The following is a 91,807-nucleotide window of genomic DNA, read 5'->3' on the forward strand; positions in this document are numbered from 1 at the left end:
CGCCCGCCAAAGACTTCCCGCACAATGTCGTTGGTTGCTGCATACATTGAAACTAGGATTCGTCCGCTTTTAGTGAGGACAATGCCCCGTGTGGCCTGAACTGCCGCTTGCGTGGTATTCCACTCTGTTTCAATCCCACGATACACTTGCCAGCGCTCATCGTTCCCCAGATCAAAAAAGCGGCTAGCGGGTTGAACCATTTGGGCAAGGGCATAGGAACGGGCGGCGATCGCTTGGGCTTTCAGGGTTTCCATGGGCCAGTCGGGATAGACCTCTGCACCGACAACACTTACTAAGTATTGTTCTAGATCTACTTGGTTGACGGCTGTAACTGTGTTTCCCTGAGCAATGAAGCGGACGACGCCCCGATACCATCTATCGCCGACAAACGTGAGTTGATTCCTAGGGCGAATCCAGAGGGAGGGGGCAAGGGGTTGACCATTCCAGAGCAAAAAGCCATCGCGGGCTGTCACCACAGCGCCTTGGGAAGGGGCAAGCTGTGTCATCACTTGCTGTTGATCATTGGTAACGGCGGTGGTGACGGTGGTGCCAATGGTGAGTTGGGGCTGATTACGGGCGATCGCCACCCGCACTTGAGGGGCAGGGCCTTGACTTGGGGGCACCGGCTTGAGGGCAGGAGGAGGGACGGTGGGCAGGATGGTCTTAGCAGAGGTGGAGATGGGGGTTGCCGAAGGGGGGGCTTGACTGCCTAGCGGCGCCAGTAGAGGATCACGGCCATCCAAAATTGGCCGCGGCAGAGGCCGTTGGGGTTGAATCGGATCAGGTAAAGACACCGGTTCTGAAGGAGCAACAGAGGTTGGGGATAAGCTCCGTAAAAGCCAGATTCCTAGGCCAGCACTGGCAATTGTTGCCATGGCAAAGGAAGTGAGCAAGGTTGAGTATCCTCGCTTTGCTCCGGGAAACAGAACCTCGCCCATTCAGGTTTTCCCTCCACTCACACCTTGGCCTATTGTATAGGGTGGCAGAGGGGAGTGCAGCACTGGCCATGCCAGTTTACTAAGCTAGGCTTGAGACAACACTGCCACCTGCTGTAGCCACTGTTCCACCCTATCCCCATACACCGCTAAGCTATACTCCTGTTCTGCCTGTTGGCGGCAGGCGGCGCGATCAATTTGATCAATTTTGCCAATGGCGGCAATTAAGGCTTCAACAGAATCAGGAGTAACGAGAAACCCCGTCTGACCATCGCGGATAATTTCCCTAGGTCCACCGCGATCGTAGGCAATCACGGGAACGCCGCAGGCAAGGCTCTCAATAACCACATTGCCAAAGGCTTCCACCCAGCGGGAGGTCAGCAGGAGAGCGCGACACCGCCGCAAGCGTGCCTGCATTTCCCGTGTGGGGAAAAATCCCAGGTATTCAATGGGGGCATCGGGGTAGTCAGTTTGAATCCGCTGCCAATAGTCATGATCTTGCAGTTGTCCCATGATCTTCAAAGGGGTACGGGTGACATTGACGGCAGCGACGGCATCTTCTAGTCCCTTTTCGGGGGCAATGCGCCCCAGCCAGCACAGGGCATCCTCCGGCTCTGCACAAAAGTCATAGAGCGAAAGATCAAGACCGCTGCCCAAACAGACACAGCGATCGCCAAAGGGAAAGGTGGCGGCTTGGGTACGGGTATAGACAGCAATGGTGCCCGGATACCGATCAAGGACATCCGCGATCGCCCGATCCATGACATCCGCGACCGAGGCCATACTGACCAGATGCCCCACCGGCCGACTTAAAAAAGGCGTCAGATAAAAGGGCAACCAGTCGTAGGCAAAATTGACAATGACATCAAATTGGTCTTGGAGCTGCCGCACCCGTATCCACATATTGGCTAACACACTATGGGGCGGCAGCATAATTGGTTGGTCGCGGGTTTGATGCTGGGCGGGCACCTGAAGGGCACCTGGTACTTCCTCAATTGTTGCCGCCACAGGCAGGTGGGAACCCTCAGGAGCAAGGATGTAAACGGTGTGCTGGCGATCGCCCAAAGCCTGAGCCATGTTGAGAATCGTCAACTCCACACCGCCCCCTTTTCCGCTGCCCAGAGGGCCAACCGAAGTGGCAACAAAGAGGAGTTTCAAAGGACAACTCCCCCCTAACGGAGAGCTTCTGCGCCAGCGACCACTTCCAGAATCTCTTGGGTAATGGCGGCTTGGCGAGCTTTGTTGTAGGAGAGGGTGAGAGTACCAATTAGGGCTTGGGCATTGTCACTGGCGTTATTCATTGCCGTCATGCGTGCTGCCAATTCCGAGGCAGCAGCCTCTTGCAGTGCCCGTAGCAATTGGTTGTTCAAGTATAGAGGCAGGAGAGCATCGAGAATTTGCACAGGATCCTGCTCAAAAATCATGTCAGAGGGTAGAGCAGGCAATGTGGAAGCCACCTTCTCACGATTGACCTGTAGTTGGGAGCCACGGGTGGTCAGGCGGAAAATTTCATCATCAGCAGTCTCTAGCCCCTGAGGATCTAAGGGCAGCAGGGTCTGAACCACGGGTTTTGAACTAATGAGGGAGACAAACTTAGTGTAGATAAGCTCCACCCGATCCACTGTTTCCGAGAGAAAGAGTGAGAGCAATTCACTGGCAATTTGACCTGCTTCACTGGCAGAGGGGATTTGCTCGAGGCCAGAATAGACGGCATCAATGGGATAATTGCGGCGCTGGAAGTATTGAGCAGCTTTGCGACCAACAATCACCAGCGTATATTTGACGCCTTCAGCTTCAAGTTCTTGGATCCGTTCCCTAGCGCGACGGATAACGTTGGCGTTGTAACCACCGCACAGACCGCGATCGCCCGTCACCACTAACAGCGCCACTGTCTGCACAGGACGCTTGGCTAACAAAGGTAAATCCACATCCTGAAAGCGTAGCCGAGTTTGCAAGCTATACAGCACCTGCGCCAAGCGATCGGCAAAGGGACGACTCGCCATCACCTGCTCTTGGGCACGGCGAACTTTGGCTGCCGCCACGAGGCGCATCGCTTCGGTAATCTTGCGGGTATCTTTAATTGTTTTAATGCGATCGCGAATAGCTTTGAGATTGGGCACGGTAATCTAAACTCCTAAGCAAAGCGTCCCTGCCCTAAGATTTTAGCCCAGAGGGGGATCGCCTAAGCAGTCTTTTCACTGGCGGTTGATCTCCCCTTAGCGACAACCGTTGTGATCACCGGAACCGCCAAGGCAGCCACAGGCGGCACGATGCGGCCAATAGGCTGAGGGAAATTTAAGCTCACACTCAAGGCAGAAACTACAGTTGCTGCAATGCCACTCATCCAGAGCACTGTGTCGCGCCGCCGTTGTTGGCGCTTCAGTTGGTGATTTTCTTGGGCTGCAAGGGTCAGTTCCGTAGGGACAACGGTTGAGGATGGGCTGCGCAGAGCTTCTAAATCTTGCCGAAGGATGTGTAGTTCATTTTGGGCTTGGGCAAATTCTTCTTGCAGGCGATCGCGCTCCCTTTCCACTTGGGCAAGCTGCCGCGTTATCTGCGCTAGTTGTTGGGCGAGGCCGGCCTCTGGAGGGTTACCGAGAAGGGCTGGATCCTCTAAAGGAGCTGCTGGTGAAGCAGCCAACACCGTCTCTAGCTGTTGTTCGAGAGCGGCTTTTTCAACTTGTAGTGAAGCAAGTTGATTTTGGAGCGCTTCAATTTGCGAGACTTGGGATTGCAGTGTGGCAACTTGACTTTGCAGTTCGTGAATCTGGGAGACTTGAAGTTGCAGTGTTGCCAGTTGCTGCTGAAGCTCGTCCTGCTGAATGAGAGCCTGTGCCAGTTCCTGTTCAAGATTTTGCCGCAGGCCGCTCAAGTAAGCGTTTTCTTCACGGAGGCGGGCAAGATCTTGGCTGAGTTGATCCCGTTGCTGTTGAACGTTGTTCAGTTCTGCAGTGAGCCGGCTCATTTGCTCCTGTAAGGCTTCGTTTTGGGCGATCGCCCGCTGTTCTGCGGTACCGGTGAGCAACTCCAATTCTGCCGTCAAAGAATTGAGATCGATATTCTGTGCGGGAGGCTCGTCCAACTCACCCAAATCCCTGATGATGCTTTCGAGTAGGTCATCGGGTTGGTTGCTAGGGGGTTCTGGACTGGCCATGCTCCTGATACCTGTGCAAGTGCTAAGAATTGCTCCAATTATAGCGATCGCTGTCCCTATCCTCTAGACTAGATAGTATTTATCTAGGTTTAGTCAAATAATTTTGGCAGTAGATGAGCAGGGTTGCAATTCCAACCTTCTCAGACTGGCTTGGCACTATTGGGTGCGCAGGGCAAAGGCTGTTTGAAAGTCTTGACGGGTCATGGGTTGTGTCACCTCTAGTCCCTCGCCTCCCAGTACACGCAGCGGCTCACCGCCAACGGAAATCCACACAGGGGCATTGGGATCACTGGCCGTTGCTGTGTAGAGTATTTGTCCTAGACGCGCTTGCATTGAAGCACTTCCACCCCCTTTTGTAAACTCTGGGGAGAGATCGATATGAATGCCATCGGCTTTAACTTCTACACGGTTGACACGGGTATTGTCTGGAATACCGGTGGTGACATCGCGATTGGCAGGCCCGGCCAAAAGCCGCTCCAGACGAGATTGGATAAAGAGTTCGGGTCGCGCTGCCGGCGCATTGAGACGTACTGTGGAGGGCACTAAAACTAGTCTGTCTCCTTCATTTTTAACCCAAAAGAGTTGGGTTTCCTGTTGCTGGGCAACTTCCGCTGAATTGGGAACTGTATTTCTCTGTTGGGGCGGACTCAAGGTTAACCATGCCGCTGTCCCAGCCGACGCAAGGCCAATCACAGCCAGCACAATCAAGGCAGGGCGGGAGCGGGTGACTTTTGCGACCATCGCGATCTCTCCTTGGCGGGGTGCACCTGCTTCTACTTTAGACGCCATCATTCCAAGGTAAGGTTCCAGTCTCCATCGGGTTAGAGGTAGCCAGAAACTGCTTAAGCTATAAGGGATAGCGTTTTGTATTTTTCGTAACTTCAAATTATGCTGCAAACAACGCCTTGTGCTGAAGAACTGGCCACTGCTCTCCTTGATGCAGTTAGGATTGCGCCTCAAGATTGGCATCGCCTGAAGGGAAATCGCCGTGCCCGTGCTCTTGAACAAGCGGCTGCCGCCCTTGTTTATCTCCTGAAGGAAAATGAGGCGGAAGCACTGGCGCATTTGCAACAGGCCGTGGGTTGGCTTGATCACTCCATTAGTGCGCCCCCTTGCCCTACCCACCACCATTAGCGCTGCCAGCGTCGCCACCGGGAAACCACAAAATCGCTGGTGAGATGGAGCAGTGCCGATAGCTCTAAGCCAAGGGCGATCGCGACTCCCCATCGCCAATCTATTCCCTGCCAGCGACGTAACCATTCCTGTAGGAGGGGAAGCTGTCCGGTGAATGAGGCGACTCCGGCCACAAAACCCAGTCCTAACCCCAGCCAAAGGCTTAGATAGAGCAAGCGGATCACGGTGCCCACCACTGGGCCATGGGTCCAAAATGAGCGATGCGAAAACGCTTTTTGGTAAGGGAGCCAGATTCCCCGTAGCCAGCCCCAACGGTAGTAGGGCAATGAAAGCGTATCGAGGTCGGGACTGAGGAGAAAGCCGCCAATACCAAAGCTACTGCTAACCACCACGCCCCAAGCCCAATCGCGGCTGAGCGCACCGGCTGTGAAGCCCACAAGGGGCATGCCGATCCAAGTCAGGCGATCGTGGGTACGGCCACTGGGCATTGATGACTCCGCAGACATTTCCTAGGGCAAACCTACGAAAAAGTGGTCTAGATCATGCAATCGGAGAACTCATTGACTTGAGCGTGCGTCTAAGTGGACTTGAACCAAGCTGAAATTTGAATCTGAACAAGGGCGATCGCGCAAACCTAAATCGTAGGCTATGCCAGTTCCCATACCTGTCCCCGATCAAGTATGCTGAGCACGCTTGCTTAAGCGGCTTGGCCAGCCAACTGGGTAGTGCGTTGTGCATCGCTGGTGGAGGAAGCGTGAGATGGATCAACCGTGGCGTTCGTGGCAATCGCGAGCTGTGATGAGTGTTCTATGGGCACCCACCGCTGCATTGATCATGGCTCAGCCTGCTTCGGCCGGCCGCCTGCAATTGTGGCGACTCAATCCGGCCACCAATCAACTGGAAATTCGCACAGAACGAGGAGTTCAACCCCGTGCTGAGTTGGTTTACAATCCAACCCGCCTTGTGATTGATTTGCCCGGTGTGGTTCTCGGTAGCCCCCAGATCACTCAAAACTATAGTGGTGCCATTCGCCAAGTACGAGTTGCCCAGTTTGACCCCCAAACCACCCGGATTGTGGTGGAGTATGCGGCTGGTTTGACCATTGACCCCCAGCAAGTGCGCTTCCGAGGGGTAACAGCTAATAACTGGTTGGTGCAACTGCCCACACCACAGCAACAAACAGTTTCGTTACCGCCTCCTCCATCCCCTTCTCCTCCCAGCTCTCCGCCGGTGACACCTACAGGGCCACTGCAAATACGCAGTTGGCGGGCAGATGATACGGGTTTTCTCGTGCTGGCCGATCGCCCCCTGCCCGAAGGCAGTTACACCATTCGCCGCCCGCGGCGCGATCGCCTTGAAATTCTCCTCAGCAATAGTGAACTCATTCGCAACTTTAGTCCTCGGCGTCTGGAGTTACGCCGCTTTGGGCGGGATCGCGTTCGCGCTGAGGTGCGACCCCAAGGCAATCGCCAAGTGCAAATTCTCCTCGACATTGACCCCCAAGAGGCCGATTGGCAAGTTTCTCCTCACAATGACGGCTTTGTGATTGTGCCCTCAACCACGGCAATTGCACCGCCCCCCCCGACGGCTCCACCATCGCCCCAACGACCCAGGGGGATTCCCCCCGCTAGTGCTCAACCCCCCGTTACAACGATTCAGCGTGTTGATCTAGGGGGACGGGAGTTGCTGATTCAGGGCGATCGCACCATTTTTTATAGCGTGGGTTGGGAGGGCGATCGCTATCGCATTCGTTTACGCCAAGCCCGGTTGGGTAGCCAAGTCCGAGAACCCTATCTTGCCACCGGCAGCCCCCTCAGCAATATTGAATTTCGCCAAGAGGAGAACCAGATTGTTTCTATTTTGTTGACCCCTGCCCCCAACTTCCGGATTCTCGGTCCCCGCCCCCTCTCCGCGGAATCCTTTGTGGTGCAAATCCAAGGGGTGAATGACTCGCCAACCAGTGCTCCTACCCCCATTGATGTGCCCGCTACAGCGACAACTCAGCCCGTACCCCGTGGCCGTTTTGTGGTGGTCATTGATCCGGGTCATGGGGGCAGTGATCCGGGAGCAATCGGCATTGGCGGCATTCGTGAAAAGGACATTGTTTTGGATGTGGGTCTGCAAGTTGCCCAATTTTTGCAGCAGCAGGGAGTACAGGTGATAATGACCCGCACGACAGATATAGATTTAGACCTAGCGCCACGGGTGGCGATTGCGGAACGGGCACGCGCCAATGCCTTTGTGAGCATTCACGCCAATGCCATTAGTTTGGCTCGCCCCGATGTCAATGGCCTAGAGACCTACTTTGCCCCCGAACGTTCAAGTCGCTTGGCCTCTGCGATTCACAACAGGATTCTCAATTCTCTAAATATCCGCGATCGCGGAGTCAGAGCTGCCCGCTTCTATGTCATCCGCAATACGTCAATGGATTCTGCCCTTGTCGAGATCGGCTTTGTTACAGGTGCAGAGGACGCCGCCAATTTCCAAAATCCTGCTTGGCGGACGCAAATGGCACAGGCGATCGCCCAAGGTATCCTCAGCTTTTTGCAGGGGCGTTAATGGAGCTGACGGGAGTCGAACCCGTGTCCGCCCTAGCTATTCGCCGACTGCTCCTTCACAGGCTTAGCCTTTCTCACCCTCAGGCGGGAACTGTTCCTTATCCCGAACAGTAGGATGCTCTGGTAGAGTCTTTGCTAAACAGCCCACCAGAGAGAGCTGCCTAGCGCATCCGTTGGGGTTTACCCGCTGCCCTTAACGGAGTCGGACAACGAGTGCTCGAACCTGTTTAGAGGTCTTAGGCTACCGCAGCAGCTTTACGAGCGAAAGGAACGATGTTGTTCGCAGTTACTTTTGGTTTGGACTTTGGATTAACGAGAGATAGTCCACTCTCGGCCTGCGTCACAGCCCAACTTTCACTAGGACGTCGAAGCCGTTTCAGCCCCATGCATAGAGCTACTTTTAAGCTAGCGTATTTTCTTGAACTTGACAACAGGTGATCATTCGAGCGATCGCCGGCCAAGGGTGTGCGGTTTTGCGCGTGGTGCCGGTCCTGCCATTGCCCCCATGCGCTCCAACTGTTTGTGTTTGGCAAAATACTCCTTCCACAGGGCAGGGGCATCCAGTGTGTCACCCCCGTGGCTAGTCAAGCGTTGCCGTACCCGACAGAGAACCGGTGTATTCACACAGGCGCCGGCAATAATCACTTGGCCTTTACTGAGGGCAGGCAGTTCTTTGAGCAAATCCCGCCCCGCTGCTTCTACTCCATGTTTAAGACTCTCTTGATCCACGGGATTGACAATCCGCAGAATAAACTGGCTCATACACTGGGAAAGCACATCGCTGTCCAGTTTGCCCGGCCGCTGGGTAATCAGTCCCACCCCCAGTCCAAATTTACGCCCCTCGCTGAGGATTGTGCGCAATACCTGCTTACACTGGGAGGGTTCATGGGCAGGGGCAAACCGATGCGCTTCCTCAATCAAAATAAAGACTGGGTAGGGGAGGTACTGCTCATCTCCTTCTAACACGTGGTTTTTGTGGGTATTCATGCGAGCGTGGTTTGTTTGGCGCAAAATGGCCGTGGCAATGACCTGCTGCTCCTCCAAGGGAATCTCGTTCATTTCTAGAATGGTCACTTGGCCTGGGGCGAATAACTTTTGCGGGGGCAAGTGTTCACAGGTATGGAAATAGCTAGAACGTTGCATTTTTTCCAACTTCCAAGCTAGGGCACCAGCAGAAGACCCCTGCTTGAGATTCCCCTCCTCATCCTCCACCCGATCCACGCGATAGACAGCGTTAATCAAGTCCTGGGTACTCCAATGATGGTTTCTATAGGTACGGCGCACTTCATCGTAGGCTTTTTTGAGAATGGCCTGCTGGCGATCGCTCATCGGGGGAAGCAGCGTGAGAATATCGTAGAATTCAAGGGAAGAAACCCGTATTTTAATCTTCTCTGGCCCAATAAGGTTGACCTGAGGCTGATAGCCATCCTTATCCCTAAAGGCTTGATGTCCCCTCAGCTGTGTCAGGGTATGGTATTCCCCGTGGGGGTCGAGAATGAGCACTGCAGCTCGATTTTTGGGCGACAGCAACTCCTCCACCAAGACACCTGCTGTATAGGACTTGCCCGACCCTGTTCCGGCAAGGATGGCCACATGGGTACTCACCAGTTCTTTGACATCGAGGGCAATGGGCACCGCCCCCTCCTCTCGCAACAACAGCGAACCAATGTGGGCAGCCCCCTCCTCCTCTGGCTTTTTCTTGTTGAGAACGTGCCGCAGCAGTTCGTTGTCCGCTAGATAGACCTTCGCACCGGGCAAGGGGAGCCGCCGCAGATTGTTGAAGCCAAACACGGGGTGAAATTCCCCAATCACTTCTACGGTCATTTCATAGAGTTCTGCCGGTTCACAGGTAAAACCAATCAGCGCCGCCACTGTGCCGGGATTCAGTTCATAATCGGCAAACATTCGATCCGGCAGATGCTCAATGAGACGGCAGCCAGTAATTTTGCCCAAGACTTGGTGAACAGTACCCGTGGCAGAATTCGCACTTTCATTTGGGCGATCGCTCAATTCATAGTAAACAAATTCACCAATACGTGCCGGTTGAGGGTCAGCAGTAATAAACATGTACTCACTGCCGGTCTCCCCAGGACCTTTAACAATGCCAACAATGGTGCGGCAGGAATTGTGATTGGCAATCATTGCCCAAGATGGCTAGCGGTGTGTTTAACTTCAATCCTAAGCAATTTTCTAATCAGGTGTAGGAAAGGTTCTATTCCTCCAGCACGGGCGGCGGCAGACTAGGGCTAGGAATTAAAAAGGCAACAATTGCACCAAGAGCAAAACCGGCAACATTGCGCAGAATCGGGAGCCACTCTTGGGTGCGCGCCAGCACAGGCCCCAAACCAAAGACAAAGAAAAGCATCCCCCACAGTGGCGAAAAGAGGAGAATCCACTTCCAAGCCACTTTTTGATCGGCACGGCGGGGACGGGCAACAAAGCCCAAAATAATACCCCCAAAGATGGACGTGGCAAGGGTGAGCACCCACTGTTCTTGGGGCAGTCCCGGTACAGCGCGACATCCCCCCTGGGCGAGGCAGGTTTCAATAGCATGGAGGGATTGCAGGATCGCCTGATCTTCGCCGTTGTCACGCACAAAGTATTGATTGCCAAAACGGGTTTGCAACTCGACCCAAAAGGTGCGCTGGAGAACGCGGTAGGCGGTGTCACCGACATTAAAGTTCAAAAGATTGCCACCACGGGTATCGGCCACCAGCAGAATACTGCGATCGTCCAGATCCCAAAAATCCCGTACTGCTAAGCCGGGGGTGCGATCGTATTGGGTAAGGACGCGCAGCTTCCACCCCGTCTGTGCTTCAAAGTCTGCTAGTTCGCTGTCGAGGCGTTCTCTTTGAACCGGTGTGAGAATTTGGGCGAGGTCAATGACATTCGTAGGCGACGGAGGCAACAACTCTGGATTGTTGAAGCTGTGAGCAGGGGCGATCGCCCCCAGCCAGCAGAGGCTCACCAGCACCATCCCTAAACCAATTTGGCGAAGCCAGCGCCACACCTGTTGAAGCATCGTAATAAAAATTTATAAATAGGGCATCTTTTTTAATTATCTTAAGGGGATGCTGCGAAACATTGCAATCAACCCCAGCGTCTTCCCAGACAATGTGCAGCTTTTGTTAAACTCACCCTATCCTGAAAATCTCGTTGTTATACTGCAAGTCTAAAGGTTGTCCTGTCCCTGTACTGGTCACTCCTCACCGACAATGCCCTACTCTCCTCAGCTACTGCGATACCTTGAACAGGAACTGGCACTGCCGCCAGAGAGTATTGCCATGGCTTTGCGTCAGTGGCAACAGCAGCGGGGATCGCTGCCGATTATTCTTTGGCAGTATGGATTGATTACGCTGGAGCAGTTGGATCGGATTTTTGAGTGGCTAGATCGAACGCGAGGCGATCGCCTGCCCACCTCCTCGTAGGGATTGCAGAACGGCTCAACGGCATAACCCCCGTTGCCGTAGTAGGGGTTCGGTGATAGGTTCGCGGCCTCGGAAGGCCTTGAAAATCTCCATGGGGGGCCGGCTGCCGCCAAGGGCAAGCACCGTGTCGCGATAGCGTCGTCCCATTTCAGCAACGGCCTGCTCGTTGTCCAGACCCACTTCCTCAAAGGCAGCAAAGGCATCGGCGCTCAGAACCTCTGCCCAAAGATAGCTGTAGTATCCCGCTGCATAGCCGCCGGCAAAAATGTGGCTAAAACTACACAGAAAGGCATCTTCTGGCAGAGGGGGTAGAATCATTGTGGTCTGCGCTAAGCGATCGCGCACCTGCTGGGGCGTTTCCCCCTGACCTGGTTGATAGCGATGGTGCAGTTCTAGATCCAACAAACTAAAGTGCAATTGCCGTAAGAGGGCGCTCCCTGCGCGATAGGTACGGGCAGCAACCAGCTTTTCGTAGTAGTGCTCTGGCAGCGGCTCCCCCGTTTCATAGTGCCGTGCCATGCCAAAAAGGGTGGGACGATGGTAGCACCAATTTTCCATAAATTGGCTGGGGAGTTCAACGGCATCCCACTCCACGTTATTAATGCCCGCTGCTCCCGCTTCATCCACCCGTGTCAGCATGTGGTGCAAGCCATGACCAAACTCATGGAAGAGGGTTTCCACCTCGCCAAAGGTCATCAGGCTGGGTTTGCCATCCACAGGTGGGGTCTGATTGCAGACTAGGTAGGCCACAGGTAAACGGGTTCGCCATTCTCCCTGAATGCGATATTTGGCCCGACCAAGACAATCGTCCATCCAAGCCCCGCCTCGCTTTTCGGCAGGACGGCTGTAGGGGTCAAGGTAAAAGTGGGCAATTGTTTGGTTGTTTTCATCGAGGATGGCAAAAAAGCGGACATCGGGATGCCAAACGGGCGCTTGCCCGTCCGCTGGTACCACCGTGACACCAAAGAGCCGCTTCACTAAGCCAAATAACCCCTCAAGCACTTGGGGCAGTGGGAAATAAGGACGGAGTTCTTCATCGCTAAAGGCAAAGAGGGCTTCCCGCTGCCGTTCTGCCCAGTAGGGAATATCCCAGTGCTGGAGGTCGTGGGCTTCCGGTGCCCCTTGGGCCGCAGCAAAGGCTTTGAGTTCCTCTAGTTCCCGTCTCGCTGCCGGATAGCTCACTTGGCGCAACTCCTCTAGGAGCTTTTCCACACTGGCAACACTGTCGGCCATTTTGCTGGCAAGGCTAAGTTCAGCATAGGTGTTGAATCCCAATAACTGGGCTTCTTCTGCCCGCAGGGCAAGGATGCGCTCAAGAATTGGACGGTTATCCCACTCACCCCTACTGGCACGGGAAATATAGGCGCGATAGAGCTGCTCCCGCAAATCCCGCCGCTGGCTGTGTTGCATGAAGGGGCCATAGCTGGGAAAGTCTAAAGTGATGTGCCATGGCCCTGTTTCTGGGCTGGCGGTCTCAACGCCATCTTGGCGAGCAGTTTGCGCCGCAAGGGCAAGGAGACTAGGCGGCAGGCCGGCGACTTCATCGGGTTGAGTGAGCTTGAGGCGGAAGGCCTTGGTGGCATCTAAAAGATTGTTGGCAAACTGAGTTGATAGTTCGGCTAATTCCAGCTGAATGGCGTTGAAGCGTTCTTTGGCTGCCCCCGTCAAACTAACCCCACTGTGCTCGGCATTGCGAATAGCAGCTTCCACAATGCGTTTGCGAGCAGGGGGATAGCTCTGAAATTCCGAACTGGCAGCCAGTGTCTTGAACCCTTCATAGAGGGGGCGGGATTGTCCTAGACGGGTGTAGAACTCCACCACTTGGGGTTGGACGGCTTCGTAGGCTTGGCGCAGTTCAGGGCTGCTTTTGACAGCTGTTAGATGGTTCACAATGCCCCATGTCCAATCAAGGCGATCGCTCAGGCGTTCGAGGGGTTCCACTAGCCCTTCCCAGGTGGGCGTGAAGGATTGCTCTAGGGCCGCTAATTCTTGGCTGAGTTCCTGCAATAGTTGGCGCACCGCTGGCTCAACATGGCCCACCTGAATCTGATCAAAGGGGGGAAACCCATCGCCCCGCAAGAGGGGATTATCGGTGTAAGGGGAAGTGGCAATAACCATCGGTCTCCTAGGAACGGCGATGCGACTGCTGGCGCGCTTGGGCGATCGCCTGCTTTAACTGCGCTAATGCCAATTCTAACCGCGCTTCGGGAGCCACAGGAATCAATCCCTGCGCCGTCATTTCATGAATCTCAAAATGTAGGTGCGGGCCGGTGGAGTTGCCGGTACTGCCCACCAACCCAATGACCTCACCCTGTTTGACCCACTGACCGGGATTGACAAAAAGCTGCAAGAGGTGGGCATAAAGGGTTTGGTGCTGTTCTGGGGGGTGTTGCAAAATCACGGTGAGGCCATAGCCCCCCAGCCAGTTGGACTCAACGACACGGCCATCAAAGACCGCAAGCACGGGTGTTCCCGCCGGTGCGCCTAAATCGGTTCCCGAATGGAAGCGGCGATCGCCAAAAATGGGGTGGATGCGCCAGCCAAAGGTGGAGGTAATCGGCACCGGAAAAGGCAAAGGAAAGAGCATTTGGCCATTGTTAAGCTTCAGCCAACGCAGGGGATTAGCTCCCGGAAAGGGCTGACGCACGTAGGCCGGTGCAGTCCCGTGGCCAGAAAATCCTGCATTTCTGGGGGTTGCAGCGCTTTGCAGTGCCGTTGCTAAGGGGCGAGGGCGAGCGGTCGCCAGTCGGGGAGCTGTTGGTAAAGCAGGGGAACGTGGAGCAGTTGGAGCGGAGCAAATGCTGTTGGGAATGTCCTCAGTCACAATTGCTTGACAGCCTGTGGAGCGTTCTTGGATCACCACGGGGATGGAGCGCGCGGGCTTGAGGTTTTCTAGGGGTTCACTACCCGCCGGTGGATCTACAGGTTCTGAGGAGAAAACGAGGGGATCGCTATTGATGGATTGCACAGGATTCACAAGGATCGGCGCAGCCGCTTCGGGTTCAGCAGGAATAGTCTCGGCAACACTCCGGCGAGTCCCCAAGGCCGTTGCCAATAGACCCATTGTCAGGCCAAGGGCAATGATGCGCTGCTCAATCATGAATCCCCCTATTAGACGCATTCCTTCAAATTCTAGGCGCAACCCTGGGGAATGACAATCTTGCTGCCAGCAAGGGACTAGCGATCGCGAATCTTCATGTAGGCTTGAATGACCTGCAACACCATTGGGCCACACACTGAGGCGCCACCCCCCCCAGAGTTTTCCGCAAAGGCAACAACCACAATTTCAGGCTTGTCCGCAGGGGCATAGGCCCCAAACCAAGTGTGGTGAGGACGGGGCGGGTCTTCACCGGTTCCACTTTTGCCGGCGATCGCCACTTCACCGGTGTTCAAGGCGGCACCGGTGCCGCTGGTTACCACCTGTCGCAGACCTTGGCGGAGTACTTGCACCGTAGAGGGCTTCAAATTCAACGACTGGCGCCAGCGATCGGGATTCTCAGAGGCAACCAAATGCGGACGTACTTTGTAGCCCCCATTGGCCGGTACGGCAAACATTACCGCCGCCTGAACTGGACTGACCTGCAGTGCTCCTTGACCAATGGCTGTGATGAGGGAATCCCCGTCATACCAGCCTTCACCAAAGGTTTTCTGTTTCCACTGGGGGTCGGGGACAAAGCCCGCCGCTTCCCCCGGCAAGTCAATCCCTGTCTTCGATCCCATCCCAAAGCGCCGTGCCCACTCAATGAGCGTCTCAGGTCCAATGCGGCGCGCCACTTGGCCAAAGAATGTATTACTGCTCCAGGCTAAAGCACCGGCAAAGCCCAGAGGACCAAAGCCGGCACGGTTCCAATCATGAAAGGCAAACCCACCCGAATAGAGAGCAGGATAGGTCATCAGCACTGTGTCGGGGCTAAACTTTCCCGACTCCAGACCCGCCACCGTCGTGACGATTTTGAAGGTACTGGCGGGGGGAAACCCTTGCAGAGCACGGTTGACAAAGGGAAACTGCCGCCGTTGGAGTTCCTCCCATTGGGCTTGGGTCAGGCGGCGGGCAAACCAATTGGGGTCAAAGGCAGGGTAACTGGCAAGAGCCAGAATCGAGCCATCGCGGGGATCCATAGCCACGATCGCCCCCGGCCGATTCCCCAAGGCTGCTTCGGCGGCTTTTTGCAGGTCTAGATCCACAGAAAGGGTGATGTCGTTTCCCGGTCGCGCCACCTTTTGGCCGAGAATGCGGATGACTTTGCCCTGGCCATCCACCTCCACCTGCTGACCGCCCCAGGCTCCCCGCAGAACCTTTTCATAGGTGGCCTCCACGCCCATTTTGCCCATGACATCGCCAAGGCGGTAACCCTGATCCCGACGGGCAGCCAATTCTTCCTCATTCAGTTCACCAATGTAGCCAATAATGTGGGCAGCCGTCTCGCCGTGGGGATAAAAGCGCATGGCTTCACGGTCAATTTCGACGCCCGTGAGAAAACTGCGGTGTTCTTCAAGGGCAACAATTTGGGCGGGGGTGATTCCTTGGGCAATGCGAATCAAAGAGGGAGAATTCACCCCTGCTTGTTTGACCCGCGCTTCAATTTCAGCAGCAGGGATATTGAGTACTTGCGAGAGGATTCTTACGGTCTGTGGCCAGGTGGGCTTTTTAGCTGCAAGGGGCCAGAGAAAAACGGAGTAGGAAAACTTGTTCCCCGCGAGAATCCGCCCTTTGCGATCCAGAATTTTGCCGCGCTCCGGGGGCTTAGGAATGAGGCGAATGCGGTTTTCATCGGCCATTTGGCGATTGTGATCCCCTTCAACAATTTGCAGGTAGCCCAAGCGAGTGGCGATGCCCCCCAGGAGAAATAGCGTCATGAGGGAGAGCAGTACTAAGACTCGCTCCCCTTTGCCCACTTTGCGATCGCAGGCTTGGGAGGTGAAGGAACGAGTAGGGCGGGTTTTGAGCATTGCCATAGGCGTGAGGAGTTGATGAGATCATCAGTGGTAACTCAATTGCCACTCTATCAAATGCACCCAGACCAGAGTTCGAGAATTCCGATAACCTAGAAAGGGTCTCTGTACTGCAGCTCCATGAAGCGATCGCGGACCCGTCCCCAAGTTCAAGCCCCCAGTCAAAATCTCGACTCGTTCCTCGATGTCCTCACCAATACCGTGGGGGTCATGATCTTTGTTTGCCTTTTTGCCAGTTTGACGGCGGCGGTATCTCCTGCCTTGGTGCGCACCCCCATTGCCCGCGAAACTCGCAAGCAGGTGTATTTCTTTGAGTGTCGTGAAAACCGCGCCCTGCCCCTTGAGGAGGATCAAGCTAGGGAAGCCATTGATCGCCATCTGCGGCACATCACAGAAAATCCCTTTGCAGATCTGCGCCAAATTCAGGAACAATTGGAGGCTTTTCACCACCGTACCCGCTACTACGATGTGCGCTTGAGGCTGGTTCGCAGCCAAGGACAACCGATTTTGCAAACCCTTTTTGAGCCTCGCGATCGCACCGCCGGTGAACCCTTGAGCACTCTAGAAAAACCCACCTCCAACTTTCGTCGTACCATTGATCGCCTCTCCCCCAGCCAACATTCCCTTGTCTTTTTTGTGCGTCCCGATAGCTTTGATTGTTTTCGGGCTGCCCGCGCCATTGCTTGGCGCAGTGGCTTTGATGTTGGTTGGGAACCCATGGCAGAAGACCGTGCCATTATCTTTGTCAGTGGCGGTGGTCGGCGTGTCACTGTGCAGTAGTCCCAAGGAGGCCAAATGCTTGCCAAACGAATTTTGCCCTGTTTGGATGTGAAGGCGGGTCGCGTTGTCAAGGGCGTGAACTTTGTCAACTTGCGCGATGCCGGCGATCCTGTGGAGCTGGCTCAGGCCTACAATGCCGCAGGTGCCGATGAGCTGGTGTTTCTCGATATTACAGCTACCCATGAGGAGCGCAATATCCTCATTGATGTTGTCTATCGCACAGCAGATCAGGTGTTTATTCCCCTGACGGTGGGGGGTGGCATCCAGTCCCTCACGATGATCAAAGACCTGCTAAGAGCAGGGGCGGATAAGGTGAGTCTCAACTCGGCGGCAGTGCGGCAACCCGATCTCGTGAATCAGGCCAGCGATCGCTTTGGTGCCCAGTGTATTGTTGTTGCCATTGATGCGCGACGCGACCCCCACTGTGATCCGAGCCAACCCCGTTGGCAAGTGTATGTGCGGGGTGGACGGGAAGCCACCGGGCTGGATGCCGTGGAATGGGCAGTGGAAATGGCTAAGCGGGGCGCGGGGGAACTGCTGGTGACGAGTATGGATGCCGATGGCACCCAGGCGGGCTACGACCTCGCATTGACGCGGGCGATCGCCGAGCGGGTGGAAATTCCTGTCATTGCCTCCGGGGGGGCAGGCACCTGTGAGCATATTCGCGCTGCCCTTGTGGAAGGGAAAGCAGAGGCGGCACTCTTAGCCTCGCTTCTGCACTATGGCCAACTGACGATCGCCCAAATTAAGAGCTATCTGCAGCAGCACCACGTGCCGGTGCGCCAAGAGGAACCAGAGGGGCTAGAGGATCGGGCTAAAACGGCCAAGTCCAGTGGCTAAACTCCGGCTTGTCCACACCGTGCTCGTAGGCGTAGTTGCGGGCTTCAATTTGCATGTTGCGGAATTTTTCCTTGGCATGGGCACCCGCCACCTGAAGATGGGGGAGGCGATCAATGGCATCAATGGCCAGACTAAAGCGATCAATCTCATTGTTGATGGCCAGCTCTAGGGGAGTGTTGATGTTGCCCTTTTCCTTGTAGCCGCGCACGTGCAGATTGCGGTGATTGTGGCGACGATAGGCCAAGCGGTGGATCAGCCACGGATAGCCATGGAAGTTGAAGATAATTGGGCGATCAAGGGTGAATAGGCTATCGAAGTCGCGATCGCTGAGGCCGTGGGGGTGCTCGGTTTCGGGTTGCAGCTTAAAGAGATCCACCACATTGATATAGCGAATCTTCAGCTCTGGAAACTCCTGCCGCAGAAGGGCGATCGCCGCCAACGCCTCTTGGGTGGGAATATCCCCGGCGCTGGCCATCACCAGATCCGGCTCACAGCCTTGATCATTGCTTGCCCAGTCCCAAATCCCTAATCCCTTCGTGCAGTGAACAATAGCTTGCTCCATCGTCATGTACTGTAGGTGCAACTGCTTGTCAGAAACAATCACATTCACATAGTTTTTGCTCCGCAGGCAGTGATCCGCCACCGACAGCAGGGAGTTGACATCGGGGGGCAGGTAAATCCGCGTCACCTTAGCACTCTTATTGCAGACAATATCCAAAAATCCCGGATCTTGGTGGGTAAAGCCATTGTGGTCCTGCCGCCACACCGTTGACGTAATCAACAGATTCAAAGAAGCAATATCGGCACGCCAGGAGAGTTCATTGCAAATGCTCAACCATTTGGCGTGTTGGTTAAACATCGAGTCAATCACATGGACAAAGGATTCATAGGTGGAGAAGAACCCATGCCGACCCGTGAGCAGATAGCCCTCCAGCATGCCCTCCATGGTGTGCTCACTGAGCATTTCAATGACACGACCATTGGGGGACAATTCACCGCCATCGGCATCCTCCTCAAAGTATTCCGCAATCCAGAATTTCTTACTGACCTCGTAAATAGCATTGAGTTTATTGGAGGTATTTTCATCGGGACCAAAGACGCGGAAATTGGTCATGTTATTGCGCATCACATCCCGCAGAAAGACCCCCAAGGGACGGGTATTCTCCACCTCAATTTGCGCCGGTTTCTCAACCGTAATGCCGTACTGCCGGAAGTCGGGCATTTTCAAATCCTTGCGCAGTAGTCCACCATTGGCGTGGGGATTCATGCCCATACGGTAGTTGCCCGTGGGTGCTAAAGCCTTGAGTTCAGGGCGGAATGTCCCATTCTCATCAAAGAGTTCTTCGGGACGGTAACTGCGCAGCCAGTTTTCCAAGAGCTTGAGGTTTTCAGGGTTGGTGTGGACATCAGCTAGGGGCACTTGGTGTGCTCGCCAGAAGCCTTCTACTTTGTGGCCATTCACTTCCGCAGGGCCTGTCCAACCTTTGGGGGTACGCAGCACAATCATGGGCCAACGGGGTAAGGTGGTAACCCCCTCTTCGCGCGCCGCCCGTTGAATCTCCTTAATTCTAGTCACGCAGTAGTCAAGGGTAGCCGCCATGGCTTGGTGCATTGAGGGGCGATCGGAACCTTCCACAAAGCAGGGTTCATACCCTAAGCCTCGGAAATAGTTCTCCAAATCCTGATGGGGAATCCGTGCCAGAATCGTGGGGTTGTTAATCTTGTAGCCATTCAGGTTAAGAATCGGCAAAACCGCTCCATCCCGCGCCGGATTGAGGAACTTATTGATATGCCATGAGGTGGCCAAAGGCCCCGTTTCTGCTTCACCGTCGCCAACTACTGCTGCCACAATTAAATCGGGGTTATCAAAGGCCGCACCGCAGGCATGGGAGAGGACATAGCCCAGTTCTCCCCCTTCATGAATCGAGCCGGGCGTTTCGGGGGTGCAGTGGCTACCAATGCCGCCGGGGAAGGAGAATTGCTTGAAGAATTTTTTCAGGCCCTGAGCATCCTCACTAATGTCGTGGTAAATCTCGGTGTAACTGCCCTCAAGGTAAACGGGTGCTAAGACCCCCGGTGCCCCATGGCCAGGGCCGGCAAGAAAAATCACCTCCTGTTGGTACTTTTTAATAATGCGATTGAGGTGAAGATAGCAAAAGGCCAGACCCGGACTCGCTCCCCAGTGACCGAGGAGACGTTTTTTGATGTGTTCCGGCTTGAGGGGTTCTCTAAGCAGGGGGTTATCGAGTAAATAGATCATGCCCACGGCCAGATAGTTACAGGCGCGGAAGAAGGCATCCATGGCCTCAACTTCACTCTCACTCAAGGGTTGTCCTTGAATCGTGGCGCGAGCAGGCCCAAAAGCATGAATATCATCGGTGAGTTCAGCGGGACGGGGAGGAGAGCTAACCATACAGTATCCTCGTCAAGTGAGCATGGGTATCCAGAAAATCCGCCGCGATCAATCGATCCACGGGCCAACGTATTCAAAAGAGTCCACGGCTTACTAAAAGTACTTGCTAATGAGGGACACATCCTAGACCATCGTCTTTCGCCTACAGCCCCATCCTAGGATGTTAGAAAGGTCGAGCTGGCAAATACCCTAGATCTTTTAACAACGTGGTGAAACTTTTGAGTTGAGCTGTGGAAGGGTTGGGGATTTAGAGGGCCAGTTCAGCAGGGAGGGGTAAACGAAAGAGATTACAGGCGTTGAGGGTCGTCTGCCGTTCTAATTCTAAAAGATCGCACTGTCGTAGTCGGGCGACAGCTTCGGCCACAAAACGCACATAGCTGGGTTCATTGCGTTTTTCGCCCCGTTTGGGCACAGGAGCAAGGAAGGGGCAATCGGTTTCCACAAGCAGGCGATCGCCGGGAACCATCTGTGCCGAGGCATGGATTTGTTTAGCGTTCTTAAAGGTGACCGTGCCGCTAAAGCTAATAAACAGGCCAAGGTCGAGGAACCATTCAGTTTCTTCGGGGGTACCGCCCCAGCAGTGCATTACTCCTAGAACACGCCCGCGATCGCGAGCAAATTGCTGAAGCAAATCTCGTGCGGCGGCCGCTGCCTCCCGACAGTGAATGATAACGGGGAGGTTCAACGCGTGAGCCACCTCTAACTGTGCCCAAAAGGCAGCTTCCTGCTCCTCGCGGTTTGTGGCTTTGTAAAAATCTAGACCTGTTTCGCCAATGGCTACGACTTTGGGATCACTGGCCGCAAGGCTGGCAATTTTATCTTTAAGATCGGGCTGCCACTGTTCCGTCTCCAAGGGATGCAGCCCCACGGCCATAAAGAGTTCGGGAAATTGAGCTGCAAGGCGTTGGATAGTGGGAAATTCACCGGGTTCAACGCAGGAATGTACCAGCCGCACCACCCCCGCCGATCGCCAGCGCTCAGCCACTGCCTCCAGATCGGGCGCGTACTCCGGAAAGTTGAGATGGACGTGGGTATCCACCAACATGGGGATTAGGCAGCCGGTTGCAGCGTTTTGCTCAGGATACGGGCTAGACGGGCTTTCCGACGGGCACCGGTGTTGCGATGGAGAACGCCGCGCTTTACGGCTTTGTCAATTTTGCTGTAGGCCAAGTTCATTCTGTGGTGCACTTCTGCTAGCTTTTCTGGAGTTGGCTCAGCACTATACTCACTCACGGCCTTCAAAAAGTTTTTAATCAGTGTCCGCACCGCCGAGCGATAGGCTTTGTTACGCAGACGGTTGCGCTCGGCAATTTGGGCACGTTTAGCGGCAGATTTAATGTTAGCCACAGGTCACCTGATGATCAATCACACGTTAAGAACAAATAATCATTATAACCGTTGGCTGAGGGATCGCAAGATCTTGGCCGCCAGCATTGCCGCCCCAAAGCCATTGTCAATATTGACAACACCAATGCCGGGGGCACAGGAGTTGAGCATGGTCAGCAGCGCTGCCAAGCCCCCAAAGTTGGCGCCATAGCCCACACTGGTGGGGACAGCAATAACAGGGACGGACACCAGCCCCGCCACCACACTGGGCAGTGCCCCCTCCATGCCGGCCACCACAATGAGCACAGCCATCTCCTCAAGGCGATCGCGCACACTCAGCAGGCGATGAATGCCCGCTACGCCCACATCCCAAAACCGTTCCACTGGGAACCCGCAGAGTTGCAAGGTAATGGCTGCCTCTTCGGCCACGGGCAAATCCGCGGTACCCGCACAGACCAAGCCCACTTGCAGTGGGGACTGGGGCGGCAAAATGGGCGCCGTACTACAAATTTGGGCTTTCTCGAAATAGTGCAGCCCGCCAAGGCGCGATCGCACTGCCTCAAAGACCTCCGGGGAAATGCGCGTGGCCAGCACACAGGGATAGTGGGGACGCATTCGCTCCAAGATTTCGGCAATCTGCTGCGGTGTCTTACCGGGTCCCCAAATCACCTCTGGAAAGCCCGTGCGCTGCTGTCGCTGGTGGTCAATCCGCGCAAAATCGCCAATGGGTTCGTAGGTGAGGTGTTGCAGTTGGCGATAGGCGGCTTCTACGCTCAGTTGCCCGTGGGCGATCGCCGTCAAAATCTGCCGTAGTGAATCGGGCATTTAGCCTCCGATGCCTAACCGTCCTGCCAGCCCCGGTGCCATGGGGATTAGGGTGGCCGCCATTAAGAATAACAGCAACAGACCAAGACCGGCGCGGGTATCCTCCGGTTCTGTGATCTCATCGAGACTGGGCTGATCCACCTCCCGCTGCAACAGGAGAATCACCAGCGCCCAATACAGGGCCAAGGGGTTGACGATCGCCACTAGGCCCAAGATCACAAGGGTAATAATCGTCAGTCGCCTCGCAGTTTTGGTGCCGTAAATGGCTTGAATAATACGTCCGCCATCCAGTTGCCCCGCCGGCATTAAGTTCAGGGCGGTCATGATCAGGCCTAACCAACCCAGAATGACCAAGGGATGCACCGTCACCACTTCGCTTTGCAACTGCTGACCCAAAAAGAGCTTGGCGATCGTCCCCACCAAAATTGAGCCTTGAAAAAAGAGAGTCGGCACCTCCCAGCCCTGACTTGTGGGCGAGAGGACAAGGCCAAGGCTCAACAGCAGCAGGGAAACTCCACCGGCGGCGATCGCCCCCGCTGCGCCAATGTCAAAGAGCTGGCTGCGATTGGCAAGGAAAGATTCAATACGGGTCATGGCACCAAATGTCCCCAACTGCCACGCCGGCAAAAAGATGGGCGGACCCAAGCGAGCTTGATAGCGTTTGGCCATAAACCAGTGGCCCAGTTCCCGCACGGCCGCAATGCCCAAAAGGCCGAGGGCAAAGGGCAGCGATCGCTGGAAAAGGCCGGGGGTGGGATTCCCCAGTAGGCTAAACCCCTGCAGAATAGCACTGGTCTCCAAACAGGTGCCGAGGGTAGCCACCGCCAAGAAAACCGCTGCCAGCTTCTGGAGAGTGCCGGAGCGAGCGGGTTCGGTGGTTATCGGCAAGATCACCACCATTGGCTTGCCCTCCCTATTGGGCACCATAAAGAGGCGATAGCGGTGGGGCAAGGCCGCTTGGAGGCGCTCTGTGAGCTGTTGATGGACAGTCTTAGCCTCACCGCGCAAATTCCCCGGACAGATCACCCCCCCCTTATAGGGGATGTAGTCGGTGGCAAAATAGGTATCCACACTAAAGATACTCTGAATGGCTTGCAGATCCTCAGCGGGAAGGGTTGGCTTTTCGGCAGCTTCGGCTGGGGTCGGCTGTGCGGCGGTAGCCTGCTCGAGTTCAGCACGGCCAGAGGAAGCAGGGGGCAGGGGCAGCTCGGCGGTGGCCGCCAGCGATCGCAACCAGCGTCCAAGGGCAATATAGGCCACAATGGAGAACACAAGGCCAAAGAGCACCGCCGCAAAGTTAATCCCAATCCCAAAGCTGAGACTGCCAAAGACCACCAGCCAAGGGAGCATCAAAACAAGGGTTTGCAGCCAAGCCACAATCCCCAGCTTGCCGTAGGGCAGGTTGCGGTACAGCCCCCACCCCAGTAGGGCGATCGCTCCCGCCAATAGACCTGCTGTAATAATCATGGGTTACCTCCCGCCTCTGCAAACGTTAGCGTGTGGCCAGAGTGGTCAATTGGGTCAGGACTTGACTGGCACGCTCCGTAAATTGCTGCATACCATTCGCATCAAAGCCCCGCTGCGACATTAAGGCCAAATCGTAGATATACTGACACAGCTTCTCCACCAGTGCGCCGGTTTCTGAGGTGCCGCTGGTTTGGAGGATGGCGCCTTGATTGAGCTTGAGCAAATTTTCCACCAAGGGATGGGCGGTATTCACCACCAAGGTGTGCTCCTCCGGCAACTGGGCATTGGGTTGCTGCTGCATCATTGCCATCATTTCCCGCAGCCGCCGACTGGTTTCCGGCAAAAGGATCATTGCCGGCGGTGCATCCGCCTTCAGCGCTTCCGTGCGGATGGTTAATTTGGGCTTTTTCAGCACCGATTCAAAGAGTGCTTTAATTTGCTCACTGCGGGTTTTGTTCGTTGTCGGGTCAACGAGTTCCCTTTCTTTGGTTTTATCAATGAGGGTTTCATCCAATTCGGCATCCACCCGCAGGAACTTGACATCGCTATAGTTCTGCTCTAGCCACGGGATAAAGTGGGTATCAATGAAGCTGTCCATAAAGAGCACTTCAATCCCTTGGCTTTTGAGCAGTTGCACGTAGGTGGCCTGATTCACTTCGTCGGTGCAGTAATAGACGCGGTTGCCTTGGCGCGCCTTGTTGCGCTCGCGGTACTCCTTGAGCGTGGTATAGGTTTTGCCATCTACACAAATTCCGCCCTCTTTAGCCCATAAATCGTCGCTCTCTTTGGGGGTTAGCTCCGCAGTCGTGCGATAGATGAGAATATCCTCCACTTGTTTTTTGAATTTCTCATCGTTCATTGAGCCAAACTTGACAAAGGTGCCTAGGTCTTGCCAAGAGCGCACGTAGGCAGTAGGGTCTTCACGGTACAGTTCTTTGAGGCGATCGCCCACCTTCTTGGCAATGTAGTCGGCAATTTTGCGCACGGTGCGATCGTTTTGTAGGAAACTGCGAGAAACATTGAGGGGAATATCGGTACTGTCAATCACGCCCCGCAGCGGCAGCAAAAAGCGCGGGATGACCTCTTCACAGTTATCGCTGACAAAGACTTGATTGCAGTAGAGCTTAATTTGCCCCTTGGTGACATCAATATCGGGACGCAGCTTTGGAAAATAAAGAATCCCGTTCACCACAAAGGGATAGTCGGTATTGAGGTGAACCCAGAGCAGGGGGTCTTCTTGGAAGGGATAGAGGTAGCGATAAAACTCCAGATATTCCTCTTTAGTGAGACTGTTGGGGGCACTCTTCCAAGGGGCAATTTGTTTGTTAATCTGCTCCCCTTCAAGCTTGATGGGCACAGGCAAAAAGTCACAATACTTGCGCACCAGTTCGCGGATGCGGGCCGGCTCTAGGTACTCTAATTCACTCTCTTGGAGTGTTAGGGTCACGGTAGTGCCAACGCTGGTGCGCTCACCGTCAGAGAGAGTAAATTCCGTGGAGCCATCGCAGGTCCAGTGCACGGGAACGGCACCTTCGCGGTAGGAGAGGGTATCAATTTCCACCCGTTCTGCCACCATAAAGGCGGAGTAAAATCCCAAGCCAAAATGTCCAATAATGGCGTTTTCCCCTTCGCCTTTGTATTTTTGAACGAATTCCTCGGCGCTGGAGAAGGCCACTTGGGTAATGTACTTTTTCACCTCTTCGGCGGTCATGCCAATGCCATTGTCGGCGATCGCCAGCTTCTTGTTTTCTTTGTCAATCGTGATCGTCACTTCGGGGTGATCTACATCGCCGCTGTATTCCCCAGAGCGTGCCACCATGCGCAGTTTTTGAATGGCATCCACCGCATTGGAGACCAGTTCCCGCAGGAAAATCTCATGATCGGAGTAGAGCCACTTTTTAATGATTGGAAAGATATTCTCAGTGTGGATTGAAATGGTTCCCTGTTCCAACATGATGTTTCCCGTGAGTGCATTCTTGGTCAGACAACTTCTAGTGTATCGGTAGGGGTTCCCCTTTCTGTTGGCGGAAAACCGATCCCTCCAATGCTTCCCAAAGGGTAACAATGACGTGATTGGCTACAAGAAAGCCTGCCGGCTGCGTCAAGTGCAGGCGATCGCCCGTTACACAAAGCGTCTTGGGAGACACTTTTGCTGCTGCCATGGGCAGAGCTTCAACCCACGAGAGAGGAAATTCATCCGCCAAAGCCCTCAAACAGAGGCCGTCTCTGAGGCGCAGACCCAGCATAATCGTTTCCAACCAGCGATCCCACAGGGAATCCGGACTCACTTGCTGGAGGCTCCCTGGTAAGGTTTGCAGCCATTGATAGTATTCACGGCGGGTACGCGGACGGCTGAGGCGGCGATGCTCCAGATAACTGGTGGCTCCCATGCCAAAGCCATAGTAGGGTTGATTGCGCCAATAGACTTGATTGTGACGACAGGCAAACCCCGGTCGGGCATAGTTGGAAATTTCATAGTGGTCATAGCCCGCTGCGGTTAAGATTTCGTGGCCAAGACGATAGGCGGCGGCGGCCTGCTCTTGGGTAGGCAAGGGGGCAACTTCCGGTTGATAGCGTTTGCTGAAGACGGTTTTTGGCTCAATGATCAAGTCATAGATTGAGAGATGGGTTGGCTTGAGGGCGATCGCTCGTTCTAGGGAGAATTGCCAACGCCCTAGGGATTGTTGCGGCAGACCTGAAATAAGATCGATGCTCCAGTTTTCTACCCCCGCCCTATACATCATCTCAACGGCATGCTCGACATCAGCGACAGTGTGACTCCGGCCACAGAGCCGCAATAGCTCATCATCAAAGGCTTGGACGCCCAAGCTAATGCGATTTACCCCTGCGCTGAGGTAGCCCTGCAATTGTTCTAGGCCAAACGTCCCCGGATCCATTTCCATGGAAATTTCCGCCCCTGGCGCAATCCCTATCTGGCGATCCAGAGCTTCCAGCAGTTGGGCAATATACTGAGGTGGGACTAAAGACGGCGTTCCACCCCCAAAAAAGATAGTTTGCAGCGGTTGCGGATCAGGAGGAGTCTGGGCAATTTCTTGGCACAGCGCAGCCACATACTCTTGAATCAACGATGCTGCCAACGTCGGAGAATTCCCCATCACTGTAATTGGAAAGTCACAGTAGAAGCAGCGGCGCCGACAGAAGGGCAGATGGATGTATGCGGCTGTCGTCATAGTTTTTTAACTGGTTTGTATCGTTTAGTTGCGTAGCTAGGAAGGATTCAAAGCCTTTCCACGACTAGGGAAAGAGTTGTTTCAGAGCCTCTTCGAGGGTAGGTGCCATCACAATCCGCTGATTGTCCATGACAATGACCCGTGCTAAGGTGGGCAGTCGGTTTTGATCGGCTTCTAGGTAAATGGGTTCGACATAAAGGAGCGATCGCTCGATGGGAATAATCAGAAGATTGCCCTGCACCGATCTTGACCCTTGGCGATTCCAGAGGGAAATTTGCTGTGAAATGACTGGGTCTTGATTGATGCGCGCCTCCATCTGTTCAGGGCCAAAGACCAGTTCTTGCTTGGGAAACACGTACAGCAGAAGCTTGCCGTAGTTTTCGCCATCGGAGCGAGCCGCCAGCCAGCCAATGAGGTTCGGGCGATTCACAGGCGTAAAGGGGACAAGAAGAATAAACTCCTCGGTGTCGCCAATAGGCAGCTTGGTAATCAGATAGTAGGGGGCTACAGCTTGGGGTTTTTCGCGGTAGATCTCCTTGGGAATTTGCCAGAGGTCTTCGCGGTTGTAAAAGATCACAGGATCCGTCATGTGGTACTTTAGGAGCTGCTCGGACTGCACTTGCAGCAGGTCAATGGGATAGCGAATGTGGCGATAGAGGCGCGGGGGCATGGCACTCAAGGGGCGAAAGAGGGTCGGGAAGATGCGCTGCCACGTGCGAATAATCACATCCTCAGGTTCCACTACATAAAAGGTGACATCGCCGTTATAGGCGTCCACCACCACTTTGACGGAGTTGCGAATGTAGTTAAACGAGTGCTGCCCCGGATCGCTATAGGGATAGTAGCGACTGACGGTATAGGCATCAATAATCCAGTAGAGATAGCTGACCCCCGCCGTGCTTGGGCTGGTTGCAATCTCTCGTTCAGAGCGGGGATCGGCAACAACTAGATAGGGTTCACTGTCAAAGCGCAGAAAAGGGGCGATCGCCCGCACCCGATCCTGAATCAAGCGCCGAAAGAGTACCCTTGAGTCGGGGCGCAAATTGGGGGTTAGCAGCAATTGCCAATCCCGAAAATAGACGCCATAGACTAGGCGGCGCCACCAACTGGCAATGGGCACGCCCCCATGTCCATCGTAGTGGTTATAGACATTTTCAGCGCCGCGGGGAAAATCCAGTTCAGGAACCTTAGACGGGGCAAAGATGTAGGTATTGGTGAGTTCACCATAGTAAATCCGTGGATAGAAAAACGGGATACTCTCGCGGATCTGAGGCGGATTAACCAGTAGCTCACCTGTGTCGCCAATATCGCGCACAAAGTACTTGGGCAAACCATTGACTTCTGCCGTATTCACAGGACTCATGGTGAAGCCGTAGCCGTGGGTAAATACGAGGTGCTCGTTAATCCAAGTGCGGGCAAACTGCTGAACCGCACTGTAATCTACTTCGCGCGCGGCAATGAGGACTTGGCGAATTTCCGATTGCTCTTGCTCAGGCGATAGTTTTAGAGAGTAGCGATCCAAAAATGCGGCGGGAAACCGATAGTAAGAGCGCAGTTGTTGAAGTTGACGGTTGGTTTCAAGGAGGGGGCGGGTATCCCAAAGGCGAATGTTGCGGGTGGTGGCGGCATGAGCAGCAATGATCTCGGCGTTGAGGTTATTTTCTGGTTGGAAGGGTTCGACCTGCATTTTTTCAAGATCAAAGCCTTCACGGGTGTGGGTAATCGTGCGTTGAATGTAGGGCAGTTCCCGTTGCAGTTGGTTGGGTTGAACAATCACTGCTTCAATGGCTGTGGGCAGGAGTCGGTCGGCAATTAGGATGACCACTAGATAGCCCAATGTAAACCCAAAGAAGCCGGGGGCAATGGGGCCTAACCGCCGCTCTCCTTCTCCGCCCCGGCGAATTGCTGACCAAGCCATTAAACAGGTGACGCCAAGTGCCGAGGCCGCAAGCCAACCATAGAGGGGTAAGCGCACGGTGACATCGGTATAGCCCGCCCCAAACGCAGCTCCACTGGTTGAATAAAGAAGCTTGTAGCGCTCTAGCCAAAAACTAAAAGCCACTGTCACAAAAACAAACGCACTCAAGCCCTGTAAATGCCGCCGTTGCGATCGCCCGAAGCCGAGGAATTTGCCGTGACTAAGACTGTCATTGGCAAGGAGATAGCCCAAGGCTGTTCCCGCTAAGCCAACAACACTGAGGTTTGCCAACCACAGTCGCAGTAGTTCCCACAGGGGAATTTGAAAGAGGTAAAAGCTAATCGAGTGGTGAAATAGCGGTTCGGTATGGGAATCCCTGGCGGCAAACAGTCCCTTGAGCACAACCGGCCAACTGAGGCTGGCGATCGCCCCCATGGCGAGGCTTAGGAGGATGCCTATCCCCTGAAAGAGACGCACGGGCAACCAAAGCCCCAGAACCAGCGCCCCCAGACTAGGCACCAACAACCAAGGATTCTGTACCACTTGCAAAGAGATCTCTGCCACTCGCCAAACACTTAATTGCGGAAGTAGAGGGCTATTAAACGTAATTTCTGAGCGCTGTTGCCAAAGTTGCAGGGCGATTGCCCCGATGTGATAAGTGGCAACAATCAGCAGCCAAGTTAAACCGCTCGCACACCCCAAAAGCCGCCATAGCCCCAGTCCCCGATAGGGACTCCGTGCTGTGAGGGTGGGATCGAGGGTCACCGGGCGTTGCCGCAGTAGCCGGTGTTGCTGCCAGCCGTAGAAGAGCGCCGATAACCCCGCAACCGCAAGAAATAGCAAGGCTTGGACACTCCAGCGCTGCCAGACCACCTGCAAGTAGCCCAGTTGATCAAACCAGAGGCTTTCGGCAATTAGTCGGCACAGCCCCACTCCTAGGGCGATCGCCAGAACTAGGGTACAAAGCCAGCGCGACCAGCGGGGCATGGCCCGGACAACGGGAAGGGACAGCATGAACCTCGAAAAATTCTTGAAACTACGCTACAGTGCAGCTAGATGCTTTCCTAAGGCCAGTTTAACGATTTCGCCATGTTCTTGCGCTCACTACTTGTTGCCCTTTTGAGTTTGATTCTGTTCCTCAGCCCATCAGCGTCTAGTTTGGCTCTAGGAGGTGAACTGCCGCCCCTCAATACCCCGGCACCCGACTTTTCCCTGCCCAGCAGTGTGGATGGTCAGCCGATTTCCCTCAAGGATTATCGCGGCAAGTGGGTGGTGTTGTACTTTTACCCCAAGGACTTTACCTCGGGCTGCACCCTCGAAGCTCGGCGCTTCCAACGGGACATTGAGGAATTTCATGCCCACAACGCAGAAGTCATCGGTGTCAGTGCCGACTCGGTGGATTCCCATCAAGATTTTTGTGACAGTGAAGGCTTAACGTTTCCCCTCCTCTCTGACCCCGATGGCCAAGTCAGCAAGGCCTATGGCTCGTGGTTGGGATTTGTCTCGCTGCGCCACAGCTTCATCATTGATCCCGAAGGCATCCTGCGGGAGCGCTATGTAAAAGTAAATCCGGCAACCCACAGTCAGGAGGTGTTGGCTCGCCTTAAGGAACTGCAACAGCAAGTTTAGGTTTTATCTATTTCTGGGGTGAGGGTTCGGACGTTTTTGCAGATTCCTCTTGCACCTGCTGCGCCGCCTGCTGAATGGCATCCTTATACTTGGCGGGGGCTAATTCCACAGCTTTGGCATAGAGCGAAGCTGCCTCAGTCTTTTTCCCCTGTTCCGTCAGCGCCATCGCTTGGGCAAGAACCGGACGAAAATCGTTGGGGTTCTCTTTGCCGAGGTTCTGGAACAGGGTTAGCGCCTCAGCGTAGCGTTTTTGAGCCATATAGACATCGCCGAGGAGGAGTTGTACCGCCGTGACATCCACGCTCCCCGGCTGTACTTTATTGGCGGCCTCTGCTCCCTTGAGGGTCTCTTCAATCAAACCAATAGCCGCTTGAGGACGATTTTCCTTCAGGTACAGATCTACCAGCCCCCGCAGGGCATTGAGATTCCCCGGCGATTTGGCAAGAACCCCCTGAAAGGTCTGAGCAGCCCCCTCGCGATCGCCCGTTTGTTGTTGCGCTTGCCCTAGGAGAATCGCATAGTCTGGTTGTTCAGGTCGCTGTTCCGCCAACCGTCGCAGTGGGTCAATGACGCTGGCAATTTCCCCTTTGCCCAGTCGAATGAGTTGCAGCCGCGTCAGCACCAAGCCTTCCAGTGCCGTGGCATTGTTGGGTTCACGCTCTAGCACCAGTTGATAACCCTTTTCTTGGGCTTGGAGTTCTGCGATTTTGTCTCCCGCCAGGGGACTGGCCACAGGGCTAGGGGTGGCTTGAGGGGCTGTAAAGGCACTGGTGAGCAGGGGCATCACAGAAATGGCGATGAAGGGAATCATCCCCAACGCCAACACTAAAAGGGTGATCCATTTCTTGCGCATTCTGCCTCCTACCCAATGTTTCCCGTGCCAGTACGATTCTAACCTAGGGGATCAGGGGAATCGTTGCCAATTTTTAGGTAGGGGATTCTTCCCTTTGTTAAAATTTGAGCAATTCCTCGGAGAGCTGCTATGAGCGAATTAACGCCAGAAACCATTAATTGCGCAGAGGCCTGTGTCAACGGCTGTGTCCTGGGCGATCGCTGTCCCAATCGCGAGTACATTGCTGCCGCCACTAAGTTCATGAATGACACCCCCCTCGATAAAATTCTACAAATTGCCGCGGATAGCTATCCCAAACGGCTTCTAGCCTCGATTGAGCGCGATCGCCAGCGAGCAGCAAACTTACCCCAAGAATAACCGGGCGTGCCTAATGTCTCGTCTGCGGGCATTGCAGGGGTACCTACTGCTGCGGCTTTTACTAGCGCCGCTGATGCTGTGGACAATCGTCACCGTCGTCTTTTTGCTCCTGCGAGCTACTCCCGGCGATGCCGTGGATGCGATTTTAGGCCCCCGTGCTCCGGTAGCTGTCAAGGAAGCTCTACGAGCGCAATTGGGCTTAGCTCAACCCCTGTGGCAGCAATACTTGAACTATTTGGGACAACTCCTGCGATTTGATTTAGGCACTTCCCTCACCAGTCAAGGGGAAGCAGTGACCAAGATTATTGCCCAGCATTTTCCCGCAACGGCAGAGTTAGGCCTCGCCAGTCTGGCGATCGCCTTTGGCTTGGGTGTGCTCATTGGGAGCTTGGCTGCGGTTAAGTCTGGCACGGTTTGGGATTTGGGGGGGCGTCTTTTTGGCATCATCACCTATGCGTTGCCTCTTTTTTGGCTGGGGATGCTCCTGCAACTCCTCTTTGCCGTAAATTTGCATTGGCTGCCCCTAGGTACCCGCTACCCCATGACGGAAACGCCGCCGCCCAGCGTTACCGGCCTGTACCTAGTTGATGCACTTCTCAACGGCAATCTCCACCAATGGGGAACCGCTTTTAGCCACTTGCTTCTACCAGCCCTCACCCTAGGAATTGTTCTCAGTGGTATCTTTGAGCGCATTGTGCGGGTAAATCTCAAGGAAACCCTCGCTGCCGATTATGTGGAAGCTGCCCGTGCCCGTGGGATTCCTGAGCATCGGATTCTCATTCACCATGCCCTCAAGAACGCTTTAATTCCAGTGATTACAGTTTTGGGTCTGACCCTTGCCAGCCTTTTGGGGGGCGCTGTGCTGACGGAAGTCACCTTTTCTTGGCCAGGGCTAGGTCAGCGACTCTACGAAGCCATTGCGCTGCGGGACTATCCAACCGTCCAGGGGATTGTCGTTTTCTTTGCCGTGATTGTGGTTGCCGCGAGTATTCTCATTGATTTCCTCAATGCTTGGATTGACCCTCGCATCCACTACTAAGGGGCAGCTAGGGAATAGAATAGGGAACGAAGCTTGTAATAAAACTTAACATTAGGAGGATATGCGTCATGGCTTTAGCCGTCGGCACGCCTGCACCTGCTTTTACCGCCAAAGACACCCATGGTAATACGGTTTCCCTGAGTGACTTCAAGGGCAAAACGGTAGTGCTCTATTTCTACCCCAAGGATGACACCCCCGGCTGCACTAAAGAAGCCTGTAGCTTCCGCGACCACTACACTGCCTATCAGGAGAAGGGTATTGTCGTTCTGGGCGTGAGCGCCGACGATGAAACCTCACACCAAAAATTCACCGAGAAATTCAATCTCCCCTTCCCCTTGCTCGCAGACGTAGATCGTTCCATTATCAAAGCCTACGATGTGGATGGCGGCGGCTACGCCAAGCGCGTCACCTATGTGATTGACGGCAACGGCATCATTTCCCATGTCTATACCAGCGTGAAAACCGATACCCACGCCACCGACATCTTGGCGGATCTCGGCTTATAGGTCTTGTAGGTCAGGCTAAAAAATCCCGATTTAGTTGAGGCGGCAGGAGACGTTCCGGCTGCCTTTTTCTCAATTGAGCGGAGAGAGAGGGATTCGAACCCTCGGTGGCATCACTGCCACACTCGATTTCAAGTCGAGCGCATTCGACCACTCTGCCATCTCTCCATGGTTTATTTTACCCTTTCACGCCGTAAAGCCCCGCCATGAATGGCGGGAATATAAGACCCATCTTGCATGCATGCGCAAGATGACATGTACTGGCTTGTATGGCAATACTCACCAAGTCGTTCAAGCTGCCGTTTCTTCGGCTGAGCCGGTCGAAGGCGGAGATGTTCAAGCGGCTTCAGAACAGCGAAAGGCAAACAAATCCGACGCAGGAACAAACCGCAACTACTAGCCCTTCCACCAGCTTGAGACGTTCTTTCGGTACAAGGCGATGGCGGCGGGCGTCAACGTGGATGTCGTGCGTTTGCACTATACATCCAAAGCCTGCCAGCGCTGTACGCGCTGAACGAGAGAAAGAAACATCCCTTAGAATCTAAGTTCTAGCTTTGAGAGGAAGATTCGCTGGGACTAGTTTCATCGCTGACATTGTTAGTTTCATTATTGGCATCCCTGATTTCACCGGAAACATTAGTGTCAGCAGTTTCTTCGTCGGGATAGAACACAAGTTCTAGTCGAACGGTTCCCCTATGCCAACCTGTTTTATCAAGCATCATTACTCTTGCTACAGCGCCTTCCAAGAGTGGTGGAATCGCATCAGGATTGCGATAAATAAACCATAGAAATTCTGCTGGATAAACAGCGCTACTATTGAGCATTTCACGAATGGCTTTTGACCTTCTACATTCGTCGGGAAGAAAACGAATGACTTCTTCGCGGTCAAGAAGACGGCCTTTTGTATTCATAAGTATTGGTACAGTTTCTACTAAATTCATGCTTATTATAGCCCATGGCCTACTGCCTGTAAATTCTGCTCAAAATTAGGTCTCCGACTTTGCCCGTGGTGACAATTTGGCGATCGCGCCCAAACAAGGCACAACCTACTTGTAATGACCGTCCCAGGGGAGCGGCACAATGGGTATGGATATAGGCAATAGCTCGTTCCTCAATGCGGTTGGCAATGTGGCGGAGAATTTGGGATAAGGTCTGGGGAGCCAACGTTTCTAAAGACTTGAGGGCAGCTTCAATGGTGGGTGCTTGCCATATCTGGTGCAGAATATTTTGATGCAAACCTGCAAGAGCACAAAAGGCAGTGAGGATCTCTTGGCGAGCGTCAGCAATGTGGTGATGTGTGTGAAAAATGCCCCCCGCCAATTTAATAAGTTTGCCGTGGTAGCCCAACAGGAGTAGCTGCTGAACATGGTGTTGCGCTGCTGCCACCAGCATCGGGCCTAGCCAATTGGCAGTTTTTACACAGAGGGAAGGGGGGATTTGGAGCTGTTGTGCCACCTGAAGACCGTTCTCGCCAATACAGAAGACCAAGGTAGGGGATTGACCGGCCTTTTGCCTGAGGTCTTCTCGGTAGTGCTCCAGTTGCTCAGGGGCAGTCAGAGGTTGCGCGAGGGCAGTTGTGCCCAACAGCGAGAGTCCCTCAACAATGCCAAAAGCTGCATTTGAGGTGCGCTCTGCTAAGTCGCGTCCCTGAGGCAGAACAATGGTGACGGCGATCGCCCGCTCCTTGGGACAGTAGAGCAAGAGGTTAGTGGTCAACAGCAACCGCGCATAGCGGTAGATAGCCGCCTCGCCGGTGGTGCGATCGCGCCCCACGCCAAAACCACCGTCAATGTGAATTTGGGGGGAAGTGGCGGGGTCTTGCCAGCGCACCCAAGCCCAGATTGGAGTATGCCGCGTCAGATCAAGGGGATCGCTGGGTTCGCTGTAGGTAATTGCCAAAGCCTGTTGGGAATCTAAGGGCGCCCCTTGGGCAATGGTAAAAGTTTCACAGCGGTTGGGGCGCAGCAGGGCAAGGGTCACCTCTTGAGGGCAGGTGCCTTCGGTGAGGCATCGCAGGGCAGCCACTGCCGCCGCCGTCGCAAAAACGGGTAGGGTGTAACCCATTCTAAGTGGTCAACTGTGCCAAACTGGTGCGAGCTGCTTCAGCAACCGCTGCGGCCGAATCCGTGGCCAATTGTTCCAGAAGCGGGCAAGCTTCAGGGGTGCCAATTTGACCGAGGGCGATCGCCAGCCGATGGCGGACTTGCCAATCGGGATACTCGACAAACGGCCGCAGATGCTCAATGCTTGCGGGTTGTTTCAATTCCCCCAAAGAACCAATCGCTGCCAGTTTCACCAATTCTTGGGGACTATTGAGGGCCTCCGTGAGTAGCCCAACTGCCGCTGGGTTCCCCAGTGCACCCAAGGCCGCAATGATACTAAATTGCAATAGCCAGTCATTTGTACTGTGGTAGGCCGTTTCTAGATCTTCAAGGGCAAAGGGAACCCGTAGGGCAGCCATGGCATCTGCTGCTGCGGCGCGGACATCGGTTTCGCTGTCGTGGAGCAGGCGATCGCGCAACAGCTCATGGGCTTGGTGAAGGTCAACGTGCCCTAGGCTGGCAATTTGACTCACCGCAGCGTAGCGGACACGGGCATTCTCATCTTGGCTCAGGGGTTGGATGAGGGCAAAGGCCACTTCAGGGGGCAATGTGCGCAGTTGATTAATTCCCCGCAGGCGATTGCTCACCTCCGCCGAAGCGAGAAGTTCCTGAATTGCCGCTGCATCCACGCCGAGATCCTCCACTTGGTTCCCTTGATCCTACTGGGTTACGTCCCCTACAGAAAAGGGCAGAGCGATCGCGGCTGCAATTCCCTGCCCTCACCTTAGGAGTTGCTGCGGGGTTGTGCCCTCTAGGCTTGTTTTTCAGCCTCCGCAATTTGCAACATTGTCTTCAGAACCGAGTCGGGGTTGAGGCTAATGGAGTCAATCCCCTGCGCCACCAAGAATTGGGCAAACTCAGGATAGTCACTGGGGGCTTGACCACAGATGCCGATTTTGCGCCCCTTGGCCTTCGCCGTTTGAATGGCTTGTGCCACCATCCGCTTCACTGCCTCATTGCGTTCATCAAATAGATGCGCCACCAAGGCCGAATCGCGATCCAACCCCAGCGTGAGTTGCGTCAAGTCGTTGGAGCCGATGGAAAAGCCATCAAAGACTTCGGCAAAGGCATCTGCAAGCACCACGTTACTCGGCAGTTCACACATCACATAGACTTGGAGACCATTTTCCCCCTGCTTCAGCCCATGTTTGGCCATCTCCGCCAGCACCCGCCGCCCTTCCTCTGGGGTGCGACAGAAGGGAATCATTAGAATCACATTCGTCAGCCCCATCTCATCGCGCACCTTCTTCATGGCGCGGCATTCCAAGGCAAAGCCTTCGGCATAGTTGGGGTCGTAGTACCGAGACGCCCCCCGCCAGCCAATCATGGGGTTTTCTTCATGGGGTTCAAACTGGCGACCACCCAACAGGTTGGCGTACTCGTTGCTCTTGAAGTCGGACATGCGCACCACCACGGGCTTGGGATAGAAGGCGGCTGCAATTGTCCCAATTCCCTGGGCGAGCTTATCCACAAAGTATTCTGCCTTGTCGGTGTACTGCTGGGTCAGTTCAGCGATTTTTAGCTTTGCAGCCTCATCCGTCAGCTCATCGTAGTGCAGCAGGGCTAAAGGATGGGCTTGAATGTGATTGGCAATGATAAACTCCATACGTGCCAACCCCACCCCATCATTGGGAATGGCTGCCAAGCTAAAGGCCTCCTCGGGGTTGCCTACATTCATCAGGATTTGGGTGCGGGTACGCGGCAGATTTTCTAGAGCCACTTCCTCCACATGGAAGGGCAGCAATCCCTGATAGACATGCCCTTCTTCTCCCTCGGCACAGGAAACGGTGACCTCAACCCCATTGGGAATTGTTACCGTGGCATCGCCACAGCCGACAATGGCGGGAATCCCCAACTCACGGGCAATAATTGCCGCATGACAGGTGCGTCCCCCCTGATCGGTGACAATGGCACTGGCTTTTTTCATAATTGGCTCCCAGTCAGGATCCGTGCGGTGGGTTACCAACACCTCTCCCGCTTGGAACTGATCGATATTGCTGACATTGAGGATGACGCGGGCACGACCTTGGCCAACCATTTCGCCCACAGCGCGACCTGTGGCAAGGAGCGGTCCTTTTTCCTCCAGATGGTAGGTATGCAGGACGTTCGTTGCTTTTTGGGATTGGACGGTCTCAGGGCGTGCTTGGACAATGAAGAGTTCCCCACTGATGCCATCTTTTGCCCACTCGATGTCCATGGGGGTATAGGTGCCCCGCAGGGCAGAATAGTGCTCCTCAATGAGACAGGCCCAGCGACCAAGGGTGAGAATTTCTTCGTCCGTGAGGGCAAATTGTTTCCGCAGCGTCTCAGGCACGGGTTCATTGCGGGTGAGCTTTGTCCCGCCAAGGTCATAGACCATGCGGATTTCTTTGGTACCAAGGGCCTTTTTCAGGATGGGTTTGTAGCCCGCCTTCAACGTTGGCTTAAAGACCAGATATTCATCGGGGTTAACCGCCCCTTGAACAACGTTTTCACCCAGACCATAGGCGGCGGTAATCAGGGCAGCGTCCTTGAAGCCAGTTTCTGTGTCAATGGAGAACATGACGCCAGAGCAGGCCAAGTCGGAGCGCACCATTTTTTGTACCCCCACCGACAGGGCCACACTGAAGTGGTCAAAGCCCTTGATTTGGCGGTAGGAGATTGCGCGGTCTGTAAAGAGCGAGGCAAAACAGCGATGACAGGCATCGAGAACGCCCTTGAGGCCATGGACATTCAGGTAGGTTTCCTGCTGACCGGCAAAGCTGGCGTCAGGGAGATCCTCAGCGGTGGCACTGGAGCGAACCGCCACGTCTGTATTGGGGCCGTAGCGATCGCACATTTTTTGGTAAGCGGCCGCAATGGCATCCGTCAATTCTGGGGGAAAGGGCGTATGCAAAATCAGGGAGCGGATTGCCTGACCGACGCGGTGGAGTTCTGTGACATCCTCAACATCAAGGCCTTCAAGAAGCCGCCGCAATTGGGCTTCCAGATTGCCCGCTTGGATAAAGTAACGGTAGGCATAGGCCGTTGTTGCAAAACCGTCGGGGACATTAATACCTTTGGGAGTCAGTTGTTGGAGCATTTCCCCTAAGGAAGAGTTTTTACCCCCCACCAAGGGTAGATCTTTGCAGCTTAAGGAATGAAGTTCTAAAACAAATGCTGTTTCTCGATCGGTTATTTCACGGGTTGGTCTTGGGATTGATTGAGTCATTGTTATACTCCTAAACCTTACGTTTTTTTGATTCACTGGCTGCTTGCTGTGCCCTTAAAGAGGAAACAGCCGGGTTTGAGCCGCTAAAGCTTTGAATGTTTTTGGCTCCCTTTGCTATCTTGAATCCGTCAATCACCTAAGTGCGCGCGACTCCCAAGTCACAACTGTCCGTTGACAACCACAGATTACCCCCTTTGCAAGACACTGGGTCAAGCACGCACTCCATTGCCAACAGACACTTAAGAGGCAACCTTTACAGAGGTCATTCTCTGCACGGTGGTTCAATCAAGATTGCCCTACCTCTCCATTCTGAAACAGAAAAATTGGCTTTGTTTGTTGCTTAATAATCCCTTAAATTCATTCCTTAAATTCATTAGGATTCTAGATCGCGATGGGTAAAGGGCTTGGCATTAGCTCCGCTATAGGTTGCAACAATGTGGCCATTCCCCACCAGTTGATATTTGTAGGTCACTAATCCCTCTAACCCCACGGGCCCTCGCGGTGGCAACTTGTGGGTACTAATGCCAACTTCCGCGCCAAAGCCATAGCGGAATCCATCGGCAAAGCGGGTGGAGCAGTTGTGAAAGACGCCAGCGGCATCCACTTCTTGGAGAAAACGGGCGGCGGCGGCGGCATCCTCGGTCACAATGGCTTCCGTGTGTCCCGATCCATAGGTGGCAATGTGCTCCAATGCGGCATCGAGATCGGGAACAATCCTAATAGAAAGGATGAGATCACAGTATTCCGTGGCCCAGTCGGCGTCCGTGGCAGGGGTCATGGGCACCAATTCGCGGGCAAGAGTGTCTCCCCGCAGTTCAACACCGGCATTTTGGAGAGCTGCCGCCACTTTGGGTAGAAACTCTGTGGCAATTCCTTGGTGCACCAGCAGGGTCTCAATGGCATTGCAAGCAGCGGGGTACTGGGTTTTGGCGTCGAGGGTAATGGCGATCGCCTTCTCAATATCGGCAGCCACATCCACATAGAGGTGACACAGGCCATCGGCATGACCGAGCACAGGAATGCGGGTGTTGTTTTGGATATAGCGCACAAACTCATTGGAGCCACGCGGAATGATGAGATCCACCCATTGATCCAGACCCAACAGTTCAACCACTTCAGCGCGATCGGTGAGGAGGGCGATCGCCCCCGCGGGCACCGCCGATTTCTCCAGCCCCCTGTGAATAGCCTGCATAATTGCTTGGCAGGAGCAACGAGCCTCCTGTCCCCCCTTGAGAATGGCGCCGTTCCCCGATTTGATGGCCAAAGAAGCAATCTGCACCACTGCGTCGGGGCGCGCCTCAAAGATCACCCCCAGTACCCCTAAGGGGCAGGTGACCCGACTCAAAATTAAGCCGGTGTCCAATTCGCGATGGAGTTGGCGCTGCCCAAGGGGATCGGGGAGGGCTGCCACTTGACGCATCCCGGCGATCGCTGCTGCCAATTTACTGGGACTGAGTTCTAAGCGGGCATAGAGGGAAGGGTTGAGGTCATTGGCCTTGGCTTGCTCACAATCAGTTGCATTGGCTGCCAAAATCTCCTCCCTGGCGTCCTCAAGGGCACAGGCCACCTGTTCTAGCGCCTCATTGCGGGCAGAAGCACTCAGGGTGGCCAACACACGCGCCTGCGCATGAACTTCCTTGACCCGTTGCACAAGGGGAGACTCTGTCATAGGGGCTGTAATTCCAAAGACCGATAAAAACCTATTTAAGAGCAATCCTACGCCAAATTGTGCCGCACTTGTGGTAGGTTAACGGCAATTACGTTGCTCGCAGAATTGGCCAAAGACAGGTTCAGGAGGATCATGCGAATTCTATTTGTGGCTGCCGAGGCGGCACCGCTTGCGAAGGTGGGGGGCATGGGAGATGTGGTTGGCTCCCTGCCCAAAGTGTTACGCCGCATGGGGCATGATGTGCGCATTTTTTTGCCCTACTACGGCTTTTTGCCCGATAAGGTAGAGATTCCCAAGGAGCCCATCTGGATTGGCCATGCCATGTTTCAGACATTCCATGTCTATGAAACCGTCTTGCCGGGGTCGGATGTTCCCCTTTACCTTTTTGGCCATCCCTGCTTTAATCCCCGCCGCATCTACTATGGCGAAGATGAGGACTGGCGGTTCACTTTCTTTGCCAATGGGGCAGCAGAATTTGCTTGGAACTACTGGAAGCCCCAGATTATCCATTGCCACGATTGGCACACGGGGATGATCCCCGTCTGGATGCACCAAGACCCCGACATTACCACGGTGTTCACAATCCACAACTTGGCCTATCAGGGGCCTTGGCGGTGGCGTCTCGAGCAAATCACTTGGTGTCCGTGGTACATGCAGGGGCACAACACAATGGCGGCGGCACTGCAATATGCCGATCGCGTCAATACTGTTTCGCCCACCTACGCCGAACAAATTAAAACGCCCGAATATGGTGAGAAACTGGAGGGGCTGTTGTCGTTCATTAGTGGCAAGCTCTCGGGGATTCTCAACGGCATTGATACAGAGGTTTTTGATCCCAGTACCGATCGCGCCCTTGCCCAAAATTACACCGTGGATACCCTAGAGCGACGCAAGGCTAACAAAATTGCCCTGCAAGAGGAACTGGGACTAGAGGTGAACTCCGGTGCTTTCTTAGTGGGGATGGTTACCCGCTTGGTGGAGCAAAAGGGTCTAGACCTACTGATTCAGGTTTTGGATCGTTTTTTGGCTTACACCGATAGCCAGTTTGTGCTTTTGGGGACGGGCGATCGCTACTATGAAACCCAGATGTGGCAAATTGCCTCGCGGTTTCCGGGGCGCTGTAGTGTGCAGTTGCTCTACAGTGATGTGCTGTCACGGCGGATTTATGGGGGTGCCGATGCCTTCGCTATGCCGAGTCGGTTTGAACCCTGTGGTATTTCCCAAATGATTGCCCTGCGCTACGGCTGTGTGCCGATTGTACGCCGCACAGGGGGTCTGGTGGATACGGTCTCTCACCACGACCCAGAGAAACAGACGGGAACGGGCTACTGTTTTGATCGCTATGAACCCCTTGACTTCTATACCTGTCTGGTGCGGGCTTGGGAAGGCTATCGCTACAAACGGGAGTGGCACGCCCTTCAGCAGCGGGGTATGCGTGAGGACTTTAGCTGGACAAAATCAGCACTGGCCTATAATGCCCTCTATAACTCCATCTATGGGTTGCCGCCGGATGCAATGCCCAACCCTCATCCAACATTGGTACCGGCGATGGCCTAATAATGACCTCCTGATCATGAGGATCATGGCTGCGTAGGGTGTGGTTATTATTGCCTACGAGTACGTTGATCCCCTCTGGCGGGCGGTTGAAGATTAACCCCTAGGTACTGCCTGTCCACAGCTACGATACTGGCTGTAGCGGTTAAGTGGCCTCGGCTAAACGGTGGTGGAAGTGAGCGATCGCCCGCTTAACGAAGATCAACTGCTCCTCCTTGGAGTGAACTAGAAGGCCAAGGGCAGCCCAACTGCGCCCCTATAAACTGGCGGGAGAACGAGCGCAAGTTGAGACACAGCAGGCACAATCGCCCCCTTGGAATCTCTTGCAACTGGCAGTTACCTTGGGTCAGCCCCAATTCCAGTACCGGCTAGCGGCGGAGGAACGGTTCTATCTACGGGAGTTTTGCGTGCCATAGAGGTCACGAGCCGTTGCCCCAGGCTTAGTCTGTCCATCTGCAATTGATTGGGAAATCACCTATTGGCAATGCCCCTTAAGCACTTCCGGCATTCTCTGGGCAAAATTAGCCCTCGCAGCCGTTGCAGCACATCACTGCCGAAATGGGAACACTAGTTTATAGATTAAATCAAAATTAAATTAAAATAAATAAATAAAAACATCAATAAGAAATCACAGGTGTAAGGGGTTATGACGATTGAACTCAGCGATCGCCAAAAGAAAATTCTTGGCGCCACAATTAACCATTACATTGCCACGGCCGAACCCGTCGGCTCAAAGGCGATCGCCACGGAGTACAACCTGAACGTGAGTCCGGCCACAGTGCGCAATACCATGCTGCTCCTTGAAAAAAGCGGCCTGCTTTACCAGCCCCACACTTCCGCCGGACGGGTACCCTCCGATTCTGGCTACCGCGTTTATGTGGATGAATTGATCCAGCCTATTCCCGATGTGGCTCGCAAAGCCGAAAGTCTCTTGAGTGAGCGCCTCACTTCGGGACAGCAACGCCTTGAGGTCATTTTGCGCCAGGCGGCACAGTTGTTGTCGGACCTTAGTGGCTACATTACGCTAATTACACTCCCCAATCGCTTGGAGCGGCAGATTCGGGTAATTCAACTGGTGTCCTTAGAGCCGCAGCAGGTGATGGTCATCCTTGTTCTTGATACCTACGAAACCCAGTCGGCACTGATCCAATTGGATCAAGGGGAAGAAGACCCTGAGCTGCGGGAGCGCACCCTACAGGTATTGACAAACTTTCTCAATCACCAGTTACAGGGGCGATCGCTGGTGGAACTCAGCACCATTGACTGGCAAAAACTGGATTTAGAATTTCAGGCCTACAGTCAGCAGCTTCAGACCTTGCTACAACAATTGAGCGATCGCTATAGCCAGCAGGGGACTTCCTTTGTCATCACCGGCCTTGCTGATCTCCTCCAGCAGCCGGAATTTTCCCAAGTGGAGCAGGTGCAAATGCTGCTGCATCTTCTCGAAGACCAACAGGATCAACTGGCTCCTCTCATCAGTGCTGATAGCCAAGCCCCCTCGCAAGTGCAAATCCGCATTGGCAGTGAAAATGCCCTAGCGCCGATGCAGTCCTGTACATTGGTCTATTCCTGCTATTGCTATGGCAACTCCCCTGTGGGCAGTGTCGGTATTTTAGGGCCGACGCGGATGCCCTATGCCCGCATTATTCCGCTGGTGGCCACCGCCGCAGATTACCTGACAGAGCAAGTGAGTCGCCGCAGGTAGGGAAATCAAAACAGGAGACAAGCTCTGTGCACTTAACGGTTGGCTTTATCATGCAGAATAAACTATTGGGCTTCCCCAGTTGGAGATATTGCAATGCCTACACCCGCCCTGCTGGTTCTCGCCGATGGTTCAGTCTTTCGCGGTTTTTCCTTTGGAGCACCGGGGACAGCCATTGGCGAAGTGGTCTTTAATACGGGCATGACGGGTTATCAAGAAGTGCTCACTGACCCGAGCTATTGTGGTCAAATTGTGACATTCACTTACCCTGAGTTGGGCAATACGGGAATCACCCCTGAAGATGATGAATCCGATCGCCCCCAAGTGCGCGGTGCCGTCGCTCGTAATGTCTGTGATATTCCCAGTAACTGGCGATCCCAACAATCCTTGCCCGATTACCTCAAAGCCCATCGTATTCCCGCTATTTATGGAATTGACACCCGTGCTCTTACTCGCAAAATTCGCACCGCCGGTGCCATGAATGGCGGCATTTCCACTGAAATTCTTGATCCTGTTGAACTGCTGCAAAAAGTCCTTGCCGCTCCCAGCATGCAGGGGCAAAATCTAACCAAGGTGGTGACTACTCGCACCCCCTATGAATGGACAGAACCCACACCGCCCGCTTGGGAATTTCGTCCCCAAACCGCCACCGAAGAGCCACCCTTGACGGTGGTGGCCATTGACTTTGGCGTGAAGCGCAACATTCTTCGTCGCTTGGCCAGCTATGGCTGCCGTGTGATTGTCGTGCCGGCGGATACGCCAGCGGAAACAATTCTCAGCTATGACCCCGACGGCATTTTCCTCTCCAATGGCCCCGGTGATCCGGCGGCGGTGCAAGAGGGTATTGAAACAGTGCGCAAATTACTGGCCGCGCAGCGTCCTATGTTTGGCATTTGTCTGGGGCATCAGTTGTTGGGTCTCTCCCTAGGGGCGGAGACTTTTAAGCTCAAGTTTGGTCACCGGGGGTTGAACCAGCCCGCTGGCCTGACACAGGAAGTGGAAATTACCAGCCAAAACCACGGCTTTGCCATCACCGAAGAATCCCTTGCCCAAACTCCCGTTGAGATTACCCACTTTAACCTCAATGACCACACCGTTGCCGGTCTGAAGCACCAAACATTGCCGATTTTTTCGGTGCAGTATCACCCTGAAGCCAGTCCAGGCCCCCACGATGCTGATTATCTCTTTGGCGAGTTTGTGGCGCAAATGCGTGCCTATCGTCAACAACACCCCCGCAGCCAATGAAAGGGCGATCGCTCACCCCCTACTTTTTTCTTGCCCCTGCCCTAGGGTTGCTGACACTGACGGTCTTTTGGCCGGCGCTACAGGCCTTTTTCCTCAGTTTCAGCCGCTATGAAACCGATCTACTGACTCCGCCCGTATGGGTGGGAGGGGGCAATTTTGTGCAGTTGTGGCGCGATGGCGTCTTCTGGAAAACGTTGGCCAACACTTTCCTCTATCTGGTTGTTGTGGTGCCGATTCTGGCGATCGCCCCTCTGCTGCTGGCAATTTTGGTCAATCAACCCCTGCGGGGCATCCACTGGTTTCGGGCAGCTTATTACAGTCCGGTGATTGTCTCCATGGTCGTGGCGGGGATTGCTTGGCGCTGGCTCTATGCCCCCAATGGTCTGCTGAACCAACTGGTGCAGGGTCTGCATCTGCGGGATAGCCCAATCCCTTGGCTGACGAGTCCCCACCTCGCCCTCTTTAGTGTCATGGCCGTCACCGTCTGGAAAGGCTTGGGCTACTACATGGTGATTTATTTGGCAGGATTGCAGGGGATTAGTCGTGAACTCTACGAAGCAGCCGCACTGGATGGCAGTGAGGGATGGCAACAACATTGGGATATTACATTGCCCTTGATGCGCCCCTACATTTTCTTAGTGAGCATTCTCTCGGCCATCTCTGCCACTAAGGTCTTTGAAGAGGTCTATGTAATGACCCAAGGGGGGCCACTCAATAGCTCCAAGACTATTGTTTATTACATCTACGAGAATGCCTTTCAGCGTTTGGAAATTAACTACGCTTGCACGATGGGACTGGTTTTATTCCTGTTTATTCTGGGGTTGTCCCTTTTGAATCTCAAGTTTGGCCGCCAAGTGGAAATGCCCCTTAGTTGAGCACCTGCATGCGTTGAATTAGCCACTGATCTCCGCGCCGAATCAAGGTGTAAATGACGCGGTAGGGATCGCTGTAGGAAATGTCATTGCGCAGTGCCCCCTGTTCATAGAAACGGGCATCCTCGTGAATCTCCGCTACGACCTCTGCGCGATCGCTCCCTTGGGGACGTATTGCCTTCACTTCTAGGGTCTTCAGGGTATAGACCCAATGGCTGCCCTCGGACTTCAATCCCTGTGCCCGCGATCGCCAGCGGCTCAGCTCTGGCTCCGCCAAAATCGTTGCCAGTTTGTCCATTTCAAACCCCGTCCCAAGGGCTTGGGCTTTAATTTGCTGCCAGGTACGAAGGCGATCGCGCGCCATCTCAGGTGTTAACGTTGTCGCCAATGTCGTTGGTGGTGGTGTAGGCGTTGCCACAGATGTAGGCGTGGGTCTCAGCGGTGGCAGTGGAGAGGGGGGAGCTTCAGGAGTGGAGGTTGGCCAATAGACCTTTGCTAAGGCTCCTAATCCCACAAGCACAACTCCTACCCCTGCCCAAAACCACCTCCGGTGTTTTTTGCGCTGACTCCTTGGAATGCCGCACCGTTTATGGGGACGGCGTTGGGGTGCCACTGAGCCGGTGACGGTGGAAGAAGAGGTAGAAGGCGATGCAGAAACCCCTTGACCCAGCTCGGTGTGATACTCCAAAGGCAAGGTTTCTGCTGTAAAGGAAACGGGAGGCGGCACAGCCACTGCTGGTTTGATCACGTCAGAACGTATCCCAGTGCCGGTGTTAGGTGACTCAGCAGCAAGGGAGTCGTCACTCAGCGCTTCTAAGTAGGTTTGGATATTGGGGTCGCCAAAGTAAGCATCCAAGGCCACGGGTGTTTCCCCCAAGTCCCGAAAGGCAGGGTAAATTTCCTCCCGTAGCCATTGCTCTGTGTAGTAGTAGAGTCCCGGCAGCAGATCGCTGGAGTCACCGGAATAACTGCGGATAAGGGCTAAACTCTGCTGATCTTGGGATTTGTCCAACGCTGCCAATGCCGCAGCAGGTTGTCCCAGTAGGAGTAAACAACTGGCCAGTTCAAGGTAGATGTCTTGATTGGGCAGCAGCCGCTCTAGTAAATCCCTAGCGCGGCGAATATAGCTGGGTTGAAGTTCCTGCATCCCCCGCGCCACCAGTGCATGGACTGCAAGGTAGGTCGCCACTGCCGAGGGACGCCGTGATTCCCGTTCAAAGAGTTCCTGTTGCTCTGCTACGGTGAGATGGCTGCGCAGTTGCAGAATAAATTTCAGAAAATCCTCAACCCCTAGGCCAGAGTGATCCTCATGGCGCCCTTCAATACCCCCGCGATCGCTGAGCATCTGCCGCAGTAATAGAATACCCCGCTGCCGATTGACACTATCGGATAAAGGCAGGGCCAGTAGCTCGAGAATGCGATAGGGACGCAGCCGATTGAGTTCCGTCTGCAACTGCTCTTGGAGTTCAGGAAAGAGGGTTGCCCGCTGTAGCACTCCCAGACCGGCTTCTAGATGAGAGGCAGCTGCTTCGTAGGACTGCCGCTGCCATTCTTCGCGTCCCAATTCCAGATAGGCTAAAGCCACAGTCAGGGTAATGTCGGCAACAGTGGCTGAGGGAATGTAGGGATGGCTGAGATCTAGGGGGCCTCTTTTAAGAAACTGTTCCCCCAGTTTGACCACTTCAGAGTAGTTGCCCAGTTCATAGAGGAGTAGGAGCGCCCCTGAGAATTGCTGATCCCTAATTTCAAGCTGGGGAGCTGTGGCATCGGCCTCCAACTGGGCAATCAAATCATCGGAATCAATGACACGGCAGTGGCGATCGTAGGTGTGGCGCTGCTCCGGCTCTCGCAAAACCGCATAGGCTTGCTCGATGAGTTCACGGCGGGCGGCAACAGTGGCGGGAGAGTGCTGATGGCTGGGGAGTTGCAACAACCGCTCTTGAAATGCCTGTTCAATCTGCTCCGGTGTTGCCTGAATCGGCACACCCAGCACTTGGTAATAGTCGAGGGGAATGCGCACCTGAACCCAAACCTCTATGGATAAACCTGTTCATCAACGACAATGCTTTGTCTTTTCAACCAGAACAGGGAACCACCGCCAACCATTCCTTTGTCTTAGGCATGACCCTGCATAGTCTTCCTAAAGAAAAGGAAGCATCAAGCGTTCTAAGGTATCACAATTTTTGCCCATAGTCGGCGTTTGAGGCTGTATTCAGCTTGTTCTTAACCCCGTACTTTTGCCGTAAAGCCAGAGGCCTTAAATTGCTCTAGTTGTAAAGGTGTTGGTTGGTTGTAGGGCACACTAATGCGAATCTCAAAATCGCTAATCCCCGGTGGGATCACGTCAATTGTGCCGACCCGTGTGCGGTTTTGCAATACTGGATTGCCATTGGCATCGTAGATACGGCCAAAGACATCGGCATCCACCACCGTTTTGCCGGATTTATTCTCTGCTTTGCCGGTAATTAGGTAGCAGTTGGCCTTGAGGGTCGTTCCCCCTGAGGTCACTGAACCCTCGCCAATTTCCGGTGGACATTCATGGTAACTCAGGTCAAAAAGCCGCACCGGAATGGTGGCGATCGCCGGCAGCGTTGCGATACTTGACCAGCATAGGATACTCAAAAGCAAACCCACGACGCCGCGACGCAGATACCGCACAAACCAATTTGCACTCATGGTCATCGCTCAGCACGCAAGTACGTCCCCATTATCCCACAGTCATTAGAATCCATAGATCTACAGTGCCCAGTAACAGCGTCAAAACGGCCAAAATAGTGTACATCCAAGGCTGAGCAAGGGGCTTAATCATGTCTGTGGGTAATCCCGTATGGGCTTCAATGGCACGCATCATTTGGGCAAAGCCTGCAACCCGCATGGGGAGAAGGTATCTCTGACCCCCAGAAGTTACAAGGTAATACACCAAGCCCCCTTGGCTGGTGCTGCGGGGCTGTAGTCCTTGAATCTCTGACCAAGTCAGTTGCCACTGCCGCCGCAGAAAAGGCGGAACCCAGCGGGGATAGGTGATCCGAATTCCTTGGGCGTCGAGTTCCACCCGCTGACTCAGGGCACCCCAGAGCAAAAGACCCCCACAGGCGATCGCCCCCCATAGGAACCAGGGTGAAACAGGGGCAGCCGTCTGCACTGCCAAAAAGGGTAGAGGAAGGGTGAGTGCCCCATAGAGAGCCATCAGTGTTCCAGAAATCAGCGGCGAGGTTTTGAAGCGCAGGGGTTCACTCATGGTCGTTGCCTAGTTACTGCCTAAAGGATTGATCATCGTCCATCAATAGAATAACCAAGTGGCAAAGGCATATTTAGTACCCTGCACCACGGGCAAGGCGGCATGGGGATGGGTGTAGTAGGCAGGGCAGGAAAGACCACCACATCCCCCGTCCGTGGCGTGACCTTTACCCCTTGGCGATCGAAATAGGTTTCTCCCCCCTGAAAATCCTCATTGAGATAGCCCACCAGACTCACATCCCGCGTCGGGATACCTTGCGCCAGCTCCATTTGCCGACTGGCCAGCAGGAGGTTGTCCACATGGCGGCGATAGCCCTCGCCGACTCGATAGCGCAGGATCGAAAAGTTCTCAATTGCAGGAAAGCGAATCCCATAGTGCTGGTAGAGGACGATTTGAATCGTTTGTGTGGCTTGGAGAAGGATCTGCCGCATCGTGGCCTGTCGGGGGTCTTGGGGGTCAAAGCGCAGGACGCCGCCGCCGCGCACTGAGTGATCAACCGTCCCCATGAGAATTTGCGCCTCCTCAAACCCCACCTTCTCAGCCGTAGCAATCACCTGCTGACACTGCTGTGCCGGAATCAAACGCTGAAAAAGGAGAATCTCACCCCCCAAGTCAAGAATTTGTAATGGCGTAGCACTCATAGAGCAAAGATTGTTGCTCTCTCTACTGTAGGTCTAGGGGAGGCGCAGTTGCACGGGGACTTCACTTTGAACCCTGCCACTGACAATCACCTCTTGGCGATCCAGCCACCCTTTTGCCCGCTGTCCCTGAACTTGAATGCGGGGATTGCTCTGGCGGTAAAAGACGCCGCCCTGGGCTTCCACTTCCTGTTGGGGAATCCGCCAAACCAGTTGAGCGGTGCGCAGATGGGCATTAGGGCGCTGGATTTCCACTTGACCGCTGGCTTCCACCCGTTCTTGGGGAATCCACCAATTGAGTCGCTGGGCGCGCAGTTGCGCCTGCTGGGGTTGACTATTAATCTGGGCATTGTCAAAAATGGCGCGGTTTTCAGCAATCAGGAGAACACCGCGGTTGGCTTGGCCTTGAATGCCTTGGCTGGGGTATTGTACCCGCAGGGGGCGATCGCTCACCAACTGCTGCTGCGGAATCCGCCAGCGCACCATTTCCCCCTCAACCCGCAGGGCAGGGTTGGGAAGTTGCACCTGTACTCCCCCTTCTAGGGTGACCACTTGATCGCTAATTGACCAGATTACCCTTTGGGCTTGGAGCCGTTGCCCTTGGCGATCGCCCCCTACACCCACGACCGTAACCCCTCCTTGACCCATGCCCCCGGCCAACAGCCGATTGGGCTGCTGCTGCCACACCAGACTCTCCGTATGCAGCCGCAAATCCTTAGCGTCTTGGGCCGGCGAGGTCACCTGAACCCTCTTGAGGGCACGCAGTTCTTGACGTTGATTATCCGCTTCCAGGCGCTGGGCGGTAACGCTGACTTGGGGATAGCGGGCTTGCAGGTTTTTCTGGGCAATGAGTACCCCGCGATTCCCCTGCCAGACAAATTGATCGGCAATAATCGTCCCCTTTTGCCGCAAATCGGTGACCGTGGTGCGGCCTTCGATCCAAAGTTGACCCTCCCGCTCGCGTACATTCACCGCCTTGGCCTGCACCTTATAGGCGGGCTTACCCTCTGCTTTTAGCTCACCGCTAAGGTTTTGAATCTGTAACTGCCGGCGATCGGCATCGCGATAGCGTGCTTCCGCCGCTTGCAGTAACCAGAGGAGTTCACCCCTTGCATTGGTTTGCCGCAGTGTTAAATTTTGCAGCTTTACCTCACCTGTGACTTCTGGTTCTGGTGATGGCTCCTCACCCACCCATTGATCTACCCAGCCGCAGCCTGTCAAGGCCAGCAAAAGGCACAGGAGGAGGGCAGTTCTAGGCAGAGGCATTGTGATCTAGATTCTCTAGAGTCTTTGCTGAATCATCCGCAGCAGTGGCCTCTTTCCTTTCGGAGGTCTCTTGTTCCCAGTGAGGGGTAACAATGGGGGGTGGCGTTAAGCTACCGCTGGCGGGGCGGTAGGTGTAAGTAGAGCGGGGCGCTTTTTGGATTTCTTCACGGATGCTTTCAAGATCAATGTAGCGATCGGCAACGTTAATCAGGCTATCGCTAGTCATCGATCGCAAGCTCACCACCTCCACCCGTGCCCCTCGGTAACTGACGGCATCCACTGCATAGGCCAAATCTCCATCCCCACTGACCAAGATGGCGGTGTCATAGCAGCCCACCAGCGCCATCATATCCACGGCAATTTCCACATCCAGGTTCGCCTTTTTTGAGCCATCGGGCAGTTGGACGAGTTCCTTGGAGACCACGCGGTAGCCGTTGCGGCGCATCCACAGCAGAAACCCCTGCTGTTTTTCATTGGTGGGGTCAACACCGGTGTAAAAGAAGGAACGAAAGAGCCGAGAGCCTTGGGTCAAGTGGCAGAGGAGTTTTGAATAGTCAATTTCAATGCCCAGTTGCAGTGCTGCGTAGAAGAGGTTGGAGCCATCAATAAAGATGGCAACGCGCCCGCGATTTTGTAGCACCTGTTCTGGGGTGTAAATGACTGAAGACGAAGAGGTAACCATGTAGAAATCATCTCAAAAAAAGTGTGTTATCGAAATACAAAGTCATACCTCTAGCGTATCGCGCGTCAAGGAGAATCGGTGACGGTTGGGGGGACGGGAAGCTTTTGGAAAATTGGCTCTGGATTGGCCAAAGGCTGCAGGGCAGGGAGAACACCCCACCGAGCCTGGCGATCGCCCAAAAGGTCTGGGGCAACAACGGCTGCGTTAAGTTCAATAGTATAGCCCAACTGCCGATAGATTGCCTCACTCAGTTGGGGGATAATCGGCGCTAGCACATAGGCCACAAGGCGCACCGACTCCAGTACAGAGTAAAGAATTTCAGCAACAGCTTCGGTTTCTCCCGCCTTGTAGCGTTTCCACGGTGCCTCCTCATCGAGGAACTTATTGCCTGCCCGCGCTAAGGTCAGGGCCTGTTGGCACACCTCATGGAAGGCCAGTTGCCGATAGCTTTGAGCATAGATTTGGCTAAGGTGCTCTGCCAGTTGCCGCAGCGGCTGCTCTTGAGGAATGGCAGTTCCTTGGACATTGGGCACTTGTCCCCCTGTGTATTTCCAGGCCATTTTCAGGGTGCGATTGAGCAAATTCCCCAAATCATTGGCCAGATCCGCATTGAGAATATTGACAAAGCGGGTCTCACTAAAGTCCCCATCGCGGCCAAACTCCACCTCTTTCATAAAGTAGTAGCGCACTGCATCGGCACCATACTGCGCTACCAAAGCAAAGGGATCAAGGGTATTCCCCAGACTTTTGCCCATTTTCTGACCATCCTTGGTAAGAAAGCCATGGACAAAGATCTGCTCTGGTAGGGGCAAGCCCGCTGACATTAACATGGCCGGCCAAGAAATTGCATGGAAGCGCAGAATATCCTTACCGATAATGTGAAGGTTAATCGGCCACCACCGCCTGAGGGCATTGGCCAAGGTAGGCTCTTCATCGGGTTCTAGAAGCGCCGTGACATAGCCCAAGAGGGCATCAAACCAGACGTAGAGGGTCTGTTCTGGATCTATGGGTACGGGAAACCCCCAAGCCAAGTTTACCCGCGAAATGGAAAAGTCCTGAAGCCCCCGCTCAATAAAACTCAGTACCTCATTGCGGCGACTGGGGGGCTGGACAAAGTCGGGATGGGTTGCGTAGTAATCTAGGAGAGCCTGCTGGTACTTCGAGAGGCGGAAGAAATAGTTGCGCTCATCTCGCCATTCCACTGTCCGATTCACATGGATTGGGCAGCGCTTGCCCTCCAGCAACTCCCGCTCGTCTTTGAATTCCTCGCACTCAACACAGTACCACCCCTGCTGCTGCCCGAGGTAGATGTCGCCGCTGTCCCACACCCGCTGAAAAAACTCGCTGACAATGGCTTGATGTCGCGGACTGGTGGTGCGGCTAAAGACATCGTAGCGGATATTGAGTTGTTGCCAGAGGGATTGAAACCCAGCGGCAATCTCGTCGCAGTGGGCTTGGGGACTCACCCCCCGCTGTTGAGCGGTGCGTTCAATTTTCTGGCCATGCTCATCGGTACCAGTAATGAACCGCACTTGGTAGCCCTGCAAACGGTAAAAGCGAGCCAGTACATCGGCAGCAATGGTGGTGTAGGCACTGCCAATGTGGGGAAGGGCATTGACGTAGTACAGGGGGGTGGTCAGTGAAAAGTGCGGTGACAAGCGACAATTCTCCCTACGGGGTCAAACAAAGGGCGTTATTTATCGTTATTTATCTATAGTGCCATCGCCGACGGCCTGCAGGCGATCGCCCACCGCCAAATCCACCCAAGGACTGAAGGGGCCTTCCTGTTCCCTGCCGTTGGCCGCTAAGTCACTGTGGCACAGGTACAGGCGATCGCTCACCCGTGAGCACAGATCCACCAGTAAATGCTCCAGACGTTCTGACTCCAATTGCCATACCCGTGCACTGGGACTTGCTGCCCCCCGCCGCAAAAAGAGGGGTGCCTGCCAGAGACATTGCAAGCCACCATCCTGCCAACGCGGACTCCCCGCATCCAGCCAAAAATGCCAGCGATGGGCCAGTCGGGCACTGCGATATTGAAATGTTGTTGCTAGTAAGACCCCTTGGGGTTGCCACAGGAGTGGGGCCGGATTCGCTGTCACGGTGCCCTGCCGCAGTAGGGAGATCCATTCCCGGAGTCGCTCAGCGATTGGCGTGGCTCGGTATTCCGCCAGGTGGTCATAAACTTGCCAGTAGGTAGCTATGCTCTCTAGGAGGGATCGCAAAGGGGCTAGTTCACTGGCCGTTAGGTTCTGGGGCCGGATGTAGCGTTGGATCGCCGCCTCAAGCACATAGGCCGGAAATTGCCGGCCATCAAGACCACCTAACCAATTGCAGAACTGGTTATAGGCTTCGGTGGCGCGATAGCCAAAGCGATCCCAATGACCATAGCAGGTGGTCGGCAGCAGTTTGGGTTGTCGGGGATCGGGTTGAAAGCAGTAGTTAGCCAATAGGCCGGCGCGCACGGGATCAATGTCGCGCGGCTGAAAAATCGTCAGCATTTCCGCAACGGCAGTTGCCTCTAGGCCAACCCCAATGTCCTCATAGACAAAACTTAGGAGAGTTAAAAGGGCACGCACCAAGGGAGATTGAATCAGTGGCCGTTGTTCATTCCAGATGACAAGGGGAATGCCGCGCTTTTTTAGCTCAGTGCTGAGGACATAGCGGGCAACGCTATCTAAACCGGGGGCAAGGATGGCAATCTCTGTTGGCTGTATAATTCCCCTGTGAATAGCTCCGGCAATTGTCTCAACAACCTCCTGTAACAGCTGCATCCGCGAGGTGGTCTGGATGGCCTCAATTGTTGTCGGCAATGTGGATTGGGGGGTTTTGAGCAGTTCCTGAATTGAAGACCGGAGATCGGCCGTGTCAAAAATTGTGTTTCTGCAGGCGGGCAGATCAATTACCTTAGCCTGTTGTTTCAGGCCCAGGAAGGCATCGGGATCGGCACCGAGACCCAGACGCACCGCACCGATGGGTTGATGGGTCAGGACAATCTTGATCCCCTGCTGGTTGAAGTGTTCGATCAAATCTGCCATCACCGCTGGATAGTTATGGGTATTGTCAGCAAAAAGACACTGAAACCGTTGTTTTAAGGAGGCTTGGTATTGCGGATGGTTGAGAAGAACATGGCCAAATAGGGCAGCGGTGATGCCGTAGGTGAGCAGACTATGTTCAGTACACCAAGCTTGCCATTGGTCTAAGGCACTCGCGATCGCCTCCACCGTTTCTGAGGGAAGGTCAAGCTGATGATCTCTCATCAATTGGGGCAAGTCATCAAGGCGGAGGCGGGCAAAGGCAGCCAATTGAAAAATATCCAGCAGGTGCCGGGTGGCGCGATTGCGATTCTCACTGAGGGGGGCAAGGGTGCTCTTCTCTAGCCAGGGCTGCCACAGCCGCTGTGCCCAGAGCAATTCCGTTTCCGGCTTAAGATGCACAGGGAGACGGGAAGCAACGGCCTGAGCTTGAACCAGCAACGGCCAAAAAAGTTCCACCTCATCCTGCATGAACCCCAAGGGGGTGGCAATGTAGGGTGTATAGCCACTGCCCAACTGCCGTTCAATTTCCTTCTGAATTGCTTGGCGGCCTTCTACTGTATCCGTCAAAAAAAGAAGCGATTCCTGCCCTAGGGTCAACGCGGCGGGTGTGCCTTGGGCTTGCTCAATCCACTGGCCAAAACGTTGAACCAATGCATAGGTTTTGCCGCTGCGACTACCGCCGCTGATCCACTGCAACACTGCCGGCTAAGTCCGCAAAGTCAATTTGCTACGATGCTATCTATCCTATCGGTTTATTTGCTTCTGCGGTAGCCGTTGAGAATAACTGCAATGTCCGGCAATCCCTTTATTCGCCTCAGAGACTGGATCAAGCGAGCACAACAGTGGTATCTCACAACTCCCAACCGCGCCCTGCAGGAAGCCTACGAAGCTGCGCTGAAAATCCGAGAAATTGAAATAGAGCACTTTGACGGTCAACCCATTAGCCCCCTCAATTTGCCCGTGGGAGAAGTTTCCAGCTATTTCGAGATAGAGCTGAAGCGACTCCTGAAAACCATTCGCCTGCGGATGGCAGAGTTCCGCGCCAGTCGGCAAATTTTGCCCCTTGTGCCCCCCCAGCGTTTGCCCACTCCCCCGGCTGACAGGGTTAGCACTGCCGTGGAGACCTATTCGGTGACCACCCCAGTAACCAGCGCCACTGAGGAACCCAGCGTCTATGAAAAGCTGCGCGTCATTGATGCCACCCTCAACCGCTATAAACGGCAGCGAGAAAAGGAACTCAATGCCCTTGCCCGTCCTAGTCTCAGTCGTCAAGACCCTCAACAACGCCAGCAGGCGGCAGCCCTAGATAAAATCGAAGAAAATTCTCTATATTTATCAGAATATATTAGTGATGACCTCACCAATGATTCCAAGCTTGACAGTAGCAGCTTTATTCCTCGCTCTATTTTGCGCACCGCCGATCGCTTTCGCCGTGAGCTAAACTCTGATGAAACCACTGAAGCTGAGGTCCTTCGTGATTTTCGCACCTCTAAACTGCGCACCCGTCTTGCCGTTCGCTTCATGCTGCTGCTGGTGATTCTGCCCCTGTTGACGCAGCAAATTTCCAAAGCACTGATTGTTAGTCCTCTGGTAAACCACTTTAAGGCGGTGGGTCAGATTGAACGCATCATTAACTCTCAACTGGAGGACAATATTCTGGATGAACTGGCTCGCTTTGAAAACAAAATTCGCTTTGAAAGTCTGGTGAGCAATGTGCCGGTTTCTGCAGAGGAAATCCAAGCCCGCATCCGCGAAAAGGCGATTGAGCTATCCACAGAATACCAAAAGGAACTGATTGAACCGCTGAAAAATATCCTCTCCGATACGCTGGGATTTGCCGTCTTTTTGACGCTGGTCTTTACGGGTCAACGACAATTGGCGATTGTCAAAGCTTTCTTGGATGAGGTTGTCTATGGCCTTAGCGATAGTGCTAAAGCCTTTATCATCATTCTATTCACCGATGTGTTTGTGGGATTCCACTCCCCCCATGGTTGGGAAGTGCTGGTTAACAATGCCCTAGAGCACTTTGGATTTCCCCGCAATGAGGATTTTATCAATATGTTTATTGCCACGTTTCCGGTGATGTTGGATACGGTGTTTAAGTATTGGATTTTCCGTTATCTCAACCAGATTTCCCCATCGGCAGTGGCTACTTACAAGAATATGAACGAATAGTTAGGCATGGTGGACGGGTTGCAGAATGGGACAAATGGTGTCCGCTGAGGGGTAAGGGGGCGATCGCCAGCCCGATAGGAGACCTTGCAATTCCTGCTGCAGAAGGTGCAACTGCTGAATTTGTGCCTCAATGGCAGCCAACTTCTCCTCTAGCTTTTCCTTGATGTGGTCACAGGGAACTTCCCCGCGATCGTACACCTCAAGACAGGCTTTGATGTCGCTGAGGCTCAGGCCAAGGGACTGGGCACGTTTAATGAAACTGAGGCGGGCAAAGACATCCTTGCCAAAGAGACGATACCCACCGCTTGTGCGGCCCACTGTGCGCAACAGTCCCAATTCCGCGTAGTAGCGAATGGTCTTAACGGGGAGACCACTGCCGTGGGCAACGGTACCAATCAAATAGGCGGCTGCATGCATGGGCGTTCTTCCAAGGGTAGGACAAAACGTTGGTGAGAGAGGGGCGCCCCCTAATCTCAATTTTCTGCCCCCACGACCCCGATCGCCCCTTTCGGAAATTCAACCCTTTGCGTTATGATAAAAAACTACGCGGATGTGGCGGAATTGGTATACGCGCACGTTTGAGGGGCGTGTGGCTTTGCCTTGCGAGTTCGAGTCTCGCCATCCGCATCTTCTCTATGGGTGAATGTGAACTTGGAAATCCAAGCCGCAAGGGGAATAATGGTAGGGTCGCTGAGGAGCAAGCTCACCATTGGCGGCACTTTGACGATAAAGTTAAGTCAAGGAGGGCAAGGGGCACAACAATCAGGAAGCCCAGCAGAATTTTTGCCTGTGTTGTTATGGATCGATACCCTTGAGCGACTCATCAATTGACTGTCTCCACCTCTCGGGAATTCGCTACTACGGCTATACGGGCGCCCTACCGGAGGAACAAATTCTCGGCCAGTGGTTTGAGATTGATATTAAGCTCTGGTTTGATATGGCACAAGCGGCGGCCGGCGATCGCCTTGAGGATACCCTTGACTATCGCCCCCTGTTGCAGGCGATTGAGCAGCTCATGCAGCGGGAGCGCTTTCAGCTCCTTGAGACCCTCGCAGCAGCGATTATGAACCTTTGCCTTGCCCCCCCTCAAGTGCAACGGGCAGCGGTACGCGTCACAAAAGTTGCCCCGCCGGTGCCCAACTTTACGGGTCAAATTAGTGTTGAAATGGTACGCTCCCATGCCAAATCGCCTTAGCCAGTGCCAAAGTCTTTACCTGCGCAAGCATGCCGAAAACCCCATTGACTGGTGGCCGTGGTGTGATGAAGCCCTTGCCAAAGCCGCTGCCGAGGATCGGGTGATTTTTCTCTCGATTGGCTATTCCAGTTGCCACTGGTGCACCGTTATGGAGGGGGAAGCCTTTTCCGATCCAGAAATTGCCGCCTATCTCAACACCTATTTCCTGCCAATTAAGGTGGATCGCGAGGAGCGACCCGATATTGACAGCCTCTACATGCAGGCGTTGCAACTGATGACGGGTCAGGGGGGCTGGCCGCTGAATATCTTCCTCACCCCTCAGGATCGCCGTCCCTTTTATGGCGGCACTTACTTTCCTGTGCAACCGCGCTATGGCCGGCCGGGCTTTTTGCAAGTGTTGCAGGCGGTGCGTCGCTTCTATGACCAAGAAAAGGAGAAGCTGGCTGCCCAACAGGCTACCCTCTGGCAATATCTTGCTGCCTCCCCTGAGAGGGGAGAGACCATCCTCCTGACAGAAGACCTCCTAAGGGCGGGGATTCGCCAAGTCACGCCGATTTTGCGCGATCGCCCCCAAGGCACCTGCTTCCCCATGATGCCCTATGCCCAAATGCTTCTCCAAGGGTTGGCTCTGAGTCCCAATCCTCCCGAACTGTTGCACCTGTGTCGGCTGCGGGGACACAACCTCCTGCGGGGGGGCATCTATGACCATGTGGGGGGTGGCTGGCATCGCTACACCGTCGATCCGCAGTGGACGGTGCCCCACTTTGAGAAAATGCTCTACGACAATGGCCAAATTGTGACCTATCTGGCACGGCTGTGGCAACAGGGCGATCGCTCCCCCCAGATTCCCAGGGCAATTGCCCAAACAATTCAATGGCTAGACCGGGAAATGACCGCTCCCGAAGGCTACTTCTACGCGGCTCAAGATGCCGATAGCTTTGTTAGTGCCCATGATTCTGAACCCGAGGAGGGCGCCTTTTACTGCTGGCAGTATGGGGAGCTAGAGCAGATCTTAAGCCAGACCGAATTGGCACAATTGCAAGCCCACTTTGAAATTTCGCCCCAAGGCAACTTCGAGGGCAAAATTGTGCTCAAGCAAGTGCGCCCCCCTGAACAGCCTGAGACTCTAGAACCGATTCTGCGGAAACTTTTTGCCCGCCGCTATGGTGCCGATACACCTATGGATCAGCCCTTTCCTGTGGCCACCGATAATGCAACCGCTAAGGGGCGGGCTTGGCCGGGACGGATTCCACCGGTTACCGATACCAAAATGATTCTGGCCTGGAATAGCCTGATGATTACCGGCCTCGCCACAGCCGCCCAAGTCTGGAGAGCACAGGCCTACTGGAAACGAGCGGCTAAAGCAGCTCAATGGCTCCACGAGCATCAATATCAGCAGAACAAACTTTACCGCCTGAACTATGGCGGCACCGTCACTGAGGTGGCACAGGCCGAGGACTATGCCTACTGGATCCAAGCCCTTCTTGCCCTGCATCAGGCCAGTTTAGCGGTGGGGGAAGCGGCGCAGCCGTGGTTAGAGTTGGCCTGTCGGTATCAAGCCCTTTTTGATCAGGAGCTAGGAGCCGCGGATGGAGGCTATTACAATGCCCCAGAGCGAGCCGACTTGATTCTGCGCCAGCGGGAAGGTTTGGATAATGCCACGCCTTCTGCCAATGGGGTGGCGATCGCCAACTTGGTGCAACTCTTCTTGCTCACAGAGAATCCCACTTATCTGGAACAGGCAGAAAAGGGACTGCGTTTCTTTGGCCAGTTGATGAAGGAGTCTCCCCAGAGTTGTCCGAGCCTTCTGGCGGCGTTGCAGTGGTATTTGCAGCCGGTGTGTGTGCAAACGCGCTCTGATCAGGTGGTACCCCTCTTGGAGCGTTACTTGCCAACAGCGGTTCTCAAAGTTCGGGATAACCTTGAGCCTGTTGCCCTTGTCTGTGAAGGCTTGCGCTGCCGCGAACCGGCACTGACCCCTGCCCAACTGCAGCAACAACTGGATAGTCTCTTTCCCTTAGTGACCTATGGCTGAAGCGTTGCGTCGTACCCCCCTCTATCCCCTGCATCAAGGCGCACGGTTTACCCCCTTTGGCGAGTGGGAAATGCCTCTCCACTACAGCAGTATTTTGCAGGAACACCAAGCGGTGCGGCAGCGGGTGGGGATGTTTGATATTTCCCACATGGGGAAGTTCCTCCTGCGAGATCCTAGGGCGATCGCGGCATTGCAAGAACGGGTGCCCACGGATTTGAGTCGTTTGCAACCCGGCCAAGCCAAATATACTGTCCTTCTCAACGAAGGCGGGGGTATTGTGGATGATGTTATTTTCTATATTGGCGATGGGGAGGTACGCTGTATTGGGAATGCGGCCACCACTGCCAAGGACTGGGCATGGTTTCAGAAGTATTTACCCGCCGGTATTGATTTTATTGATGAGTCCACAACACAGGTGCTGATTGCCCTTCAAGGCCCTGCGGCGACAGCAACCCTAACACCCCTGTGCGATCGCTCTTTAGGGGAGATTAAGGCCTATCGCCATGCTCAGGTGAATCTATTGGGACAGCCCGCTTGGATTGCCCGCACCGGCTACACGGGTGAAGATGGTTGGGAAATTCTTGCAACGCCGGAATTGGGGCAACAGTTGTGGCAAACCCTGCTGGCAGCCGGTGTTACTCCCTGTGGCTTGGGGGCGCGGGATACCCTGCGCTTGGAGGCGGCCATGCTCCTCTACGGCCAAGACATGGATGAGCAAACCACGCCCCTTGAAGCGGGTCTCGATTGGTTGATTGATTGGCAAAAGCCCGATTTTGTAGGTCGTGCTGCCCTCTTAGTGCAAAAGGAGCAGGGGATTGAGCGGCAGTTGGTGGGTCTAGAACTCGTCGGCAAAGGCATTGCTCGCCATGGCTATCTAATCTACGCAGGCACACAGGCCGTCGGGGAAGTCACCAGTGGCACCCTATCTCCCACCTTGGGGAAGGCGATCGCCCTCGGCTATGTCTTTCCAGAGTTTGCCCACACGGGTCGTGAACTAGAAGTACAGGTGCGCGATCGCCGCGTGCCAGCAGTGGTGGTTCCTCGCCCCTTTTATCGTCGCCCTCGCTAACGAATGCCATTCCGCTAAAATTTGATTCATCAGTGATAAAAGCAACGAATGCTGGAAACTTGCCCTCGCTGTTCTGCCCGTCTAGGAAAGCCACTGTCCTCCGGTCGCCAAGTGTGTAGTGTGTGCGGTTGGAGTACCGTGGTCATTGAGCGATCGCCCCCACCGCCACCCACGGGATTGCCCCTGCTTTTGAATCAGATTAGGCGGTTGCTCAAGCGTTTTTTCCAGTATCTAGGGGTGCAACTGCAACTCCTGTGGCGATCGCTCACCTCTCGCCTCCAGCAGCACCAACCCCGCCGCAACCTCTGGGAAAGCCTCGTCACCAAGCTCAAACACCTTGAGGAAAAAATTCCCACCGGTGATCCCGGCAAGGAGTGGCTCACTCCGGAAGAGGCCTTTCGACTCTTGGGCGGAAATCCAGACAACCCCAACTCCAAGGTGAGTACCCTCGATGGCAAACGGCGGATTGGTTTCTCGGCCTTTCGGCGACTGGTGAATACCGCAGAATATGCGGATTTTGGCTTTCAATACTCTAGCGATCGCCACCTGAAAAATTTACCCTATTTGCGCCGTCTGCCTCGCCAACCCTAGGGCGATCGCAGGCCGAGAATGATCTGCCACTCTGATTCAGTAACCGGTTGTACCGAAAGACGGCAGCCTTTTTGCAATAGCAGCATCCCCTCTAGGCCGGGCGTTTGCCGCAGTTCTGGAAGGGTGATGGGAGGCAAAAAGTCACGGCGGTACTGAATATCCACCATAAACCAGCGGGGATTCTCAGGGGTACTTTGGGGGTCGTAGTAGCGGCTGTCGGGATTCCAAGCAAAGTGATCGGGATAGGCAGGCTTAACAATTTCGGCAATGCCCATGATTGCCGGCGGGTTGGCATTACTGTGATAAAAGAGCACGCGATCGCCCACCTGCATTTGATCGCGGATAAAGTTGCGTGCTTGGTAGTTGCGTACACCTTCCCAACAGGTGGTTTGTTGTGGAGCTGCCTTCAAATCCTGCCAAGAAAAAACACTTGGCTCCGACTTCAATAGCCAAATGCCTGTCATCCAAGACTCCGCAATGGTTGGTTTAGAGGTCTGCTGTACCCAAACTACAGCGTAGCAAATCCGCCACCGTGGCACAGTAGGGGGTTAGCCCCAGAGCTTGAGGATTGAGCACCGTCTCATAGGTGAAGTTGCGATAGTTTAAGCAAAAATAATCCCACGGCGACATTTGCACTCGAAATACTCGCACAAAGAAGTTAATCACCGGCAGTGTCAAGGGGACTTGTACATAAATTGGCAGCTTTACCGCAGCGCATAACTGTGCCAACATCTCATTGACAGTAATTGGCGGGTTACCCAGAGCCACACGGCGCGGTACTGGATACTCAGGATGCTGCAATAGGTAGAGAACCACTTGGGCAATATCGCGGGCATGGATAAAGTGAAAACTGGCCTCTGCTCGGAAAAAGCGAGCTAACCACAACCACTTGAGGACATCACGCATCCCTTCCGTGATAAACGAGGGACGCTTCCCATCAGTCCCTCCCCCAAACACCATGGTCGGAAAGAGTTCAATCACGCGATCGCCCACGGGCAGTTGTTCAATGGCATGGAGACACTGATACTTCGAGCGAATGTAGTCTGTGCCCAAGGTGCCCGCCTCCGGCAGCGGTTCCATCTGATGATTGAGGATACTTGCCGTGGAAAAATAAAAGACCCGCTGGCAGCGTTGGGGATCGAGTTGCTTGAGCAGAGAGCAAGTTTGCTCGTAATTGATGGCAAAGACGTTCTTTCCTCCCCAAGCAGTTGCCGTCAGAATTGCGACATCGAGGGTTGGCAACAGTGGTTCCAAGGGCGTCAAATCCATCAAATCCCCTTGGATCACATTCACCCCAGATCGCCGGCGAGGCTCAATTTGCAGCCGGGCGGGGTTGCGCACCAACAAAAAGAGTTCGTGATCTGTTTGCTGGATCAGCGCCTCAGAGATGTACTGACCAATGCAACCACTGGCGCCCGTAATTAGGATGCGCATGGGGCAAGAGACTTCACCAGATCAAAGAGAAAACCCACATTCTCCTCAGGGGTTCCTTGAAGAACGCCGTGACCTAGGTTAAAAATATATTTGCCCTTGCGACCTGCCTCGATAATCGCGAGTGCCCGTTCCTTGAGCACCGGTTGGGGGGCAAAGAGCATGACCGGGTCTAAATTCCCCTGCAGACCGACACTGGCAGGAAACTGTTGGCGAATCGTGCCGATGTCCACTGTCCAATCAAGGCTGACAATATCCACCCCCGTTGCCGCCATGCGATCCACCACTGCAGCACTGCCATTGATATAGAGGATGATCGGCACATCGGGATAGACGGCTTTGACCTGTTGCACCACCTGCTTTTGGTAAGGGAAGGCAAACGCATCGTAGTCCTGACGGCTCAGTTGACCCGCCCACGAATCAAACAGTTGCACCACCTGAGCACCACAGTCAATTTGGTAGCACAGATAATCGGCAACAGCAGTGGCCAAATGGCTCAAGAACTTGTGGAGCAAGTCTGGCTCGCGATAGGCCATGGTTTTAATTTCGATGTAGTCCTTGGAACTTTTGCCCTCAATGGCATAGGCCGCAAGGGTCCAAGGGGCACCGGCAAATCCTAGGACGGTGGCGCGATCGCCCACTTCTTGGCGCAGTGTCGAAAGAATCGGACGAATAAAGGGACAGGCCGCTTCCGGTTCCAGGGGATGGAGTTGCTGCACCTGCTCAAGCGTACGGATGGGTGGGTCAATAATTGGCCCTTTACTCTCCACAATGTCAAAGGGAATCCCAACCCCCGGCAAGGGCGTGAGAATATCCGAAAAGAGAATTACCCCGTCTGGGGCGAAGGCACGAAAGGGTTGGAGCGAAATTTCAATGGCGAGTTCAGGAATTTCCGATCGCTGGCGAAACGAGGGATAGCGATCGCGCAGGTCACGATAGACCTTCATATAGCGCCCGGCTTGCCGCATCAACCAAATGGGCGGACGCTCAACGTTTTCACCACGGGCAGCACGTAGGAGTAAAGGGGTGGCCATCCTAAACTTGTAATTCCAACCGTTTTCCATGGCTCTGGTGCGCAGGCTCAGCAACCCCATTGGGTCGGGTCTTACCTACGGTTCCTAGAGCTTGACCCTACAATCATACCCTAGGGGGCGATCGCTCCCACATCTCAAAAGCGAATTCCTTTGCTTTACCCAGGGCGGGGCTGAAACTGGGCATCATTAGTCACGTCTTAACCCGGTGGCGATCTTGTTGCAGGAGTTGGTGACTTCTCCCACTTGATCAACGAGAGAGATTAGGATAAATCCGCAGCCGCCGATTCGGCTCTTCGCCAAAGCTACAGGAGGTTAACTGGTAATGCTCAACCAACTCGTGTTGCATCCGCCGAATGTTGGCCGATCGCGGTAATAGCTCTACCGCTTGCCCCTTGGGAATCACAATTTCCTCAACCGCCAGGCGTGCTTCCTCAAGGGCTTCCAGTTCATCATCGCTCCCTGTGGGACTAAAGAGGGAGAGATCTGCTGACTCTGCTGGGCTAGGGTCTTCAATACCAAGCAAATGCCGTAACCCCCGCACAATTTGTGCCATGCTGTTAGTTTTAATAGCATGTACGGGTAAATGATGAATATGGGCAAGATGCCGTAGCTTGCTTTCCCCTTTGAGATGGGAGCGCAGCGTCAAAATGACATCGGCTTGATCAATATCTTTGGTGACAACAATGGGTAGGTTGAGGGTGCGAATGGCCTGTTCCAGATGGTGGCGGCTCACGGCGTAGGGGAAAACATGCAAAGGCAGTTCTTCACCATTTGGCCCCACTGTGGGTGCATCCAAAGTTGCCTCCAGTAGTTGAGCAAAATTTGCCCGCAGGGGTTCTTTATGAGCCTCAACAACGGGCAGCATCTGGCCACTGTCACGCCAAGAGGGGCGCTGAGGCAGAGATTGCACCTCCGATCGCTGGGGGGGAGATTCGGGACGACTAATCACCACCGAGCCATCGGCAGCAACACCACGAATTTCAGGAGATGGCTGACGACCCCGCAGCAGGAGATCGACACTGGCAGCCACGTCAAGATGGACAACCCAGCGATCGCGCTCCAGCATTTCCACCGCTATTTGAAAGGTGGGCGGGGCTTTACGTTCAAGAACACTTTTTTGGGTACCGCGCCGCCGCGCTTCCTCGTCACCAAGAGTAACCGATTGAATGCCCCCTACCAAGTCTGCAAGGGTCGGGTTTTTGATCAAGTTCTCAATCTGATTGCCGTGGGCTGTGCCAATGAGTTGTACGCCTCGCTCAGCAATGGTGCGAGCCGCCAGCGCCTCTAGCTCTGTGCCAATTTCATCAATGATAATGACTTGGGGCATGTGGTTTTCCACCGCCTCAATCATCACCTGATGCTGAAGTTCTGGGCGTGCCACCTGCATGCGTCGCGCCTTACCAATGGCTGGATGGGGAATATCACCATCGCCGGCAATTTCATTGGAGGTGTCAATAATCACTACCCGCTTGTGTAGCTCATCGGCAAGAACGCGGGCAATTTCCCGCAGTGCCGTTGTTTTACCGACGCCAGGACGCCCTAATAGCAAGATGGACTGGCCACTTTCGACCAAGTCGCGAATCATGCCAATTGTGCCAAAGACCGCCCGACCTACGCGGCAAGTCAAGCCAATAATCGTTCCTTGACGATTGCGCAGGGCACTAATCCGGTGCAAGGTACGCTCAATCCCGGCTCGATTATCGCCGCTAAACTCGCCCACTCGATCCACGGCATATTGCAACATCTCACGGCTGACGGGAGTCTCGGCAAGGTATTGGGTGCTGTGGATAAACCGCGCTTCTGGTAAACGCCCCAAATCTAGGACAATTTCTAGCAGTTCTTCCCGCTGCGGGTGATCGGTGAGGGACTGGCCAAGGGGCGGCGGCAGGATGGCCAACAATTGATCGAGATCGTCAATCACTTGGCGTTGTCCAGCAGTCAATTCAACCATAGGGTACAGAGGGTAACGGGACAGATTTCAAAGGAGAGACAAGGGTTGCTGCTTCAGCAACAGCCGCTGCAAGGACGGCAGGCACAGTTTGCCATGGTTGGTCGGCGATCGCGTGGAAAGGGGCAAGGCGTTTGCGGGCATAACTACCATAGGCAACACCGGCAATTCCCTGTGGATCTAACAATCCCATTGCCCTGAGTTTAGCAACCGTATGGCCATTTGTGCCCCCCGCTAACTGCACAAATCCGGGTAAATTTGCCCCTAAAATTGCTTGACCAAACTGGATTGTGGCTCGCGTTGCCCCATCGCCAATATCGCCACTCATGGGACGACCATCCGCCTGCCAAATGAGGGCACACTCCAAGGGTTGAATCTGGCTATTGATCCAGCGCAAATAGTCAATGACTCCCTCCCCTTGGGGACAACTAATCGCCAGCACCTGTAAATACCGCACCCAAGGACGCACGCGCTGCCAAAGCTCGGCAAAAGCCCTATAGCGCCGGGGTTGGGTATGAATTTCAAGGGCTTGAATCGTGCCATCGGCAATCAAGGGAGTAATGTCCTCAAATACTGCGGGTTGTTCCGCAGTGGTAATCAAGTTCAAGGGGCAGAGGGGCAAACAGCGGCCACAGCCATAACAGCGATCGCGCAGCACCCCTTGTACCGAGGCATTGAACTGAATGGCCTGGGCAGGGCAGATACGTTCACAGGGGCGATCGCACCCCGGTGGGCAGCGATGCGGATCAAATGTCGCCTTACGAAAATGGGGATCAGCCCCATCATTAATACTCACCATTAGTAGGGGGCGAGTTGCACCAAGGCGTTCGGCAACGGTCAAAGCGTCATTGGCAGTGTAGATCACCGCCGGATCGGCGGCCACATCAATACAGTCAGCCCCTGCCAGCGTATAAGCCAATGTCAGATTGTAGATTTGGGCAACATCTTGGAAACTGGCACCGTTAATCAGTTTGAACCAACGATGTGCCCTTAAAGCCGCGAGGGGAGCAGCAAAATCAGCCATAGTTATATTTTATGTGTTTTCAGTCCGCCTCGTCGCGGCTCATCATTCGTTGTAGGGCTTGCAGACCTTTTTTAATCTGTCGAGAGACCGTGACCGCACTTAGCCCCAAAAGTTCAGCGGTTTCTTTTTGACTCAAATCGTGCAAAAAGACAAATTCCAGAATTTGACAGGTGCGAGCTTCCAGTTTTTGCAGGCACTGCTGCAAACGAATGCAATCCTCTTGGGCGAGTTGAAAACTTTGGTACCGCTGATCGGGGACAATTTCCCCAAGAGAAACAGTGTCTTCTTCGTCTTCAAAGGTAGGGGCATCTAGGCTCACCGGAGTGGTGTGATAGCCGGCAAATTTGGCCGCTTGCCATTCCTCCAGGGAGACATCGAGGGCCTGGGCAATTTCACTATCGGTGGGAGGGCGATGCAGTTGTTTGCTTAACTCCTGAATCACTCGTTTCCCTTGACTTTGCAATGTTTGCCAACGGCGAGGCACACGAATTTGGGGGCTTTTATCTCGCAGGTAGTGTTGAATTTCACCGCGAATGTAGGGAATAGCAAAAGAACTAAAAGCCACCCCCTTACTCGGGTCAAAGCGTTCAATGGCGTGAATAAGGCCAAAGGTGCCCACTTGCATGAGGTCGTCAAAACTTTCTTGGCTGCACTGTACCCAGCGGTGGGCTTCCCTGCGCACCAGTCCCATGTTTAACTCGACAAGGCGATTCCGCAATTCCGGTGCAGGGTTCTCTCGGTATGCCTGCAACAACGAGAGGGTGGAATTCTTTAGCTCACTATTGGCTCTCGTGCTGGGCATAGAACACACAGTTTTAATTCCCCCGCATTACCTAAGATAAATGCATCAGGTATTTCTGCCGCTATTGAATGAATAATTAAGCGTGTATAGGCTTTTTCTATGGATTCGCCTATTTTTGGGATTTCACATCTAGTATGGCAGGGCACCGATGATTTCTCTGTGATCTCGACCACAGGTTTGGTTAAATTTTGCTAAATGTTCTTCCCTCGGTTCACAGGCCACCAAGGGCGATCGCGCCCCACAGGGCGGCTCCTAGGCCAATCCGATACCAAATAAAGACCCAAGTGGAATGGCGCTGCAAAAATTGTAGCAGCCAAGCGATCGCCAAGTAGGAAAACACCATGCTGGAGAGGGTGGCAATCACCAAGGGAATCCAGAGTGTTCCCTCATCAAACACATCCTTGGCTTGCACAAGGGTGGCAATTGTCAGTGTGGGAATGCCCAAAAGAAAGGAAAAGCGAGCGGCCGCTTGCCGCTCTAGACCCAAAAACAAGGCGGTGGTTAAGGTGGAACCCGATCGCGAAGCCCCTGGCAAAAGGGCAATCATCTGCCCACAGCCCACCAAAAAGCCATCGAGAACCGTAATGTCTTGGTACGTGCGCTTGCGCGAACCCCATTTCTCCGCCAGTCCCAAAAGAAGGGCCATGGCGATCGCCATGGTGGCAATGATCTGAGGGCGATCCAGCGCTACTTTAGCCAATTTCAGAATGAATCCAGCCGCCAATGCGGGAATTGTACCCACACTGATCCCCACCAATAGCTTCCATTCCTCTTGCTGCCAATCCCGCTGTTGCCATGCCCGCCAAGCCCCTTGGAGAATTTGGCGAATGTCTTGCCAAAAGTAGCCAAAAACGGCAATCACACTCCCAAACTGCATTGCATCTAGGGCAGTTTTATGCCAAATACTCTTCCATCCCAACAGGTCACTAAAGAGAATCAGGTGAGCCGTGCTGCTAATGGGTAAAAACTCGGTAATGCCCTGCACCAAGCCGAGAATGACGGCCTGCAGCCAAAGAACAATCTCCATGTTTTTGCTTCAGCGTTGTAGCTTTACCATCTTGCCACGAGTCGGTGAGTAGGCTGTCCTCATCAAGATTTTGTAATAGATTGTAGAAACAGTCCTCTAAATGCAGCAGTACTGTTTTTTGCCGTTTTGCAGTTCTGGGCCTGTATGTCCGGTAGCTTAGAAGCCGTTGAGCGGGAAATTTTAGGGTTACAGGGGATGCTATTGGCCGGAGGGGCCGAGATGCGCCAGCTCTATGATCTCTATTTAGAGATGCTCGCCCCCATCGCCCGCCAGCAGTTGATTACGGTTACGTATCAGGTCTGTACCCAAGTCTTTCCAGAGCAATTTTTGAATCTTGAAGGCGCAGAGCGGCAGGAACTCCAGCATCAGATTGTTGAACTGGCCACAGCTTTGGAAGCTGCTATTTTGGAGTTACAGCCCCGTCGCCAAAAAGGCCTGATGCAAGAGGCGATGAATGGGGAAGAACCGTTAGAGGCAAACTCAGGCAAGGAACAGGAAACTCCCTCCCTAGGGGAGCAATTGAGCCACGTCCTCTACCAGAGTTCACTCAAGATTAATCATTTGTTACAACGGGCAGCTATCTTACCCCCTGCTCCGATTGCTGTCATTTTAGAGATTGCCAGTAAGGCCGAAAATCGTCCCTTGGGGCGAATTCCCCATTTGTTGACCGTGATGCTGGATGAGCAAAAGACAAAAGGAGAAGGAGAAGAGGAGCAAAACACGGCTGAGTCTCAAGGGGAATGGTCTGGTCACCAGCCGATGGCAGCTATTTACCTCCAACTGGAAGAATTGGAGTTTCAGCACCCACCCCTTGCCAAACAGCGCAGTCAAATTCGCCAACTAGAAGCTCGCTTGGCCAGCCTCCAGAAGCAACTCCATAAAAAACAACGGCAATATCTAGTGCTCAAAGCAAGTCGGGCATGGTGGCAAACTTGGAAAGCCAATGAAGCCCCAGACGCAGCCACAAGTGTCCCCGAGGAGGCAACGGATGGTGAGCACTAAGTAAGGAGGCCTACTATGTCTCTTGACTGGCCACGCCTACAACGCGCCCTTGCCATTGAAACGGAGCGGGGTTTTTGCAACCTTCAGGGCAATACCTATCGCTTCAATGAATATTTACATGAAGCTTTGACTCAAACACCGCTACAACAGTTGCCCCTGTCGGTGCGCGATCGCTGGCAGGAAACGGCAGCTGCCTACGCCCACTACAACGATCTATCCCCCAGCCAACGCCGGCATCTGGTGGTACAAACGCGCCAACTGCTCTACGATGTCCACCGCCAACTCACGAGTCCACCCCCGCGCTCCCCTTCCCTCAATCAGGCGCTCAAGACGGTGAAGGGGATTGGCGATCGCAGTGCAGCAAAACTGGAAAAACTAGGACTTTACACGGTTGCCGATCTTATTTACTATTTCCCCCGCGAGCACATTGACTATGCCCGCCAAGTGCCGATTGGCCAACTTCAAGCGGGGGAGACGGTGACGGTGGTGGGTAAAGTCCGCCGTTGCAACTGTTTTACCAGTCCCCGCAATGCCAAGCTGACCATCTTAGAAATTATCCTTCAGGACTCCAGTGGGCAAATTCGCCTCAGTCGCTTTTATGCCGGTGCTCGCTATGCTCAACGGGCGTGGCAAGAGCAGCAAAAACGTCTTTATGCGCCCCAGACAATCGTCGCCGCCTCTGGCCTTGTGAAACTGACCAAGTACGGCCTCACCCTTGAGGAGCCGCAGTTGGAAGTCCTCGATCGGGCCGGGGCAGAGATCGACTCCCTGACCATTGGCCGAATTGTGCCCGTCTATCCGCTCACGGAGGGCGTTTCCCCCGATGTCATCCGCCGGGCAGTGAATTGCATTTTGCCGTTGGTGCAGGGCTATCCTGATCCTTTACCGCAGAGTCTGCGCCAACGTCACCACCTCATTCCCCTCGACAGGGCGCTGCAATATATTCACTTTCCCCCCGATCAAAGAGAGCTGAGTCTAGCGCGGCGGCGGCTAGTTTTTGATGAATTTTTCTACCTACAACTGGGGTTACTCCAACGACGGCGACAGCAGCAGCAGCAGGCCGGCGCCCCCCTTAACCCCCAGGGCAAACTGATTGAGCAGTTTTACCAACGGTTGCCCTTTCAACTGACGGGGGCACAGCAGCGGGTGGTGGCGGAAATTTTGGCGGATTTGGAGCGCCCGATTCCCATGAATCGCCTTGTCCAAGGGGATGTGGGGTCAGGGAAAACCGTGGTGGCCGTAATTGCCCTATTGGCGGCAGTGCAGTCCGGGTATCAAGGGGCACTGATGGCCCCCACAGAGGTTCTGGCGGAGCAACACTATCGCAAGCTTTTGGAATGGCTCACCCCCCTCCATGTGCCGGTGGAACTGCTCACAGGCTCGACTCGCCTCGCTAAGCGCCGCCAGATTTTAAGTCAATTGGCAACGGGGGAACTCCCCGTGCTCGTGGGTACCCATGCCTTGATCCAAGAGGGAGTGACGTTTCAACGACTGGGGCTGGTGATCATTGATGAGCAGCATCGTTTTGGGGTGACCCAACGGGCAAAGCTGCAAGCTAAAGGACTCCTGCCCCATGTCTTAACCATGACCGCAACGCCAATTCCCCGTACCCTTGCGTTGACCCTCCATGGGGATCTCGATGTCAGTCAAATTGATGAATTGCCGCCGGGGCGCCGACCGATTCAAACTACCGTGTTGGCACGGGGCGATCGCCCCTATGCCTATGATTTAATTCGCCGTGAAGTGGCTCAGGGGCACCAAGCCTATATTGTGTTGCCCCTAGTGGAGGAATCGGAGAAAGTAGATCTCAAATCTGCAATTGCTGAGCACGAGCGATTACAAAGGGAGATTTTTCCCAATTTTCGAGTGGGGCTGCTCCACGGTCGTATGGCCGCCGGCGAAAAGGATGCCACGATTCAGGCCTTTGCTAAGGGGGAACTGGATATTCTTGTAACTACAACGGTGGTTGAGGTGGGGGTAGATGTCCCCAATGCCACGGTGATGCTCATTGAACATGCCGAACGCTTTGGCCTCTCCCAACTGCATCAACTGCGCGGGCGGGTGGGGCGGGGTGCTCAACAGTCCTATTGCCTACTGCTGAATAGTTCCCGCAATGAGGCTGCCAAGCAGCGGTTGAATGTGTTGGCGCAGTCCCAAGATGGCTTCTTTATCGCCGAGATGGATCTGCGGCTGCGCGGTCCGGGGGAGGTGCTGGGGACGCGGCAATCGGGGTTGCCAGACTTGGCCCTGGCCAGCCTCGTGGAGGATCAAGACTGCCTAGAGGCAGCGCGATCGGCAGCCAGTGAGCTGATTGCCCAGGATCCTCAGTTACAGAGCTATCCCCTGCTGCAGGCAGTTCTCCAACAACGGCGCGATCGCCTTCTGGAGGGCATGATGAACTAATACCCCGTCTTTGGGAGGGATATGTTAAATTTAGTTAAGAACCTGATAAAAAGCGCCGCCAATGAAAGTCTCTTGGAAAACTGTTCTCCTTTGGTCAATACCCGTACTGTTAGTGGGCGTTCTCCTCTGGCAGGGGGCGAGCAACCTAATGCTCTATCAAAGTCAGCCTCCCCTCAATACGGCGAGTACCCGCATGAGCTATGGGCGATTCCTCAACTATCTGGATGCAGGTCGGATTAGCAAAGTGGACCTTTTCGACAACGGTCGCACTGCCATTGTTGATGTCTCTGATCCGGAGTTGATTAACGGTCGCCCCCTGCGGGTACGGGTGGATATGCCAGGCACGGCTCCAGAAGTCATTAGTAAACTGCGGGAGCAGCACGTGGAAATTGATGTGCATCCGGCTCGCAATGATGGAGCCCTCTGGGGTCTTTTGGGGAACCTGCTCTTCCCTGTTTTACTTTTGGGGGGACTCTTCTTCCTCTTCCGCCGTTCCAGCAACGTGCCGGGAGGGCCGGGGCAAGCGATGAACTTTGGTAAATCCCGTGCCCGCTTCCAAATGGAGGCCAAAACGGGCGTTACCTTTGACGATGTGGCCGGTGTGGATGAAGCCAAGGAAGAACTGCAAGAGGTGGTCACTTTCCTGAAAAAGCCGGAGAAATTTACGGCGGTGGGTGCCCGTATTCCCAAAGGGGTGTTGTTGGTCGGGCCTCCTGGGACGGGTAAAACAATGCTAGCCAAGGCGATCGCTGGCGAGGCGGGAGTGCCCTTCTTCTCCATTTCAGGGTCAGAATTTGTGGAAATGTTTGTGGGGGTGGGTGCCTCCCGTGTGCGGGATCTTTTCCGCAAAGCCAAGGAAAATGCGCCCTGTTTGATCTTTATTGATGAGATTGATGCCGTGGGTCGCCAGCGGGGTGCCGGCATCGGCGGCGGCAACGATGAGCGGGAGCAAACCCTCAACCAGCTCCTGACGGAAATGGACGGCTTTGAGGGCAATACCGGCATCATTGTGATTGCGGCAACCAACCGTCCTGACGTGCTGGATGCGGCGCTGTTGCGTCCTGGCCGCTTTGACCGGCAAGTCATTGTTGACGCCCCTGATATTAAAGGGCGTTTGGCAATCCTCAGTGTCCATGCCCGTAACAAAAAACTGGCGCCTGAAGTCTCCCTTGAAGCGATCGCCCGCCGCACCCCTGGGTTTACAGGAGCCGATTTGGCTAACCTCCTCAATGAAGCAGCGATCCTCACCGCCCGCCGCCGCAAACCGGCAATTACAATGTTGGAAATAGACGATGCCGTGGATCGGGTGGTGGCAGGCATGGAGGGTACCCCGCTCATTGACGGCAAGAGCAAGCGGCTGATTGCCTACCACGAGGTGGGTCACGCCATTGTCGGTACATTGCTGAAGGATCACGATCCGGTGCAAAAAGTCACCTTGGTGCCTCGCGGCCAAGCCCGCGGTCTCACTTGGTTTATGCCCTCAGAGGATGCGGGTCTCATCTCGCGATCGCAGTTAATGGCGCGAATGGCAGGTGCTCTAGGGGGTCGCGCTGCCGAATACGTTGTCTTTGGGGATGCCGAGGTGACCACTGGCGCAGGGAATGACCTGCAACAGGTAACGGCCATGGCTCGGCAGATGGTCACCCGCTTTGGCATGTCCGACCTAGGGCCTCTGTCGTTGGAGACCCAAAACGGTGAAGTGTTCCTAGGGCGTGATCTGGTGTCTCGAACTGAATACTCCGAGGAAATTGCCGCTCGCATTGACGCCCAAGTGCGGGAATTAGTCCAGCACAGCTACGAATTAGCTATCAAAATCATCCGCGAAAATCGGGTGGTCATTGACCGCTTGGTGGACCTGTTGGTGGAAAAAGAAACCATTGATGGCGAGGAGTTTCGCCAAATTGTTGCCGAGTACACTGTTGTTCCTGATAAAGAGCAGTTTGTGCCGCAACTTTAAGAGCAGCTATAGCTCTTTTTCAATTAATTTCATATGTTTAGGTGTGGGGTTTGCCCTACACCTTTTCTTTACATTTGGAAGCTACTGAAATAGAATGATAATCGTTATCAAATTGTTAGAAACTTCAAGCCATGACCCAGTTTTCCCTTCCTGAACTAGCCACGGCAGATGCTGCTATTGCTGCACTCCCAATGACTCCCTCTCCCCGCGTTTCCGAGGCCGAGATGGAGCAGGCTGTGCGCGTATTACTGATGGGGTTGGGTGAAAATCCAGATCGCGAGGGACTGCGGGACACCCCCAAGCGAGTGGTCAAGGCCTTGAAATTTTTAACCTCCGGCTATTATCAATCCCTTGATGAGATTCTCAATGGGGCGGTTTTTCACGAAGACACCAACGAAATGGTCTTAGTGCGCGACATTGATCTATTTAGTTCCTGTGAGCACCATATTTTGCCGATTATTGGTCGCGCCCATGTGGCCTATATTCCCAATGGCAAAGTGATTGGATTGTCGAAAATTGCCCGCATTTGTGAAATGTATGCGCGGCGTCTTCAAGTCCAAGAGCGATTGACCCAGCAAATTGCCGATGCCCTGCAGGGGTTGCTCCAGCCCCAAGGTGTGGCAGTGGTGATTGAAGCCACCCACATGTGTATGGTCATGCGCGGGGTTCAAAAGCCGGGGTCATGGACGGTCACCAGTTCAATGCAGGGGGTTTTTGCAGAGGATGCCCGCACCCGTCAAGAATTTCTTGACCTGATTCGCCATCAACCCTCCTTCCACTAAACAACGCCATGGATACCTGCCAAGTCATTGTTGTCGCCGGTCGTTGGGGTGCCGGCAAGACCCACTGGATTCGGCAGCAATTAGCGGCCCAGAGTTGGCAGGAAGCCCTTTTTTACGCCTGTCCGGGGTATGGGGCAATGGGGGTAGATTTGGTACGCATGGGGTATCTCTATCCACGATTACAAGTCTTGCCCACAATAAGCCTAGAGAAATGCTGGAACACTTTGCCAAAGGAGGGGCAATTTTTCCTGGAGGTTGGCTATCACTTGGATGTCCACCGGTTGCAGCTTCCGGTGGCTTCGGTTAAGCGGGTGGCGATCGCCACCCCCCAGGAGACAGAATTTTGCCACTGGGCCGATGAAGTGATTGAACCCGCCGTGTCCTTGCCGGCGATCGCCCCCACTTTGCCCGAGCTGTGGCAAGTAGAACTCACCGGCCAAGTCTTTGACCCCCCCAGTTTAGATGAGCTGCTCCTTGAACTCACAGAGGGCGCCTATGGTCAAGTGCAGCGGCTAAAGGGAATTTTTGAACTGCCGGATGGTCAAGCCTTTGCCGTTGATTTTTGTCTGGGTCTTGGGGAGATCGAGTACACCAACCTCAACGTCCCACCATGGTTAGAAGGGCGCCCCCAACGCTGGAGCGGTTTAGAACTGATTGGCTATCACCTAGACAAAGCCGCCGTCCGCGAACTCATTGCCGATGCCGTCCTCAGTGACACTGTTTTAGCGCAATACCAAGTTCACTACCGCACACAGGTGGAGGCTGAAGGATGAAGTACGCCGTCATTTCTTGTATTCACGGCAATTACGAAGCCCTGAATGCGGTCTTGTTAGATATTGATCGCCAGCGAGTAGATCAAATTTACTGTCTGGGTGATCTTGTGGGCTATGGTCCCTATCCCAATGAAGTGGTGGAGATGATTCGCTCCCTCGACATTCCCACCTGTCAGGGGTGCTGGGATGAAGATATTGTCATGGGTTTGAATGCCTGCGAATGCAGCTATCCTTCTCAATTGGCCGAAAAACGGGGGCGACGTGCCCATGAGTGGACGAATCGGGTGCTGCATCCTGAAGTTCGCGAATACCTTGCCCAATTGCCAATGAGCCTACGCCAGGGAAACCTGTGCTTTGTCCACGGCAGTCCTAACAGCCAACATGAATATCTCCTTCCCAGGATGCATGGATTTGCTGCCCTTGAGCGAGTCCTAGCCGCTCAAGCAGATGTGCTCTTCTGTGGCCACACCCACATTCCCTATGTGCGCTACTTACGGGAGGGAAAGATTCGAGTCCACCACAGGGGAGAAACCCCCCAAGAATTTCAAGCTAGCGTCAAGATGATTGTCAATGCCGGCTCGGTAGGAGAGCCACGCCATGGCCGTCCCAATGCCACCTACGTTATCTACGACACTGATACCCAAGAAGTCACGCTACGGGAAGTTCCCTATGATTACCAGAAAACCTGCGCCGCCATTCTTGAGCAGGGGTTGCCGCCAATTTTTGCATGGCGATTGGCGCGGGGCATGGAGTTTGCAGAACGAGCGGATGATCCTCATCACGTTTGCCAGCGATGATCGCTCACTGGGCTATCCTCAGCGGTATTGAGGGGAATCTGAGGGCACTGGAGGCAGTGCTTAGGGATTTACAGCGACAACGTCCCCCCATTACGACCCTTTACGTTCTAGGAGACATCATTGGTCTTAAGGGGCAAAACGATGCTGTGGTGCAACGTTTGCAAATGCCTGACCTAGAGCCTTTAGACCCCCAGATTTGTATAGGCTGGTGGGAGGAGCAATGCTTTAATCTATTCGGTGTTGGCCTGTCGGGCGAAGTTCCTGAGTTGATTGCCCAGCAGGGAGAGGCAGCAGTGGGCCAACTGTGGGAGTCCATTTCCCGCTCTTCAGTGCAGTGGTTGCGATCGCTCCCCTTTGGTTTCCATGAGTTAGATTGTCTCTTAGTTCATGGCAGCCCGGTCAGTGCCTCAGAGGTTTTAACGCCGGCTACTTCTCCGGCGGTGTTGTGCGATCGCCTAATTCGAGCCGATGCCAATCAGCTATTCTGTGGACGTTCTGGAGAACTGTTTGACTGCTGGGTTCGTGCAGAAGCCTTAACCAGTGAAGTGAAAACCCTAGACGGCAGGGAGACACAAACCTTTGACCTGCCACAGCGGCGTCTCATTGGCGTGGGTTCCGTGGGGCGACAGCCCGGTATGGCTAGTTACGTCCTCTACCAGCCAGGAAACAATCAGCTCAAACAGTGTTTTGTGCGCTACTAAGGGGAAGAGGACAGCCCTGTTGAGTCCTAGGATCTCTTGTCTCTTGTAAGGGCTGTCCGTTATTGCCCAGTTATTGAGAATCAGACTGCTTGCCCTTGAGCAACGCAATCCACTCCTCCACCTGCGCCGCTGCAATTTGGCGACATCCCAACCCAAAAGCGAGGGCGATCGCCACCGCAATGGAACCAAAGAGCAAGCCAAAGGCCAGATTGACAATACTGGCCGCAATGCCCATTTGTTGCAGTGCCATTGCCCCGACAAAGGCAAGAATAGCAATTCGCGCCGCCTGCGCCAAAAAGCGGGCTTGGGATCCACCCGTAGCGGCAACCACGCGAAAAGCTAAATTTCCCAAATACAGACCCACCGCAAAGATGACAATCCCCACCAGCACTTGACCCAAAATGACCAGTAGGGCACTGACAAATGCCGTCAACGCCGGAATTTCGAGCACTTCAACGGCAGCGATCGCGCCTACCAAGATAATGCCAACCAATACAACAATGCCAGCGATTTCCGAAGGCTGACGCCACTGGCGTTGCGTCTCAGGGGTCTGTTCTCCTTCGGCAGGAGGGGTTGGTAAGCCTAACCAAATAGATACTTGGTCAAAGCCCAAGCTGGCCAAAAAGCCCGTCAGTGTCTCCGCCACAAAGCGGCCAATGAGATAGGCCAGCACCAAAATCACCCCCGCCGTAAAGATGCGCGGCAGTGCCAGCAGAATCTGATTGAGCATTGCTGTTGCTGGGGCACTAATGGCTGCAATTTGCAGCGCCTCCAAAGCCGCGATTGCCGTGGGAATCAAAATTAACACATAGACCAACGTGCCCGCACCGGTTGCTAGGGATTCCCCCAGTGTTCCTTGTCCCAACCTCAGCCGTTCACCAAAGCGCTGCACACCTAAAGCGGTCATTAAATTCACCACCAAGCCGCGCACAATCCGTGCAATTAGCCAGCCCACAACCGCAATAATTGCCGCCTTCAAGATAAAGGGCAGCGCCCCCAGAATATCGTTGAGCAGATTTTGCACTGGCTGAAGAGCCCCCTGAAGGTCAAGAACTCCTAAAATCAAGGGCAGGAAAAATAACAACACAAACCAATAGAGCCCATTCCCCAACATGTCACTAAACAAAATAGGGGGAGATGCTGCTTCCCCCTCGGCCAACTGCTCCAGGGGACGGTCTAAATTCAGTGCTTGGGCCGACCGCACAGCCACCAACTTAGCCAACGTCGCCACCAGCCAAGCCACCGCACCTAAAATGATCGCTGCTCCCAGCTTAGGCAGGAAGCTAAAGATCTGATTCAGAAATGCGTTGAGGGGTTGAGAGGCTGTGGTTAACCGCAGGGCATCTAAAAACATCACTACGGCCACCAGAAAGATGACCCAAAAGACAATGCCGCTGATAATACTGGCAATAGAAACCCTCCGCACTGCTTCACTATCCCCACCTAGGAATTGAGCCAGCCGCGTGTCAAACTGAAGACGCTTCAAAAGGAGGTGGGTCAGTTTTGCTAGAATTAGCGCCACAATCCAGCCCAAGATGAGGAGTGCTACTGCTGTAATCAATTGAATGAGCAGTCCCCTTAAGTCATTCAAGTTAAGACCAATGCTTTCTTGAAGTTGCTCACCCATAGAGGGAGATTCTTGCATGAACTGGGCAAAAGAAGCTCTTGGCAACCCCCAGAGGTTTAGCAGCTTATCAAGCATCTTGTTCTTCCTCAGTCACAATGAAAGCAGCCCAACGTTAAAAGCTAGCCCTATCCTACCAGAGAAAAAATTTTCCATACAAACTTTGCAAACTCTTAATGCAAAAGGAAAATCCCCCACCCTAGGGCAGGGGATTTCAAAAACTCAGGTCAGCTCAGGCAAATCAGCCAAATTTGGCTGCTGTTGAAGCAATGAGAAAGGCTGCGTAAGTGAGAACATAGCCCACACTAAAGTGAGCCAGACCCACGAGGCGAGCCTGCACAATCGAGAGGGCAACGGGCTTATCTTTCCAACGCACCAAGTTGGCCAAGGGCGTGCGCTCGTGCGCCCACACCAAGGTTTCAATCAGCTCTTGCCAATAACCACGCCAGCTAATGAGGAACATGAAGCCCGTCGCCCACACAAGGTGACCAAACAGGAACATCCATGCCCAGACCGACAGGTTATTGGTGCCAAAGGGATTGTAACCATTGATGAGTTGGGACGAGTTCAACCAGAGGTAATCGCGCAGCCAGCCCATGAGGTAGGTGGAGTTTTCGTTGAACTGAGCCACATTGCCTTCCCAGACACCGAGGTGTTTCCAGTGCCAGTAGAAGGTCACCCAACCAATGGTGTTCAGCATCCAGAACATGGCCAGATAGAAGGCATCCCATGCGGAGATGTCGCAGGTACCGCCGCGGCCGGGGCCATCGCAGGGGAAGGCATAGCCGAAGTCTTTTTTATCTGGCATTAGTTTGGAGCCACGGGCATCCAAGGCGCCTTTGACCAAGATTAAGGTGGTGGTGTGCAGCCCCAAGGCAATGGCATGGTGTACCAAGAAGTCCCCAGGACCAATTGTTAAGAACAGAGAGTTAGTGCCACTGTTGATGGCATCAAGCCAGCCGGGTAGCCAGACGTTGCCGTAGTTAGGCCAAGCGGTGCTCGCAATGCTATCGGGATTCGACAGCAGCGTATCGAAGCCATAGAGCAGTTTGCCATGGGCCGCCTGAATAAATTGAGCAAACACCGGCTCAATGAGAATTTGCTTCTCAGGGGTACCAAAGGCAACCACAACATCGTTGTGGACATAGAGACCCAACGTGTGGAAGCCCAAGAAGAGAGACACCCAGCTCAGGTGGGAAATGATCGCCTCTTTGTGTTGCAGCACCCGATCCAACACGTTGCCTTTATTTTGGGCTGGATCATAATCCCGCACCAGGAAGATGGCGCCATGGGCAAAAGCTCCCACCATCAAAAAGCCGGCAATGTACTGGTGGTGAGTGTAAAGGGCGGCCATGGTGGTGTGGTCTTGGGCAATGAAGGCATAGGGTGGCAGCGAGTACATATGCTGAGCCACCAAAGAGGTGATCACCCCCAAACAGGCCAAGTGCCAACCCAACTGGAAGTGCAGCGAGTTGTTGTAGGTTTCATAGATGCCTTGGTGAGGCATGTTGAAAGGCCCTTCCACCTTCGTGCCAAAGAAGTCCTTGGCATCCATCATCTCTTTAATGCTGTGGCCAATCCCAAACTGGGTGCGGTACATGTGGCCCGCCACAATAAAGAGCACAGCGATCGCAAGGTGGTGGTGCGCCATATCCGTGAGCCAGAGGGACTCAGTTTGCGGATGGAAACCACCCAAGAAGGTGAGAATCGCAGTTCCTGCCCCCTCTGCGGTGCCAAAGATATGGCTAGCCGTGTCCGGGTTTTGGGCGTAAACGCCCCAGTTGCCCGTGAAGAAAGGCGCTAGACCGGCGGGGTGGGGCATGGTGCTGAGGAAGTTATCCCAGCCCACGTGCTGACCACGGGACTCAGGAATGGCCACGTGGATTAGGTGACCCGCCCAAGCCAGGGAACTCACCCCAAACAGACCTGCCAAGTGGTGGTTCAGCCGCGATTCGGCATTTTTGAACCAAGAAAGGCTAGGACGGAACTTGGGTTGCAGGTGCAGCCAGCCGGCAAAGAGGGCCAGCGAAGCCAGAATCAGTAGGAAGATGGCACCTTGGTACAGGTCGCCGTTGGTGCGCATACCAATGGTGTACCACCAGTGATAGACACCAGAGTAGGCAATATCCACAGGGTTAGAAGCTCCCGCTTGGGTGAAAGCATCCACTGCGGCTTTGCCAAATTGGGGATCCCAGATCGCATGGGCGATGGGACGGGTGTTGACAGGGTCTTGAATCCATTGCTCAAAGTTTCCCTGCCATGCCACATGGAATAGACTGCCAGACACCCACAGGAAGATGATGGCCAGATGCCCAAAGTGGGAGGCAAAAATCTTTTGGTAAAGATTTTCCTCGGTCATGCCATCGTGGCTTTCAAAGTCGTGAGCCATGGCGATGGCGTACCAAATCCGGCGTGTGGTCGGATCCTGTGCGAGGTCTTGGCTAAACTTCGGAAATTTAGTTGCCATAGTGAGTTATCTCCTCCTCGCCCCTATCCTACAGAAATAATCCGAGCTAGGAAGAATGCCCAAGTGGTGGCGATTCCCCCTAGGAGGTAATGGGCTACACCGACAGCACGGCCTTGAATGATGCTCAGGGCACGGGGCTGGATTGCCGGTGCCACCTTCAGTTTGTTGTGGGCCCAAACAATAGACTCAATCAGCTCTTGCCAGTAGCCACGGCCACTGAAGAGGAACATGAGGCTGAAGGCCCAAATGAAGTGAGCACCCAAGAACAACAAACCATAGGCGGATAGGGCTGAACCATAGGAGCCAATCACCTGAGACGATTGTGCCCACAGGAAGTCCCGTAGCCAGCCATTGATGGTGATGGCACTTTGGGCAAAGTTACCGCCCGTGATGTGAGATACCGTGCCATCGGGAGCAACAGTTCCCCAGACATCCGACTGCATCTTCCAACTGAAGTGGAAAATCACAACGGAGATGCAGTTGTACATCCAGAACAGACCCAAAAAGACGTGATCCCAAGCGGAGACTTGGCAGGTGCCGCCACGACCGGGACCATCGCAGGGGAAGCGGAAGCCCAAGTTGGCTTTATCGGGAATAAGGCGAGAGCTGCGGGCAAAGAGTACGCCCTTCAGCAGAATCAGCACTGTCACGTGGATCGTGAAAGCGTGAATATGGTGCACCATGAAATCGGCAGTTCCCAAGACAATGGGCATCATAGCGACTTTGCCGCCGACGGCAACCACATCACCGCCAAAGGCCACACTGGCGGTCGCTGCTGCATTGGGCGCAGTGCCACCGGGAGCTAGGGTGTGCAGATGTTGTACCCATTGGGCAAACACGGGCTGAAGTTGAATCCCCGTGTCGGAGAACATGTCTTGAGGACGACCAAAGGCGCGCATCGTGTCGTTGTGGACGTACAGGCCAAAACTGTGGAAGCCCAAGAAGATGCACACCCAGTTTAGGTGAGAAATGATGGCATCGCGATGGCGCAGGACGCGATCCAAAACGTTGTTTTGATTCATTGCCGGATCGTAGTCACGCACCATATAAATGGCACCATGGGCAGCTCCCCCCACAATTAGAAAGCCGCCAATCCACATGTGGTGGGTAAACAGCGACAGTTGAGTGGGATAGTCGGTGGCCAAGTAGGGATAGGGGGGCATGGCATACATGTGCTGCGCCACAATAATGCTCAGCGACCCCATCATGGCAAGGTTGATGGCCAGTTGGGCATGCCAAGAGGTGGTCAGCACTTCATAAAGACCTTTGTGGCCGGCACCGGTGAAGGGGCCTTTGTGGGCTTCAAGGATTTCTTTGAGGCTGTGGCCGATCCCCCAGTTGGTGCGGTACATGTGACCAGCAATAATAAAGAGAACGGCGATCGCCAGATGGTGGTGAGCGGTATCCGACAGCCACAGACCGCCGGTAACCGGGTTCAAGCCACCATTAAAGGTGAGGAAATCTGAGTAGGCAGCCCAATTGAAGGTGAAAAAGGGAACGACGCCACTAAAGAAGCCCCAATCCACTTTGGGATATAGTTCAGCCATCAAGCTAGGGTTGAGGATAAACTCATGGGGCAAGGGAATATCCTTTACTGCCACCCCTGCATCCAAGAGTTTGTTGATGGGTAGCGACACGTGGATCTGGTGACCTGCCCAAGCCAAAGACCCTAAGCCAAGTAGTCCGGCGAGGTGGTGGTTGAGCATGGATTCCACGTTTTGGAACCATTCCAGCTTAGGAGCGCGCTTGTGATAGTGGAACCAGCCTGCAAAGAGCATTAAGCCAGCCATGACCAAGCCACCGATGGCGGTGCAGTAAAGCTGGAACTCATTGGTGATCCCAGAGGCACGCCACAGTTGGAATAGCCCCGAAGTGATTTGGATGCCGTGGAAACCACCGCCGACATCCCCATTGAGAATGCCTTGACCCACAATGGGCCAGACTACTTGAGCACTGGGCTTGATACCGGTGGGATCGGCCAGCCAAGCCTCATAGTTTGAGAATTTTGCACCGTGGAAGTACATCCCACTTAGCCAGATGAACACCACAGCCAGATGGCCGAAGTGTGCACTGAAGATTTTGCGGGAAATATCTTCAAGGTCGCTCGTGTGTGTATCAAAATCGTGGGCAAGAGCGTGGAGGTTCCAAATCCATGTGGTGGTTTGGGGGCCTCTGGCCAAAGTGCGGTCAAAATGTCCGGGTTTTGCCCATTTTTCAAACGAGGTGGGCACCGGGTCATTGTCAACCACGACTCTGACCTTTGGCTCTCGCTCCGGTGGACTGATGGTCATCGAGTCTCTCCTCTCTCTTAGGCAAGGAAGGAACGAGGGCATTCACCTCGGCAATATAGAAAGATCCTTAGATCAATGATTGTGAAGAATCGTGAATCTAAAGACCCAGAATGGAACGATAAAGCCCGTTCGGGAGGCGAATGCTCAATTCAGCATTATAGAAGGGGAGTACAGACTTTGCCGATAATTAACATTATTTAAGATGCTTGAATTCTTGACATGATTGTGAGGGTATAAATGCATAATATATTGGCTATCATATCCATTGATTTGATACAGGTAGATGTGGCTCAATCCACTGTAAAATCAGGGTTTAGGGCGATCGCGCCCTCGATGTAATTGTTTTAAGTTTTATGACAAAAGTGATTATTTATACCCCTGATGCACCTCTGCCCGTCGGCCCCTATAGCCAAGCCGTGCGGCAAGGGGAATGGGTCTTTCTTGCAGGGCAAATTGCCCTCGATCCCAAAACGGGTGAGATGGTCGGTGAGGAAGATGTCAAGGAGCAGACCCGCCAAGTGATGGACAACCTCGGTGCTGTCCTCAAGGCTGCTGGCAGTGATTGGTCACAGGTAGTGAAAACAACCGTGTATCTCGCAGACCTCAATGACTTCACAGCCATGAATGAAATCTATGCTAAGTACGTGGATACCGCCACAGCGCCTGCCCGAGCCTGTGTGGAGGTCTCACGCCTTCCTAAGGGGGTCAAGGTTGAAATTGACTGCATTGCCTATTGCCCTACAACGACCTAACGGCAATTACAGAGGCACGAAAATTATAGTCTTTGCCCTCTAGTTCTACGGGTGTCCCTACTTTGATGCCAGTATTTCCCAATACAGGGCCATTTTTGGTGATTTGGCCTCGCCCTTCAAGGGTCAGCAGTAGATTACTGCTAAAGGCCATCTCTGGGCGGGGGTCTGGCAGTGCCTTAACCGATCCATCGGGCTGGGAAACGGTGACTGTCCGCGGCAGTACCTGTACATTTTTCACAGTAATTTGCCCATAGGGCTGGTTGCGAATGATAAAGTTGGCGGTACTGCCCTCAGGAATCAGATCTTGGGGAGTGGGCGTGCTCAAACCTAGAACCAGGACATCCACTTCAATGGGTTGTGCAGCCGCCAGTTGTGCTAGGGAGGTGCCCGATCGCCCCGGCAGAAGGAATAATCCCGCCAAAACACACAGGAGAACAACCCCTGCCCCCAGATCTAGAAGACTTACCTTGCCAAAAAGGCGGCCATAGCGATCAATGAGTTTCATCGGCACTCTAGCTCAAACCCGCAGCAACATCCTACCACACAGGTTCTCTCTAGTTTGCTTGCCAAACCCACAGTTCCCCTTCGGTGCCCCCTGGGGCTAAATACGCTCCCTTGGGATGCCAAGCAAGGGTTGTGAAGTATTCTTAGGCTCTTTGAAGTAACTCAGTTGAATTTGCTGCCGATAACAGAGCCATCCCTCATCACCACCGGCACAAATCCTTGGCCTTGGAGATAATAGATAGAGAGGGCACGCACAGTGCCACGGTGCAGATTGAGTACCTGGGGTTGCCACCTGCCCCCGTTCTCGCTGAGGTGTCGGAGGATAATCTCCTCTTGGGAACCGCTACGGACCTGGGGGGCTGGGGTGGCGATTTCTAACCTGTAAAGATTGCGAACTTTAGCGGGAAAGCACTAACCAGCACCCGACTTTGTTCCCCAGGGGCTGCCCACCCTTAGCGATCGCCGGACACCGCGAGGTTCCTTAAGCTTTGATCGGTCGCCCTTTGTAGGACTTGAGGCTGCAATTGTCGTTAAATCAATGGTGCCCTAGCCATCTTCGGCATAACCCACCACAGCAAACTGATCCCCTAGGTCTTGTCTTGGCCCCAGTTGCATCATTGGAGCATCTCAACAATCAGCAGCCGCAGCTTGGGTGCCATAGTGGGCAAGAGGAGTGCATCAACCCAGACCCGGAACGTTTAAGTCACCTGTTAACTCTTCCATCCGTTCGCGCATGGTGGCGGTGGATTTTTGGTAAGCATCGCGCATGGCAGCTGTGACCAAGTCGGAGAGGACTTCTGCCCCTTCACTGAGGAGATCTGGGCTGATTTCAACGCGGCGGGGTTCTTGGGTACCGCTCATAATCACTTTGACGGCACCGCCTGCCGCTTGACCCTCAATGTCCATTTTTTCTAGGTCTTCTTGCAGCTTCTTGGCGCCCTCTTGAACTTGTTGCGCTTTTTGGATGGCTGCGGCCAGCTCCTTCATTTTGCCCAAACCGAAGCCAAAACCCTGTCCCTTTGCCATAGTGTTCCTTAGCTTTAGAATGCAGACTATTGACTGCTATCTTACCACTGTCTGGATAAGGCATTAGCGAGCCGCACGGGCAAGGGCATTATAAAGGCCGTTGAGAACAGGAGGCGAAGGGAGGGGCGGCGAATTCTCAAAAATTTGGCTGGGGGTAAGGTTGCGGCGACCATAGAACTGGGTATTGGCAGTTTGGTCAAAGCCAATTTTGGCTCCTTCAAGAGCAACCCCTGCAAATAGCCCAGCACTGCGAGTATAGGAAAAGACTTGAGGACTAGGGTCGGTGGGACTCACAACTTCCCCGCCCACTGGGCCTGCGGCAACGGAGACATTGCCTCCTAGGCGAAACGACTGCGCCAAGCTGCGCATAACTACAGATTTATCCATAAAGGCCAGCACCACATCCGTGGATTGGGCGCCAATTTGCAGACCAAAGCTCCCCCCCGTGAGGGTGATAAAGGCGGGCTTGCTCCATTGGTTATTTTCATTGCGCACTAAAAGAATCCCAGCGCCGCGGCGGCCCCCAAAAATAAAGCCTGCCTGAACCACATTGGGAATAATGGCAATTCCTTGGGCACGCTGGATAATCCTCGGAGGAATGCGATTGGTGTTGTTAAATGTAAACTCCCCAAGGACAAATGTGGCGTTCTCGACCCGTTGCACCATGCGGGAATCGGGGGGATTTTGGGCAACGGTGGTAGGGGGGATAAACATCAAAGCGATCGCTCCCCCAATAACAGATCCTGACCAGCATAAGCGTCCTATAACAAACCCCAATCTCATCGCGCTCTCCCCTGTCACTGCATCAATGTATCGTTAGACGGGTAACCCTTTTTGACTTGTTCCATCCCTACACCCCTTTTTGCAAGACCGCAAGACACACAACGCTGCAAAAGCTATTGCAAGGGATCATCTCATTTTTTTTGACATGTCCCCCATGTTGCAGAAAGGCAGGGGTAATCATGCCTTTTGATGGTGGCAATGTTGAAGAAAATCTGTTTTTTTATTTTCCGTAACCGGTACCCCTCGTCGCTTGCTAAAAGGGATGTGGCAAAATGTAGAGGGTTTTGCCTACGCTAGCGATTCATACCTATTGGGTTTTCTAGGCAGGCAGCTCTTGTGGAAAGTTAGGTGGCACGCATGGAACCCCTATATCAATACGCTTGGCTGATTCCCGTTTTACCCCTGTTGGGAGCGCTGATTGTTGGCTTTGGCTTGATTGCCTTCTCAGAGACCACCTCGAAACTGCGACGACCCAGTGCCATTTTTATCATGACCCTGATGGCCATTGCCATGGGGCACTCGCTGGGTCTCTTTTGGAGCCAAGTTCAAGGCCACGCCCCCTACACACAAATGATTGAATGGGCAGCGGCGGGCAATCTCCACATTGCCATGGGATACGTGATTGACCCCCTAGCGGCTTTGATGTTGGTCATCGTTACCACGGTGGCCTTTTTGGTCATGCTCTACAGCGATGGCTACATGGCTCACGATCCTGGCTATGTGCGCTTTTTTGCCTACTTGAGCCTGTTTGGTTCCTCTATGCTGGGGTTGGTGGTCAGCCCCAACTTGGTGCAGGTCTATATCTTTTGGGAACTGGTGGGGATGTGCTCCTACCTGCTGATCGGCTTCTGGTATGACCGCAAAAGCGCAGCGGAAGCAGCACAAAAAGCCTTTGTTACCAACCGCGTTGGGGATTTTGGCCTTCTGTTGGGCATGGTGGGTCTGTTCTGGGCAACGGGCACATTTGAGTTTGGGGAAATGGGCGATCGCCTGACGGAGCTGGTGAATACGGGGCTGCTGTCCCCCAGCCTTGCGGCCATTCTCGCCATCTTGGTCTTCCTTGGTCCTGTAGCTAAATCTGCCCAATTTCCCCTGCACGTATGGCTGCCGGATGCAATGGAAGGCCCGACACCCATTTCTGCTTTGATTCACGCGGCAACAATGGTGGCAGCCGGGGTATTTCTGATTGCGCGCATGTTCCCCGTGTTTGAGCAACTGCCCCAAGTTATGGCGCTCATTGCTTGGACGGGTGCCTTTACCGCCTTTATGGGGGCAACGATTGCCATCACCCAAAACGACATCAAGAAGAGCTTGGCCTATTCAACCATTTCCCAACTGGGCTACATGGTCATGGGGATGGGCGTGGGTGCCTACAGTGCCGGCCTCTTTCACCTGATGACCCATGCCTACTTCAAAGCCATGCTCTTTCTGGGATCGGGGTCGGTGATCCATGGCATGGAAGGGGTGGTTGGCCATAACCCTGATTTGGCTCAAGATATGCGCTACATGGGGGGTCTGCGCAAGTATATGCCCATTACGGGGGCAACCTTTCTAGTGGGGTGCTTGGCCATTTCTGGCGTGCCTCCCTTTGCGGGCTTTTGGTCGAAGGATGAAATTTTAGGTGCAGTTTTTCATGCCAACCCGGCGATGTGGGCACTGACGTGGCTCACGGCTGGCCTAACCGCCTTTTACATGTTCCGCATGTACTTCCTGACCTTTGAGGGCAAGTTCCGCAATGTGCCCCCAGAGTTACAGGAGCACCATGATCACCCTGGGCACCACGATGACCCCGCTGCTGCACCCCATGAATCTCCTTGGACAATGACGCTGCCCTTGGTGGTGCTAGCGATTCCCTCGACATTCATTGGTTTTGTGGGTACTCCCTTCAACAATCTCTTTGAAACCTTTATCCATGCCCCCGGTAAGGAGATAATGGCGGAGCACGCGCCGGATTTGACAGAGTTCCTCGTCCTTGGCAGCAGCTCTGTGGGGATTGGCCTGATTGGCATTACCATGGCCTTCCTGATGTATCTCAAGGGGAGTCCCAGTCCACAGGCGATCGCCAAAGCAATTCAACCCCTGTATCAGTTCTCGCTGCACAAGTGGTACTTCGATGAACTTTACGAAGCGGTCTTCATCAAAGGCTGTCGTCGCTTGGCGCGTCAGGTCTTGGAGGTGGACTACAACGTGGTGGATGGGGTAGTGAACCTCACGGGCTTTGTCACCATGGTTACCGGCGAGGGGCTGAAATACCTTCAAAATGGCCGAGCGCAATTTTACGCCCTGATTGTGCTGCTGGCGGTGTTGGGATTTGTCATCTTCTCGGTGCAAGCCTAACCCCCCTCAGGGTTCTTTCTTAACTGCTGGAGGAGTAAAGACAATTGCCATGAGTACGTTTCCTTGGCTGACAACGATTATCCTGTTCCCCATTGTGGCTGCCTTGGCGATTCCCTTCATCCCTGATCCCAGCGGCAAAGGGCGCCCGATTCGCTGGTATGCCTTAACGGTGGGGCTAATTGACTTTGCCTTGATGGTCTATGCCTTCACGACTGCCTATGACCTGAATACCCCCGGCATGCAACTGTGGGAAAGCTATGACTGGATTCCGGAAATCGGCCTGCGCTGGTCGGTGGGAGCCGATGGCCTCTCGATGCCGCTGATTTTGCTCACGGGCTTTATTACGACGCTGGCGATTTTGGCCGCTTGGCCGGTGACCCTGAAGCCACGACTGTTTTACTTCTTAATGCTGGCGATGTATGGGGGGCAGATTGCCGTTTTCGCCGTGCAGGATATGCTGGTCTTTTTCCTTGCGTGGGAATTAGAACTCATTCCGGTGTACCTGCTCTTGGCAATTTGGGGCGGCCCCAAGCGTCAATACGCCGCAACCAAGTTCATTCTCTACACCGCCGGTAGCTCCCTCTTTATTTTGGTGGCGGGCTTGGCCATGGCCTTCTACGGTGACACGATTAGCTTTGACATGCAAACCTTAGCGGCTAAGGACTATGCCGTTGGTTTTCAACTCTTGGTCTATGCGGGCTTTTTAGTTGCCTACGGCGTCAAGCTGCCAATTGTGCCTCTCCACACCTGGCTGCCCGATGCCCACGGGGAAGCAACGGCGCCGGTGCACATGCTGTTGGCGGGAATTCTCCTCAAGATGGGGGGCTATGCCCTGATTCGCATGAATGTGGATATGCTGCCGGCAGCCCATGCCAAGTTTGCGCCCGTGCTGGTGATTTTGGGGGTAGTCAATATTATTTATGCAGCGTTGACTTCCTATGCCCAGCGGAATTTGAAACGCAAAATTGCCTATTCCTCAATTTCCCACATGGGCTTTGTGCTGATTGGGATTGCCTCCTTTACCAATCTGGGGATGAGTGGGGCAGTGCTACAAATGGTCTCCCACGGCTTAATCGGGGCGAGCCTCTTTTTCTTGGTGGGAGCCACCTATGACCGTACCCATACGCTGATTCTTGAGGAAATGGGCGGGGTCGGCCAGAAAATGAAGAAGATCTTTGCTATGTTTACGGCCTGCTCCTTGGCCTCCCTTGCCTTGCCGGGGATGAGTGGTTTTGTGGCTGAACTGATGGTCTTTATTGGCTTTGCCACCAGTGATGCCTATTCTCTGCCCTTCCGAGTGATTGTGGTCTTTTTGGCCGCAGTGGGGGTAATTCTGACGCCGATTTACCTGCTTTCGATGCTGCGGGAAATTTTCTACGGCCCCGAAAACAAGGAACTGGTTGAGCAGGAAGCCCTTGTGGATGCCGAACCCCGTGAGGTGTTTATCATTGCCTGTCTGTTGGTGCCGATTATCGGCATTGGCCTCTATCCTAAGCTATTGACACAGATTTACGATGCCACCACAGGTCAGGTGATTGCCCGCGTGCGAGAAGTGGTACCCACACTGGCTCAGCAGGGAGATCAACCCCTAGGGACGCTGCCTATAGCGGCACCCAGTCTGCACGCTACCTCTAAATGAGTTGGCTACGAGATTGGGTACTAGGGGAGTGGAATTGGCTGCGCCTGGGGCGATCAGCACTCCTCATTTACTTGATTATTGCGGCCTATCTCTACTTTGGCGCCGATGCGCTCATCTTCCATCCGCCGCCTCCTACTTATTCCCTTTCTGCAGGATTCACGCTGATTCCAGTGGGTCAGGGCGATCGTCTTGCGGTGCGGTATGTCTCCAACCCAGACGCTCACTTTACAGTGCTTTTTAGTCACGGCAACGCTGAAGACCTCGGCATGGTAGAACCCTTTCTTGAGCGGCTGCGGCAGTGGGGTTTGAGCAGTTCACTTGAAATATCACCAAAACTTTGCAATACCTTCCAATATGGAAAGATTGGTGAGCATAGGCGAAGCTGCTTCGGCCTTGGGTGTGTCGATTACGACGCTACGCCGCTGGGAGGCAGCGGGAAAACACGGCGGGTGGCCACCGACGCTACGACCTCGCCAAGCTCAAACCCAAACTGTTCCGCGCCCAAGCCGATGCACACCGTCGCACCCTTGCCTATGCCCGTGTCTCCAGTTACGCTCAGAAAGAGGACATTCGAGGTGAGTTCCCGCAAGAACCAGAAACTGCTCGATGGCGTCAGAAAGGCTGTTGAGGAGGCTTGCGCATGATCCTCGCCCACAAGATCGCCCTCGACCCCAACAACGTGCAAGCCACCTACTTTGCCAAAGCCGCGGGCACAGCGCGTTTTGCCTACAACTGGGCGCTGGCTGAGTGGAAGCGGCAATATGAGGCATGGAAGCTGGACAACAGTCTGCCAAAACCGTCAGAGAATGCGCTGCGTCGGCAGTTGAACGCAATCAAGCGCAGTCAATACCCGTGGATGCTAGAAGTCACCAAGTGCGCGCCGCAGATGGCGATCATTCAACTGGGTGAAGCCTTCAAGAACTTCTTTGCCGGTCGCGCCCGCTACCCGCAGTTCCGCAAGAAAGGCATTGACGACCGCTTCACGCTCACCAACGACAAATTCCGCATCGTTGACGCCCCTGAAAAGAAAGAGGAGAAAGAGGTTCAATATATCAAAATTCCAAAACTTGGACTGGTACGGATGCATGAGCCACTGCGATTTAAGGGCAAGATTCTGTCGGCCACGATCTCCCGCGTAG

General features: G+C 54.1%; 76 protein-coding genes, 2 tRNA genes, 1 other RNA gene and 2 pseudogenes. 32 read left to right on the top strand and 49 right to left on the bottom strand.

What is annotated here, in order from left to right; all coding sequences use genetic code 11:
* From Q0711_RS08355 to Q0711_RS08375, 5 genes are all read right to left on the bottom strand, one after another.
* Positions 1-893: SpoIID/LytB domain-containing protein (locus tag Q0711_RS08355; protein ID WP_299042274.1), on the bottom strand; the 893-nt coding region annotated here is incomplete at its 3' end.
* 129 nt (positions 894-1,022) lie between these two features.
* Positions 1,023-2,093 (bottom strand): glycosyltransferase family 4 protein, encoded by a 1,071-nt coding sequence (locus Q0711_RS08360; protein ID WP_298616494.1) that lies wholly within the window; start codon positions 2,091-2,093, stop codon positions 1,023-1,025.
* 14 nt (positions 2,094-2,107) lie between these two features.
* Complete coding sequence (locus tag Q0711_RS08365) at positions 2,108-3,055, bottom strand: F0F1 ATP synthase subunit gamma (protein ID WP_298616497.1); 948 nt, start codon at positions 3,053-3,055, stop codon at positions 2,108-2,110.
* A gap of 62 nt (positions 3,056-3,117) precedes the next feature.
* Positions 3,118-4,089 carry a hypothetical protein gene (locus Q0711_RS08370; RefSeq protein WP_298616500.1) on the bottom strand — a complete coding sequence of 324 codons (972 nt, stop codon included), beginning with the start codon at positions 4,087-4,089 and terminating at the stop codon, positions 3,118-3,120.
* Between the two features lie 156 nt (positions 4,090-4,245).
* Complete coding sequence (locus Q0711_RS08375; protein ID WP_298616503.1) at positions 4,246-4,830, bottom strand: GerMN domain-containing protein; 585 nt, start codon at positions 4,828-4,830, stop codon at positions 4,246-4,248.
* Between the two features lie 147 nt (positions 4,831-4,977).
* Between Q0711_RS08375 and Q0711_RS08380 the strand changes: the two genes are divergently transcribed.
* Entirely contained in the window at positions 4,978-5,223 is a 246-nt protein-coding gene (locus tag Q0711_RS08380; protein ID WP_298616506.1) for a DUF6439 family protein, read from the top strand.
* Here Q0711_RS08380 and Q0711_RS08385 read toward each other — a convergent pair.
* Positions 5,220-5,729 carry a metal-binding protein gene (locus Q0711_RS08385; protein WP_298616511.1) on the bottom strand — a complete coding sequence of 170 codons (510 nt, stop codon included), beginning with the start codon at positions 5,727-5,729 and terminating at the stop codon, positions 5,220-5,222. The genes Q0711_RS08380 and Q0711_RS08385 overlap by 4 nt on opposite strands.
* Before the next feature lie 253 nt (positions 5,730-5,982).
* Between Q0711_RS08385 and Q0711_RS08390 the strand changes: the two genes are divergently transcribed.
* On the top strand, positions 5,983-7,782 hold the full coding sequence (locus tag Q0711_RS08390) for an N-acetylmuramoyl-L-alanine amidase (protein ID WP_298617432.1): 1,800 nt from the start codon (positions 5,983-5,985) through the stop codon (positions 7,780-7,782).
* On the opposite strand, the gene ssrA is transcribed toward Q0711_RS08390, so the two are convergent.
* The 3 genes from ssrA to Q0711_RS08405 form a co-directional block, all read right to left on the bottom strand.
* Positions 7,780-8,165: a transfer-messenger RNA gene (gene ssrA / locus Q0711_RS08395) on the bottom strand. The genes Q0711_RS08390 and ssrA overlap by 3 nt on opposite strands.
* A 54-nt stretch (positions 8,166-8,219) precedes the next feature.
* On the bottom strand, positions 8,220-9,923 hold the full coding sequence (locus Q0711_RS08400; protein WP_299042278.1) for a DUF87 domain-containing protein: 1,704 nt from the start codon (positions 9,921-9,923) through the stop codon (positions 8,220-8,222).
* 70 nt (positions 9,924-9,993) lie between these two features.
* Positions 9,994-10,758, bottom strand: coding sequence for a TPM domain-containing protein (locus Q0711_RS08405; protein ID WP_298617441.1), 765 nt, complete (start codon positions 10,756-10,758; stop codon positions 9,994-9,996).
* 238 nt (positions 10,759-10,996) lie between these two features.
* On the opposite strand from Q0711_RS08405, the gene Q0711_RS08410 reads away from it, so the two are divergent.
* The gene (locus tag Q0711_RS08410) at positions 10,997-11,209 is read left to right on the top strand and encodes a DUF2949 domain-containing protein (protein ID WP_298615368.1); all 213 of its coding nucleotides are present in this window, start codon (positions 10,997-10,999) and stop codon (positions 11,207-11,209) included.
* A 15-nt stretch (positions 11,210-11,224) separates the two neighbouring features.
* On the opposite strand, the gene Q0711_RS08415 is transcribed toward Q0711_RS08410, so the two are convergent.
* The 3 genes from Q0711_RS08415 to mrdA all read right to left on the bottom strand — a co-directional run bounded on the left by Q0711_RS08415 (position 11,225) and on the right by mrdA (position 16,165).
* Positions 11,225-13,327, bottom strand: coding sequence for a M3 family metallopeptidase (locus Q0711_RS08415; RefSeq protein ID WP_298615365.1), 2,103 nt, complete (start codon positions 13,325-13,327; stop codon positions 11,225-11,227).
* A gap of 7 nt (positions 13,328-13,334) precedes the next feature.
* On the bottom strand, positions 13,335-14,309 hold the full coding sequence (locus Q0711_RS08420) for a M23 family metallopeptidase (RefSeq protein ID WP_298615363.1): 975 nt from the start codon (positions 14,307-14,309) through the stop codon (positions 13,335-13,337).
* Between the two features lie 77 nt (positions 14,310-14,386).
* Complete coding sequence (mrdA, locus tag Q0711_RS08425) at positions 14,387-16,165, bottom strand: penicillin-binding protein 2 (protein ID WP_298615355.1); 1,779 nt, start codon at positions 16,163-16,165, stop codon at positions 14,387-14,389.
* Between the two features lie 117 nt (positions 16,166-16,282).
* Here mrdA and Q0711_RS08430 point away from each other — a divergent pair, with 117 nt between their 5' ends.
* The gene (locus tag Q0711_RS08430; RefSeq protein ID WP_298615353.1) at positions 16,283-16,942 is read left to right on the top strand and encodes a hypothetical protein; all 660 of its coding nucleotides are present in this window, start codon (positions 16,283-16,285) and stop codon (positions 16,940-16,942) included.
* Positions 16,943-16,957: 15 nt separating this feature from the next.
* Positions 16,958-17,782 (top strand): imidazole glycerol phosphate synthase subunit HisF, encoded by an 825-nt coding sequence (gene hisF / locus Q0711_RS08435; RefSeq protein ID WP_298615351.1) that lies wholly within the window; start codon positions 16,958-16,960, stop codon positions 17,780-17,782.
* On the opposite strand, the gene Q0711_RS08440 is transcribed toward hisF, so the two are convergent.
* From Q0711_RS08440 to Q0711_RS08475, 8 genes are all read right to left on the bottom strand, one after another.
* Positions 17,757-20,195, bottom strand: coding sequence for a phosphoketolase (locus Q0711_RS08440; protein ID WP_298615349.1), 2,439 nt, complete (start codon positions 20,193-20,195; stop codon positions 17,757-17,759). The two genes, hisF and Q0711_RS08440, sit on opposite strands and share 26 nt — an antisense overlap.
* 247 nt (positions 20,196-20,442) lie before the next feature.
* Positions 20,443-21,240, bottom strand: a complete 798-nt coding sequence (locus Q0711_RS08445; RefSeq protein ID WP_298615347.1) for a TatD family hydrolase — start codon at positions 21,238-21,240, stop codon at positions 20,443-20,445.
* 5 nt (positions 21,241-21,245) lie between these two features.
* Complete coding sequence (rpsT, locus tag Q0711_RS08450) at positions 21,246-21,542, bottom strand: 30S ribosomal protein S20 (RefSeq protein WP_298615344.1); 297 nt, start codon at positions 21,540-21,542, stop codon at positions 21,246-21,248.
* Between the two features lie 42 nt (positions 21,543-21,584).
* Positions 21,585-22,346 (bottom strand): nickel pincer cofactor biosynthesis protein LarB, encoded by a 762-nt coding sequence (gene larB / locus Q0711_RS08455; protein WP_298615341.1) that lies wholly within the window; start codon positions 22,344-22,346, stop codon positions 21,585-21,587.
* Complete coding sequence (locus Q0711_RS08460) at positions 22,347-23,813, bottom strand: site-2 protease family protein (RefSeq protein ID WP_298615338.1); 1,467 nt, start codon at positions 23,811-23,813, stop codon at positions 22,347-22,349.
* A gap of 25 nt (positions 23,814-23,838) precedes the next feature.
* Positions 23,839-25,767 (bottom strand): molecular chaperone HtpG, encoded by a 1,929-nt coding sequence (htpG, locus tag Q0711_RS08465; protein WP_298615336.1) that lies wholly within the window; start codon positions 25,765-25,767, stop codon positions 23,839-23,841.
* A 37-nt stretch (positions 25,768-25,804) separates the two neighbouring features.
* On the bottom strand, positions 25,805-27,004 hold the full coding sequence (gene hemW, locus Q0711_RS08470; RefSeq protein ID WP_298617436.1) for a radical SAM family heme chaperone HemW: 1,200 nt from the start codon (positions 27,002-27,004) through the stop codon (positions 25,805-25,807).
* 64 nt (positions 27,005-27,068) lie between these two features.
* On the bottom strand, positions 27,069-29,936 hold the full coding sequence (locus tag Q0711_RS08475) for a UPF0182 family protein (RefSeq protein WP_299042282.1): 2,868 nt from the start codon (positions 29,934-29,936) through the stop codon (positions 27,069-27,071).
* 75 nt (positions 29,937-30,011) lie between these two features.
* Between Q0711_RS08475 and Q0711_RS08480 the strand changes: the two genes are divergently transcribed.
* On the top strand, positions 30,012-30,551 hold the full coding sequence (locus Q0711_RS08480; protein WP_298615329.1) for a peroxiredoxin: 540 nt from the start codon (positions 30,012-30,014) through the stop codon (positions 30,549-30,551).
* Between the two features lie 7 nt (positions 30,552-30,558).
* Here the strand turns inward: Q0711_RS08480 and Q0711_RS08485 are convergent, their stop codons facing one another.
* The gene (locus Q0711_RS08485) at positions 30,559-31,404 is read right to left on the bottom strand and encodes a tetratricopeptide repeat protein (RefSeq protein ID WP_298615327.1); all 846 of its coding nucleotides are present in this window, start codon (positions 31,402-31,404) and stop codon (positions 30,559-30,561) included.
* Positions 31,405-31,533: 129 nt separating this feature from the next.
* Between Q0711_RS08485 and Q0711_RS08490 the strand changes: the two genes are divergently transcribed.
* The 3 genes from Q0711_RS08490 to Q0711_RS08500 all read left to right on the top strand — a co-directional run bounded on the left by Q0711_RS08490 (position 31,534) and on the right by Q0711_RS08500 (position 33,306).
* On the top strand, positions 31,534-31,761 hold the full coding sequence (locus Q0711_RS08490) for a hypothetical protein (protein WP_298615324.1): 228 nt from the start codon (positions 31,534-31,536) through the stop codon (positions 31,759-31,761).
* Positions 31,762-31,774: 13 nt separating this feature from the next.
* Positions 31,775-32,800 (top strand): ABC transporter permease, encoded by a 1,026-nt coding sequence (locus Q0711_RS08495; RefSeq protein ID WP_298977733.1) that lies wholly within the window; start codon positions 31,775-31,777, stop codon positions 32,798-32,800.
* 68 nt (positions 32,801-32,868) lie between these two features.
* Positions 32,869-33,306, top strand: a complete 438-nt coding sequence (locus Q0711_RS08500; protein WP_298977736.1) for a peroxiredoxin — start codon at positions 32,869-32,871, stop codon at positions 33,304-33,306.
* 78 nt (positions 33,307-33,384) lie between these two features.
* On the opposite strand, the gene Q0711_RS08505 is transcribed toward Q0711_RS08500, so the two are convergent.
* Positions 33,385-33,471 (bottom strand) — tRNA-Ser (locus tag Q0711_RS08505).
* Positions 33,472-33,718: 247 nt separating this feature from the next.
* Here Q0711_RS08505 and Q0711_RS11710 point away from each other — a divergent pair.
* Positions 33,719-33,817, top strand: a pseudogene (locus Q0711_RS11710) (zinc ribbon domain-containing protein); the annotation flags it as partial.
* Positions 33,818-33,851: 34 nt separating this feature from the next.
* Here the strand turns inward: Q0711_RS11710 and Q0711_RS08510 are convergent.
* The 5 genes from Q0711_RS08510 to Q0711_RS08530 all read right to left on the bottom strand — a co-directional run bounded on the left by Q0711_RS08510 (position 33,852) and on the right by Q0711_RS08530 (position 40,264).
* Positions 33,852-34,244 (bottom strand): hypothetical protein, encoded by a 393-nt coding sequence (locus Q0711_RS08510; protein WP_298612861.1) that lies wholly within the window; start codon positions 34,242-34,244, stop codon positions 33,852-33,854.
* A gap of 19 nt (positions 34,245-34,263) precedes the next feature.
* Positions 34,264-35,367, bottom strand: a complete 1,104-nt coding sequence (cbiD, locus tag Q0711_RS08515; RefSeq protein WP_298612864.1) for a cobalt-precorrin-5B (C(1))-methyltransferase CbiD — start codon at positions 35,365-35,367, stop codon at positions 34,264-34,266.
* 1 nt (position 35,368) lies between these two features.
* Entirely contained in the window at positions 35,369-36,049 is a 681-nt protein-coding gene (locus Q0711_RS08520) for a HEAT repeat domain-containing protein (protein WP_298612867.1), read from the bottom strand.
* Between the two features lie 107 nt (positions 36,050-36,156).
* Positions 36,157-38,595, bottom strand: a complete 2,439-nt coding sequence (ppsA, locus tag Q0711_RS08525; RefSeq protein ID WP_299042287.1) for a phosphoenolpyruvate synthase — start codon at positions 38,593-38,595, stop codon at positions 36,157-36,159.
* A gap of 373 nt (positions 38,596-38,968) precedes the next feature.
* Positions 38,969-40,264 carry a glutamate-5-semialdehyde dehydrogenase gene (locus tag Q0711_RS08530; protein WP_298612873.1) on the bottom strand — a complete coding sequence of 432 codons (1,296 nt, stop codon included), beginning with the start codon at positions 40,262-40,264 and terminating at the stop codon, positions 38,969-38,971.
* Positions 40,265-40,396: 132 nt separating this feature from the next.
* Here Q0711_RS08530 and glgA point away from each other — a divergent pair, with 132 nt between their 5' ends.
* From glgA to Q0711_RS08550, 4 genes are all read left to right on the top strand, one after another.
* Positions 40,397-41,821: a glycogen synthase GlgA gene (gene glgA, locus Q0711_RS08535; protein WP_298612875.1), complete on the top strand. Its 1,425-nt coding sequence runs from the start codon at positions 40,397-40,399 to the stop codon at positions 41,819-41,821.
* 643 nt (positions 41,822-42,464) lie between these two features.
* Positions 42,465-43,523 (top strand): heat-inducible transcriptional repressor HrcA, encoded by a 1,059-nt coding sequence (gene hrcA, locus Q0711_RS08540; protein WP_298617685.1) that lies wholly within the window; start codon positions 42,465-42,467, stop codon positions 43,521-43,523.
* 93 nt (positions 43,524-43,616) lie between these two features.
* Entirely contained in the window at positions 43,617-44,765 is a 1,149-nt protein-coding gene (gene carA / locus Q0711_RS08545) for a glutamine-hydrolyzing carbamoyl-phosphate synthase small subunit (protein WP_298613290.1), read from the top strand.
* Complete coding sequence (locus Q0711_RS08550; RefSeq protein ID WP_298613293.1) at positions 44,762-45,640, top strand: sugar ABC transporter permease; 879 nt, start codon at positions 44,762-44,764, stop codon at positions 45,638-45,640. The genes carA and Q0711_RS08550 overlap by 4 nt, the downstream gene beginning before the upstream one ends.
* On the opposite strand, the gene Q0711_RS08555 is transcribed toward Q0711_RS08550, so the two are convergent.
* The 8 genes from Q0711_RS08555 to Q0711_RS08590 all read right to left on the bottom strand — a co-directional run bounded on the left by Q0711_RS08555 (position 45,633) and on the right by Q0711_RS08590 (position 55,198).
* Complete coding sequence (locus Q0711_RS08555; protein WP_298613296.1) at positions 45,633-47,657, bottom strand: IMS domain-containing protein; 2,025 nt, start codon at positions 47,655-47,657, stop codon at positions 45,633-45,635. The genes Q0711_RS08550 and Q0711_RS08555 overlap by 8 nt on opposite strands.
* A gap of 203 nt (positions 47,658-47,860) precedes the next feature.
* A complete protein-coding gene (locus Q0711_RS08560) occupies positions 47,861-48,319 on the bottom strand; it encodes a hypothetical protein (RefSeq protein WP_298613299.1) in 459 nt (152 codons plus the stop codon).
* Between the two features lie 25 nt (positions 48,320-48,344).
* Entirely contained in the window at positions 48,345-48,875 is a 531-nt protein-coding gene (locus Q0711_RS08565) for a hypothetical protein (RefSeq protein ID WP_298613302.1), read from the bottom strand.
* A gap of 32 nt (positions 48,876-48,907) precedes the next feature.
* Positions 48,908-49,516: a 2OG-Fe(II) oxygenase gene (locus tag Q0711_RS08570; protein WP_299042291.1), complete on the bottom strand. Its 609-nt coding sequence runs from the start codon at positions 49,514-49,516 to the stop codon at positions 48,908-48,910.
* Between the two features lie 33 nt (positions 49,517-49,549).
* Complete coding sequence (gene lptC, locus Q0711_RS08575; RefSeq protein WP_298975607.1) at positions 49,550-50,779, bottom strand: LPS export ABC transporter periplasmic protein LptC; 1,230 nt, start codon at positions 50,777-50,779, stop codon at positions 49,550-49,552.
* Positions 50,766-51,461 (bottom strand): NYN domain-containing protein, encoded by a 696-nt coding sequence (locus Q0711_RS08580; RefSeq protein ID WP_298612046.1) that lies wholly within the window; start codon positions 51,459-51,461, stop codon positions 50,766-50,768. Before Q0711_RS08580 ends, lptC begins: the two co-directional genes overlap by 14 nt.
* A 65-nt stretch (positions 51,462-51,526) precedes the next feature.
* The gene (gene metG / locus Q0711_RS08585) at positions 51,527-53,119 is read right to left on the bottom strand and encodes a methionine--tRNA ligase (RefSeq protein WP_298612043.1); all 1,593 of its coding nucleotides are present in this window, start codon (positions 53,117-53,119) and stop codon (positions 51,527-51,529) included.
* A 45-nt stretch (positions 53,120-53,164) separates the two neighbouring features.
* Positions 53,165-55,198, bottom strand: a complete 2,034-nt coding sequence (locus Q0711_RS08590) for a hypothetical protein (protein WP_298975604.1) — start codon at positions 55,196-55,198, stop codon at positions 53,165-53,167.
* A gap of 81 nt (positions 55,199-55,279) precedes the next feature.
* On the opposite strand from Q0711_RS08590, the gene pxcA reads away from it, so the two are divergent.
* Entirely contained in the window at positions 55,280-56,674 is a 1,395-nt protein-coding gene (pxcA, locus tag Q0711_RS08595) for a proton extrusion protein PcxA (RefSeq protein ID WP_366142478.1), read from the top strand.
* Here the strand turns inward: pxcA and Q0711_RS08600 are convergent, their stop codons facing one another.
* Positions 56,675-57,091: a MerR family DNA-binding protein gene (locus tag Q0711_RS08600; protein ID WP_298617589.1), complete on the bottom strand. Its 417-nt coding sequence runs from the start codon at positions 57,089-57,091 to the stop codon at positions 56,675-56,677.
* A gap of 129 nt (positions 57,092-57,220) precedes the next feature.
* On the opposite strand from Q0711_RS08600, the gene Q0711_RS08605 reads away from it, so the two are divergent.
* The 5 genes from Q0711_RS08605 to Q0711_RS08625 all read left to right on the top strand — a co-directional run bounded on the left by Q0711_RS08605 (position 57,221) and on the right by Q0711_RS08625 (position 61,564).
* Positions 57,221-57,301, top strand: a tRNA-Leu gene (locus Q0711_RS08605).
* A gap of 184 nt (positions 57,302-57,485) precedes the next feature.
* Complete coding sequence (gene folB / locus Q0711_RS08610) at positions 57,486-57,869, top strand: dihydroneopterin aldolase (protein ID WP_298612031.1); 384 nt, start codon at positions 57,486-57,488, stop codon at positions 57,867-57,869.
* Positions 57,853-59,904 (top strand): thioredoxin domain-containing protein, encoded by a 2,052-nt coding sequence (locus Q0711_RS08615; protein WP_298612028.1) that lies wholly within the window; start codon positions 57,853-57,855, stop codon positions 59,902-59,904. The genes folB and Q0711_RS08615 overlap by 17 nt, the downstream gene beginning before the upstream one ends.
* Positions 59,897-60,973, top strand: a complete 1,077-nt coding sequence (gcvT, locus tag Q0711_RS08620; RefSeq protein ID WP_298612025.1) for a glycine cleavage system aminomethyltransferase GcvT — start codon at positions 59,897-59,899, stop codon at positions 60,971-60,973. Before Q0711_RS08615 ends, gcvT begins: the two co-directional genes overlap by 8 nt.
* Before the next feature lie 48 nt (positions 60,974-61,021).
* Entirely contained in the window at positions 61,022-61,564 is a 543-nt protein-coding gene (locus Q0711_RS08625) for a hypothetical protein (RefSeq protein WP_298612022.1), read from the top strand.
* Here Q0711_RS08625 and Q0711_RS08630 read toward each other — a convergent pair.
* The 7 genes from Q0711_RS08630 to Q0711_RS08660 form a co-directional block, all read right to left on the bottom strand.
* Positions 61,561-62,028, bottom strand: a complete 468-nt coding sequence (locus Q0711_RS08630) for an EVE domain-containing protein (RefSeq protein WP_298612019.1) — start codon at positions 62,026-62,028, stop codon at positions 61,561-61,563. The genes Q0711_RS08625 and Q0711_RS08630 overlap by 4 nt on opposite strands.
* A gap of 22 nt (positions 62,029-62,050) precedes the next feature.
* Positions 62,051-62,998 (bottom strand): NAD(P)-dependent oxidoreductase, encoded by a 948-nt coding sequence (locus Q0711_RS08635; RefSeq protein WP_298612016.1) that lies wholly within the window; start codon positions 62,996-62,998, stop codon positions 62,051-62,053.
* Entirely contained in the window at positions 62,986-64,029 is a 1,044-nt protein-coding gene (gene hemE / locus Q0711_RS08640) for a uroporphyrinogen decarboxylase (RefSeq protein ID WP_298612013.1), read from the bottom strand. The genes Q0711_RS08635 and hemE overlap by 13 nt, the downstream gene beginning before the upstream one ends.
* A gap of 247 nt (positions 64,030-64,276) precedes the next feature.
* Positions 64,277-65,980 carry a R3H domain-containing nucleic acid-binding protein gene (locus tag Q0711_RS08645; protein ID WP_298612010.1) on the bottom strand — a complete coding sequence of 568 codons (1,704 nt, stop codon included), beginning with the start codon at positions 65,978-65,980 and terminating at the stop codon, positions 64,277-64,279.
* The gene (ldpA, locus tag Q0711_RS08650) at positions 65,973-67,001 is read right to left on the bottom strand and encodes a circadian clock protein LdpA (RefSeq protein ID WP_298612007.1); all 1,029 of its coding nucleotides are present in this window, start codon (positions 66,999-67,001) and stop codon (positions 65,973-65,975) included. Before ldpA ends, Q0711_RS08645 begins: the two co-directional genes overlap by 8 nt.
* 19 nt (positions 67,002-67,020) lie before the next feature.
* Positions 67,021-67,803 carry an RNA polymerase sigma factor SigF gene (locus Q0711_RS08655; protein WP_299042295.1) on the bottom strand — a complete coding sequence of 261 codons (783 nt, stop codon included), beginning with the start codon at positions 67,801-67,803 and terminating at the stop codon, positions 67,021-67,023.
* 211 nt (positions 67,804-68,014) lie between these two features.
* Positions 68,015-68,830 carry an undecaprenyl-diphosphate phosphatase gene (locus Q0711_RS08660; protein WP_298612001.1) on the bottom strand — a complete coding sequence of 272 codons (816 nt, stop codon included), beginning with the start codon at positions 68,828-68,830 and terminating at the stop codon, positions 68,015-68,017.
* Positions 68,831-68,974: 144 nt separating this feature from the next.
* On the opposite strand from Q0711_RS08660, the gene Q0711_RS08665 reads away from it, so the two are divergent.
* The 7 genes from Q0711_RS08665 (at position 68,975) to Q0711_RS08695 (ending at position 77,245) form a co-directional block, all read left to right on the top strand.
* Positions 68,975-69,832: a hypothetical protein gene (locus Q0711_RS08665; RefSeq protein ID WP_298611998.1), complete on the top strand. Its 858-nt coding sequence runs from the start codon at positions 68,975-68,977 to the stop codon at positions 69,830-69,832.
* A 15-nt stretch (positions 69,833-69,847) separates the two neighbouring features.
* Positions 69,848-72,235, top strand: a complete 2,388-nt coding sequence (gene recG / locus Q0711_RS08670; protein ID WP_298975586.1) for an ATP-dependent DNA helicase RecG — start codon at positions 69,848-69,850, stop codon at positions 72,233-72,235.
* 61 nt (positions 72,236-72,296) lie between these two features.
* Positions 72,297-74,192 (top strand): ATP-dependent zinc metalloprotease FtsH2, encoded by a 1,896-nt coding sequence (ftsH2, locus tag Q0711_RS08675; protein ID WP_298614237.1) that lies wholly within the window; start codon positions 72,297-72,299, stop codon positions 74,190-74,192.
* Positions 74,193-74,383: 191 nt separating this feature from the next.
* On the top strand, positions 74,384-74,974 hold the full coding sequence (folE, locus tag Q0711_RS08680; RefSeq protein WP_298614239.1) for a GTP cyclohydrolase I FolE: 591 nt from the start codon (positions 74,384-74,386) through the stop codon (positions 74,972-74,974).
* Between the two features lie 8 nt (positions 74,975-74,982).
* Positions 74,983-75,747: a GTP-binding protein gene (locus Q0711_RS08685; RefSeq protein ID WP_298975582.1), complete on the top strand. Its 765-nt coding sequence runs from the start codon at positions 74,983-74,985 to the stop codon at positions 75,745-75,747.
* Complete coding sequence (locus Q0711_RS08690) at positions 75,744-76,544, top strand: metallophosphoesterase family protein (protein ID WP_298616469.1); 801 nt, start codon at positions 75,744-75,746, stop codon at positions 76,542-76,544. Before Q0711_RS08685 ends, Q0711_RS08690 begins: the two co-directional genes overlap by 4 nt.
* Positions 76,541-77,245, top strand: coding sequence for a metallophosphoesterase family protein (locus tag Q0711_RS08695; RefSeq protein ID WP_298616471.1), 705 nt, complete (start codon positions 76,541-76,543; stop codon positions 77,243-77,245). Before Q0711_RS08690 ends, Q0711_RS08695 begins: the two co-directional genes overlap by 4 nt.
* A 70-nt stretch (positions 77,246-77,315) precedes the next feature.
* On the opposite strand, the gene Q0711_RS08700 is transcribed toward Q0711_RS08695, so the two are convergent.
* The 3 genes from Q0711_RS08700 to psaA all read right to left on the bottom strand — a co-directional run bounded on the left by Q0711_RS08700 (position 77,316) and on the right by psaA (position 83,627).
* Positions 77,316-78,872, bottom strand: coding sequence for a mechanosensitive ion channel (locus tag Q0711_RS08700; protein WP_298616472.1), 1,557 nt, complete (start codon positions 78,870-78,872; stop codon positions 77,316-77,318).
* A 238-nt stretch (positions 78,873-79,110) separates the two neighbouring features.
* On the bottom strand, positions 79,111-81,336 hold the full coding sequence (gene psaB / locus Q0711_RS08705; protein WP_298616474.1) for a photosystem I core protein PsaB: 2,226 nt from the start codon (positions 81,334-81,336) through the stop codon (positions 79,111-79,113).
* A gap of 23 nt (positions 81,337-81,359) precedes the next feature.
* The gene (psaA, locus tag Q0711_RS08710) at positions 81,360-83,627 is read right to left on the bottom strand and encodes a photosystem I core protein PsaA (RefSeq protein WP_298616476.1); all 2,268 of its coding nucleotides are present in this window, start codon (positions 83,625-83,627) and stop codon (positions 81,360-81,362) included.
* A 353-nt stretch (positions 83,628-83,980) separates the two neighbouring features.
* Between psaA and Q0711_RS08715 the strand changes: the two genes are divergently transcribed.
* Entirely contained in the window at positions 83,981-84,379 is a 399-nt protein-coding gene (locus Q0711_RS08715) for a RidA family protein (RefSeq protein ID WP_298616480.1), read from the top strand.
* On the opposite strand, the gene Q0711_RS08720 is transcribed toward Q0711_RS08715, so the two are convergent.
* From Q0711_RS08720 to Q0711_RS08730, 3 genes are all read right to left on the bottom strand, one after another.
* Positions 84,366-84,884 carry a DUF4330 domain-containing protein gene (locus tag Q0711_RS08720; protein WP_298616482.1) on the bottom strand — a complete coding sequence of 173 codons (519 nt, stop codon included), beginning with the start codon at positions 84,882-84,884 and terminating at the stop codon, positions 84,366-84,368. The genes Q0711_RS08715 and Q0711_RS08720 overlap by 14 nt on opposite strands.
* Before the next feature lie 677 nt (positions 84,885-85,561).
* Entirely contained in the window at positions 85,562-85,909 is a 348-nt protein-coding gene (locus Q0711_RS08725) for a YbaB/EbfC family nucleoid-associated protein (protein WP_298617606.1), read from the bottom strand.
* A 63-nt stretch (positions 85,910-85,972) separates the two neighbouring features.
* Positions 85,973-86,623 (bottom strand): lipid-binding SYLF domain-containing protein, encoded by a 651-nt coding sequence (locus Q0711_RS08730; RefSeq protein WP_298613892.1) that lies wholly within the window; start codon positions 86,621-86,623, stop codon positions 85,973-85,975.
* A gap of 426 nt (positions 86,624-87,049) precedes the next feature.
* Here Q0711_RS08730 and Q0711_RS08735 point away from each other — a divergent pair, with 426 nt between their 5' ends.
* From Q0711_RS08735 to Q0711_RS08750, 4 genes and pseudogenes are all read left to right on the top strand, one after another.
* Entirely contained in the window at positions 87,050-89,029 is a 1,980-nt protein-coding gene (locus tag Q0711_RS08735; RefSeq protein WP_298613890.1) for an NAD(P)H-quinone oxidoreductase subunit 5, read from the top strand.
* A gap of 49 nt (positions 89,030-89,078) precedes the next feature.
* A complete protein-coding gene (gene ndhD1 / locus Q0711_RS08740) occupies positions 89,079-90,668 on the top strand; it encodes a photosynthetic/respiratory NAD(P)H-quinone oxidoreductase subunit D1 (protein WP_298613888.1) in 1,590 nt (529 codons plus the stop codon).
* A gap of 354 nt (positions 90,669-91,022) precedes the next feature.
* A pseudogene (locus Q0711_RS08745) lies at positions 91,023-91,239 on the top strand (MerR family DNA-binding transcriptional regulator); the annotation flags it as partial.
* A 69-nt stretch (positions 91,240-91,308) separates the two neighbouring features.
* Positions 91,309-91,807 (top strand): transposase (locus tag Q0711_RS08750; protein WP_299042303.1); only part of this gene is annotated, 499 nt, incomplete at its 3' end.

The sequence above is a fragment of the uncultured Thermosynechococcus sp. genome, assembly GCF_937958135.1.
Lineage (GTDB): Bacteria > Cyanobacteriota > Cyanobacteriia > Thermosynechococcales > Thermosynechococcaceae > Thermosynechococcus.

Bases quoted from the DNA above. Each gene is read 5' to 3' on its own strand.
- larB (WP_298615341.1), bottom strand. From the start codon at position 22,346: ATGCCCGATTCACTACGGCAGATTTTGACGGCGATCGCCCACGGGCAA.
- hemW (WP_298617436.1), bottom strand. From the start codon at position 27,004: ATGACGACAGCCGCATACATCCATCTGCCCTTCTGTCGGCGCCGCTGC.
- Q0711_RS08720 (WP_298616482.1), bottom strand. From the start codon at position 84,884: ATGAAACTCATTGATCGCTATGGCCGCCTTTTTGGCAAGGTAAGTCTT.
- Q0711_RS08725 (WP_298617606.1), bottom strand. From the start codon at position 85,909: ATGGCAAAGGGACAGGGTTTTGGCTTCGGTTTGGGCAAAATGAAGGAG.
- folE (WP_298614239.1), top strand. From the start codon at position 74,384: ATGACTCCCTCTCCCCGCGTTTCCGAGGCCGAGATGGAGCAGGCTGTG.
- Q0711_RS08475 (WP_299042282.1), bottom strand. From the start codon at position 29,936: ATGCTGTCCCTTCCCGTTGTCCGGGCCATGCCCCGCTGGTCGCGCTGG.
- ppsA (WP_299042287.1), bottom strand. From the start codon at position 38,595: ATGACTCAATCAATCCCAAGACCAACCCGTGAAATAACCGATCGAGAA.
- Q0711_RS08430 (WP_298615353.1), top strand. From the start codon at position 16,283: ATGAAGCGATCGCGGACCCGTCCCCAAGTTCAAGCCCCCAGTCAAAAT.
- cbiD (WP_298612864.1), bottom strand. From the start codon at position 35,367: ATGGGTTACACCCTACCCGTTTTTGCGACGGCGGCGGCAGTGGCTGCC.
- psaB (WP_298616474.1), bottom strand. From the start codon at position 81,336: ATGGCAACTAAATTTCCGAAGTTTAGCCAAGACCTCGCACAGGATCCG.
- Q0711_RS08485 (WP_298615327.1), bottom strand. From the start codon at position 31,404: ATGCGCAAGAAATGGATCACCCTTTTAGTGTTGGCGTTGGGGATGATT.
- Q0711_RS08380 (WP_298616506.1), top strand. From the start codon at position 4,978: ATGCTGCAAACAACGCCTTGTGCTGAAGAACTGGCCACTGCTCTCCTT.
- hisF (WP_298615351.1), top strand. From the start codon at position 16,958: ATGCTTGCCAAACGAATTTTGCCCTGTTTGGATGTGAAGGCGGGTCGC.
- Q0711_RS08405 (WP_298617441.1), bottom strand. From the start codon at position 10,758: ATGGTGCTGGTGAGCCTCTGCTGGCTGGGGGCGATCGCCCCTGCTCAC.
- carA (WP_298613290.1), top strand. From the start codon at position 43,617: ATGCCTACACCCGCCCTGCTGGTTCTCGCCGATGGTTCAGTCTTTCGC.
- Q0711_RS08530 (WP_298612873.1), bottom strand. From the start codon at position 40,264: ATGACAGAGTCTCCCCTTGTGCAACGGGTCAAGGAAGTTCATGCGCAG.
- Q0711_RS08695 (WP_298616471.1), top strand. From the start codon at position 76,541: ATGATCGCTCACTGGGCTATCCTCAGCGGTATTGAGGGGAATCTGAGG.
- Q0711_RS08700 (WP_298616472.1), bottom strand. From the start codon at position 78,872: ATGGGTGAGCAACTTCAAGAAAGCATTGGTCTTAACTTGAATGACTTA.
- hrcA (WP_298617685.1), top strand. From the start codon at position 42,465: ATGACGATTGAACTCAGCGATCGCCAAAAGAAAATTCTTGGCGCCACA.
- Q0711_RS08635 (WP_298612016.1), bottom strand. From the start codon at position 62,998: ATGCGCATCCTAATTACGGGCGCCAGTGGTTGCATTGGTCAGTACATC.
- hemE (WP_298612013.1), bottom strand. From the start codon at position 64,029: ATGGCCACCCCTTTACTCCTACGTGCTGCCCGTGGTGAAAACGTTGAG.
- Q0711_RS08500 (WP_298977736.1), top strand. From the start codon at position 32,869: ATGGCTTTAGCCGTCGGCACGCCTGCACCTGCTTTTACCGCCAAAGAC.
- Q0711_RS08445 (WP_298615347.1), bottom strand. From the start codon at position 21,240: ATGTTGGTGGATACCCACGTCCATCTCAACTTTCCGGAGTACGCGCCC.
- Q0711_RS08580 (WP_298612046.1), bottom strand. From the start codon at position 51,461: ATGGTTACCTCTTCGTCTTCAGTCATTTACACCCCAGAACAGGTGCTA.
- Q0711_RS08480 (WP_298615329.1), top strand. From the start codon at position 30,012: ATGTTCTTGCGCTCACTACTTGTTGCCCTTTTGAGTTTGATTCTGTTC.
- Q0711_RS08690 (WP_298616469.1), top strand. From the start codon at position 75,744: ATGAAGTACGCCGTCATTTCTTGTATTCACGGCAATTACGAAGCCCTG.
- Q0711_RS08600 (WP_298617589.1), bottom strand. From the start codon at position 57,091: ATGCATGCAGCCGCCTATTTGATTGGTACCGTTGCCCACGGCAGTGGT.
- Q0711_RS08420 (WP_298615363.1), bottom strand. From the start codon at position 14,309: ATGATTGAGCAGCGCATCATTGCCCTTGGCCTGACAATGGGTCTATTG.
- Q0711_RS08685 (WP_298975582.1), top strand. From the start codon at position 74,983: ATGGATACCTGCCAAGTCATTGTTGTCGCCGGTCGTTGGGGTGCCGGC.
- htpG (WP_298615336.1), bottom strand. From the start codon at position 25,767: ATGTTGGAACAGGGAACCATTTCAATCCACACTGAGAATATCTTTCCA.
- Q0711_RS08460 (WP_298615338.1), bottom strand. From the start codon at position 23,813: ATGATTATTACAGCAGGTCTATTGGCGGGAGCGATCGCCCTACTGGGG.
- ftsH2 (WP_298614237.1), top strand. From the start codon at position 72,297: ATGAAAGTCTCTTGGAAAACTGTTCTCCTTTGGTCAATACCCGTACTG.
- Q0711_RS08655 (WP_299042295.1), bottom strand. From the start codon at position 67,803: ATGCCCAGCACGAGAGCCAATAGTGAGCTAAAGAATTCCACCCTCTCG.
- Q0711_RS08630 (WP_298612019.1), bottom strand. From the start codon at position 62,028: ATGACAGGCATTTGGCTATTGAAGTCGGAGCCAAGTGTTTTTTCTTGG.
- glgA (WP_298612875.1), top strand. From the start codon at position 40,397: ATGCGAATTCTATTTGTGGCTGCCGAGGCGGCACCGCTTGCGAAGGTG.
- Q0711_RS08510 (WP_298612861.1), bottom strand. From the start codon at position 34,244: ATGAATTTAGTAGAAACTGTACCAATACTTATGAATACAAAAGGCCGT.
- Q0711_RS08645 (WP_298612010.1), bottom strand. From the start codon at position 65,980: ATGGTTGAATTGACTGCTGGACAACGCCAAGTGATTGACGATCTCGAT.
- gcvT (WP_298612025.1), top strand. From the start codon at position 59,897: ATGGCTGAAGCGTTGCGTCGTACCCCCCTCTATCCCCTGCATCAAGGC.
- Q0711_RS08660 (WP_298612001.1), bottom strand. From the start codon at position 68,830: ATGGAGATTGTTCTTTGGCTGCAGGCCGTCATTCTCGGCTTGGTGCAG.
- Q0711_RS08410 (WP_298615368.1), top strand. From the start codon at position 10,997: ATGCCCTACTCTCCTCAGCTACTGCGATACCTTGAACAGGAACTGGCA.
- Q0711_RS08385 (WP_298616511.1), bottom strand. From the start codon at position 5,729: ATGTCTGCGGAGTCATCAATGCCCAGTGGCCGTACCCACGATCGCCTG.
- Q0711_RS08415 (WP_298615365.1), bottom strand. From the start codon at position 13,327: ATGGTTATTGCCACTTCCCCTTACACCGATAATCCCCTCTTGCGGGGC.
- Q0711_RS08550 (WP_298613293.1), top strand. From the start codon at position 44,762: ATGAAAGGGCGATCGCTCACCCCCTACTTTTTTCTTGCCCCTGCCCTA.
- ldpA (WP_298612007.1), bottom strand. From the start codon at position 67,001: ATGGCTGATTTTGCTGCTCCCCTCGCGGCTTTAAGGGCACATCGTTGG.
- Q0711_RS08615 (WP_298612028.1), top strand. From the start codon at position 57,853: ATGCCAAATCGCCTTAGCCAGTGCCAAAGTCTTTACCTGCGCAAGCAT.
- psaA (WP_298616476.1), bottom strand. From the start codon at position 83,627: ATGACCATCAGTCCACCGGAGCGAGAGCCAAAGGTCAGAGTCGTGGTT.
- Q0711_RS08625 (WP_298612022.1), top strand. From the start codon at position 61,022: ATGCTGGAAACTTGCCCTCGCTGTTCTGCCCGTCTAGGAAAGCCACTG.
- Q0711_RS08730 (WP_298613892.1), bottom strand. From the start codon at position 86,623: ATGTTTATCCCCCCTACCACCGTTGCCCAAAATCCCCCCGATTCCCGC.
- Q0711_RS08440 (WP_298615349.1), bottom strand. From the start codon at position 20,195: ATGGTTAGCTCTCCTCCCCGTCCCGCTGAACTCACCGATGATATTCAT.
- mrdA (WP_298615355.1), bottom strand. From the start codon at position 16,165: ATGGCAATGCTCAAAACCCGCCCTACTCGTTCCTTCACCTCCCAAGCC.
- Q0711_RS08560 (WP_298613299.1), bottom strand. From the start codon at position 48,319: ATGACCATGAGTGCAAATTGGTTTGTGCGGTATCTGCGTCGCGGCGTC.
- Q0711_RS08495 (WP_298977733.1), top strand. From the start codon at position 31,775: ATGTCTCGTCTGCGGGCATTGCAGGGGTACCTACTGCTGCGGCTTTTA.
- Q0711_RS08375 (WP_298616503.1), bottom strand. From the start codon at position 4,830: ATGGTCGCAAAAGTCACCCGCTCCCGCCCTGCCTTGATTGTGCTGGCT.
- Q0711_RS08735 (WP_298613890.1), top strand. From the start codon at position 87,050: ATGGAACCCCTATATCAATACGCTTGGCTGATTCCCGTTTTACCCCTG.
- Q0711_RS08715 (WP_298616480.1), top strand. From the start codon at position 83,981: ATGACAAAAGTGATTATTTATACCCCTGATGCACCTCTGCCCGTCGGC.
- ndhD1 (WP_298613888.1), top strand. From the start codon at position 89,079: ATGAGTACGTTTCCTTGGCTGACAACGATTATCCTGTTCCCCATTGTG.
- lptC (WP_298975607.1), bottom strand. From the start codon at position 50,779: ATGCCTCTGCCTAGAACTGCCCTCCTCCTGTGCCTTTTGCTGGCCTTG.
- Q0711_RS08665 (WP_298611998.1), top strand. From the start codon at position 68,975: ATGTCCGGTAGCTTAGAAGCCGTTGAGCGGGAAATTTTAGGGTTACAG.
- Q0711_RS08490 (WP_298615324.1), top strand. From the start codon at position 31,534: ATGAGCGAATTAACGCCAGAAACCATTAATTGCGCAGAGGCCTGTGTC.
- Q0711_RS08370 (WP_298616500.1), bottom strand. From the start codon at position 4,089: ATGGCCAGTCCAGAACCCCCTAGCAACCAACCCGATGACCTACTCGAA.
- Q0711_RS08570 (WP_299042291.1), bottom strand. From the start codon at position 49,516: ATGAGTGCTACGCCATTACAAATTCTTGACTTGGGGGGTGAGATTCTC.
- Q0711_RS08565 (WP_298613302.1), bottom strand. From the start codon at position 48,875: ATGAGTGAACCCCTGCGCTTCAAAACCTCGCCGCTGATTTCTGGAACA.
- Q0711_RS08390 (WP_298617432.1), top strand. From the start codon at position 5,983: ATGGATCAACCGTGGCGTTCGTGGCAATCGCGAGCTGTGATGAGTGTT.
- recG (WP_298975586.1), top strand. From the start codon at position 69,848: ATGTCTCTTGACTGGCCACGCCTACAACGCGCCCTTGCCATTGAAACG.
- Q0711_RS08400 (WP_299042278.1), bottom strand. From the start codon at position 9,923: ATGATTGCCAATCACAATTCCTGCCGCACCATTGTTGGCATTGTTAAA.